Origin of the sequence: Halomonas meridiana (assembly GCF_009846525.1) — a bacterium.
Lineage (GTDB): Bacteria > Pseudomonadota > Gammaproteobacteria > Pseudomonadales > Halomonadaceae > Vreelandella.
The window spans coordinates 2,045,363-2,154,136 of sequence record NZ_CP024621.1; the positions used below are offsets into that span (position 1 = coordinate 2,045,363).

The following is a 108,774-nucleotide window of genomic DNA, read 5'->3' on the forward strand; positions in this document are numbered from 1 at the left end:
GTCATCGCTGATAGCCAGCGAGGCTTGATCAGGGACGGCCGTTTGCCCATTTGCCTCACTGCTGGCCGCTAGATGGCACTCAAAGCCAAGGCGTTTGGCTTCGCTCAGCGCCTTCTTCCCCCAAATACCGGTTTGGATGAAGTTTGCGCTTCCCCCTTGCCCCAGCAAGTTCATCGGCAGCATCGAAAACTGCATGCTTGCGCCGCCCTGTAAGAAGAGCACCCGATAATCGCTCGGAATCACCAGCAGCTCGCGCAAATCTGCTTCGGCGCGCTCTGCAATCGCCACGAATTCATCGCTGCGGTGGCTCATCTCCATGACCGACAAGCCGCGTCCTTGATAGTCAAGCAGCTCGTCACGGGCCCGCTCAAGTACGGCGCTGGGCAGGGCCGCAGGCCCTGCGCAAAAATTATAATGACGTGTCATCGGTTCCCGGTTCCTGTGCGCCATTGTCTGCGTCTGCTGGCTCGCCCGTGTCTACGTCATCCGTCTCTTCAGGCTCATCCACGCGAACGGTTTTCACCAATTTTTCTTCTTTACCCAAGCGAATCAACATGACCCCTTGCGTATTGCGCGAAGTGGTCGACACCTCCTCCACGCGGGTGCGCACCAACGTGCCGCGATCGGTGATCAGCATCATTTCGTCGCTGTCGTACACCTGCATCGCAGCCACCAGCGAACCGTTCCGCTCACTGGTCTGCATAGCGATGACACCCTGGCCACCCCGGCCACGCAGCGGGAACTCTTCGAGTCGGGTGCGCTTGCCGTAGCCATTCTCACTGGCCGTCAAGATATAAATTTGTCCTTCGCCCTGAGCGGGGGTCGCCGCGTCTGCTTGCGCATCTATCTCGGCATCGGTGTCGGCCTCAGCATCGATCTGCTGGCTCTTGGGAATGATCAAGCTGATCACTTCCGCATCGCCTGCCAATCGCATACCGCGCACGCCGCGAGCAGTACGGCCCATGGCGCGCACATTGCCCTCTTCGAAACGGATCGCTTTACCATTGGAAGAGAGCAGCATCGCGTGATCGGAACCCGAGGTAATCGCAGCACCTACCAAGCGGTCACCCTCTTCCAGGTCAATCGCAATCAGGCCAACGCTACGCGGGCGCGAGAACTGCTCGAGGCTGGTACGTTTCACCGTGCCCTTCGCGGTAGCGAAGAAGATGTAATGCTCGGGGTCATAATCCCGAACCGGGAGAATGGCGTTGACTGACTCGCCCTCTTCCAGCGGCAACATGTTCACCAACGGCTTGCCACGAGAGCCGCGGCTGGCGTTCGGCATCTCGTACACTTTCAGCCAGTAGACCTTGCCACGGTTGGAGAAGAGCAGCACAGTGTCGTGGGTCGAGGCCACCAGCAGGTGCTCGATGACGTCCTCGTCTTTCATGGACGTCGCCGACTTGCCACGGCCACCGCGACGCTGCGCTTGATAATCCGATAGCGGCTGTGTCTTCGCATAGCCAGAGCGGGACACGGTCACCACCATGTCCTCTTCTGCAATGAGATCTTCAATGGAGAGGTCCAGATGGCTGGCCTGAATCTCCGTACGGCGATCATCACCGAACTGATCACGCACCGCGTGCAGCTCTTCGCGGATCACGTCCATCAGGCGATCGGCAGACGCCAGAATCTCCGTGAATTCGGCGATCTTTTCCAGAATCGACAGATACTCATCGAGCAGCTTTTCGGTTTCGAGCCCGGTCAAACGGTGCAACCGCAGCTCTAGAATGGCCTGTGCCTGCGCGGGAGAGAGTCGGTACTCGGTAGCAGAGGGATTGAGGCCAAAGCCCTCTTCCAGATCTTCCGGCTTGCAAGAGGTCGCACCGGCGCGCTCGAGCATGGCGGTGACTTGGCCCGGCTTCCACACCTTCGCCAGCAGTTTTTCACGGGCTTCCGCTGCGTTGGGGGATGCCTTGATCAGCTCGATGACTTCATCGATGTTGGAAATGGCCACTGCCAAACCTTCCAACAGATGGCCACGCTCACGGGCTTTCTTGAGTTCGAACAGCGTACGGCGAGTAACGACTTCACGACGGTGACGAATGAACGCCTCGAGCATCTCTTTGAGATTGAGCGTCCGCGGCTGGCCGTTCTCCAGCGCCACCATGTTGATACCGAACACGTTCTGCAGCTGGGTTTGGGCAAACAGGTTATTGACGACTACATCGCCCGACTCCCCCCGTTTGATCTCGATCACCACGCGCAGGCCGTCTTTATCCGACTCGTCGCGAAGCTCTGCGATACCCTCGATCTTTTTCTCTTTGACTAGCTCGGCAATCTTCTCGATCAACCGCGCCTTGTTCACCTGATACGGCAGCTCGGTGATGATGATGTGATCGCGGCCGGTTTTATCGTCGTGCTCGATGGTGTGGCAGGCGCGTACGTAGATACGCCCACGCCCGGTACGGTACGCATCGAGAATGCCCGCGCGGCCATTGATGATGCCCCCGGTAGGGAAATCCGGCCCGGGGATGTACTGCATCAGATCATCCACTGACAGCGTGTAGTCGTCGATAAGGGCCAAGCAGCCGTCGATCACTTCCCGCATGTTATGGGGCGGAATGTTCGTCGCCATACCGACCGCGATTCCCGACGATCCGTTGATCAGCAGGTTGGGCACTTTGGTCGGCAGCACTTCTGGAATGCGCTCGGTGCCGTCGTAGTTATCGACCCAGTCGACCGTGTCTTTTTCAAGATCCGCCAGCAGCTCGTGCGCCAGTCGCGCCATGCGCACTTCGGTGTAACGCATGGCTGCCGCGTTATCACCATCGATGGAACCAAAGTTGCCTTGACCATCCACCAGCACGTGACGCATGGAGAAGTGCTGAGCCATCCGTACGATGGTGTCATACACCGCACTGTCACCGTGCGGATGGTATTTACCGATGACATCGCCGACGACACGCGCCGACTTCTTGTACGGTTTATTCCAGTCATTGCCCAGTTCGTGCATGGCAAACAGCACACGCCGGTGAACGGGCTTCAAGCCGTCGCGCACATCAGGTAGCGCGCGGCCGATAATGACACTCATCGCATAGTCGAGATACGACTGTTTTAGCTCGTCTTCAATATTGACGGGCAAGATTTCTCTGGCGATGTCACCCATGAAAGTCAGATCCTTTGCACTGCATTGGCACTGCGAGAGTTGAAAGCGCTTGAAAATGCCGCCTTTCGTCGTACGAGACCGAGTACAAGAAGGCGGCGCGCAGATACCGTGTCATCATACCACTGCATGCGCATCAAGGGCAGTCGGTGACACTGCCATTGCCATTTAGGCTGTAAACGCCTCCTTGGCCACGACCATCCCCTGCAGCACCTCGCGTACTTCCCCCTCAATGGCGGCAGCTTTGTTGGCCTTGACATCCAACAGGACGAAGGTGAGGTCGGCCTGAGCGATCAGGGTACCGTCGGCCCGCACGATGCGGTGGTGGCACAGCGCACTGCGCTCACCCACGTCGACGATGCCCGTCAATACCTGCAAATCGTCCCCCTGGACGGCCGCGGCGCGATAGTCGATGTTCAAATTGACCACGACGAAGGCTCGCCCCGCACTATGAAGCTGCTGGATGAGCCGTGGGTGCTCGTCGAAAAATGCCCAGCGCCCCTCCTCCATGAACTCCAGATAGCGCGCATTGTTGACATGACCATAGCCATCCAAATGGTAGCCACGAACCCGCATACCAACCTGTGAGATTGACTCAGACATAGCATCCTCTTGTTCACTGCTTATAAAAATGGGCAAGGAATCATTAACACCTTGCAAATCAAACACAAGTTTAAAACCAGTGCAACAACAAGTCGCCACGCCAAGGTGCTGGTAGGAAAGGCTTGGTTTCGACATAATGTGCCACCTTTTTCATAGGATCGGTGACATGTGGTTTAAGCACCTGCATTTATATCGCCTGCACGGCGCTCCCGAGCTAGATAGCCAAACGCTGGCCAACGCACTGGATGAGCATGCGGCCAAGCCGCTGGGTAATGCGGATGCACGCCGTTTAGGCTGGACGGCTCCTGCTGGGCGGCTAGGCGGCGACCAGCGTGTCCATGAAATTCAGGGGCACCGCCTACTCTCGGCCCTGCGCCAGGAACGCCTGCTTCCTGCATCGGTCGTCAAAGAGGAAGTCGATGAAAAAGTCGCTGAGATCGAGGCCAGCGAAGGGCGCAAAGTAACCCGTAAGGAAAAAACGGCGCTTAAAGAGCAGGTCACCGAAGCACTCCTGCCCCGCGCCTTTGTCCGCAGCCAAAAAATCGACCTCTGGTGGGACACCAAACGCCAGCTCATCGGTGTGAATGCCAGCTCGCGCACCCGCGCCGAGGATGTCTTGGACCTGCTGCGCGAAACCTTAGGCAGCTTGAAAGCCACGCCGCTTAGTAGCCAGACGCTGCCCATTCGCGCCATGACCACCTGGCTTGGCGACCCGGCCAGCCGTCCTGCCGACCTCCAGCTTGGCGACCAGGTGGAGTTAAAGGCTAAAGGCGACGACGGCGTACTGCGTGCACGCCAGGTTGATCTCGATAGCGATGAAATCCAGCAGCTGCTCGAAAGCGGGCGCCAAGCCAGCAAACTCGCCATGAGTCTCGAAGGCCGCCTAAGTTTCGTGCTGCACGACGATCTAGCGCTCAAATCGCTACGTTTTGGCGACGCGCTCATCGAAGAAGCGGACCATGCCGACGACGGCGACGATGCGCTCGCCCGCTTGGAAACCGACTTCATCCTAATGGCCCAAGCGCTGTCTGACGATATTACCCGCCTGCTCGAATGGTTAGGTGGCGAAACTCAGCGGGAACCGACGGCCCAGCCAGACGCCTAAGCCACGAGACAGATAGCCGCCGTAACCCGATTATTTTGCTGATATCCAACGGATCGCATGACTCATCACAATAACGCACCCAACGCTGACTCACCGAATGACCCTTGGGCGGATATTCGCCCTTATATGGATCACGAGGTGGCCGATGTTCTTGAACGGCTTTCCCGCGATAGCGAGCTGCTCGATGCGCTGACCCGCTTCCGGCTGCCACGCATGGCCAAGTGGGCGCCGCCAGTGGCGCGCGCATTGGCAAGCCATGCCGTTCGGCGCGAGGTAAAGGGGGTCACCAGCGTTCGCGAATTCCAAATGCGTATCGCCAGCTATATGGTGCGCATGATCCGCACGACGACCGATGCATTCGACGTCTCGGGGCTCGACAAGCTCGACGACCATAGTGCCTACCTCTTCATTGGCAACCATCGCGATATCTCACTGGACCCTGCCTTCGTGAATTACGCGCTCTACGAAGCGGGTCGGGATACCGTGCGCATCGCGATCGGTGACAATTTGTTAAAGAAACCTTATGTCACCGACCTCATGCGGCTCAACAAAAGCTTCATCGTACCCCGCAGCGCTCGCGGCAAACGAGCCATGCTGGCTGCTTACCAGCAGCTCTCGTCGTACATCCGTCACTCGATTACCGACGACAATCACTCCATTTGGATGGCTCAGCGCGAAGGCCGTGCCAAGAACGGCATTGACCGCACCGACCCCGCCATTATCAAAATGCTCACCATGGCCAAGCGTCACGCCGAGCGCGACATGGTGTTTGGCGATGCCATTGCCGAATTAAAACTCGTGCCGGTATCCATCAGCTACGAATACGACCCTTGCGATGTGCAAAAAGCCCAAGAGCTTCACGACATTGCGAAACAAGGCAGCTACGCCAAGGGGGAGTTCGAAGACATTCGCTCGATCGTCGCGGGCATCACAGGCTCCAAAGGTCGCGTACAGCTCAAATTTGGTACGCCCGTCGGTGCCGATATGGCCACGCCCGATGAAGTCGCCGCTGAGATCGACCGCCAAGTCATTGGTGGCTATCGCCTCTTCCCCAGTCACTATCTTGCACTGGAAACATTAGGCGAGTCGCCGGAGCTGGTCGCCCGTAAAGCGATTACTCGCCAGGACCGGGAGCGCTTCAAAGCGCGCCTAGCCAGCGTGCCTGAAGCGCTGCGGCCTTACTGGCTCGCACAGTACGCCAACCCGGTGAAGCACAAGGCTGGGCGTCTGAGCCTGTAGCGACCAATCTGCGCATGCTCACGGTTAGAAAAAGTGCTATGGTCAAGGCATTCATTGGTCTCGCTTGGTAGCTTCACCAAGCGCGGTCTTAAGGAGACTCCCTATGTCCGCATCAGAAATTCAAAAAACACGTATCATCAACGAGCTACGCGGCTTCATTCGCAAGTTACTGCAGGACCCGAAAATTCTCGAGCAGTCACTGGCCATTGCCCGCACCCAGCTCACCGAAGGCAGCAGCCCCGCCATCATGGCGCGTATTGCCAATGAAATTTCAGACACCACCAGCGTGCATATTCCTGAAGACCCGGCCGAACACTCCGAGGCAGACAAACTGTTTCTAGAGCTGTTACGCGAAGTGGTGCAAGAAGAGCAGGCGCTGTACTAAGCCTCGGCCACACTCCTGGGTACGAGCACGCACTCAACATGACGTTACCGGCGAAGCACCACCCCTTCGCCGTCTTTATTTGTATTGTCTAACCGGAATTTTCATTCACCATGTCCAATACTGCCCCGCGCAACATTCTGGTGACGAGCGCCCTTCCCTATGCCAACGGCGCCATTCACCTCGGCCACCTGCTGGAATACATTCAAACGGACATCTGGGTACGCTTTCAAAAAAGCCGTGGCCAGCAGTGTTACTACGTCTGTGCCGACGATGCTCACGGCACCGCGATCATGCTACGCGCCGAGCAGGAAGGGATTTCCCCAGAAGCCTTGATTGAACGGGTTTCTCAAGACCACCAGGAAGATTTCGCCCGCTTTGGTGTGGGGTTCGATAACTACCACTCCACTCACTCGGATGAAAACCGCTACTTCAGCGAGCTGATCTACACTCGCCTGCGGGACAAAGGTCATATCGCGACCCGCGATATCGAGCAAATGTTCGATCCGCAGAAAGGGCTGTTTCTTGCCGACCGGTTCATCAAAGGCACCTGCCCAAAGTGCCACGCAGACGACCAGTACGGCGATAACTGCGAAAAATGCGGCGCGACCTACACACCGGCGGATCTGATCAACCCGGTGTCCGCCATCTCGGGTGCGACGCCCGAGGTGCGCAGTTCGACGCACTACTTCTTCAAACTGCCGGACTTCGCTGACTTTTTACAGCAGTGGATCAATGATGGTCACGTACAGCCACAAATCCGCAACAAGCTGATGGAGTGGTTCGAGTCGGGCTTCAACGAGTGGGACATTTCCCGCGACGCGCCCTACTTCGGTTTTGAAATTCCCGATGCGCCGGGCAAGTACTTCTACGTATGGCTAGACGCGCCCATCGGCTACCTCGCCAGCTTCAAGCATCTGTGCGAACGCGATGGGATCGATTTCGATAGTTTCTGGAAAAAAGAGTCGGACGCCGAGGTCTATCACTTCATTGGCAAGGACATCGTCTATTTCCACGCGCTGTTCTGGCCCGCCATGCTTCACGGTGCCGAGCTGCGCACGCCGACGGCAGTCAACTGTCACGGTTTCTTGACCGTCGATGGTGCAAAGATGTCGAAATCGCGCGGCACCTTCATCAAAGCCGCCACTTACGCCGAACACCTCAACCCTGAGTATCTGCGTTACTACTTTGCTGCCAAGCTCACGTCGAAAGTAGACGATCTTGACCTCAATCTTGACGACTTCGCGGCCCGAGTCAATTCAGATCTCGTCGGCAAGGTCGTAAACATCGCCAGCCGCTGTGCCGGTTTTGTCAAAAAACTCGGCGGCGGCACGCTCTCAGCGCACTGTGCCGAGCCGCAAATGGTTGCCCGTTTCATCGCTGCTGGTGACGAGATCGCCGCCGATTTCGAAGCGCGTGAATTCAGCCGCGCCATGCGCAAAATCATGGAACTGGCCGATGAAGCCAATACCTACATTGCCGAGAAAGAGCCCTGGGCACTCGCTAAGCAAGAGGGCCGCGATCAGGAAGTGCTGGAGATCTGCTCGGTGGGCATCAACCTGTTCCGTCAGCTGATGGTCTACTTGGCACCGGTTGTCCCAGCCATGGCCGAGCAAGCCCGCGAATTCATAAATGTTGACACTCTGAATTGGGAAAGCCGTGTTAACGTACTGGTCAACCACCCGATCAACAAGTTCAAACCGCTGATGATACGGGTAGAGCGGGACAAGATCGACGCCATGATCGAGTCCTCGAAGGAAGATTTGGTAGAAGAGCAGAAGCTAAAGAACGCCCCGAAAGGCCCACTGGCCGACGAGCCCATCGCGGCAGGCATTAGCTTTGACGAGTTTGCCAAAGTCGACCTGCGGATTGCCCGAATTGCCAAAGCGCAATACGTCGAGGGGGCCGACAAACTGCTTCAGCTCACTCTAGATTTGGGCGGCGAAACCCGCAACGTTTTCTCGGGGATCCGCTCGGCTTATTCGCCAGAGGCGCTGGAAGGTCGATTGACGGTGATGGTGGCTAACTTGGCACCCCGCAAAATGCGCTTTGGCGTTTCCGAAGGCATGGTGCTGGCCTCTGCCAACAACGATGGCATTTATTTGCTTTCGCCCGATGCTGGCGCTGAACCGGGTCAGCGTGTAACGTAACGCCGCCGTTCACGGACGAAAGGGGCAAGGCGCGCAGCCTGCCCCTTTTGTGTTTAAGCGACGTCCATTCTTATCGTTAGTGGTCGTCATTCACTTCAACATGAGTGTGTTTTATGGGCCAGCGCCTCTCCGTGTCATTGCGTTTTCGTTTCTTTGCCGTGCTTGGCGGGTTATTAATCGTCGCAATGATAGCGCTCGCGGTCATCAGCAAATGGCTGATATTTCCGGCGCTACAGGCCGAAGAGCGCACCGCCGTTCAGCGCGAACTGGACCGAGCGACACGCAGCCTGATGCTCAACCAAGAGAACCTGCTGGCACAAGCACGGGACTGGTCACACTGGGACGATACCTACCGGTTCATCGAAGGCACTAACCCTCGCTACCGCGACGTCAACTTTAGCCAACAGATGTTCGAGGACATGAACTACCACCTGATGGCGTTTTTTACGCTGCAAGGCGACGTTCATTTCTTGGCAGGGTTGGAGCCAACCACTGGGCGTTATCAAACTTGCACCGCCGCCGTTGACCGCTGTGCGTGGATGGCTCCCTGGGTCGAGACCATGCAATCGGCAATGGCCGAGCACGTCGACCCAACGGCGCTGTATATCGAACAGTGGCCTGCCATCGTGGCTGCCAGCCAGATTTTACACACAGATGAAAGCGGTCCGCCCAACGGCTGGCTGTTCAAAGTGCGTGCGATGGATGACGCTTGGCTCGAACGGATGGTCGATTACACCGGACTTCCTCTTTCACTCGATGTCACGCCCTATGACGCCGACCAACCGACCGAACTTACCTTCTCTGGCGACCAGGTACGTGCCTCTCAGCAATTTCCTGCCTTCGGCACGAACGAGGCCGTCTCGCTAGGGATCGAATTAAATCGTGTGCAGTACTTGGCAAGTCTTACTACTTTTCGCTACATCCTGGCCTGGACAGCCGGTTTGATGCTGCTCGTCATTGGCATGGTACTATTACTGTTAGAGCGTATGGTGCTCAAGCCTCTGCGCCAGCTCACGGCGTTGACACAACCTTCATGCCCCTCCCCTGACAGTGATCACTTGACCCTGCGTCGGGATGAAATCGGCCTGCTTGCCAGGGCATACCTGGAGCAGCTCACCTGTCAGCAACAGCTCAATGCGGAACTGCTGCGCATGTCGACCCACGACTCTTTGACGGAGCTTCCCAACCGGCGGCTGTTCGATCAGCGCTTGATCGATGGCGTAAGCCACGCCAACGAACACAACGTACCGCTGGCCGTCATGATGCTGGATATCGACCACTTCAAGCTCTACAACGACGACTACGGTCACCAGCAAGGCGACGAGTGCTTGAAGAAAGTCGCCACGGCATTGCAAAACGAGGCCATTCGCCACGACGTACTCATTGCCCGCACCGGCGGCGAGGAGTTTAGCGCCCTGCTCCCGGGAGCCACGCCCCAACAGGCGAAAGCATTTGCCCACGCGCTGATACATGCCGTCGACCAGCTCCGCTTACCCCATGGGACCTCGCCGGTGAGCCACTACGTGACGATTAGCGTCGGTATTGGCATGCTCAGCGATAGCGAGACACTGCTGCCCAGCGCGGTCATGGCCACCGCTGACCAAGCGCTCTACCTAGCCAAAGCGCAAGGACGACACCGTGTCGTGCTCTTCGAGCCCCCTCTAGCCAGCTGCCCTGTTTCTAAGCAAAATACGCCGTCATGAATGAACTCTTCGTTATTTTGGTCAGCACCGCGCTGGTCAACAACTTTGTATTGGTCCAATTTCTTGGGCTATGCCCGTTCATGGGTGTCTCTAACAAACTCGAATCGGCGATGGGCATGTCGTTGGCCACCACGTTCGTATTGACGCTAGCCTCCGCCGCTAGCTACGTGGTCTATCACGGCCTGCTGGTACCGCTGGATATTACCTACCTGCGTACCATTAGTTTTATCGTCGTGATTGCCGCCGTGGTGCAGTTCACCGAAATCATGGTGCGCCAGCTCAGCCCGTTACTGCATCAGGTGCTGGGTATTTTTCTCCCGCTGATTACTACCAACTGCGCCGTCCTCGGCGTGGCGCTGCTGTCGCTGAACCGAGAGCTGAGCTTTTTTCATACCACGCTGTATGGCCTGGGCGCTGCGTTAGGCTTTTCGATGGTGCTTGTACTGTTTGCCGCCATGCGTGAGCGCTTGGCCAGCGCAGATGTGCCCAAGCCCTTTCGCGGCGCCGCGATTGCCATGATTACCGCCAGTCTCATGTCACTGGCGTTCCTTGGATTTTCCGGACTCGTACAGGGGTAACGACCATGAGCGATTCATTTTCATGGTGGGGCGTGCTCAGCGCCGTCGGCGTGCTCACCGGTCTGGGCATCGTGTTTGGCGCGCTACTCGGCATGGCGAGCGCGCGCTTTAAAGGTGAAGAGAACCCGCTGGTCGAAAAAATCGATGCACTGCTGCCACAAACCCAATGTGGCCAGTGCGGCTATCCCGGCTGTCGCCCCTACGCTGAAGCGATCAATCATGGCGATGCCATCAATAAATGCCCTCCCGGCGGTGAGGCTACCATTCTCGCCCTAGCGGATATGCTCGGCCGCGACCCTGCCCCGCTCGATGGGGAAGCAGCCAGTGAAGATACCGTGGCGTATATCCGTGAAGCCGAGTGTATCGGCTGCACCAAGTGCATTCAGGCGTGCCCGGTAGATGCCATTATTGGCGCAGCCAAACAGATGCATACCGTAATCGAAGACGAGTGCACCGGCTGCGACCTCTGCGTAGCCCCCTGCCCGGTGGACTGCATCGACATGCTGCCCAGACGCAAACCGCTGACACAGTGGGAGCCCATCGCGAGCGACCGCCAGCCATTGAGGAGCGCGCATGCCAGCCTATGAGTTTCCCGGCGGCATCTACCCGCCTGAACGTAAAGAGCGCTCCAATCAAGCGCCGCTGCGCACCGCGCCGTTGCCCAGTGAGGTAACGCTACCGCTGTCGCAACATACCGGTAAAGCGGCGCTTCCCTGCGTCAACGTGGGCGATGCGGTCAAAACAGGCACACTAGTCGCCCGCCGAGATGGCATGGTCTCAGCTAATGTGCACGCCAGTATCAGCGGCACCGTGATCGAGATCACCGACCGCGCGATCATCATTCAAGGCGATGGCGAAGATCGCTGGACCACGCTGCCACCGCTGGATTGGCGAACCGCAGAGCGCGACGCGCTGCTGGAACGGCTTGATGACAGCGGGCTTATTGGGCTGGGTGGTGCGGGCTTTCCGACCTATATCAAAGCTCAAGTCAACGAGCACCACGCCATTGATACGCTGGTGGTCAATGCCGCCGAGTGCGAGCCTTATATTACCGCCGATGACCTCACGCTTCGCCACTATGCGTCGGATGTGCTTGAGGGGGCTCAATTGCTGGCTCGCCTATGCGGAGCCGCGCACATCATCGTCGGTATCGAAGATAACAAGCCTGAGGCTATTCAGGCCCTACAAGCCCTCCTTACGGTCAGTGCTGACAGCGAACCGCTCGCGAGCATGACGCTGAAGATAATCGGGACTCGCTATCCGAGCGGCGGAGAGCGCCAGCTGATTAAAAAGCTGCTGAACCGCGAAGTGCCTAGCGGTGGGCTACCGGCGGATATCGGCGTGCTCTGCCATAACCCCGGCACGCTGCTCGCGGCGCTACACGCCGTTCGTGATGGACAACCGCTGGTCGCAAGGGTCGTTACCCTAACCGGTGATGCCATTACCCAGCCCGGCAACTACTGGGTTCGTGTAGGCACCTCGGTAGACACGCTGCTCGAACATGTTGGCGTGGCCCGCGAGCGGCTTCATCAAGTGGTGGTCGGGGGGCCGATGATGGGCACGCCGCTTACGTCATTAGAGGCCTCCGTTACCAAAACGACCAACTGCCTGATTGCCGCGACAAAAGAGGAGCTGCCGCCAGCACCCGCAGAAGCCCCCTGCATTCGCTGCGGCGCTTGTGAAAGTGTGTGTCCTGCTCAACTGCTTCCCCAGCAGTTGCACTGGTACGCCCGTGCCGAAAACGATGCCGCCCTTGAAGCCCATCATCTATTCGACTGCATTGAGTGCGGTGCCTGCAGCTACGTTTGCCCCAGCGCGATCCCTTTGGTGCAGGACTACCGCTCCTCCAAACAGCGTATTCGGCATAAACGCATCGAAACCGCCAAAGCGGAACACGCCAAGCACCGCTTTGAGTTCCGCCAAGCGCGGCTGGCCAGGGAAGAAGCGGAGAAGAAGGCGCGCCGTCAGGCACGGCTCGCCCAGCAGCAGTCCGCTTCCAGCGACGCTACGGGCACTCAAACCGCTCCCGTGGCAGACCTTCGCAGCCTGCGCATCGCTCAAACGGCCGCCAAAGCCGCAGTGCGAAAAGCGGAGAAAGTACTGGCACGGGCCGCCGCTCAAGACCCGCAGCAGCGCCACGACGATTTGGAGACCCAGCTCGCCACTGCCCAAGAGAATCTCAAAGCGGCAGAAGCACGATTAACCGAAGCTCGCGCCGCCAGTGAACAGAAGGAAGCGCCATGAGCATGATGCACGCCCCCCAGCTGGGTAAAGCACCATCAACAGCCCATGTGATGCGCTGGGTCATCGCCGCCACGCTTCCGGGCCTTGCGGTGATGACGCTCTATTTTGGCCTAGGGGTACTCAGCAACGTACTGATCGCGGCGCTTTGGGCCGTCGCCGCTGAAGCGCTCATTCTGCGCCTGCGACACCGCCCCGTTTGGCCGACGCTCAACGACTCCAGCGCCCTGCTCACTGGCGTGTTGCTAGGCGCCTCGTTGCCACCTGCGAGCCCCTGGTGGCTAATGGGCGTAGGGGTGATCGCCGCAGTCGTCGTCGCGAAACAGCTCTATGGCGGCTTGGGCCACAATCCGTTCAACCCTGCGATGGTGGGCTATGCGCTGCTGCTGGTGTCGTTTCCCACCCATATGACGCTCTGGGCACTGCCCCAACCGCTATGGCCCGAGTCACTATGGCCACAAATCTTGGGTACTGTCCCCGTGTCCGCGCTAGATGCCTTGAGCGGTGCCACCCCCTTAGATGCCTTCAAACATAAAGGCGACGCCGTGCTCGCCAGCGAGTTCTGGGCATCGTCGCCGCTCCCTGAAGGAACGTTGTCGGCTTGGCGTAATATCGCGCTGGCATGGCTGGCAGGGGGCGTGGTGTTGATCGCCAAGCGGCTGATAAGTTGGCATATTCCGGTCGCGATGCTGGGCAGTATGATGCTGTTCTCAGCGCTGTTTTACGCCAGTGACACTAGCCACTTTGCCTCACCGCTGTTTCATCTGCTCACCGGGGCGACGCTGTTTGGTGCCTTCTTTATTGCCACCGACCCGGTCTCAGCGGCCACCAGCCGCCAGGGCAAGCTGCTGTACGGTGCGGGCATTGGCGTGCTGGTCATCCTTATTCGCAATTTAGGCGGCTACCCGGATGCCATCGCCTTTGCCGTGCTGCTGATGAATCTCTGCGTACCGCTGCTGGACATGGTCAGCGTGCCACGCCCGGTCGGTCAAGCTACCGCTCGGCCTGATGAGAGGAAGAGCGCGCCATGACCACTCAACACGCCATGCTGCGTGGCGCGCTGGCCCTTGGCCTGTTTGCTCTGGTCACTGCCGGCAGCGTCGCCCTCACCCGCGCAGTGACCGCGGAGCGCATTGCCGCGCACCAGCTTGCTTATCAGCATCGTCAGTTGCAGGAGGTGCTGCCCGCTTCGCTGGCCTCGGTGCCGGTTCAAACCGTGTTGGAGAGCGCGTTTTCGCTACCCGACTCGGCGCCATTGGGGCACCGCACTCCTCAAGAGGGTTGGCGGGTGCAGCAAGGTAGCGAAGCCGCCACCATTCTGCCGGTCGTGACACGCCAAGGGTATAACGGTGAAATTCGCCTGCTAGTCGCCATCAACCAAAGCGGGCAACTCACCGGGGTGCGGGTGACTCACCACCAAGAGACGCCAGGGCTTGGCGATGATATCGAGAGGTCACGCAGCGCCTGGATCACGTCATTCAACGGCCTAAGCCTTGAAAGCCTGCCCCCAAGCGGCTGGGCCGTGAGCAAAGAGGGCGGCGAATTCGACAGTTTCACCGGCGCAACGATTACCCCACGGGCCGTCATTAACGCCGTTCATGAGGCGCTGCGCTACTATCAGCGCGAACTCGTTCAGCAGGAGCCCACGCCATGAGCCAGTGGAGACAGCTTGCCCGAGAGGGGCTTTGGTCGAATAACCCGGCGCTGGTGCAGCTACTGGGGCTTTGCCCGCTGCTGGCCGTCAGCGCCACGGTGGTGAATGCGCTGGGCTTAGCGCTGGCCACGCTGCTGGTCTTGGTAGGGGCCAGCACAACAATCTCACTCATTCGCCATCAGGTGCCTAGCGCCGTGCGGCTCCCCGCGTTTGTGATGGTAATTGCCGCCTTTGTGACCTGCGCCGAGCTGTTAATGGCCGCGTTTGCTTACTCGCTTTACCAAATTTTGGGGATTTTCATCCCGCTCATCGTAACGAACTGCGCCATTTTGGGCCGTGCGGATGCGTTTGCCTCTCGCCAACCCGTGCTGCCTGCCGCCGTCGATGGGCTGATGATGGGGCTGGGCTTTGGTGCGGTATTAGTGCTGATGGGTGCGATCCGCGAGCTGGTGGGCCAAGGAACGCTGTTTAGCGACATGGCGATGCTGTTTGGGCCGGTTGCCGCTCACTGGCAGATCACCCTGGTGGCGGATTACCAGTTTCTCTTTTTCATCCTGCCCCCCGGCGCGTTCTTCGTGGCAGGGCTTCTGATCGCGCTAAAAAACGTGCTGGATCAGCGTCGTGCTGCCCGCGCTCGGCCCGTCGACGTCGCACCGCGAGCCGAGCGCCGTGTGCGGGTCACCGGCACCATTAAATAAGCACCATTCAATAACCAAGAGAACACGCCATGAATGCTCAAAAGCGTCATGAGATATTTGCGCGCCTTCAGGCGGAAAACCCGCACCCGACTACCGAGCTCAACTGGAGCACGCCATTCGAGCTGTTGGCCGCGGTCTTGCTTTCCGCTCAAGCCACGGATGTAGGCGTCAATAAAGCAACGGCCACCCTCTTTCCGGTCGCCAATACACCCGAGGCCATCATTGCGCTGGGCGTCGATGGACTGAAGCAGCACATCAAAACCATTGGGCTCTTCAACACCAAGGCAGAGAATCTGATGAAAACCTGCCACCTGCTGGTCAACCAACATGGTGGCGAAGTGCCCAACACTCGCAAAGCGCTGGAAGCGCTGCCCGGCGTCGGGCGTAAAACGGCTAACGTGATTCTGAATACCGCCTTTGGCCAACCCACCATTGCGGTAGATACGCATATTTTTCGCGTGTCGAACCGCACCGGTATCGCCAAGGGTAAAGACGTCGTCGAGGTCGAGCAGAAGCTGTTGCGCCACGTGCCTAGCGTGTTCAAACGAGATGCCCACCACTGGCTGATTTTACACGGGCGCTACACCTGCATTGCGCGAAAACCTCGTTGCGGCAGCTGCATCATCGAAGATCTGTGCGACTATAAAGAAAAGACCGAGCTTGCCTAACGGCATGCCAATGCCAGGACCGCCCCATGCCTAGCCCCGCCGCCCTGCTTCACCGCCAGCCGATTGCCCAACGCATCGACGCGCTACTCGACCTTGCCAAACAGCACGCCGAGCGCTTCTGTAGCCCCGACGCTTGGCTTGCTCGCCAACGCTACCTGGCACAGCATCCTACGTCGATCGTGGTGATGAAGTGTATGGATGGGCGGATTCACATTCCCCATGCTACCCGCACGCCGCTTGGGATCATTACGCCGTTTCGTAATTTGGGGGGTATTTTTGATCTGGGCTGGCCGTATCTGGGCGAGCTCATCACCGAGTCGGTACTGCAAGCGGCTGACCGTGGCCGCGCCACACTGCTGCTGATTACCTACCACTTCTCTAGCGGTCATCACGCACGCGGCTGCGCCGGGTTCAACTGCGATACCGAGGCTGCCAAAGCCCACGCGTACGCCATAGCTCAGCAAGCGGGAGAGCTGTTTGGTCACGACCATCAGCAGGTGTACCCACTGGTATGCGGCTTTGAAACCGATAGCGACGCCATGATCCTTCACGGCCAAGGTGGCGAGATGCTCGACATACGCGACTGGATCGACCGCCAAGCGAGTGATTTACCCGCCACGTTAGCCAGCGTTTGCCCCGACATGCCCGATGATATTCAACGGGATCTACTGCCGCTGCTGGTGGGCAACATGGCCCATGTGAGCGAGCTAAGCGGTGTCGCCCGGGCGCTTGAGATTGAACACCGCGAATGGGTCATTTGCATTGGCCGTGGGTTCGATTTCTTGCACCTTCCCAACACCGCGCTGATTATCGGCCCCTACGGCCCAGACTTGGCCGCGCCCATTGCAACCGCCGCAAGCATCATCGACGCCAACATGCGCTCCGGGCGGATTCCCGATGATGGCTTTATGCTGCTGGCCTCCACGCCCTACCAACACAGTGGCGTGGATCGGGCGCGGGCCGCGCTGAAATCACGCTTTTTATCGGATTTTGCCGAGCAGGTAATTCGTCACCATCACCCACGGCTTGCCGAGAAAATGCGTCGCCATACGGCGGTGGTTCACTGGCCCACCCGGCGAATGGATTCGTTAGACCCACCTTCCACCAGCAACTGACGGTACGTTTCACGCCAGCTCGGCCACTGCCAGGGCTGCGTATCCAACAGCGCTGGTTGACGATTGGGTTCCAACAGCCACGCGCTCAAGCGCAGGTAGAGCCCCTCTGGTGTGCCATCGTAGCGGTATTGGACGGGGTAAAGTTCAGGAAAGCAGAGCCTATCTGGCACTAGCGGCGTGGCTCCGCGTTGGGCGGCCTCCATGATCGCCAGCCCCTGAAACTCGTGCCAAGTAGTGGACACCGCAATGCCGCCACCGTTGAGCAGCGCGCGGTACTCGGCCTCCGGCTGCGGCCCCCAGCAGATGATATGTTCAGCCAAACGTGCCTGCGCCTCGGCAAAGACCGGCGGCACGTCGCGAAACTGCTGGCCAAGCACCGCCAACTCGAACGGCACCTGCTGCTCGCTGAGTTTGAACAATACCGCGAAGAAGTCCTCCGGGTTTTTGTCATACTCCCAGCGGTGGTTCCAAATCAGCCGCCGTGGGTTTGCGTTGCCAGCAGCGCTACAAGTAGCAGGCGCAATGGGCACAGGCACCACGAGAGCGCTTTGACGTAACCGTTCTAGCGGTTTAGCCGCCGGTAGATTTTCCGGCATTTTCTTTAAAAAACGCCGCACACCGTCAAAAAAAGAGTCCCGGTTATAGGCGGTGTTGAACACCAGCACATCCGCCGCCAGTGCCGCATACAGGTTGACCATTTTGGCTTCTACCTGGGGCATCTGATCGCTGGATTCTGGGTAGGCGAACTGATTTTCGTGAAAGTAAACGATCTTTCTAGCCCGCCCCAGGTGGGGAAACAGGCCCAGCAAGGTGGCAATATCTACCATGGACGTTGCCAGCACTACATCGTAAGGCTGACTTAACCGCTCATACTCTTTTAACCACCAGCTCAACGGGTTACCGCGAATGCGCCAAGAGAAGTGGCGTGGCGGCAGACTGAGCAGCGTCCAGTCCACGTCGGTAACTTCGGCCATCAGGCTGTTTGCCCAGTAACGGTGGCTAACCGCTTCATAAGCCGATAACAATAAAACGCGCATTATTCTGTCTACCGTGAGAGGTTCTCTGCATACCCCGCATTCGGCCAAGGTCGTCTTGGCCGAATGCCTCATGCTACATACACTTAACTCGACATTTGCCGTCTGATTGATCATCTAACGCCGCTGGGGGGAGACCGTAATGGCCAACGTATTAGTGGTCGATGATGAGCCCAATATTCTACTGTCGCTTGAGTTCCTCATGTCCCAGGCGGGGCTGACGGTGACCACGGCCGCTAACGGCGAAACGGCACTGCAAAAAATCGCCGAGGCCGCCCCTGACCTTCTGCTGCTGGATATCAGCCTGCCTGGCATCAGCGGCTTTGAAGTGCTCGAACAGCTTCGTCGCGATGAATCCGAGCGGCATTTACCGGTCATCATGTTAACGGCTCATGGCCGTGAAGTAGAGCGAGAAAAGGGCTTTGCGCTGGGTGCCGATGACTACGTCACCAAACCTTTCTCGACCCAACAGTTGGTCGAGAAAGTCAAAGCATTACTCGTCGAGCGTGCCACATGACCCTCAAAGGACTCCCTAAACGCCAGCGCCTGGTCGGTGTATGGCTACTGCTCAGCGGCGTTAGCCTTTTAGGGGGCGCCCTTTTTGCCGCTTGGTTAGATAGCCAGTTGGCGCTTTCGGGCATGGCGCGTTGGGTTATATGGCTAGGCAGTTTATCAGGCGGTATTACGCTCTTTTCAATAGGCCTGCTGCTAGAGCGCATGCTCTTCACGCCCCTACGTCACCTTCAAGCGCAGTTGGCGCGCTGGGTCGCCAATCCCGATGCCCCAGACGACCACACCGCCGAGGGCTGGTTAACAGGGCTCGGCCCAGACCTTCGCCGGGTCAGCCACCGCTGGCGAGCCGACCGCGCACGGCTTACCACCGCGCATGCAGAAGGCGCGCGCAGTGCCTCGCGTATCCGTCAAGAGCTGGAGACGCTGCTCCAGGTACTGGAAACACCGCTACTTCTCTGCGACCGGCATCGGCGTGTGATGCTGTTCAATCAGGCGGCCGAAACATTTTTTGCGGGCAATACCGGGCTGGGGTTGGGTAAACGCCTGGACGCCCTGTTACCGACCGCGACGCTGGCCCATGCCATGACACAACTGCCCGACGATGGCTCGCCCCGTGAAATGCTCGCCCCCTGCGGACAGCGCTGGCTAAAGGTGGTCATTCGCCGGGTACCCGGTAGTGAGCATGAAACACTGGTGACCTGTAGCGATACGACCACCACCTGGAACAATGAAATGGGCGTGCGCGCCGCCCTAAACCGCATGCTCCCTCCATTACGCCAACACGCGGCCAATCTGAGCAGTGCCGCCGACGCATTGCGCCAACTCCCCTGTTCTCAAACATCACCCGCGCTGCGAACACGTTTCGAGCACGTACTGCACGACGAAAGCCAAGCGCTCAACCAGAGCGTTGCCGAGATCGGAGCCCTGTTGGACGACCTTCAGTATCACGGCGAACGCTTGCGGCCCATCTGGTCCAACGATTTTTGGCAATCGCTGGATGAACGTCTCGACCCCGCCCAGCGCTTGATTACACCTATCGGTGTCCCCGCCTGGTTCAAGGGCGACGCCCCCGCCCTCATCGAGCTGTTCGCGTCATTGGTGGAACATTTGCGCTGCCACCTGCCCGCCAGCGGCTTCGAAGGTGAAATGACGCTTCACCCGAAACGCGCCTACGTCGATCTCATTTGGCGAGGGGCGGCCGTGCCTGAAAGCGAGCTCAGCGTCTGGCGCGAATCGCCATTGACTACGCTGCCACTCAGCCCCACCGTGGCCGATATACTGCGCCAGCACGCCACCGATATTTGGAGTGTCACCGACACGGACAAACGCCATGCCAGGCTGCGGCTGCCACTCCCTGTTATCGCTCAGACGCAAGCGCCAAGAGAGATGGCACCGCCACGCCCGGAGTTCCATGATTTTGGCATCGCGCAGTTACCAGCGCCGGATGACACCTTAGCCAATCGCGCGCTGCGCAGCTTGGAGATCGTAGCATTCGATACGGAAACCACTGGCCTTGAGCTCCGCCGAGGCGATACGGTGATTAGCTTGGGCGCCTGCCGGATCGTCAATGGCCGTTTGCTGGCCAACGATGCGTTCGATCATTTCGTCGACCCCAAACGCACCATTCCTGCTGCCAGCACCGTGATTCACGGGATTACCGATGCGGACGTTGCCGGTGCGCAGCCGCTAAATATTGTGTTGGGCCTCTTTCGAGATTACGTGGGCGATGCCGTCATGCTCGCCCATAACGCCGCTTTCGATATGCTAGCCATTAGCGGGCACGGCGTTCATTTCGATATGCCGGTGCTAGACACGCTCCTGCTGTCAAAAGCCCTCGATGAGGCGCTGGATGGTCACGATTTGGATACGCTGGCCAAACGTTACGATTTACGCTTTCCTCCCAATACCCGGCACACAGCATTAGGAGATGCCCGTGTAACGGCGGAGCTTTGGCTGGCACTCTTACCCCGCCTAGAAGCCCGTGGCATCGATACGCTAGACGCGCTATTGGCACTTCAGGCCAATGCCTTCGATAAAGAGGACGCTAGCGCGCCATGACGCCTCCCCACTCTGATCCTCGGCAGCGGGAGAGACGCCTTGCGCTAGTGCTACTTGCCCTCTTCCTGTTCTGCCCCCCCGTCCTGCTTTTGATTGATCGATTGCCCAGCGCGGTAGGCTGGCTGCCGATCTACCTCTTGTTGACCTGGGGGGCCCTCATCGGTCTAGCGGCTTGGCTGGCCGAACGCCCCAAGAGGTCGTGAACCATGCGCAGCGATGGGGTCGTCATTGCTATCGCCTTTGGCTATTTGGCGCTGCTATTTCTGGTGGCCGCATGGGGAGACCGTCGCGCCGAACAGGGTCGCTCGCTCATCAATTCGCCGACCGTTTACGCCTTATCGATTGCCGTCTACTGTACGGCCTGGACGTTTTACGGCAGTGTTGGCCGCGCCGCACAGTATGGCCCTAGCTTTCTGCTGATTTATCTGGGGCCTACGCTGGCCATGCTGCTGGCCCCGTTTACGCTGCGTAAAATGGTGCACATTGCCGCCCATCAGCGCATTACCTCCATTGCCGATTTCATTAGCGCCCGCTACGGCAAAAGCGCTCAACTCGGGGCGTTGGTCGCCCTTCTGGCCTTGATCACCATTACCCCTTACATCGCGCTTCAGCTCAAAGCCATCACGGTGAGTCATGCGGTGCTCATGAACTACCCACTGAGTGCCGACAGCACACTGGACAACGAACGGTTCTGGATGGATCGCTCTTTTTGGATTGCGATGGTATTAGCGCTGTTCATCATTCTGTTTGGCACCCGCCACCTGGATGCCAGCGAACGCCATGAGGGCATGGTGGCAGCCATCGCCGTCGAGTCCGTCGTCAAGCTAGTGGCCTTCCTATCGGTGGGTATGTTCGTCACCTTCCTGCTGTTCGATGGGCCTGCCGCCCTTCTGGCAGACGTCGCCGCGACGCCTGACCTTATCGATAGCATGCGCCTGGAGACGGTGCCGGGAGGCGCCACCGGTTGGGTAGGCATGCTGCTGCTCGCTTTTCTGGCGTTCTTTACTCTACCCCGGCAATTTCAAGTGCTGGTCGTCGAGAACGTGGACGAACAGCATTTGGAACGCGCGAGTTGGCTGTTTCCACTCTATTTGCTATTGATCAACCTGTTCGTGATTCCCATTGCCTTCGCGGGTCTGTTGTTGGGCAAAGGCGACCCGGATAGTTTCGTGCTCACCCTTCCGCTATCCGCAGGTCTGGAGGGACTGCCGCTCTTGGTGTTCATCGGCGGTCTCTCCGCCGCCACCGGCATGGTCATCGTCGAGACCATCGCGCTCTCGACGATGGTCAGTAATCAGCTCGTAATGCCGCTGCTGCTAAGGTTCAAAGGGTGGTACACGGGGCGTGAGGGTCGTTTAGCCGACTGGCTGCTCAACGTGCGCCGCCTGGCGATCGTGGTCATTCTGCTCATGGGCTATCTCTACCATGCATGGATTGGCGACAGCTATAGCCTCGTAACCATCGGACTGGTCTCGTTTGCAGGTGTGGCGCAGTTCGCCCCGGCCCTTTTGATTGGGCTGTATTGGCGTGGGGCCACTCGCCGAGGGGCTACGATGGGGATGTTGGCAGGCTTTATGGTGTGGTGTTACACGCTGCTGCTGCCGGGCTTTGCACAGTCCGGCTGGCTAGAAGCCTCTTTCGTCACACAGGGGCCCTGGGGCATTGGCTGGTTATCCCCGTACGCCCTGCTGGGGCTAAGCGGATGGGATATCTATACACACTCGCTGTTTTGGAGCATGGTGTTGAACGTTGGCTTGCTCATCACTATTTCTCTCTTCACTCGCCCCACTCCCATGGAGCAGACTCAAGCAGCGCTGTTCATCGAAGCCATGCATGCGCCTCTACCGACGGCGTCACGCTGGCAGGGTCAAACCACCGAAGGCGCTCTTTACGCACTCTTGGTGCGCTTTTTGGGCCATGGAGCAACGCACCGCGTATTTACCGCCCCGTATGCCTCCTTGGAAAGGTCAGATGCCCACCAGCGCCCCGCGTCAGGAGCCCTGATCACCCGTGCGGAACAGGCGTTGGCCGGGTCACTCGGCAGTGCGTCTGCCAGCGTATTGATCCATTCCGTGTTGCGCGGTGAAGCGTTGGACATGGCGTCGGTGCTAACGATTCTCGACACGACCTCCCAGGCATTGGAGTACAACCGTCGACTGGAGCAGAAGTCTCAAGAGCTAGCTCGGGTCGGTGAGGAACTACGCAGCGCCAACGAGCGGTTGCAAGAAGTAGATCGCATGAAGGATGAGTTCGTTGCAATGGTGAGTCACGAGTTGCGTACCCCACTGACGTCCATCCGCTCGTTTGCCGAAATATTACGCGATACTCCCGACATCGAAGCAGACAAACGGCAGCAGTTTCTGCGCATCATGGTGCTGGAGAGTGAGCGTCTATCTCGCCTGATCGATGAAATTCTGGATTTGGCACGACTTGAGAGTGGACGCCTTTCCCTCAAACCCATCCCCGTCGATTTAATGCATATCGCCAAGCAGAGCAGCCAAGCACTGGCACGGCTTCACGCCGATCAGGGTATCGATGTCGAGTGGGTGACTGACGTATCCATCGCCATGGTCATGGCCGACCCAGACAGGCTCGAACAAGTCATCATCAATCTGTTGGAAAACGCACGCAAGTTTGCCGACCCCGACCATCCGATCGTACGGTTACACATTTATGCGACAGATCACGCTGTTTGCTTGAGCGTTGAAGATAATGGGCCCGGCATTCCTGTCGACGAACGTGACAACGTCTTTGAAAAGTTTTATCAGTTGAAATTGGCCAAGCGTAAACAGGCAGACCAACGACCTAAAGGGAGCGGTTTAGGCTTACCCATTAGCCGCGCCATTATTCATCACTTGGGTGGTAAACTTTGGGTCGACACTTCAGCGTTAGGTGGCGCTGCCATTAAGCTATCGCTTCCTCGCCATACCGTTTAAGTGAACAATTGTGCCATTCAACGCATTGTGACTCAATGTAACTAGCGCCTATCAGCGCTTTTACGCTATTCTTCGCGGCCTCGCACGTTTTCCCCCTGACAGTCGGAGCAGCGGCACTATGCAAGGGTCAGCGCAAGAAGAGACCAGTACCGGCCATTACACCATCGCTATCCAGCCTATCGTCAACGCCCAGCTACACCATGTGGCTGATGAGCTGCTCTATCGTGGCGATTTTTCGGCGGGCACTGCAGCCGTCTTCGATGATGTGCAAGCCACCGCACGCGCCTGCGCTGTTGCCATCTATGAAATTGGATTGGATAAACTGTGCGGTCAGCGCAAACTCTTTATCAATGCCTCCGGGGAGTGGTTACTAAACCCGGATCTTGACGGTTTGCCAAAAGAGCAAATCGTGGTCGAAGTGCTTGAAGACACGGCCGTGAGTGATGCACTTTTAACGGCGTTACGTCAGTTAAAAACCCAAGGCTATACATTGGCCCTGGATGATTTTGAACTTACCGACGCCAATCGATCATTATTGGCCTTGGCAGATATTATTAAGTTCGATATTTCGACTGGGCTTCCGAAGGCACTCATTCAACGTCTTTATCAAGATGGTTATACGCTGTTGGCCGAACGCGTAGAAACCTACGAAGAGTTTGAACAGTGTAAAGCACTGGGATTTAGCTTATTTCAAGGTTATTTTTATCAGCGCCCACAGGTACAAACGACAAAAACCCAGCGACACAGCACGTCACGTGCCAATCAAATGCAGCTACTTGCTCAGCTCTACAGTGATAAAGTGCGCCTGCCGGCGCTGAGCACGCTCATTGCTCGCGACCCATATTTATTAAACGCCGTCTTCAAGCGCGCCAACTCGGCAGGAAAGGCCTCTCAGCGTCCTGCCTACAAGCTGATGGACTGCATTCACATCATTGGCTTGAAAGAGCTACGTACATTGGTATCGATCGTGATGCTCGCGGGGAATAATCCTGCTAGTAAAATCAATCTTACCAGCGGATTAACGCGTGCATTTGCGTGCGAAGCGCTCGCAGAACAGCGTGGATTAGACGAGGAAGAAGGCTTCATTGCCGGACTCTTTTCGCATATGCCGGTCATTTTGGGTATCGACCTTGATGCAATGCTGCAAGAACTGCCGCTGAGCCAAACGATCCATCAAGCCCTCACTTTGCGTCAGGGCCGACTCGGCCGACTGCTCACCGATATCGAAGCAAGCGAACAAGGCAGCACGAGCTCCGATGTGCCTGCAGAGTTGATGCTGCAGGCGGCAGCTGAAGCACGGGCCTTGATGGACACGCACATTAGCTAGAGGATTGGCTCTCGCGGCGAGGGTCGGGGTCGAACATCGCATCGCCCACTTCATCGATATAGCGTTGCGCCTTCGACACCATCAAGGCGTCGCACGCGTCACGCCCAGGCAGCATATCGGAACGCTCGAAGCGGTGCTCCTGAGCGCCCCCTTGGCTATCGGGTTTGCGTATCCAGCCGCTAACACGGTACTGGCCACTTTGGTGATCAGGCTGTGAGACGATGAGGTACTCTTTATACTCCACCGGCTCAGCGGCCTTGGTGCCTGTGCTCGCCTCACCACTGCCTTGCGCGCCAAACAGCCCTGATAGCAATTTTTTAAACATACCGACTCCTGTCCGTTACGCGGTGGCCAGCTTAGCGCTGGCCACCGTCGAACGTTAGCTCTGCTGACGGCCTTTACCTGCGGCGATACGCAGCCGCAGTGCATTCAGTTTGATGAAGCCTTCGGCGTCTTTTTGGTTGTAAGCGCCCGCGTCGTCTTCGAATGTTGCGATAGACTCATCGAACAGGGACTGCTCGGACTTGCGCCCCACCACGGTCGCGTTACCTTTGTACAGCTTCATGCGCACCACACCGGAGACACTCTTCTGCGTCTCGTCAATGGCCGCTTGCAGCATACGGCGCTCCGGGCTCCACCAGTAACCGTTATAGATCACTTCAGCGTATTTGGGCATGAGCTGGTCTTTGAGGTGGGCCTCTTCGCGATCCAGCGTCAGTGATTCGATAGCGCGGTGGGCACGCAGCATGATCGTTCCCCCCGGCGTTTCATAACAGCCGCGCGACTTCATACCTACATAGCGATTTTCGACGATATCCAGACGACCGATACCGTTGTCACCACCCAACTTGTTGAGCTTTTCAAGCACTTCGTGCGGCTTGAGCGCTTCGCCGTCGATGGCCACGATGTCGCCTTTCTCGAACGTCAGCTCAACGTAGGTGGGCTGCTCTGGCGCGGCTTCCGGTGAAACGCTCCAGCGCCACATGTCCTCTTCGGCTTCGGCCCACGGATCTTCCAAAATGCCGCCTTCGTAGGAGATGTGCAGCAGGTTGGCATCCATGGAGTAGGGAGATTTCTTCTTCTTGTTGGAGAAATCCACCGGGATGTTGTGCTCTTCGCAGTAAGCCATCAGCTTCTCGCGGGACGTTAGGTCCCACTCGCGCCATGGCGCGATGACCTTGACGCCAGGCTTGAGCGCGTAGCCACCCAGCTCGAAACGCACCTGATCGTTACCTTTACCCGTTGCGCCGTGGGAGATGGCATCGGCGCCGGTTTCGTTAGCAATTTCGATCAGGCGCTTGGCGATCAGCGGGCGAGCAATGGAGGTACCCAGCAGGTACTCACCTTCATAGATGGTGTTGGCACGGAACATCGGGAAAACGTAGTCACGCACGAACTCTTCGCGCAGGTCTTCGATGTAAATCTCTTTCACGCCGAGAGCCTGGGCTTTAGCACGGGCGGGCTCGACTTCTTCACCTTGACCGATGTCGGCAGTAAAGGTCACTACCTCGCAGTTGTAGGTCTCTTGCAACCACTTAACGATAACGGACGTGTCCAGGCCGCCTGAGTACGCCAGCACAACCTTTTTGACATCGGACATTCTTTGCTCCTTGTAAAAAGCAGTTCACCAAAAGGGGCAGCGCCCGTCAGCGCTACCGGTTATTCAAACTGAGAGTATAGCGTTCTCAATGCTCAGCGAATACCGTCAACGACGCCTTAGGGGTAAAGCTGCTAGAATCACCCCAACCGTAGCGGCAACTGACACCGCTAACCCTGACCGACTACTCGCTTTACTAAGGAGAGCTGCATGAGCGAGGCAATTGCCCGCGAATTGATGGCCCAGCGTTTTCGCAGTTATTTACCGGTTGTCATCGATTTGGAGACGGGTGGGTTCAATGCCCAGACGGATGCCGTATTAGAGATTGCAGCGGTCACACTCACCATGGACCCCGATGGCAATTTACTGCCTGATGCCACCTATGCGTATCATATCCACCCCTTCGAGGGCGCTAACGTCGAACAGTCGGCGCTAGACTTTACAGGCATCAATTTGGATGACCCGCTTCGGCGCCAGGTGGCGTTGAGCGAAGCTGAAGCACTGGGTGAAATTTTTCGGCCCATTCGTAAGTCGTTGAAGGCACACGGCTGTTCGCGGGCGATTCTCGTAGGCCACAATGCCGCTTTCGACCACGGTTTTTTAAACGCGGCGGCCAACCGCTGCAACGTCAAGCGCAACCCGTTCCACCCTTTCTCCAGTTTCGATACGGCAACGCTGGCCGGTTTCGTGTATGGGCAAACCGTGCTAGCTAGAGCTTGCCGCGCCGCGGGGATCGAGTTCGACAATAAAGCGGCCCACTCGGCGCGCTACGACACCGAACGCACGGCCGAGCTGTTTTGCGCCATGGTCAACCGTTACAAAGATCTCGGCGGCTGGCGACTAGCGCAGCGTGAGCAGGCATTGGATGGTGGCGATGAGTAATCCTTACCATCGCCCCCTTGAAACAGCATGTAATGCAGCAGAAATGGCTTTACGCTAAACTTTGCGTCGCTTACGAGCGCTTGGCTCGCAGCGCGACGTAAAGGTGCGCTTGCGACGTACCGGCAAGCAAAGGAGTGACCGCTTGCCGTCAACAACGATGAAACCAACCGTTTTCAGGAGATGAGACGTTTCCATGGCCCAGCATAATGCCTTTTACGCCCAGTCCGGTGGCGTTACCGCCGTCATCAATGCCAGCGCCTGCGGCGTTATCGAAGCTTGCCGGCAAGCCCCCGACCAAATCGGCAAGGTGTATGCCGGCCATAACGGCATTATTGGTGCGCTGACGGAAGATCTGATCGACGTCACCCAAGAGAGTGATGAGGCCATTGCTGCGCTTCGTCATACGCCGGGTGGCGCCTTTGGTTCCTGCCGCTACAAGCTGAAGGACATCGACACCCACCGCGCCCAGTACGAGCGCCTGATCGAGGTCTTCAAAGCACACGATATTCGCTATTTCTTCTATAACGGCGGCGGCGACAGTGCCGATACCTGCCTAAAAGTTTCTCAGCTCTCCGAAAAACTTGGATATCCGCTGACGGCCATTCACGTTCCCAAAACCGTCGATAATGATCTACCTATTACCGACAACAGCCCTGGTTTCGGCAGCGTCGCGAAATACATTGCCACGTCGACCCGGGAAGCATCGCTGGATATCGCCTCCATGTGCGCCACCTCCACTAAGGTGTTCGTGCTGGAAGTCATGGGTCGCCATGCGGGCTGGATCGCTGCCGCCGGCGGTTTGGCAGGTGACGGGGAAGGCGAGCCTCCGCACTTGATCATTTTCCCGGAAGTCTCTTTCAACCGTAAAGCGGTCATGGCGCGCGTGGATGAAAGCGTCAAGAAATACGGTTACTGCGTAATCGTTGTGTCCGAAGGCGCGCGTTATGAAGATGGCACCTTCCTGGCAGATGCAGGTAATACCGACGCCTTCGGCCACCGCCAGCTGGGCGGCGTTGCGCCTACCTTGGCCGGCATGATCAAGCAAGATTTAGGTTATAAATACCACTGGGCAGTGGCCGATTATCTGCAGCGTGCAGCGCGCCACTTAGCGTCCAAAACCGACGTTGAGCAAGCCTATGCGGTAGGCCGTGAGGCGGTAACGCTGGCACTGGCAGGCAAAAACTCCATGATGCCTGCGATCCGCCGCATTTCACAAAGCCCTTACCAGTGGGACGTGATCTCTGCGCCGTTGTCGCAAATCGCGAACCAAGAGAAGTTCATGCCCCGCGACTTCATCAGCGAGAGCGGCTTCGATATTACCCAAGCGTGCCGTGACTACCTGTCGCCGCTCATTCAGGGTGAAGACTTCCCGCCCTTCGAGAATGGCCTACCCAAAGTCGCTAAGCTCAAACTGGCGAAAGTACAGCAAAAACTGCCTAAATTCACGCTGTAACGCCTGCTGGCGGCCGACGCTCAAGGGGCGATGATGCCGTCATCGCCCCTTTTTAATGGCAAGCCTGATGACTGGTGGATATGCGCTCGGCAGGTGCCCTAACGCAATAGCCAAGACAGCACCAGTAGTAATAGCAAAATACCCGCCACACCTTGCCAAAAGCGTCGAGACTCCGTGCGCGGCTCCTCGCGCTGGGGAAGCCGTCCTAGCGGAATCCGTAGCGCATGGAGAAATTCTGACATACGCCTGAAACGCAGCGGCCGCTGGGGATCCAGCGCTCGTCGTAACGCGTCATCCAGCGCAGGCGTTATTTCCGGATTGGTCGTACGGGCGCTACGGTAACTGAGCTCTTCTAAATCGGTATGACAACGCAGTTTGTTTGGCGTCAGCGTGTAGGGTAACGCACCGGTCAGCAGCCAATAGACCGTGGATGCCAGCGAGTACTGATCACTGCGTCGGCCCACGCTGTCGCCTAAGGCGTATTCGGGGGCAGTATGCTCGTTAAAACCGATTTGACGAAGCAGCTCACCCGAATGACGGTGACCATCGACCTCGCGCATGTGACAGGCGCTGAAGTCGGCCAGCACCACTTTGCCATGCTGATCGATCAGCACGTTGTCTGGGGCGATTTGCTGATGGATGATATCGCGATGATGCAGGGCTTGGACGGCCTTACCTAGCTGATTGGCGATATCCAAACGCTGAATGAGGCTCGCCTGGGGATGTCGCTCGGCCCAATGGCGCAGCGTCTCGCCTTCCACGTTCTGCATGAGGTAGTAGAGGTAGCGACGCGGACGAGAAGGCTCCATGACTTTGACCACGAAGGGAGAGTTCACCCGTTCGACCACCCACTGCTGCAGAAGAAAGTGCTCCAGGTAGGCATTGCGCAGCGATAGCTCCGGACTCGGCGCTTTCATCACCATCACCCGATCGCTGTGCACGTCGCGTACGCGGTACACCCTCGACTGCGCATTGCGGGATAGCACCGCCTGCACTTCCAAACCATCCAAACGCTCGCCGGGTGTCAGTTCCGGAGGAATCGGCAAATCACCGTACAGCAAGTTGGGATGGTCGGAGGCCTCCTCCGGCAACTCGTCGATACGAAGCAGCTGAAAGCAAAATTGATCGCCCCCGTAGCCCCGCTCTTGAGCACGCTGCTTCGCCTCGCTCGCCAAACGCTCGCAGGCGGCATCCAGATCGCTGGCATCTTGACGAATGAGACGCACGTAGTCCGAAGGCATTAGCGTCCCGCGCACCGCTTGGGTGGTGAACACGAAAAGATCGCCCTGCTTCAGCGCCAGATGGGTGTAGTCGATGTCGACACTGCCATCCATCCCCAGCGCGCGTGAGGGGTAGCGATACCCGCCCACATCGGTCACGTGGTCACGGGTCAACTGTTCGAACTCAGCCCCTCGCAAGCGAAACACCAGCGTATCGCCCATGTGGAAGAGATGACCCTCGCGGCCTAAAAACACCATGGCAGAGAGCGACGAGACAAAACTCCCCTCTTTGACATGCTGGCTTTGGCTGTAGCACCAGCTATTCAAGGCACGCAGCACGCGAGTGGCCGATGTTTTGGTGTCCCAATGATCTGGCGTCGAGTAGTAATCCGCAAGAAACCCACGCACGCTCAAGTCCCCCGCCTGTTTCGCCATGGTATTGCGAGAGATCGAGTCACTAATCACCGCACAGCCGCCCTTCACTTTCAACAGTGGCGCTTCCGGCAGACGCACCGACATCGAGCTGCGGTGCTGCCGCCGCTCCGGGGCAACGAACGCTTGACCATAACTAATTAGTAACTGGGCGTGCGCCAACTCATCCTCCTAGGCTTACGGCTCACCATCGCAACGACATCTTAGGAACCTCTGACGGCCCTGGCTACCACGGGGGCTATCATACACGCTGGCAACGCGAAGCGATGCCCACCAAACGTCGCGAACGGTGCAAAATCCCCTGTCCGCCTCTCATGGCGCCAGCGCATGAAGGGCGACTCTCCTTGCCGCTTTAACCGGCCAAGCGCGTAACGATGATTTTCTACCGCGTCCACCCCTTAACTGCCAAACACCTATGTCGCATTGGTAATCTATCGACCATGTTCGTATAATTCTCCACCATTAATGCAATGCATCAACTGCTTAGTGACTGTGCTCTACAGTCGGTAAGAAAAGCCAAGCCAAGGAACCAACGATGAACTTTGATAACATCCCCGCTGGAAAGGATCTGCCCAACGATATCTACGTGGCGATTGAAATTCCTGCAAACCACGCGCCGATTAAGTATGAAATCGACAAAGACATGGGTGCCCTCCTCGTTGACCGTTTCATGGCCACGCCCATGTTCTATCCGGCCAACTACGGCTTTATCCCTCACACACTGGCAGACGACGGTGACCCCCTAGACGCGCTGGTGGTTACCCCTCACCCGGTCGCGCCCGGCAGTATCATTCGCGCTCGTCCCGTTGGCATTCTGAACATGACCGACGAAGCCGGTGAAGATGCCAAGCTGGTCTGCGTACCGCACCCCAAACTCTCGACGCTGTATGACGACGTTCAGGAAGTCACTGACCTTCCTGAACTGCTTCGCCAGCAGATTGCTCACTTTTTCGAGAACTACAAAGACCTCGAAAAAGGCAAGTGGGTGAAAGTCGAGTCATGGGAAGGCGTCGAAGCCGCCCGTAAGGCCATCGAAAAGTCGGCGGCTGCTTACAAAAAAGCGTAAACCTTGCCGTAACGCCGATGTTAAAGGCCGCCTTATGAGGCGGCCTTTTGCGTTTTGATTAACGGTGCAGGAAGCACCGCGTCACGTCACCGCAGACAGTACGCTCCCTGTGGCAACTGCGCTATCCTGCCCAGTGGCACCCTTTTGATACGACTGCGTAAGGATACTCCGTGTTACTCATGCGACGTTATGCTCTGTTTTTTTTACTGTGCTGGCTGCCCGTTATTGCCCATGGGCAGTGGTTTTCCTCCAGCAACGACAGTGATTTCTTGCCGGTCATGGAGGCCTTTCAGCCGAGCGCATGGCACGACGGGGAAACCTTGAGCATCGGCGTCGACATCGCCGATGCGTACTATCTCTATCGTCACCAGCTGTCGGTGACCAGCCAGCAACCCGAGATTGAGCTGGGTACCCCAGAGATTCCGCAGGGCACCTTCACCACGGATGAGTTCATGGGGGACGTGTACGTTTTCCGCGATCGCGTGGTTTTCGACGTTCCGCTCAGTGAGCCATCTAGTGGACCCATCGAGATCGAACTGACCTTTCAAGGGTGCGCCGATGCAGGATTGTGCTATCCACCTGAGCGCATCACACTTGAAGCCGCAGAAGCATCACCGCCCAGCGCCTTTGCCAATTGGCAAAATGAAAGTGCTCAGAGCGCACCAAATCAAACAAGCATGGGTGGACCTGCCTCAAGCAGCGCAGCCACTCAATCGGGAGAGAACACTGGCTTCTCCGCACCGCAAAGTGAAGATAGCAAATTCAGCGCGCTGATTAGCGATGCCAGTCTACCGCTCACCCTAGGACTCTTTTTGCTCGCGGGCATTGGGCTCACCTTTACACCCTGCGTGCTACCGATGATTCCTATTCTGTCGTCCATAGTGGTTGGCCAAAATCCCACCAAGCCCCGTGCTTTTATACTGTCAGCCAGCTATGTACTCGGCATGGCCATTACCTATGCCTTGGTGGGGGTGCTAATGGGGCTATTTGGTGCGGGGCTAAACCTCCAGGCACATTTACAGTCCGCTCCTGTTTTAATTGCGTTCGCCCTACTGTTTACTCTGTTCGCTTTGGCGATGTTTGGCGCTTTTGACCTGCGCATGTCCCCGCGAATCGCTAGCAAAGTCGATGCGTGGCAAGCCCGTGCTCAGCGCAGCGGCCCGCTGGGCTTGGCAGTGGCGGGTGCGCTGTCAGTGCTAGTGGTATCTCCTTGTGTAACAGCTCCGCTAGCAGGCGCCTTGGTATTTATCTCCTCTACTGGGGATGCCGTCATGGGGGGCGCGGTATTGTTTGCGCTGGGGCTCGGCATGGGGCTTCCTTTATTGCTCGTGGGCACCTTTGGGGCCACTCTGCTCCCCCGCTCAGGCGGCTGGATGAATGGCGTCAAAATTGCTTTCGGTTTGCTGTTACTGGGCGTAGCGATTTGGATGATTGAGCGCTTAATTGCGCCATCAATCTCTCTTCTGCTGTGGGCGGCCCTAGCAATCGGTAGTGCCCTCACCCTTGGCGCACTGAATACATCGCCCTCTCACGGTTGGGCAAAAGCCCGGCAAACGGCGGGATTAATGCTGTTGGCCTGGGGGGTAGCACTAGTGTTGGGCGCCGCTCAAGGAAGCAGTAACCCTTTGCGACCGCTATCGGTGACCACTTCTGGTACAGGTGAAACCGCTACCACTCCGGTCTTTGAAGAAGTCGACAGTCTCAGCGCACTTCAGTCTGAGTTGGAGCAAGCCTCTCAAGCAGGGAAGCCCGTGTTTGCCCACTTTACGGCAGACTGGTGCATCTCTTGTAAACTCATGGAGAGAGACGTCTATCCAGACCCGCACGTGTCAGAGGCATTGAACGATTTCCAACTCATTGCGGTCGATGTGACAAAGACCGATGCACAGAGCCGCGAGTTGCTTGAGCACTTCCAGCTCTTTGGCCCTCCCAGCCTGCTACTCTTTGACGGGGGCAATGAAGTTCGCGACGCGCGCATTCAGGGTGAGATCACCGCGACAGCACTGGTCGAGCATTTAGAGGCTTTCAAGCGTTGGCAGCAGAGCTAAGTCGCCCGATTAGCCGTCGCTCACGCAGACCTAATGCTTTCGAACACTTTTTGTGACACCGTGTCGCGATCGTCGTCAAACGGTTGTTTAAGTCGCAAAATTCACACCCTCAATGGCTGCCACTGGACAGTGACTTAGTTTTTCGGCAAACTCCGCAGCCATATTTGCTAAAAAACTCATCTTTTAGCGTTGAGTTTGGGGTAACGTTCGACATCGTGCCTCGTTCTCTCAATTTTTAAATTTGGTTTACTGCGCTTGAGAGCGCCACGTCACGCGGGCTTATTTCGCTTGCGGCGTGCTACTTTGATCAACGTTTGGGGCCCTACGAATGGATATTCGCAAAGTTAAGAAACTGATCGAGCTGCTGGAAGAGTCCAACATCAGCGAAATCGAAATTCAGGAAGGTGAAGAGTCGGTTCGTATTAGCCGTCACCCCAACGGCGGTGCTTGGCAGCCGCAGCCGATGCCACAGTACGCACAGCCGGCACCGGCAGCTCCTCAAGCGCCGGTCGCCACGGCTCCCGCCGATGCAGAACCTCAGGGCGCTAGTTACCGTGGTGAAGCGGTCAACTCTCCTATGGTAGGCACTTTCTACCGCAGTCCGGCGCCGGGTGCCAAAGCCTTCGTTGAAGTGGGCGACACCGTGAAGCAAGGCGATACCGTTTGTATCGTCGAAGCCATGAAAATGATGAACCAGATTGAAGCCGACCGCGACGGCGTGGTCGAGGCCATCCTAGTGGAAGATGGCGAGCCGGTGGAATTCGATCAGCCCATGATCGTCCTCGCTTAATCTTTCATATCAACACGGGTGGATTCTCCCATGCTGGACAAGGTACTTATCGCGAACCGCGGCGAGATTGCCCTTCGTATCTTACGCGCCTGCAAAGAGCTAGGGATCAAAACCGTAGCGGTTCACTCCAAGGCAGACCGCGAATTGATGCACGTTCGCCTTGCCGATGAAGCCGTTTGTATCGGCCCTGCCTCGTCGGCGCAGTCGTACTTGAACATTCCTGCGCTGATCAGTGCCGCAGAAGTGACGGACTCGAGCGCCATTCATCCCGGCTATGGTTTTCTCTCTGAGAACGCTAATTTCGCCGAACAGGTAGAGCGCTCAGGCTTCACCTTCATTGGCCCGCGCGCCGAGACCATTCGCCTGATGGGCGATAAAGTCAGCGCCATCGAAGCCATGAAAGTTGCTGGCGTTCCCACGGTACCTGGCTCCGACGGTCCTCTGGGCGACGATGATGCGACGAATCTGGCCACTGCACGTCGTATTGGTTACCCGGTGATCATTAAAGCGGCAGCGGGTGGTGGCGGCCGCGGTATGCGTGTCGTTCATACCGAGGGCCACTTGCTTTCTGCCATTACCGTGACGCGCACCGAAGCCCATGCGGCCTTCGGCGATGGCACCGTGTATATGGAGAAGTTCCTCGAAAAGCCGCGCCATGTCGAAGTACAGGTGCTGGCTGACGGCCAGGGCAACGCCATTCACCTTTATGACCGCGACTGTTCGTTGCAGCGCCGCCACCAGAAAGTATTGGAAGAAGCGCCCGCTCCGGGCATCGACCCCGACGCCCGCGCCAAAGTGCTCGAAGCCTGCCGTCAGGCGTGTATCGAGATCAACTACCGGGGCGCGGGTACCTTCGAATTCTTGTATGAAGACGGTGAATTCTTCTTCATCGAGATGAACACTCGTGTTCAGGTCGAGCATCCGGTCACGGAGATGGTCACCGGCGTCGATATCGTCAAGGAACAGCTGCGTATTGCGTCCGGCTTACCGCTGTCGATTCGCCAGGAAGACGTGAAGCTAAATGGCCACGCGTTCGAGTGCCGTATCAATGCAGAAGATGCACGCACCTTCATGCCTTCTCCCGGTAAAGTCACGCTGTTCCACGCCCCCGGCGGCTTGGGCGTTCGTATGGACTCTCACCTGTACACCGGCTACACCGTGCCGCCGCACTACGACTCCCTGATTGGAAAGCTGATTACCTGGGGCGCCGATCGCGACATCGCTTTGACACGCATGCGCAACGCGCTGGACGAACTGCTGGTCGAAGGCATCAAGACCAATATCGATCTTCAGAAAGACTTGGTACGCGATAGCTATTTCCGCCAGGGCGGTGTCAATATTCACTACCTGGAAAAGAAGCTCAGCAGCTAACCGCTGGGTAGCCATGATGCCCGCCTTTCGGCGGGCATTTTCGTGGAATGGCCAACGCCTATCCACCGCGTTTTTCGTATAAAAGTTCGCGCTAGTTTCCTTATTCCCTACTCGCCGTGGAGACCCCCATGCCCTGGCTGCAATTAAAAGCACACGTCGCCCCTGAGCAGGCCGATCTTCTCGAAGAGCTACTTCTCGAAGAAGGCGCGACGGCCATTGGCCTGCAGGATGCCCACGACGACCCCGTCTTCGAGCCCGAGCGCGGCACCACACCGCTGTGGCAAGACACCATACTGACGGGCCTTTATGATGATCTAGACGGTATCGATGGCATGCTGAGTCGCATTGAAGCCGCTTGGTCGGAGCAAGTGCCCGGAGAGCCATGCCCTACCATCGAATACGAGCTGCTGGCGGATCGGGACTGGGAGCGGGAGTGGATGGATGACTTCACGCCACTTCGCATGGGCGAACGGCTATGGATCGTGCCGAGTTGGCATGAGCCGCCCGAGGCAGGTGCCGTCAATCTGATCCTTGATCCCGGCCTTGCGTTTGGTACCGGCACTCATCCGACTACCGCGCTGTGCCTGGAGTGGCTGGACGGATTAGCCGTGAGCAACGAGCTACAGGGCAAAGCCGTGCTGGATGTAGGCTGCGGATCTGGCATTCTCGCCATTGCTGCGCTGAAATTGGGCGCCACCCATGCCGACGGCACGGACATCGACCCTCAGGCGCTGCAAGCCAGCCGAGATAACGCCGAGCGCAATGCCATCGGTGAGGAGCAGTTCGCGCTCTACTATCCTGAGCAGTTGTCAGGCGGCCCCTACCCTATCGTCACGGCCAACATTTTGGCAGGCCCGTTAGTCGAGCTAGCGGGCATGATTGCCGGGCATGTCGCTCCCGGTGGGCGTATCGCGCTCTCCGGCATACTGGCCAACCAAGCCACGGACGTTCTGGACGCCTATGAAGCGCAAGGACTCTACATGGATGAGCCGACCCTGCGGGAGGGGTGGGTACGCTTGACAGGTCGACGCCCCGCATAAAATCGGAATTGGCCTTCAATCCCTCGTCGAGTAGGCGTATCATACGCCCCCTTGAAACGTCCTACTCGTCGCTTTCATGCCTACCAAAGTGCACCGCAATGACTCTGATGACTACGTCGCCACCTGCGATTGGGCCCTACCAACTGCCTAACCCGGTCATGCTGGCCCCGATGGCGGGTGTCACCGACCGCCCATTTCGCCAGCTTTGCCGCCGCTTGGGCGCTGGCTGGGTCGTGGGCGAAATGGTCACGTCAGACCCTTCACTTTGGCACACACGCAAATCGCAGCTACGCATGGACCACCAGGGCGAACCCGGCCCACGTGTCGTGCAGATCGCCGGGGGCGATGCCGAGATGCTGGCCCAAGCCGCGAAACTCAATGCCGAGCTAGGTGCCCAGATCATCGACATCAATATGGGGTGTCCCGCTAAAAAGGTCTGCAATAAGGCCGCAGGGTCTGCTCTAATGCGCGATGAGGCTCTCGTTGCCGACATTTTGGATGCCGTGGTACGTGCCGTCGACATTCCCGTCACGCTCAAGATACGCACTGGCTGGTGTGCCGCGTCCAACAATGCGCTGCACATTGCAAAACTGGCGGAGTCCGCAGGCATTCAAGCGCTGGCCGTTCATGGCCGTCATCGTGAACAGCGCTATACTGGTGAAGCCGAGTACGACACGATTGCCGACATCAAATCGCAGCTCACGATCCCTGTCATCGCCAACGGCGACATCACCTCTCCTGAAAAAGCCGCCTACGTACTGCGCTACACCGGCGCTGATGCGGTGATGGTGGGCCGTGGGGCGCAAGGGAATCCGTGGATTTTTCAGCAAATCACGCATTACTTGACGCATGGTGAACGGCTCCCGGCACCCAGTTTGGCAGAGCGCTGCCGCGTACTGCTAGAGCACCTGCAGGCACTGCATGACTTCTATGGCGATACCATGGGGGTGCGCATCGCGCGTAAGCACGTCGGCTGGTATCTCAATGACGATCCGCGTTTTAGTGACACCGAACAGCGCACGCTCAAGCAGCAGTTCAACGCCCTGTCCTCACCCGACGCGCAGTTTGACTGGATTCATAACGCCATGACCCACGACGCCCCTCAGCGTCTGTTAGCCAAAGGAAGCCATGCAGCATGACTGAACGCGACCTGCTCTCCAGCGAACGCTCCTCACGACTCTCTGGCACGCTAGCAGACCCTTCCGCCAGCGCGCAGCCCCAGCCCCTGCGTGAAGCCGTCGAGACCGCCATGCGTCGTTACTTCGAGCATCTCGATGGCAGCCAAACCTCCGACCTTTACGCGATGGTAATGGCCGAGGTAGAAGCGCCTCTGCTGGCCTGCGTAATGGAGCACACGGACGGCAATCAAACGCGCGCCGCCGACGTGCTCGGACTGAACCGTGGCACGCTGCGCAAAAAGTTGAAGCAGTATGGATTGATTGAAAGTGACGCCCCTTGATGGGGCGTTGCTGTTTTAACCTTAGACCCGCACACGACGAGCACCCTTATGGCCGATAGTACCGCTACCCCCGTCCGCCGCGCCCTTCTGAGCGTATCCGATAAAACAGGCATCGTAGAGTTTGCCCAAGGCCTCGCCGCACACGGCGTCGAGCTGCTCTCTACTGGTGGCACCTTCCGCTTGCTGCAAGAGCATGGCATTGCGGTGAAAGAAGTGTCCGAGCACACTGGCTTTCCGGAAATCATGGACGGTCGTGTTAAAACGCTGCATCCCAAGATTCACGGCGGCATTCTCGCCCGCCGTGGTCAGGATGATGCCGTCATGGCGGAGAATGACATCACTCCGATCGACATGGTGGTGGTCAATCTTTATCCGTTTGCTGAGACGGTCGCCAAGCCAGGCTGCACGCTCGAAGATGCCATCGAAAATATCGACATCGGTGGCCCGACCATGGTGCGGGCTTGCGCTAAAAACCACGCCTATACCACCATCGTGGTCAATGCGAGCGACTATGGCCGCGTACTCGATGAACTTAAGGAGCACGCGGGCCAAGTGAGCGCCGCGACCCGCTTTGATCTCGCCGTCAAGGCGTTCGAGCACACCGCTGGCTATGATGGCGCCATCGCTGACTACCTCGGCCGTCAGGTCGTCAGCGAAGACGCCACGTTCGCTCGCACCTTCAATCTGCAGCTGCACAAAAAGCAGGACATGCGCTACGGCGAGAACCCGCACCAGAAAGCAGCGTTCTATGTCGACCCCACCGCCAACGAGCCCAGCGTTGCCACGGCCAAAACGCTGCAAGGCAAACCGCTCTCCTTCAATAACGTGGCGGATACCGACGCAGCGTTCGAATGCGTCAAGGCCTTTGATGATACCGCTTGCGTCATCGTTAAACACGCGAACCCCTGTGGCGTGGCCATGGGTGCAACGGCGCTGGAAGCCTATGAAAAAGCTTTCGCTACCGATCCGACCAGCGCTTTTGGTGGCATCATCGCCTTCAATGTACCGCTGGATGCCGACACCGCACGCGCCATCATTGACCGCCAGTTCGTCGAAGTCATCATCGCGCCAGGGGTCAGCGAGGACGCAGCCGCCATTGTGGCCGAAAAGCAAAACGTGCGACTGCTCGACGTGAGCGCGCATTGGCCTGGTTCGACGCAGCCAGCGTTGGATTTCAAACGTGTCAACGGCGGCCTGCTGGTACAGGATCGCGACCAAGGCATGGTCACTCAAGACGCCTTGACCGTCGTCAGCGAGCGTGCGCCTTCGCAAGAGGAGCTGCGCGACCTGGCCTTTGCATGGCGTGTGGCCAAATTCGTTAAGTCCAATGCCATCGTCTATGCCAAAGCGGGCCAAACCATTGGCGTTGGTGCAGGCCAGATGAGCCGCGTGTACTCGGCGAAAATCGCTGGCATCAAAGCCGCCGATGAAGGGCTCTCCGTGCCGGGCTCCGTGATGGCCTCCGATGCCTTCTTCCCCTTCCGTGACGGCATCGATGCCGCTGCGGCGGCAGGCATTACTGCCGTCATCCAGCCTGGCGGCTCCATGCGCGACCAGGAAGTGATCGATGCCGCTAACGAAGCAGGCATTGCCATGGTATTTACCGGCATGCGCCACTTCCGCCACTAAACAGCGCATCACTCTCGCATAAAAAAAGCCCTCACTTGAAACAAGTGGGGGCTTTTTCGGTCTAGAGCGTGTTACTTGCCAAGATCAATACACAGGTATTTCGTTTCCAGGTACTCCTCCAGGCCTTGATGCCCCCCTTCACGGCCCAGTCCTGACGCTTTTACCCCGCCAAAGGGTGCCGCGGCATTGGAGATGAGCCCGGTGTTGATGCCGACCATACCGTACTCCAGCGCCTCTGCGACACGCCATACACGAGCCAAATCACGAGAGTAGAAATAAGACGCCAACCCATACTGGGTGTCGTTGGCCATCTCGATGGCGGTCTCTTCGTCATCGAAGGGGAACACGGCGGCCAGCGGGCCAAACGTCTCTTCATGGGCCACTTTCATGGAGTCAGTGGCAAAGCTGATAAGCGTGGGCGTAAAGTAGTTGCCCCCCAGAGGATGCGGATGACCGCCCAGCAGCAGTTCGGCACCTTGGTCAACGGCATCTTGGACGTGTTCGCTCACCTTCTTCACCGCGTTCTCATCGATCAAAGGCCCGATGTTCACGCCTGGCTTGGTGCCATCCCCCACTTTAAGCTCGCTATTCATAGCGACCGCCAGCTTTTCGCAAAACGCATTGATGACGCTGGATTGGACCAAAAAGCGATTGGTGCAAACGCAGGTTTGCCCGGCATTGCGGAATTTGGCCGCCATCGCACCTTCTACGGCGGCGTCCAAATCGGCGTCTTCAAAGACGATGAAGGGTGCGTTGCCGCCCAGCTCCAGTGAAATCTTCTGGATATGTTCTGCGGCTTGGGCCATCAGCGTACGCCCTACCTCCGTCGAGCCCGTAAACGTGATTTTACGAACCTTAGGGGACTCGGTCAGCGCTTTGGCGATGTCGGACGCACTACCCGGCACTACATTGAAGACGCCCCGGGGTATGCCAGCACGTTCGGCCAGCAGTGCTAGTGCCGTCGCCGAAAATGGCGTTTGGCTTGCAGGCTTCACTACGATAGTGCAACCAGCCGCCAAAGCCGCGCCCGCCTTACGAGTGATCATCGCCGCTGGGAAGTTCCAAGGAGTGATGGCCCCCACGACCCCTACGGGCTGCTTGGTGACGACTATGCGTTGGTTGGCATTGGCCGCGGGGATGGTTTCGCCGTAAACGCGGCGGGCCTCTTCGGCAAACCAGCGTAAAAAGCTGGCGGCATAGACGATCTCACCTTCAGCTTCTTTGACCGGCTTGCCCTGCTCATGCGTCATGAGCAGGGCAAGGTCTTGCTTATGCTCGAGCATCAAGTCATGCCATTTGAGCAGTAAGTCCGCACGTTCTTGCGCGGTGAGTGCCCGCCAGGCAGGAAGTGCTGCGTCCGCCGCATCAATGGCGCGTTCGGTTTCCGCTCGTCCCAAGCGTGGGATATCGCCGACGGGCTCACCGGTAGCGGGGTTCGTGACGTTGATTTGCTCACCGCTGTCAGCGGCCACCCAGCTGCCATCGATATAGGCAAACGGGCAATATAGCTGTGTTTCTCTCAGCGCTTCCATGACAGACTCCTGACCAAATGACGGCCTGATAGGCTCATTGACTCGTTCATGCTAAGACGAAACGATCTATTTCACCAAACCTTTGGCCCAAAACGACGGAGCCATCCTTGCTTAGCTAATCAACGTTAAGAACTCTTGGCGGGTGGCTTGGTTGCTGCGGAAGCCTCCTAACATGACAGAAGACGTCATGCTCGAATTCTGCTTCTCGACCCCACGCATCATCATGCAAAGATGGCGGGCTTCAATGACGACCGCCACTCCCCTCGCCTGAGTGACCTGTTGCACAGCTTCCGCAATTTCGCGGGTCAGGTTCTCTTGGATCTGCATGCGGCGCGCGTACATATCGACGATGCGGGCAAACTTGGAAAGTCCCAGCACCTTGCCGCTAGGCAAATAGGCAATATGGCACTTGCCGATGAATGGGAGAAGGTGGTGCTCGCACATCGAGTAAAGCTCGATATCTTTCACCAGGACCATTTCATCGGTCTGTGACTCGAACACGGCACCGTTGACGATCTCTTCGAGCGACTGTTGATAACCGGCATTCAAGAATTGCATGGCTTTCGCAGCACGCTTTGGCGTGTCTCTTAGCCCTTCGCGATCGGGGTTTTCACCCAGCGCGGTAATAATCTGACGGTAGTGTTGGGCGATATCGTCGGTCATGGTAGGCCTCATCAAAACTGTGCTTATTCGCTATCACTTAATCGCCTTGCAGCAATGTTAACGCGCCAGCGAGCTTCCATTATTGGCAAGCTACTTCTAGCTTGCGGTGTCATCCGTTTAGCTGCCTTACCCTACGAGTGCTAGCTGAACGCCTATCTTGGACAAACCATCCTGTACAAAAAATATACCTTAAACAATTTATGTACAACAAGAACGGTACATTAATCTATTTTAACGCACCTAAGCAGGCTGTGGCAGAGTGACACGCACCCCCCTTCGGCACTATAGGAGCTGTGCTATGCTATGGGCACTATTTTCCTGCTGACATTGCAGGGGCCACTGTTGAGAGTACGCTATGTCTTTTAAATCATCGCCCTTTTGGCTAACTGCCCTGCTGGGTACGCTATTTGTATCACCTTTGCATGCAGAGGAGTCGACGCTGGATCTGCCTAGCGGCGCAAAGGTGGGCGTTGAAGTGGTCGAGGCGTTGACATTCAATAGCAGCCAATCACGTTATACCGACCTTCTGTTGCATCCCAAGCAGGCCAGTGGCACGACGCACTCGCTACCCGAATACTGCTTACTGGTGGCGAACGCCCAGCTCAACGGCGATCGTATTCGCATTACGACCCAAGACGCCACCTGCATTGAAACGCATGATGCAGAGAGCGCCATTTACTCCGGCGAATTCTCTGCCAGCGCCTACGCAGAAGATGGTCAATATGGTTTGGCGTGCAACAACGGCGACTGCACCCTCGCGCCGGGGCAGTCTTTTGTCCTCACCCTCGACGAAAGCATCCATATTGCTGCACAAGACAATCCGTCTGCCGAGATCAACGCAACCCGACGCCAGGCCAACGGCGACGGCGTGGCGAACCCCATCCCCGGTGAGCGTCCAGACCCTGATCAAAGCGTCGAAAACCCCGCCCCCACGGAACAACCCGAGTAAACGTCCATCGCGTCGTACAACGGCCTTTCGCGCGTCATCATGAAAGGCCGTGTTAGGTTACCCCCAGCCATCGCTAGCCTGCTACGCCAGCCATAGCGGTGATTCCAAGTGAAGTAGCTGCTGTTCGAGCTGACGAATGTGCTGATCCCAGTATCCCGCTTCGGCCAGCCATGGAAACGCTCTGGGGAAAGCCGGGTCTTCCCATCTGTCGACCAGCCAAGCCGCATGACGTATCAGACGATACGCTCTCAACGGCTCGATGAGGGACATTTGCTGGTGCGGAAATGGCCGGGTTTCTTCGTACCCCTCTACCATTTCACTGAGCTGCGCTCGCCACTGCTGCGGCTGTTCCACAGGAAGCAGCATCCATACGTCCTGAATGGCAGGGGCCGTCAAACAGTCGTCGAAGTCGACCAGCTTAAAAGCGCCCTCGCGGCCAAGCACGTTCCCCAAGTGGCAGTCGCCATGAGTGCGAATCATACTGTCAGCGTCCACCGCTACGTCGTCCAGGCGTTCACGTATCTTCCCTACCACACGTTGGTAGGCGCGTACTTGGTGATCATTGAGCCAAGGGCTCGCCACCACGCGCCGTTCGGCATCGCTCACGTCTGGTCCAAGCCGCAGCGTTTCGCGATGATGAAACGGCCTTCGCGCCGCCACTTCGTGAAGCTGCCCCAGCACCTCGCCTAGTGCAAATAGCTGCGCCGGGTCATCCAGTTCTGGCGCTTGGCCAGAACATTGCGGAAACAGCGTAAAGCGAAACGTTTCGAAGGTGTGCAAGGAGGCGTGCTGGTCATCTCGCCACGGAGCCACGACGGGCACGCCGGCCTGCGCCACTTCGGTCAAAAAGTCATGCTCTTCCTGAATCGCCTCGTTTGACCAGCGTTCTGGTCGATAAAACTTCACCACCCAACGACCGCCATCTTCATCTCGAAACATCAGCACACGATTTTCATAGCTATTTAGTGCAAAGGGCTCACCCACCGGCCAAATGCCCACCGACTCGATGGCCGACATAACGACATCAGGTGACAGCGTACTAAACGGATGCGACATAGATGACTCCTTGAATGAGCGGCCTAGTTTATCAACTCTTCTGAAGCGGTGTGCGGGCAGCTGCCCACACATCGACACGTTTGGCACCCTGCGCCAGCACCTCGGCAGCGAGCGCATGCCCAGTAGCGCCGGTCGTCACCACATCATCAATAATCGTCACGTGCTCCGGCATGTCGCCTGCCACGACAAAAGCTCCGTTTAAATTTTGCCGCCGCTCTTTGCGGTTCAACGAGCGCTGAGAGGGCAAATGCTTGATACAACGGGCGTGAATCAGAGGCATCCCCACGCCTTCACCAAGCCGTTCAGCTAGCCACTGCGCTTGATTGAACCCGCGCTCTCGAGCGCGGCCTGGATACATGGGGACAGGCAGCAACGCACAGCCCAACGCATGAGGTCGCCTTGACAGCATTAAATTCACAAGCAGCCTGCCCGCCCGGGGCGATGCATGAAATTTAAAATCATGCACTAGCTGTGTAATAGCCTCTTGGTAGCAAAGCGGCGCTGTGGTGGCCGTAAAGTTGGGCGGTTCGGCCAAACAGTGGCCGCAGTATGTTTGATGCGCGGCTGTCAGCGGCTCGGCACACCGCTTACAGCTCATTCGATTCCAAGGCAGCATGGAATAACACTCCGAACACCACCCCTCTTCACCGGCTTGCGAGTAGAAACAAAACGCGCAGTAACCCGGCAATCCTCGCCTAAACCACTGATTCGCCAATGAGGTCCATCTCAGCATAATATGTCCACCTTACTTGCCAATGCTAAAAATAACGCTGCATAAGATTGACATTAACGCACAAGTTGATAATATATGCCTCGTCTTCTGCGGATGTGGTGGAATTGGTAGACACGCTAGATTTAGGTTCTAGTGCCGTAAGGTGTGGGAGTTCGAGTCTCCCCATCCGCACCAATTTGATTTACCTCAGTTTTTTATCCCTCCCTGCTTTATCCCAATACTCACTAGATTGTCCTGTGTGACCAGATTGTGACCTAGCCTGTTTACGGCTTCGCGCACTCGTTGCGGTGCCAAATGCGCATATCGCTCGGTCATCGTGATGCTGGAATGTCCCAGCAGCTCCTTTATTACCTCCAGTGGAACGCCATCGCTCACCAGCCAAGATGCTGCCGTGTGCCGCAAGTCGTGTATCCGCAAATCATCCAGCCGCACCCTTTTGGCCGCCTGGGCGAATCCTGCCCTGAGCGACTTCACCGGCTCGCCGTCCGCTCTAGCGAAAACCCAAGGGCACCCGGGCACGTTTCCTGCTCGCCACGCCAACCTTCTCTTGATCGCGGCTTGGGCCACGCTATTCAGCGGTACCGTTCTCGGCTTGCCGGATTTTGTGTGGCTGCTCAGAAGCGTTAGCGACTCTTTGCCTGGGTCCAGGCTGACGCGTGACCATTCCAGTCCCAGCAGCTCGCCACGGCGACAACCGGTGTGCGCGGCCAACTCGATGAAGTCGGCCAGCACATCGCCGTGCCGCTGTTGCCTGGCTGCGGTCACCAGCCTGCCAACCTCTCCTCTGCTCAAATACCGCTCACGGTGCCTGGCTTCCCGGGTCAACCTTCCCTTCACCGGGTTGTCGAGACCCCACTCCCATTCCCGATTGCAGTAGTTGATCGCCGACGACAGCGCGGCCAGCTCGCGGTTAATGGTGGCGTTAGCCCTTCCCTGCTCTTGCCGGTGACGGATATAGCCTTTGATATCCGCGCCGGTAATCGCTCCAATCTCAACGCCGCCAAAATATCGCCGCAGGTTGCCGATCTGATACTTGATGGTATGGAGGCTGCGCAGGTGTGCCGACCCGCGCAGATACTCGACCATCACTTCTTCAAAGCTGCGTGGCTGCTTCACGTCCCAGTGCTTGCTCTGGTGGGATTCGGCTCGCCACTTCGCTTCGACGGCTTTCGCTTCGTTTAAGTCCGCTGTCCCAGTAGAGCGTCTAATTCGTTTGCCGCCTGGGTCGTTGTACGATGCCCACCAGAATGGCGAGCCTTTCCTTTTATGTGGCATACAGATTTTTCCCCTTTCTGCACGCCGGGCGCGCTGCGACTCTCCAACTCTAGCGCCTCGGCGTCAAGCTCTCCGATTCGTCGAATGCTGCCCATCGTGACCCGCCGCCCTTTTCCTTCGCCGCTGGCCGTCAGCCTGCCCTGCCTGACCATCTGCCTGACAGTCCAGTGCGAGACGCTGAGCATTTCAGCGGCCTCGGCGTAGGTGACCAGCGCTTTCATGGCTTACTCCTTGCTGCATTAGCCCTAGCGAGTGCAGACTGAAATCCATTCTTGGCATCGGTCATGCTCTTTAGCTCCTGCTCTAGCTCAATAATTTTCTCGCTTTGTGCGATAGCCAGTGCCTGCCAGCCTAGCGCTACGTGCTGCCATTCAGGGTGACCGTCGGGCAGCTGCTCCTCTTCTTCGGCTAGCTCTCTAAGTGTTTTGGCCATGATGCCTCCCATTCACAAAAAACCGCCTCTTGGGCGGCTAGTTGACCTGCTTCATGGTCGTCGTCCAAATGGCACGCGACCCATCGTTTGGCTTAATTCGCAACCGGAATCCGGGCCATCGCTCGCCAGTGTGAATATCTCGGATCACATGGCCATCTTCGATAGCGGTAATTTTGCCGGTGACTGACCGCTTCTCCCCTGTTGTCTTGAGTTCGTAGTCATAGATAACTTCGTCGCCAATCTTGCTTGCCATTACTGCCTCCACAAAAAAGCCGCCCAATCGGCGGCGGTTATCGGTGTGCTTCTCGCTCAGTACATGGCGGCGGCAGCGGGTCGCCTTCGTATCGCTCGACGGTGTCGATCGACAAGCCGCGAAGGTGCCAGTCGCCCACCATGTGCTTGCGCTCGTCCAGCGTCTCGCCGTCATTGATCCACGCCGACGCCACGTTGCCGCCGCATACCTGGCAGTTGGCCAGCATCATCTGGCCGAGGTGTTTTCGCTCTGTCATCGTCACTCCATCAGCTCCAGCGCACTCTCTACCATCGCGCTGATCTTCTCGCACGACTCGCGGATCTCGTTGCCTCGCTCGTTATCGGTATGCACCAGAATCTCCCGCGCCGTGGCGTCGATATTGCCGTCTACCTCTCGCCAGATATTCAGCACGGCGTTGTAAAGTGCCCGCTCTTTGGTCGTGCCGTCGATCTGCAACCGGCGCGCGTACTCATACAGGCACCTCGTAAGCGCCGCCGTAGTCGTGTCGCCGCTAACGCTGATCGTGCCGCCCATGGCGTCGGGCATCCAGCAGCGCCAGTAGGTGCCGTCTTCTCTTAGTCGGGGCTTTTGCATGCATCCTCCGCCATAATTGCAGCAACGCGAACGATGGCGCGGCAAGTGGCGACAGATCGACCAGCTTTATCTATCGGCTCATCGGCAGCTGCGCCATACCACCCCGTTACTGAGCAAACGTCATCAGACACATCCACATTCATCCCCAGACTGCACATCAGCCGAAAGGCATCGCCTTCATCCTCGAGCGGGTTCCAAACTCTCCATTTAGAGCCAGGCTCCGGAGGCTCCGGTATCACCCGGCGGCGAAGCTTCCCGTTAAAGGGGCCGTCGCCGGTATATAGCTCGATTTCCAATCCAGCCGCTCGCGCCGCCCGCTCCAGTAGCTCTTGATCTGTCATACATCCTCCGGCTTAGGTGCAGCGGCGATCACTGCGTCATGGCAGGATTGCGCCGAGTCGTGGTAATCGTGTGAGTATGCGCGCTCCATCGCTTCATCGGCCTTGGTAGGAATGGCGACGTAGCCCTCCGGGCAAGCAGCCTGCCATGCCTCCCACGCGCACTGCACATAGTGGGCAACGTACTGCCCTGGCCATGCGCTGCGTGGCGAATTTGGCTGCTTGTCGATAGGCCATTCACGCGGCGGCGCGACTGCCCACGCCTCAAACCGATCTCGCTGCGTCATGTCGGCTCTCCATCGGCGGCGGCCAAGGCGGCGTTGATATTATCGAGAATTCTGCGGTGCTCGGCATGAAACTCATCCATGCCATGCAAAAATTGGTATTGAGCAGACCACGACAGCGAAAGCGCTTTGGATGCTTCGAGCGCGTTATAAAGTCCTTGCGCTACTTCGGCGCGCACCCACTCAGCGCGGTCATCGAACTGCTCTTCGATCTCACCTCGTTTGTACGTTTTCATTCGATCTCTCCCGGTGTCGGTGCGGCGGCTAGCAGATGGCTCCACAGCTTTCTATCATTTAAAATGCTCGCCTCTTGCCGACTAGGTTTGCAGCTAATTAATACTCGCTCATGCAGCGTTGCCAGCATGCTCTCGTCAGGCTCCTTCGGCACGCACTGCCATGGCTCATCCGGCGTAGGGATTCGGGGGCCGGTAGCAGCAACCGTGCCGGACTGCTGCCGCGTCCTCATAAACGACCACGCCCTTCCACTCCAGTGGGCTGTTTCCCATGGGTCGCCTTTGTCATCCGGCTTTACCCAGTACCAACCATCTGCTCGCTGATTCATAAAACCTCCAGGCATGAAAAAACCGCTCACTGGCGGCCATAGTCCTTAAACAGTCGTGTCGATAACCGCCACGGCGGCGTATCCGGTATGCGCCTACGCACTGCCAGCGCGGCGATCCGCTTGGCGTTGGGAAGTTGGTCGAGCATGTTCAAACTCCGTGCAGCGCACGATGACGCGGCCTTTGCTTTTGCTCATGGCGGGCATGGTGGAAAAAGGCAGGCGGCTGCAGTCATCGAAGGTGTGGCGGCAAGCCATGCATAGGCTGCCTTTGGGTTGATGGGTCATTGATGGCCCTCGGATTGCTGTCGAAGCTCGTTCGCTCGCTCAATCAAGCGGTCTTGGGCATATTCAATGTCGTTCATGCATTCTGCCTCTTCCTCCAGCACCTCTGCCTGCTTCAGCAGGTCGCGTCTTTTGAGGCTAGCTCGGGGGTCCGACTTCACAGACTCTATCGCCTCCCTCATCCGGTCAGAATGGTCTAGCAGTCCCTCGTCGTCTCCTAGGTACAGTTCGTTAATGAGTCGATGAGAGGCGGTGGCTAGTCGCTCCACATGCGCCGCCAGCGCATCCCGCTCCTCCTGCACCCGCTCCCTTAGCGCGATCTGCGTTTCCTCGGCGTTGCGGTAGGCGTCGCGTTCTCGCATGAGCTGGACATTCTGAATAACCTTTGCTTCATGCTCACTTTCAAGATTTCTTATCTTTTGCTCTAGGCGATTAAAGCGGCGAACAACCCACGTTTCCAGCAGGTCACTATCTAGCCATTGACCTGTTTCTTCATGCGCCATTTCGGCTAGGTTTGCAGGTGTTTTCATGACTAAGCCGCCCTCATGGTTGCCAACTGCTTAGCCTGCTCGGCCAGCTCTGCGCGCAGCCGGGCATTCTCGGCTGCCAGCGCGTCATTCTCAGTCAGCGCTGCCAGCTTTTCGCTTTCCAGGTCATCGTTGCGAGCCATCAGCATTCCAATCAGCTCGTCCGTTTCAGCTTCGCGGGCACCGGCGGTGCCTTCATGGGTGGGTGTCAGCATGGTTTCTCTCCAGTAATGATGTAGCGGTCGCGGCTCGGGCCGATTAGCGGCTGCTGGCCTGGCTCTAAATGCCAGTCGAACCGGTGCAGGCAGCGGTCGCACTGCTTTTCGTTGATTGATCGGTAGAGGCGTAGGCGCGTGCAGCCGCAGCGCGGGCAGTGTTTGGTGGTGGGTTTCATGCCGTATACCGCGTGGCGTAATCGCAAATGTCGCGGGCCGTTGACAACCCGCATCTGTAAGCTTTGGCCAGAGCTCGAAGGCTCATGCCCATTTCGCGATCAGCACGCATACTGCGAACTTGGCTATCTGTAAGCTTGGCTCGATGATGGCATTCACCGACGCGGTGGCCGGTATGGTTTCTGGATACATGCACAATCATGCTCCTGCAAACATGTCCATGGGCGCAGCCTGGGCATCTTGGAGATTGCGTACTGCGAGCTTCCAGTAACTCTCTTTCAACTCCACCGCTACAGCTTTGCGGCCCATCTTTATGGCGCTTACTGGCTCGCTGCCGATGCCGCCGAATGGGCTCAGTACTGTGTCTCCGGGGTTGGTCCACAGGTCAATTGCTCTCTCGATCACGTCAAGCTGTAGGGGGCAGATGTGGCGCTCGTCGTCCGGGTCGCGCCCATCTCGAAAAGCCAACGTCCGACTGGGGTTGATATCCATCCAGACCGGTGATGCATAGCGCTGCCAGCGCTCGACCGGAAAGCTCTCATTGGTGTGGCTGACCGGCTCCGGGTTCTCGCCCGGCTTGCGCATGGTGACCAAGTAGTCAGGGATTCCTTGGCGACTCATGGCCGAGTCTTTCTTGATCTGCTTGTGCAGCAGTCCCAGCGCCTTAGTGCGCTGCATAGCGGTCACCGGGTCTTTCCAGATGCAAACCTCGCTATGGAAGATCCATCCCTCGGCAATAAAGGCGGCGATCAGCTCGCCGCGGAAGTCTTTCAGGCCGATGTAACCATCGCGCACCTTGCTGGCTGGCAGGTTCATGCAATGGAAGGAAAGCAGGCGTCCGGGCTTGGTGACCCGCATCAATTCACGAACAAGGAACCGGAACTGCTCGCAGAATTCCTCGTCGCTCTGTACGTTTCCCATGTCGAAGTCGCTGTTGCTGTAGGTGTACAGCGAGGCGAACGGCGGGCTAAAAATCGTATAGTCGATACTTGCGTCAGGCATGCCGCCGATCACGTTGACGCAATCCCCGTTGTACATAGCCCAATCGGGCCCAAACTCCTGATTTAATACTTTCATGATCACCTCGCTATGCCACCCAGGCGGGCAGCACCATTTCGTGCTGTGGTTCGTATTCGGTCTTCTCGATAGCGGCAGAGGAAACAGGCTTCTGCATCATTCCGGCCATGTGCTCGACCATGGACGCCTGCATTTCTTCCATTTGCCGCTCTTTGCGCTCTACATTCGCTTTGATAGCGCCCAAACTCTCAGCGCTGACGATGTGGCTATGCACTTCTCGGGTCTGGCCGAAACGCCAGCAGCGGCGCACGGCTTGATACATTTGCTCGAAGGAGTCATCCAGTCCGACAAACGCCATGCGAGCGCAGTGCTGAAGGTTTAAGCCCATTCCCGCGATAGATGGCTTGGTGACAAGTACGCGAACGCTGCCATCCAAAAAGCCGTTGATGGCCTGCTCTTTGCGCTCGATACTGTCACTACCTCGTATTTCCACTGCGCCATGTATTGATTTGCGCAGCAGATCGGCTTCGTCGTTGGTATGGCACCAGATCAACCAGGGCTCGGAAGGCTCCTGAGCGACTATTTCGGCCACCTTGGCAACGCGCTGCCCTAGAGTTTCTTTCTTGGCCTGACGGCGTTCGGTAAGGCTCTGCGCGATGCTGGTGAACATGTCGTCGCCGTATTGACTGGTCACCAAGTGCTCATAGGTGTGCAGGGTCGGCAAAATGTAGCCGGTGTCGTCGAAACCGATATCCGACGGCAGACGGATGGTCACCGCCCATGACGCCAGCCACTGCCAGAACTTCTTGCGGCCATGGCCCTTGAGGCGCCACTTAGCGGTGTCGCCGCCATCGTGGGTGAAGAACATAGCCAGCATTTCATCCATGCCCATGATGCCGAGGAACTCAGACTGGTTACCCAGCTCCATGTAATCGTTCGGGCTGGGTGTTGCGGTGCACGACAGCCGGTAGGGGCATCGCTTCCACTCAGTGATGATGCGGGTTCGCGTTTTGCCGTCGCGGTTTTTCAGAATGCTCGATTCATCCAGTACAATGCCCGCGAAAGCGTCAGGCTCGAAGTTATCCAGCATTTCGTAGTTGGTCACATATACACCATCAGGGCTGCTGGGCATCTCGCGGACGTATTCAGCGTGAACACCAAACTTTGCAGCCTCGCTAACGGTCTGGCGAGCCACACACAGCGGGGCGGCAATCAATACCGGCTTTCCGGTATGCTCAGCAACGTGGCCCGCCCAAGTGGCTTGCATGGCTGTCTTGCCAAGCCCCGTGTTAGCAAACACGGCGGCTCGCCCACGGCGTAGCGCCCACTTCACGATATGGCGCTGGAACTCCATCAACTGCATGCCGCCGAATCCAATGGCGTCATGTTCGAGTGTGAAGCCACTGGGCTGGTCCATCTTCGTTTTACCCTTAACGAACTCTAGGTATTCGACATTCATAGCACCTCCCAGATAGTAAAAAGCCCCATGCGGGGCGTTAGGCTCTACGCTGCTCGCAGGATAGCTGCCTACCTACGGTCATCCTTGGCCAGGAATCCCATATCTCAGCAGGTAAGAATCTCTTGAGCGTTGCGTAGTGGATGCCGATATCGGCGGCTAAGTCCGTGCGAGACAGCTTCCGGCGGCTGTAATTCTTCGCAATATCAGCGAGACTTTTCCCGCGCCGTGACTCAAAGCCTGCTATTGCCAGCTTCGAGTTATGCCGGGGATGCTTCACCCCTAGCTCTTTGGCTCTTGTTCTAACGGCCTCTGGCGTGCGGCCTAGCTCTTCGGCTATGTCGCTAGCTAAAACGCCGTCCGCATAGCGAGCGGCTATAAGTCGGTCTTCGTTTGGCCGCCATGCTTTCCATGTTTTAGCCATACGAACTCCTAGTCGGTAAGCTCCATCTTGAACGCTTCCGGCGGCGCGTAGCTGTCGCCACCCAACCACTCCATGATGCGGGCCACGCTGTCGCGCAAGCTCCCAGCCATGAGTACGAAGTCCGTTTCCAGCCGAGCAAGCGCATCATCGCCATCGTCGGCATGGTCCGCTTCCTCGATCAGCGCATCGCCAAAGCGCAGCGACTTGAGCGCCAAATCATCGTGGAGCACGAACGACAACTGGCCCTCAATGCTCAACGCCAGCTTGCTGGCCTGCCGCCCGCTCTCGAGTAGCTGCTGCATTTCGTCACTATCGAGATCAACTTGGCGGCCACGGACGACGCCGTCATCGCCCTTAGCTTTCAGCTCGACAGTGTCGCCTAGCTTCAGGTCAGCAGGCCGCGATGCCGGATCACCCAGCCACGTTGTCATGGCGCGAATAGGTAGCGTCTGGCTGCTCATCGGCGTGGCCTTCAAGCTGCCCAGCGTTTCGCGCAGCAGGTCGAGAACGTCCTCGGCGCGGGCGCGGCTACCGGCATTGACGCCAATCAGTTGCCGCTCTGTATCCCACCAAAGATCAATCTTTTGACTGCGCACGAAAGCGCGAGGCATAAGCTCCTCGGTGACCTGCTCCTTGATGGCCGCCTTCTCCTTGCGCGTCACCTTGCGGCCTTCACGGGTTTCGATATCCGCTACCCGCTCCTCGACTTCCTCTTTGACGACTGAGGCGGGCAACATCCGCTCTTGGCGTAGCGCCGAAAGCAGGCGATGCCCCTGTATTTCGTGAACGAGCTGGCCATTGCCCAATCGGCCAGCGGGTGCCGCCCAGCCCAGGCGACGAAAGTCAGCGCTCCCCATCGGCTTGGCGGCATGCTCGGACAGCGCCGTGGCCAACACGTCGAGCGCTACCGCTTCTTGGGCATGGAGCCGGTAGATAAGTAGGTTTTTGAACCACATGAAAGCCTCTTTAGCTAATTCGATAGCTGGTGATGTTCTGATCGAAAAGGTCTTTGCTTGCCGGTTTTATAACGCCTTTACTGGCAAGCGACTGGATCGTGCGGTGATGAACCTTACGGCCATCCATTAGCCGCCACCCCCCCCCAACCAGGTAATTGACCGACTGGCCTGACGATAGGCGGGTAACCAGTGATTGTTGCGCTCTTGTCAGTTTCGGCGTTTTGCCTTGGCTGCTCATAAGCACCTCGCTGAATGAAAGGAACCCAACGGCCCCGGGTGGGTGAATCTTCAGGGCATTAAAAAGCCCCTACGTGAGGGGCTAGGCTGCGTTTAGTTATTTAAGCGGCTTCTTCGCCGTAGCTGAATTCGCCATCAAATACGTTGTTGTCTTGCGCGCCAGATTCTGCTTGCTCGTCGAGCGCGACGGCGCGCTGCATTTCGACGCTAACGGGAAGATATTTGAACAGTCGGCGAATGACCGTCTTCTTGGCCATTTCCTCGAAGTGATCGACCCAGGGCCCGCTTTTGCCAGCTTTGGATGCTTGCTTAACCGCTTCAACATCCTCACGCCACATGACCTCGATTTGGTGTCCGCCACCGACCAGCTTGGCTACCGCGTAGACCGCGATAAGGGCTCCCTTTTCACCCCGGGTAGGTACATGCTTCAACTTTTCATTCAAGCCATACTCGAACTCGAACTCGTCCCCTTCATAAACCGCGTGGGACTGTAGCGACACCATCTGCCCCGAGCGGCGCGCCAAGTCGATCATGCCGCGATAACCGATGATGAACTGCGCTTCCATTGTGTTCTGCCACTGCCCGTTGTCGTCCTTATAATTCTTCTTGAACGGCACGAGGTAGGCATGACCAAGTGCTCCACCCAGCTCGAGCCCAAGCTGCGCAGACTGCACGATAGCGCCAAATAGCGACATTGGGGCGCACTGGCCTAGCTGGGGCGTCTTATTGACCTCGGTCAGCGCTATACGGGTAATGCGGTCGGGCGTGATGTGCTTCGGCAGCGCTCGGGCGATTTGCGACTTAAACCGGTCATCTTTTAGCATGCCCTGGATAGTGGTAGGCATAGCTTTTTTCGCGGGCGTCTGATTCTGCGACGCCTGCTGCAATTCCTGGTTTAACGTGCCTTCTTGCTGAGTCATGATGCCTCCTTCTGTGCCCAATAGGGCAAACTAAGTGATTCGATGCCGCGCCAAACGCCGGTGCGTAGGCATTCGTCGTAAACGGCCATGTTTCGCTGATATTCGAAGCGGCCTTGAGTGCGGGCCTGCTGGTCTAGCTGAAAAACCCGAACCGGATACTTGCCGCATTCGATAGACGTGCTAAACGCGACAAATAGGAAGCCTTGCGGCTGGTGGCCAAAGTGCGTGGCATAGCCGTCTGAGTAGAAGGCGTCCTGGACGTGATAGCGGTAGTCGGCTACCGAGCGGGCGAACTTGCCCATGTCGCCAGTGCTTTTCAGGTCGATCAGCCAGCCCATGTCGTTGAGCGTTTTATCTGGTCGGCAGCGGCAAAGCCTCCCGGTCGTTTCATCGTTCCAGTAGATGCTGGCCTCAACGTCCCCGGGCGCTTCAATCAACTGTCGGGCCAGTGGATGTGCCATAACGCTCTCGCGGATAAGCTTCACTTTTCGGCCTTCGGCAAAGGTCAGTAGTTGCCGATCTCCCAGCGCTTCCTCAAATTCTGCCCACTCTGCTTTGCCCGCTTTCGTATTCTTTGGCGCATCCGGTCCAATCGCATATTCAGCCTCGAACCGTTGCGGCTCCAGTATCAGCGCGTGGCAGGCATCGCCAACATTGAGCGCCGTTTTCTTTTCGTCATCTTCGGGGCGGTGCGCGACCACTGGAAAAGCGACGGCGACTTGTTAATGAGATCGAGCTGGGACTTTGATACACCCGGCCCCTTGTGGTAATCCTCGTTCGGTATGCCCTGGTAGTAACCAGGGCCTATGTCATTTTCGGCCACTGTGCTAATCTCCTGATTGATCTTCTCGACGTTGATCTGGCCCGCTACCTGTTCGCGCAGGAGCGAGCTTTTATTTGTTCAGTGCTCGCCAATCGCTTAGGGCTTGGCGGGCCTCACAGAATGAATCGCTAAGCTCAGTCATGCCGTCTTGGCAATCCCTCGCCATTGACATGGTCAGGTCTAACAAGGCTGCCGCCATCCGCTTGGCGCTTTCATGGCGCTCCTGCGTGTCCCGCAGCAACGCCTCTAGCTCTTTGTGGTCGCCAGCATTAAGGCTTTTGCTGCCTTTGGTGACGTGGTAGACGGCGTCGCCAGTTTCTTCATCCCAGCCAGCGCGGCCGGTGATTTTCCAATCGCTCACGACCACTCCCCCTTGCGCACCTGCGCATCCCATGCCGCGATAGCGCTGTCTCGGTGATGACTGGCGTTTCGCTCGGCGAAAATGTCGAGCATGTACTGCTCGTTTTCTTCCTGGCGCGCCCAGCGCATGAGCGAGTCGGTCGCCCAGTAGTCGCCGTTCTCGAATAGATCAGTCGGCGTCATGTCCGCCTCGGGCGAGAACTGCGGATACCGGATGGCGGTTTGATCGGGTACTGCATAAGCCATGTTCATGATCGACTCTCCAATTCAGACAAAGCGTCGCCGCAACTAAGCGCAGTCACCTCACAATCAGGCGCGCCTTCCAGGCTCTCAAACAGCGGTAGCGCTTCAACGGCTTGTCGTATGGCTTTATCCGGGCAGCCGTCTTTAACGGCGATAACCACCGTCAGGTAGCGCATGTTTGGCTGACCGGTAAATGGATGATTTTCGTTAGGGGTCATGGCGCTGGCCTCATACCGGGGCAAATCTCGGCAGCGTTGCCGCGATAGTCTGGATGACCAGTACGGTGGTGCGGGTCGATACCTCGCGCCGCCTCAGCGGCCCATACGGCGACCTCTTGGCAGTATTTGCGGTGCGTCCGCTCGTTGTCGGAGGCGTCCAGCTTGGTGGCGACAATCATGCTGCCGATGATGGCGGTCAGGGCGATGAGGCTAAGGGTTCTTGTTGGCATGCTTGACCACCTTCTTGATCAGTTTCGGCGGGTAGCCCAGGCGCTTGGCCGTGGTGCGCGCTAAACGCAGGCCAAAAAAAACGCCCAGGTCAGGGCGTGGCGTTATGATGTCTCCGCGCTTCTCGCGGATCAGGTAGCGTGTGGTCATCGCGCACCTCTCGCTTTGTTCAGTGCGGCGCGACATTCAGTGATAATCTCTAACGTATCAGTGCCGCCACAGGTGTTCTCCTCAGCAAATTTGAGCGCCTTCTCAAGCGCTGCATAAAGCTCCACACCGGCATTGCGCTTCATGCCACGCTCTTTCGATATCTTCTCTTGCTGCTTAATGAGGTGATCAACATCGCCGTCGCGCACAAACTGCTTGCACAGGCTGTTAAAGTTTTTATGAGACGGCTTCCAGGCGGAGCCATCCTCTTTATTTCTCAGCGTTGAGATAAGCTCTGCTGGCAAGTCTTTGGTTCGCGCCCAGACTTCGCCGTTTTTGTAGAGCGAAAAGCGAGCGCCCTTGACGTGCATTTCGGGATATACCGGCTTTTCTTGTTCGGTCGTATTCATAAACACCTCTCATAGAATTGGGCGCGCCGCCTCGTTACTCGTCGCAGTGCCAGTGCAGTGTTGATTGAGGGAAGCAGCGCGGGCATGGCGACTCAGCAAGAGGCCATGCCAACTGGTAAGGATTTCTTTAAAGTTCGTAAAAAGCCCGCTAGGCGCAGGCAATGAGTGCGCATCCTTGCGCAGGGGAGTTGATGCAGGAGCATCGGGATAGGGGCTGGCAACCACACCAGCAATTAGGGAATGACCCTATCCTTTATGGTCTGCTTACATCGCATGTTTTGGATACCCTATCCCGATGCGCCCTGGCAGCCAGGGCGCGCACACAGGTTGAATAAACTTAAAAATAACGTGGGGGCATGATGCTCTCCTGCTGATATCCGGCTCTTGATCATTGGGCTGGCCGGTGACGCCCGAGCTTTTGGTCTTTGCGGTAGTATTTGCCGTCATCGGGGCGGACGCATTGCCGTGTGATCCCCTGATAGCGATGCAGTGGCCGGATCGCTCGCCCGGCTGCGATATTTAAAGCGAGTCGCTACCCTCGCATGCTCTGCCGCTGTGAACGGCCTACTTGGCTTGAGGCGGATGGCCTACACTGCATCCAGATACCCCTTGGTGCTTCCCTGAGTCCCGACAGGGCAAGAGGTATGTGGATGCCGCCTGTATTCTCGGCCCAGGCGGCAGGCTCTTGGCCGCGTTACCCAGCGGGTCGGGGGCCTTGCTCTGATAGCTCTTGGCGCTCTATTCGCTCATACTCGGCAGCAAGCAGGGCCATGGCCTTGATGATGTTGCGCTTGGGATCTTCGCTAGGCTTCCACCAATGCTCTGGCCACGGCCAGAATGCTGGCGACTGCCAATCAAGCGCTGATTTTCCACCGCGCACTATGTCCTCGCATATTGCTGCGTAACTAGCGCCTGCTGCTGCTAAATCTCCGTCTACATACTCGTCGTCATGGCTGTAGCTAAAACCTTCCTCGTTAATTTGTCGCTGACGCTCTTTAGCGGCTTTTTCAAAAGCGTTACTCATACCCACCTCATGTTGATGAGCGGCTAAGCGTACTTCCAATGGCTCAAGCCGATGATTTTTTGATGTGAGCTATCAAACGTGACAATGCCTTCGTGCTTCTCGGAACCCTTATCCCAAAACGTCGTCATCCAGACATGTGACATTTCGCCATGCGCATTTTTAGCGCCCAGGTTGTTGGTAACGATGATGTGCTTGTTCTTTTCGGGCTTAGCTTCTGCAAAAGAAGTAAATTCCTCTGGCTTCATAACGCTCTCCTGTTAATCCGTGAAACATCGGGATGGGCGTCAGGATTCGAACCTGATAGGCCGCTAGGCCAGCGATCCCTGCATAGGTAAGCGCACTTCACCACAGTGTCATCACCCATCCCGATGCGCCCTGTCGCCAAGGCGCAATCTTGTCCCGATATTTCGACAGCCTCGGGTCGGCGTACTCCTGACGCGCTCTCGCAGATCCAATCCACTACGGCGGGGCAGGCTTATCAGATTGTTAAAGAGCCATGGCGGGCTGTCTGTTTCGCTGTGCGTCAGTGCCGCTGCCATGACTCAAATGTAAGCCATACTTACCTATGCCGTCAACACAAAAGTAAGCGTATCTTTCAATTTAAAGGTAAGTCATTGTTTCAATACGCACAAAAAAACCCGCTCAATGGCGGGCTTGGTTAGCTGTGCTTATTTTTAGGGGGGTTACTGCCTTCGGAGGGTCATTTGCGCCATGACCACACCAATGATTCGGCAATCCTCGGTGAAGTCCATGTATTGCTCTCGCCAATCCTTGTTGAGCACCTTGAGCATCGGGCCTACACCTGGCTCGATGATGTAGCGCTTGAACGTGGCCTCTGCCCCACCATGCTGCTCGCACTGAACAACCACGTCGTCGCCTGATACGGGCTCGACGTCAGGATCGACAAAGATCAGCGTCCCTGGCGGGTACACTTCGATCATTGATTCGCCACGCACACGCAGCCCAAACGCTCTTGGGCCGCAGGTCGGCGGCGCTGGATAGTATTCGAGGTCATCAACCACGGGGCAAAACGTCTCAGTCCATGCTCCGGCTTGCACCCAGCTTATCAGCGGCACCTGCCCCCGCATCTTGGGCGCTTCATCAAAATCATCCGTTTTGACACCTGAGCCAGTAAAGAAATAGATCAGCGGCTTGTTCGTTGCGGTCGCTACGTTTCGCAGATTCTCCGCTGACGGGCTTGTACGCCCTTTCTCCCACTGGGCTACAGCCGGACGAGAAACGCCCAGCACGGCGGCCAACTGCTGCTGTGTCAGCCCCGCCTCTTTTCTGGCTCGCGTTATTCGCTGCCCTACTTTCTCGTCTTCGGTCATGCCCTCACCAATAGGCGTGTAATTGCCTCTCAGTCTGAAAGCATCGCTTACATCTGGCAACGGAAGAATGCCTTGCCCGATTGGGTAAGTATGGCTTACACTTTGACCAATTACGTTAAGCATGGATTTCCCTATGACCCCGGAACAAGCAATGCAAGAGGCGCTTCGCCTAGCTGGCGGCCCGGTTGCTCTCTCCCGATCCATCGGAATCAGCTCCCAGGCCATCTCCCAATGGAAGGTCGTTCCGGCAGCTCGGGTTATGGCTGTTGTGAAAGCCACCAAAGGAAAGATCAAGGCTAGCCAATTGCGTCCTGACGTGTTCGGCGCTGTTGCCGCCTAACCACACCCCTATCTTAGCGCCCCGGCAAAGCCTGGGTAGGTTCCAGAAAGAGCGAGTTTCATACATGGATAAATTGACAGCAATGATTCAGGCGGTGGCAGAAGACTACGGCCACAAGCGCCTCGCTGATGACCTGGGCTGCTCCTACAACGGCCTACTGAATCAGCTCAACCCGAACAACGACCGCCCTATTTCGTTGCGCAAGTTCTGGCAGATGGCGCGGTTCACCAAAGACCCGCGTTTGGTGGAAGCGCTGTTGGACGAGATGGGCATGGTGGCCACGCCTGTCGCTCAAGAGTTCAGCGACATCGAGGAAGAGATCAAGGAATTGCTGATGGATCAGCACGAGGTGATAGCGAGTTTCGTTGCAGCGATCCGCGCCGCCAAGGCTGACGGGGAGATCTGTGACAAGGAGCTGGCCGAAATCCGCAGCTATCGGAAGGAGGTGGCCGTAAAGGCAAACACGGTAATGAGCCGCATCGAAGCGATGCACAAAAACGGGAAGGCCGCGCTGAAGGCGGTCCAGTAACGAAAAAGCCCACCAATTCGCTGGGGAGCGTGGCGGGCCTAATCAACTAACTAAAGATGGTGAAGACATTATGGCTACTGAATATGGATTTGTCTACGTTCTTGCCAACCCTGCTATGCCAGGGCTCTACAAGATCGGATTCACGACTCAATCGGTGCAAGTGCGCATCTCTGAACTGTCACGCGGTACGTCAGTGCCAGCGGCCTTCTACAAGGTGTTGGATATCACTACCTACAATCCCGCCGCTGTGGAGCGTGATGTTCACCTGTTTCTTCGAAACTCACGCAGCAATGCGCGCCGTGAGTTCTTTCAATTTACCAGCGACACAGAAGCGGCGGCGTCTGTTCTGGTAGCTGCTGGCCAATCTAGGTTCTATCAGCCTGTCACGGATAACCGCGCTGGTGATGCGCTGCATGCGATACCTGAGCCTGTCGTACAAATGACATATGAGGAAATTGAGCGCCGCAAGACTGAAGGCAAGGTTGCCATCAAATCCCTCATGGCGATTCTAGACGGGGGAAGCGCGCAATGAGCAATCTAGCCTACCTACCTGGACACGAACCCGATCAGGTGCCCGAAGAGCAACCAAGGGGCCCTCAATTGGAAAACGGCTATGTACGCATTAGTCATGAGGTAATGCGCGCACTTGGACGCGCTAGGCTGCGTGGCTCCGAATACCCCATCGTCCTATTCATCATTGATGAAACGTGGGGGTGGCACGTAAAGCATAAAGTGCTTCGCACTAGCTACATCGCAAAGGGTCTTGGAATCCCTGCAACAAGCGTCTCTGAAGCGGTTGCGGAACTTCTTCGCCGCCGTGTTCTTTACCGTGTTGGCGATAGCCAGGGCCCTATTGGTTTCAATAAAAATTATGACCAATGGCAGAGCAAATCAAGCGCATCTAAAAGGGTTAAGCGAGCCAATCAAGAATCGGGAATGATTCACCATAATGCCGAACAACTCGTTCACGATAATGGTGAACAATTCATTCACCAAAACCGTGAATCTAATAAAGATAGGAAAGATAGGAAAGATATTAACCCCTTGTCGGACTCGTCCGACGAGCACGTGTCGAACGATCTTGAATCTCTTTTCAACGAGTTTTGGCAAGCAGGTCTACCGAAGGACGGCAAGAAGCCAGCCAAGCAGAAATTCATTGCGTTGCTGAAAAAACAAAGCGACCCGGCAGCGTTCACTGCTCGCCTTATCGACGACATCCGCACTCGCCTGGATGCAGCCGTTCCTGGATTCGCAAAGCTTCACCCTAAAACCTACCTGAACCAACAGCGCTGGGAAGACGAACTCCCTGAGCGCTGCCCACATGTCGCCATCATCGAAGCATGGAATACCGAGATGCCCGCGCACATCGAGAAGGTTAGCCCTGAAGACTGGACGCCCGACAGCCATGGATTCCAGGCGCTGGCTAACGCTTGGCACAACTTCAAAACCAAGCCGCGCTCCAGCACTGGCAAGCCCGTATTCACCCAAGAACCTGAAGGCATTGAATTCTACCGAGAGGTCTTCCGTCGCTTAGCGGCTGTAGACCGCATTCACCGTGAAGAATCAGCGCGCTGGTGCCGCCTCTCCTGGGCCGTCAAGCAGCAGGAGACGATCAAGATTTTCAAGGGAGAGATCGCATGATTTACAGCTATGAGGCGGAAGCGAGCGTCATCGGAGCTTGCATTCTCGATCCTGCGCAAATCGACATCGTGTCTGACTTTGTATCCCTGGAAGACTTCTACGTGGAGCACCACCGGGCGATGTGGTCAGGGTTGCAGCAGTTGGCACTGAGCAACGAGGTTGACCCGGTATCCCTGCATGAGCTTGTCAGTGACTATTCGGAGCACTACGGCGGGCTTCAAGGTTTGTGCGAGATGGCCCGCTCGACACCGAGCATCGAAAACGCCAAGGCTTACGCAGCCGCTGTTCGCGACAAGGCTTTACGGCGTCGCCTGAGCATTCACTTGAGTGAGATTACCGAGCAGGTTGGCAACCATCACACCAGCCTGCCCGACCTGATCGACAAAGCACAGTCAAAGCTCGCTAGTGTTATTGGTCAGCGCGCAGGCACTGTGCAACCAGTTCAATCATGGTTGTCGAGCTGGATCGATGACCTGGAAGCTAGGAATGAGGGAACGATCGACCCCATGGGGCTTTTGTTCAACATACCAGAGCTTGATGCAAAAACCAGCGGCATGCACCCCGAGGACCTCATCGTCCTGGGCGGCGAATCCGGCATGGGTAAAACCGTGGTGGCGGCTCACATTCTCGACAGCGTATGCCTACGGCAGAAGAAACCGGCGCTCATGTTTCAGCTTGAGATGCGGAAAGAGCAGGTTTTTAACCGGGTTCTGGGCTCATTTTCTGGTGTGAAGCTGGACGCCCTGAAAAACCCGCGCCGTTTCATGAACGACGAAGGATGGAGCCAGGTTTCGGCGGGCCTTGCTGCTTCAAAGGAAGCTGGGCTTGTTATTGATGACCGCCCTGGACTCACACCTTCTCAAATGCGGGCCGCCGCGAAGCGCTGGAAAGAGCATTACGGCGAGCTGGGCTGCGTGATCATTGACCACGCGGGCATCGTACAGCCAGACGACAAGACCATCCCGCGTGAACAGCAGATGGCCGAAGTATCCAAGTCGGCCAAGATCCTTGCCAAGGAGCTTGGCTGCCCGGTCATTCTCCTGGCGCAAATCAATCGTGAGAACACCAAGCGAAGCGATAAGCGGCCTGTTATGTCAGACCTACGCGAATCAGCGTCGCTTGAGCACAACGCCGACATGATCCTGTTCATCTACCGCGAAGCGAAGCACAACCCGGATTGCGAATACCCCGGCGTTGCTGAGCTGATCGTGGCTAAGCAGCGTGATGGCGAGGTCGGCACTGTTCGCGTTGTGTGCGACTTGAGCCGATCCCAGTTGAAGCCAGCGACTGCCGAGAACATCGCCGACTATCACCGCGAGTTTCCGCGTCAAAACTCCGCGCCCACGCAAGCCGACAAGTTCGCCGTATAGGGGGTGATGTATGTCTTTATCCGTCAAACAACGCGCCCAGCTCCGCGCCAAAGGCATCGTCGTTCGCATCGAGTACGGCAACGGCAGCGTGAAGTGCTCAACGCCCGAGGGTGAGCGGTATTACACGGCAGCCGACCTCAAGGCGATGGCTAAGCCTGGGTTTATGGATCGGTTTACCGCATGGATTGGAGGTGCTGCATGACCACAACATTCACCCCCTGGGAAGCCGTCGAGCTAGAGCTGGTCGCCCAAACCTATGGCGACCCGGACTGGACGGTGAAGCGGATCGCCGAAAAGCTGGAGCGCAGCGAGAACGAGATTTATGCCGCCGCCAAGCTGTTAGGCGTACAGCGTCCCAAGCGCCGCCTGGACTATGCCCGCATTGCCGAGCTGAAAAGCCAAGGGCTGAGCGATGACACCATTGCCAATCTCTTGGGATGCAGCAAGGGCGGCGTACAAGGCGCGTTGCGGTCAATGAACGAAAAGCAGCATGTCGAGAAGCGCAAGCAGCGCGAACTCCGCGAAAAGACCAACAAGCCCTGGCAGCCGAAGGAAAAGCAGTTCCTGGCGGACCATTACTCGAAGCCTAACTGGGACTGCCATCGCATCGCTGTTGAGCTGCGCCGAAGCGAGGCAAGCGTTTACCGCAAGGCGTTTGACCTGGGACTGAAAAAGGGGAAAGCGGCATGAGTAAGCCAGCCAACAAGCCGTTCGTCAGTCGTGCCGCCACTCTACAAGAGGCTATGGCTGCTATCTCCAAACTGCCCCGCGTCCTAACCGACGCCATTCAGCTATGGGGAGACGTGGAGATCATCGTTCAGAAGCGCCAAGTGAAGCGCAGCGTTGATCAAAACAAGCTCCAACGTAAGTGGCTCCTTGAGGCAGAGGCCCAAGGCGACCACACCGCTGAAGAGTATCGCGGTTTCTGCAAGCTGCACTTTGCGGTACCGATCCTGCGTTGGGAGCTTCCCGAGTTCAAAGAGAAGTACGACCGCATCGTTAAGCCGCTGCCTTATGAGGCCAAGCTGGAATTGATGCAGGAGCCTTTGGACTTCCCTTGCACGCGCCTAATGACCAAAGAGCAAAAGTCTCGCTACCTCGATGCGATTTACCAGCACTTCACCGCCCAGGGTATGCGCCTGACTGATCCTGGCCTAAAGGGCATTAACCCGCACGATTACAGAGAGGTGGCGTGATGCTCAAAGCAACCCGTATCGAATCAAGACACATCCGCAACGCTGCCCGTGGTGAGCAGTGCACGCTCGGCATCATCGGCGTCTGCAACGGCAATCCAGAAACAACCGTACTGGCACACCTGCCGGATGAATCGCACGGCATGGGGCGCAAGAGTAACGACATTTCCGCTGCGTTCTGTTGTTCATCCTGCCACGACTGCATCGATGGCCGTACTAATTGGCCGCACGGAGACGCTGGCCCGCGCGAATGGTACATGCGCCGCGCTCAGACGCGGACGCTCCTGCGCCTTATCGAGCTGGGCGTGGTGACTATCAAAGGAGTGAAGCTATGACCGCCCTATGGACCATTCCCGTCCTACTGTCGATCGGCGCCGTGGTGCTGATCGCGTTCACGGCGTTCATTTTCAAAGGCCTGGATGACCAGGGTGAGCCGCTGGAGGACGAGCAGTGAGGATATTCATCCCCTTCTACGGCCCAAGCACCAACGAGATTTACTCAGGCGTTCACTGGTCGGTACGCAAGCGCGCCAAGGATGGTGCGCTGAAGGCGGTCAAGGCGGTCGTTCGTCAGCTCGATATCGACATACCGATATCGACCCGAGTTGACCTGGTGTTCACGCCGCAGCTCGGAAAAGGCGTCCGCAAGCGCGACACCAGCAACAACAGCATGACGGCCAAGCTGGTCGAGGATGCGCTGGTGAAGGCCAAGGTGCTGCATGACGACACCGACGAATACGTGCGCAACGTCACCAATACGCCCGCGCTGATTGATCGCAAGGGCGATACCGGCGTGTGGGTCGAAATTATCCCGGTAAGCGAGGTAGCAGCGTGAAATGGCGTCTCAAAGACAAGGCGAACGATCGCTGCATCGTCTCCGATTGCGGCCAGTACCAGATAAGCAAGTTCACCTGCGGCGGCGTTGATCTATTCATCGTCTACCACCAGGGCAGCGAAATCGGCGACGCACAGAATGGCAATCAGGCGCGGCGTATCGCGGAAAAGCACAAACAGGGGGCGGTATGAATTACGACGACTGGTTAAACGTATCTAATCCATGGGCGGTTGTAGAGGCTGCTGCGCGTAGCGATGTGGCAAGAGACGCAGCAGTTAAGCGCATCATCGACACCATGCTTGAGCTACAACTTGATATGCGGCACGAAAATATCGGCTACCAGCCCTTTAGCGTTGCGTCGATGGCTGGTGAGGTGATGGGAGGTGGCGGGCGTTCAGATCAAGCCATGATCGCCGCAATGCGATACCACCCAGAAAGCGCATGGCATCGCGCCTGCGCCGCGCTACTGGATAGGCTGCCGAAGCGTCAGGCTGCGGCAATGTTGCTTCAGGCCGCCCGCATCCGCCCTGAAAAGATGGGTGATAGCGACTTCATGGTCACGGCGCGGCAAATGATTGAGAGGCAAGACCTGCTATTACGTCGCATTGGGTTTCGCGCAAAAACCGCACTGCCTGATAAAGAAGAGCTGAAAGAGCTTTGCGAGGAAGTGTCGGCAATGAGTAAAGAGGAGATGGAGATGTACAAACCGCCAACTCCGGTGCGTCCATTCCACACAGTTAAGGCGCTGCAGGATTGTGCATTTAAGGCTCGGCGATTACTGCAGGTCTGGATTGAGCAAAAAGAGATTCAAGGCGCAGCGTGAGGAGGACCTATGAACGATAGGAAATCACTACCATCTTTTGTTGATCTCAGGGCTCAATTTATCTACGACGCTGAAACAGGTTCATTGCAATATCGAAAGAAGAAAAACTCAAAACGCCTTCTGAGCAAAGAGGCTGGCCGAATAGTTGAGTCTACTTCAGGTATAAAGTATCGGGTGGTTACTGTGGAGTACCCTTCCGGTCCATCAAAAACCTTTTTCGCCCACCGGGTGGCATGGAAGCTTGAGACTGGAGAGGAGCCGCCAGAGCAGATTGATCATCGCGATGGAGATGGGCTCAATAACGCCTTTTCAAATTTACGGGACGGCACTGGATGCAAAAACGCCCGAAACCGAGTAATGAGCAAGAACAATACGTCGGGCTATAACGGCGTAACGCCCGTCAAAGGCGGTCGCTGGCTGGTTAGGTTCAATTGCGATGGTCAAAGCGTGTACGTGGGTCGCTTTACAGATCTTGATAAGGCTGGCGAAGCCGCGAGAAAAGCCAGAATCCAACGGGGTTTTACAAAAAGGCACGGCCTACCAAAAAATAAATTGCAAAAACGAGTGGATAGCTTAGAATAAATTCCAAGCTGTGACAGCTACGCTTAATCAGCACCTAATTCAAAGCCTCGCCATCGTGCGGGGCTTTTTGCTTTCCGATCCAGCCCGCCGCAGCGCGGGCTTTTTCGTTCCTGTTCCTGTTTCGACGGTCTTTGCCGCCTCTCCCCTTTGGCGGCTTTTTTATTTCCGAGGTGTCCAATGGCTACCAGCCTAAAACAACGGTTGGTGGCCTCGGTCATCGACCGCGAAGGCGGTTACGTAAATCATTCGTCTGACCGTGGCGGGCCGACCAACTACGGCATCACCGTCGCAGTCGCTCGAGAGAACGGATACCGGGGTGATATGCGCAGCCTGCCCAAGTCGCTGGCCGTGCGTATCTACGAAGCCCGCTACTGGACGAGTATTCGACTCGACCGCATTGCGCCGATTAGCGCCACGCTTGCGGAGTACCTGTTCGACTTTGGCGTTCACTCTGGCCCCGGGCGCGCCGCCCAGGAGCTGCAGCGCACACTCAACGTGCTGAACGCTCGCGGAAAACTGTTTCCTGACCTCAAGGTCGATGGCGCTGTTGGCCCAAGCACGCTGAACGCTCTAACTGATTTCCGACAGGCGCGTGGCGGCGCTGGCGTATATGTCCTGGCTGAGTCAATCAACGGCGTGCGCATCGCCTTCTGTCGCGGGCTGGCCGAGCGCGACGAGCGTCAAGAGGATTTCGCCTACGGCTGGTTTAAGCGCGTCGTCAACCTGCGAAATGAAGTAGAGAGCGATCACGCCGACCGATTGGCGGTATCGCTTTACTCCGAAATTGAGACAGGGGGCCGCAGTGTCCGATGAACTAGACAAGCTGGAGCGCAAAGCCTGCGGTGACCCTTGCTTTGACGACGACGAAAAAGCCCTGATCCGCGAAATGATCAGGATTTACCGAGGCTGGGTATTCGTGGCCCGCGTGAGCAAGGGTACGGTCGTAGCGCTCGGCATCATGGCCGCTGGCATCGCTTCATGGGGTGCTGTCGGGGAGGCTATCAAGAAATGGCTAAGCTAAAACTGAGTTTGCGGTTTTTGTTCTTCTCATGGCCGATGGTCGCGGGCTCACTGCTCGTGCTCTGGCTGTTCGCCCAATCAACGACGGGCGCGCAGCTATACGGCCGTTTTTATCCTGTCACCACACCGCTACAAGTGACGTCGGTCGTGCCTGCAGACGTGAATGGCGCGCCTGGATCGCGCATTGCAGGCACAGCTACGCTCAACCGCGAACAGTGCGACTACCTGGATATTCGGTGGACGCTGCACGGCGATGCCAAGAACGTGCGTGCGACCGCGTTTTTCGCCGATGAAGCCCAGGTCAGACGCGCAGGCGTTCAGCAATGGGAAGCGCTGCTAGTGGGCGTGCCGCCTCACAAGCTTAAAGAGACAACCGGCGACGTCGTGCACCGCTGTGGCCTGTTCCCGGTAATGACCCCCTTCTTCCGACCTGATCAATCCATTTTGCCCGAAGCGGTAGGCGCGAAAGCCCGCTGTGTATCCGGCGCGTTTAGTGGCTCCACCGGCCCCGGCACTTGCTCAGGCCATGGTGGCGTCGAGGAGTGGCTGAATGGCTAAGCTGATCCCCGAATGGCGCGCCGGTCATCGCATGTGGTCGGTGCGCCTCGGCGTTGCGGCCGCCCTACTCTATGGCCTGCAGCCCGTGCTCCCGCATTGGGAGGGCGTGATTCCCGAATGGGTCTATGCCGTGCTGGCGTCCGTGGTAGCCATTGCTGGCGTCGTTGCGCGCCTGATCCCGCAGCAGCCTGTCGAGCAAGAGCGACGCCGGAGGAAGCCCGATGTTTGAGATCATCGCCGGAGTCATTGCGTTACTGGTCGGCGCGCTGGGCGTACTGCTCAAGCAGCGGAACAGCGCCCGCAAGCAAGCCGATGACAACGCCCTGGCCGCCAGTCAGGAGCGCGCCCGGCGCGAGCAAGAGCAGCGCATCACCGCCAATCGAGAGAAGGCCAGAGAGGAATCCCAGCATGTACAGCGTGAAAACGATCAGCACAAGAGCGCTGGCACTCGCCCTGCTGTGTTCGGTGATCCTCGGCTGCGCCAACACTCCTCCGGCCCCGACACCGACTAGCTGCAGTATTCCCTCGCTGGCCAGCCTGCCCGAGATACCAGCCAGCCAGCTCAGCAAGCTGGATGACTCGGCATACTGGGCCCTGGTCGAGCGCGAGAAACGAATCACCGATTGGGCGCTGGATATGCGGGCAATTCTACTGGAGGTATGCGATGGCTAAATACCGCAAGAAGCCGGTCTTAATTGAGGCGGCGCAATGGTTCAAGAATGGCGACCACCCCAAGGACTACAGCGTTACGCATACTGGTTATGACAAGGCGCTGGATGACCTGCGCGAATACTCACCAGAAGAGCGCAAGGCAAATGAATGGGAGGGGGACATTGTTCGCTACTACCGAGACCCTGAAGTGTCTGGAGAGAAAGAGTGCAGCTATTGCGGCAAGACAATGCATGTTCATGGCTGGATTGACACTCTAGAAGGCGGGCACATCGTTTGCCCAGGGGACTGGATCATTACTGGAGTCAAGGGTGAACGGTACCCATGCAAGCCCGACATTTTCGAAGCGACCTATGAGGCTGTTGAATGAGCAAGGCCTCCAAACTCCACCGCAACAGCGCAGACAAAACGCTTGAAGACGCCATGCAGGCCGACCTGGCTGAATGCGTGGTGATCGGTAAGACCAAGGACGGCGAAGTCATCTGCTACTACGGCGATGACACCACCGCCGAGACCATGGCCGTTGCCGCACTGATTGTTCAGGACAGCGCGACACGGCTGCTCATTGATGACGATTAACTCAAGGCAAGCGCCGGAGGTGATCCATCTGAGAGGCGGGCTACTCATCCCGTCACCACGTCGAGAGACGTAGATGCGCATCAAAGAGCGTTCCTATCCTGGGCGCTCTCTAATGTGTGTTAACCATAGGTAACGACATGACCAAGAAGGCTGCCAAAGAGGCTGTCGCGCCTGACGGCTCGGCAGTCTCGCTTTGTTGATGAGTACCTGATCGATTTGAATGCCAAGCAGGCCGCTATTCGTGCTGGCTACGCCGAGCGAAGCGCCGAGGTGACGGCTAGCAGGCTGTTAAGTAATGCTAAGGTCGCAGCCGCTATTCAGGAGCGCATGAGTGAGCGCTCAGAGCGTACCAAGATCGACGCCGATTATGTACTTCGCCGCCTAGTTGAGATCGACCAGATGGACGTGCTCGACATCCTGGCTGATGACGGATCCTTGAAGCCTGTACACCAATGGCCATCATCGTGGCGCCGGTACCTGTCGGGCATGGATGTTTCCGAGCTATGGGAATGGCAAGACGAAGAACGTAAGCAGGTTGGTCTGCTCAAGAAGATTAAGTGGCCCGACAAGGTGAAGAATCTGGAGTTGCTTGGCAAGCACGTCGATGTTCAGGCGTGGCGAGAGCAGCACGGTCACGGTAACCGAAAGGGCGGGCCCATTGAGGTGCTTGGTATAACCACTGACAACCCTCAAGAGGCTGCTCGCCTGTACCGCGAAATGATGGGTGACTGATGCCAATACCGTTCCCATTTGACTTCCGCAACCCTGATTATGTCCAGGTTTTTGAATGGCGTGCCGAGAGGCTTCGCAGGATTCGAGAGAACCCTAGCTGCATTCCGGCTATGAAGGCCTATTACCGGGACCACCCTGCCCAATTCATTATTGATTGGGGTATGACCTACGACCCCAGGAACCCGGAGCGCGGGCTGCCTGCCAGCATCCCTTTCTTGTTATTCCCAAGGCAAGAGGAGTGGATAGAATGGTTTATGGAGCGATGGGCTAGCCAGGAGCCAGGGATTACTGAGAAGACCCGCGACATGGGCATGTCTTGGCTGACGATTGGCCTGGGCTGTACTGTCTGCCTGCATCGGCAAGGCATGGCAGTAGGCTTTGGCTCGCGCAAAGAGGAGTACGTTGACAAGATCGGGTCTCCGAAGTCCTTATTTGAGAAAGCGCGCACGTTCATGGGTATGCTGCCGCGAGAGTTTCGAGGTGGCTGGAATCGCAAGCTGAATGCGCCTCATATGCGCGTCATCTTTCCAGAAACAGAATCAGTCATGACAGGCGAGTCTGGCGATGGAATCGGTCGTGGTGATCGCGCTGGTTTCTATATTGTCGATGAGTCCGCCTTCCTTGAGCGACCACATCTTGTGGATGCCTCGCTATCGGCCACCACAAACTGTCGTCAAGACATATCGACGCCGAACGGCATGGGGAACTCCTTTGCGCAACGTCGCCATAGCGGAAAGGTGAAGGTATTTACCTTCCATTGGCGGGACGACCCCAGGAAGGATCAGGCGTGGTACGACAAGCAGGTTGCTGAGCTTGACCCTGTGACTGTGGCGCAAGAGATTGACATTAACTACAGCGCTTCGGTCGAAGGGGTTTTGATCCCGTCCGCCTGGGTGCAGGCAGCCGTCGATGCCCACAAGAAGCTTGGCATTGAGCCGACAGGTGAACGATTTGGCGCACTTGACGTGGCCGATGAGGGTAAGGACAAGAATGCTTATGCCGGACGTCACGGAATCCTGCTCAACTTGATCGAAGAGTGGTCAGGCAAAGGCTCGGACATTTTCGGTACCGTTCAGAAAGCATTTGATCTGACTGACGAGCATGGCGGAGAGCGGTTTGATTACGACGCCGACGGTCTGGGCTCAGGTGTTCGCGGCGATGCTCGCGTAATTAATGAGCAGCGCACCGAGCAAAAGCGCTCCTTACTGCAGATACAGCCATTTCGAGGCTCTGGCGGCGTGATTGACCCCTGATGGCGAAATGGTGGCCAAGCGAAAAAACAAAGACTTTTTCGGCCAACCTCAAAGCGCAATCATGGTGGGCGCTGCGCATCCGCTTTCAGCGCACGTACCGAGCAGTAGTTGAGGGCATGGAATACCGCCCAGACGAGATCATATCCATAGACAGCCGCTTATCAATCCTATCCAAGCTAACCCTTGAGCTGTCTCAGCCTACCTATCACATCAATGGCACTGGAAAGGTGGTGGTCGACAAATCCCCTGATGGCACCCAGTCACCCAACCTCGGTGATGCCGTCATGATTCTTTACGCACCAAACAAGGCGCCAATTGACCGCTTCCAAGCAATGGCCGAATAGGAGACACCATGCCGAGTTACAACGAGGACGGCTATCGCTCGGCATTGACCGGCGGTCGCCGCCAGCAGGCCACAGCCATTGGATTACGCCGCGATGTATGCCCGCGGCGGAATCTTTGCGCGAGTGATCGATATTCCCGCAGACCTCTCGATGTCGCGAGGTATTGAGGTAGAGGGTGACGATGACGACGTCATCACAGACGAGTTCGACCGACTGGATTTAGTGGGCAACATGTCGGACGCGCTGCGTTGGGCTCGCCTGGACGGCGGCTCGGCGTTGATGCTGCTGACCGATACCGGCGAGCTGGACGAGCCGATGCCGGAGAAGCATCGGCCAGATCACCGAGATTCGGGTCATTGGAATCGATCAGTTATCCGTTTGCCCCGGGCGGTTATTACGACGATCCGGGGCAAAGCAACTACGGCCAGCCTGAGATGTATCAGGTGCGCCCCATTCAGATGGGGAACTCCAGTAGTACCGGGTTTTTTCACCGTCCATGAGTCGCGGATTCTGCCTGTTTATGGCGACCCCCTGCCCGCACGTATGCGGCTAGGCGCTCGGGTGCCTTGGCTAGGCCGCTCGGCAGCCATCGAAGGCTATGCCGCTATCGAGCGCTACCAGAAGTCTGTTCGCCTTGGCCTGGAAATCATGAAGCGCAAGCAGCAGGCCGTTCACAAAATGAAAGGGCTGGCCGAGCTGATCCAAAACCGGCAGGAGGACTTGGTACGAAAGCGTGTTGATCTCGTAGATGACGTGCGCTCGCTCATGAACGGCGTGGCCGTGGACGCCGAAGACGACTATATCGTCTACGACCAGAACCTGTCTGGCGTGAAAGACGTGATCGGCGAATGCCAGGTCGACGTTTCGGCGCAGTTCGGTATTCCGGTGACGGAGATTTTCGGACGCTCTGCGGCTGGACTGAACAACACGGGCGAGCACGATCTTGAGGGCTTGTACGACTTGTGCGAGGGCATCCAGAAAACATCCGCGCAGCCCGCTATCGAGCGATTGATCGAGGCCATCGGACGCCAGCAAGGCGTCGCCCTGCCCTCGTCTTACAAGATCAAGTGGCCATCACTCTGGACGCCCACCGACGAGCAGGCAGCCGAGACGCGGCACAAAAACGCCCAGGCCGAGAAGGCCGAAGCCGAAGCTCGCCAAATCGACTTTGATATGGGCGTGGTAAGCGAAGCCGAGCTGCGAGCGGATGCTGCAAACGAGGGTCGCTACGGCCTGGGGGTGTCGAATGGCTCGGCCTAAGTGGGCGCATCCCGAAGCGATTGAACGCGAGTATCAGCTTGACATTGAGCGGGTGGCCAAGCAGTGCCGGGTGGAGATTAATAAGCAGGTAATGCCGGAAGTGTCCGCCTTGCACGAAATGGCGACCCGCTACCGCCCTGACTCCATTGGCGGAGAGATTGACGAAGGCACATGGGTGGACCGCCTCAATAAGCTGCTGAACTCGGTTCTTCAGGTGACGCTAGGCTCGACTGCTTTTCGCGCCTTCACTGGCTCAACAGCAAGCTTCGACGGTGTAGACGTTCGCCGCTTCGCTGAGCGCATCAAGGACTTCAATCTGCGGCAAGTGCGCAAGCTCACCAGGGCGCGCTATGGCGAGGCGTATAACCGCGCTGAACCGTGGCTTGATGACCTGATGCGCGCCTGGGAGCTGGAAAACCTGAAGCTCATCCGTTCCATCCCCGAGCGGTACGTCGACAACCTGCAAGGCACGATCATTCGGGCGATTAATGAAGGCCAGAACGTCACGCAGCTTAAAGAGACGATACGCGCTACTTATGACCAGCCAGTTAACCGCGCTCAGCTCATCGCCAACGACCAAGTGGGCAAGCTAAACGCCAACCTGACCGAGTACCGGCAAAAAAGCGTAGGCATTGCTGAGTACACTTGGCGCACTGTCATGGATGGTCGGGAGCGGCCGGAACATGGGCGGCGCAACGGCGAAACGTTTAGCTGGAAGCGTCCACCTAGTGACGGCCATCCTGGTATGGCCGTTCGCTGCCGCTGCTTTGCTGAGCCCAAATGGCCTGAACGCGACGAGGCAAGACTGACATGAGCGTAAACCGCTATGACCGGGTGCCTATTGGTGCGAAGTTCACCGAGGACGGCTACCTAGAAGACTCGCCCGTGCTGACCCGCACGGGCGTTTTCGTTTACAGAGACGGCAACGGCAAGGAGCGGCGAGAGCTGCGGCGGCCGGAAGACGTTTTCAAGGCCGATTCTCTGGCCACCTACCGCAACAAGCCCATCACCAAAGGCCACCCGGGCAAGGTCAACGCTGGCAACCTCAAAGCCCACCAGATCGGCACGGTGACCAGCGAGGGTCGCCAGGACGGCGACAACGTGGTGAGCGATATCGTCATCCACGACCCGCGTGTGATCAAGCAAGACGGCTGGAAAGAGCTATCCGTGGGCTACGCGGTCGATCTGATCGAAGAGCCCGGCGAATACAACGGTGAGCGTTACGACGCCCGCCAAACGAACATCCGCGTAAATCATATAGCGGTTGTGCCCATCGGTCGGGCCGGTAACGGCCGCCTCAATCTCGATGCTGCTGACGCGGCAACACCCATTGATGACGAGGATTTACCTGTCATGGAAAAAGTACGTCTCGATAGCGGCCTCGAATACGATGCCGCGCCAGAGGTCGCCAACGCCTACCGCAAGACGCGGCAAGACCTGGACGACGCCAACACCAAACTGAGCGAAGAGAAAGCCCGCGCCGATTGCTGCCGAAGCCGCCAAGAAAGAGGCCGAGGACAACGCTGAGAAGATCAAGCAAGACGCCGTTGATCAGGCCCGTGCCCGCCTTGAGCTGGAAGCCGTGTGCAAAGAGCAAGGCGTCGACATCAAGCAGGATGCGACCGACCGCCAACTGAAAGAGGCGGTGACGCTCAAGCTCATTCCCGGCATGAAATTCGACGGCCAGGATGACGCCTACGTGAATGCCTCGTATGACATCGCAATGAAAAGCGCCGGACAAGCGCCGCGACGACGCCGCCAGTCAGCGCAAAAAAGCGACGCCCATCCACCAAGATGGCGCGGCAAAACCAACAGCCAGTGCCGCATCAGCGCGCCAGAAAATGGCCGCCCGTCAGCGGCGGCGAGAAAGTGGAGGGTGACCAATGATCTACGAAATGGATAAAGCTCGCGCAGGCATGAAGGCAGACGCTGGTTTTTGATCGCGTCGAATCCTTCCCGGCGGCAGGCGTGGTCCAATTTTGGCCATGTGGTCGGCGTCAATGCCGATGGTGCTGTTGTGAACGGTGCTGGTACTCGCTTCGCGGGCATCGCGCTGCATACGCACACCAAGATCGATAACTACGACCAGTACGACGATGTGTCTGTGCTGACGCGCGGCTTGGCGTGGTGCGTAGTCACCGACGCGGGCACCGGTGACCGATGGCGGCGCCGTTGAGATCGATGCTACGGGCAAGGTGCAAGACGCGGACGCCGGTACCGGCCGTGCCTAACGCCGTGTTCCGCTCTGCGCTCGGAAGTCATGGGTGACGGCACTCGCCTCGCCTGCGTCGAGCTGGCCCACCCCTTCGCATAAGGAACTGAGAAATGTTCGAACAGCATATGAACTACGACGCCGCTGATCTGGCGGCGGTGATGGATGCAGGCGAGCGCCTGGGCATCGAGCGGGAGGATGAAGGCATCTTCCTGGCGCGTCAGCTCGACTACGTGAAGACGCGAATTTACGGAAGTCCTGACGCCGCAACTGACCGGCTTTGCAGTTGGTGCCGGTATCCACCGAGGTGCCTGAGTACGCCGAGTCGTTCACGTACCGCACCTACGACGAAGTCGGCATGGCCAAGTTCATCTCGAACTACGCTGATGACCTGCCTCGCGTCGATGTGGTCGGCAAAGAGGAAACGCTCAAGCTGAAAAGCATGGGTGATGCCTACGGCTACAGCCTGGACGAAATGCGCTTGGCTAATGCAATGGGGCACCAACCTATCGGAGCGCAAAGGTCGTGTTGCCCGCAAAGCGATTGACCAGCTGGTGAACAAGGTTGCCCTGGTCGGCGATGCCGCTCACGGCTTCTACGGCTTTACCAACCATCCCAACCTGGGCGAAACCGCCGTAACAGGCGACTGGACCAACCCGGCGACCACCGGCCAGCAAATCCTCGATGACCTGCTGGCGATGTACGACGCCGTGCAAATCCAGTCATTCGATAACCACATCCCGAACACGCTGGCCCTGGCGCCGACTCGCCGCTCTGCGCTGATGCGCAAGAACGTCAACGAGGGCGGCAACTGGGAATCGGTCATGGCGCGCTTCCGCTCTCTCTATCCGGGCGTGAACATTATCGCTTCGACCGAGCTGGAACCCAGCGCAGCCAACGGCAACGAGTCGACTGCCGTCATGTATGAACGCGACGTCGACAACATGAAGCATCGAGATTCCGCGCCCGTTCGAGCAGCTGCCTGCCGAGAAGCGCAACCTCGAAATGGTGATCGACTGTATCGCCAAATGCTCCGGCGTGGCTATCTACCGCCCGCTGTCACTCACTAAAGCCGTGGGAGTTTGATTCATGGGTTTGTATCGCAACACCACCAAGGGCGTCATCAATGTGGGCGGCGCGTTCTGCGCCCCCGGCAAGACCGCCGAGTTTTGAACGACAAGGCTCCTGGCCTGGACCGCATGCTCAAGCGCGGCGTGCTGGCCAAGTCAACGGCAAGCAAGCCCGACCCGGTGCCGACCAAGAAAGACGGCGGCAAAGCCGAGTAACCCGAGGGGCTGCGGCCCCTCCCTGATTCCAAGAGGCTGCCATGCAATATGTCACCGTTGCCGATGTAGACGAGAAGCTGGGCGACGCCTGGGCGCCAGAGGCCGACAAGACTCGCTTTGTCGCCATGGCAAACGCCTATCTATCGGCCCAGCGCATTCAGATACCTGACCCTGTGCCGGAGGAGATCAAGCTGGCCGGTGCTGAGCTGGCAGCGGCGGCGGCTGACGGCAGCCTGTACGTCACGCAGACGCAAGGCGCGCTGACGCAGAAACGCGTTAAAGCCGACACTGTAGAGAGCGAAAAGCGCTATGCAGACGTGTCGGCCACCTTCGGCAAAAATGCCGCCCTGCCTGAGCGCGTCCAATTCGCCCTAGCGCTGATCGAGCAATACCGCATCATCCCGATGGGCATCACTGTGGGGTATGGCAACCATGAGCTTACGTGACGAGCTACAGGCCGATATTGCCGAAGCGTTCAACGATGAAGACGGTCTGGCCGACGCCGTGACCGTGTTTAGCTGTACGCGCGAGGTGGTCACCGGCGGCTATGACCCCGAGACTGGCACCACGCCCCAAACCACTATTGGTTATCAGGGTCGTGGTGTATTCGGCGGCTTCCGGTCATTTGAGATCGACGGCGCTCGCATCCTTGCTACGGATACCAAGCTGACGGCCATGCAGAACGAGATATGGCGCGTCGAGAATGGCGAGGTCACGAATACGCCGGACGCACCGCAGGTTGACGACATTATCAACGGCCTGACCGTGATGGATGTTAAGCAAGACCCGGCCCGCGTCGCTTGGACGTGCCAGCTTCGGAGGACGTGACCATGGCTAGAGGATGGAGTCGTCCGCTCGCGGGCTTTGCCGCTCAATCGCGCGACATGATAATGGTCAACATGACGGCGGCCTCAGAGCAGGCGGCGCGTGATGTGATCTATGAGTCGCCCAAAGACACTAGTCGATACCTCGCCAACCATAACTTCTCGATCAATGAGCCAGACGAAACATTTGACCGAGGGGCGCCGAGACGTTTCACGGAACGACGCTCTTGCCAATGCGAGACGCGCCATCGCCGCGCTTCGTCCCGGCGACGTCTTTCATGTGGTTAACACCACGCCCTATGGCGAATTCCTCGAGTACGGCACCTCGCGCATGGCTCCGTATGCCGTGTATCAAAAGGCTGCCAATAATTTGAGGGGGAAGTATGGCTAACCCAACTTTTGAAGGCATCCGCCTAGCCATCGAGCGCCGACTGGCGAGCTGGGACGGCGCACCGGTCGAGTATGACGGCGCGCAGCAATCGCCAGCGTTGAAAGCAGCCATCGAGGCCAAGCAAAGCTGGGTGCGCTGCACGATTCAGCATGGTGATAGCTTCGCTCCCTACAAGGGCGCTTCCACCAGGCGTTCGCCGGACAGGCTTGACCCAGTTCCAAGTCTTTACGCCGGAACGACAAGGGTCCTCGGCCTGCCGCCCTGCTCGCAGACTCACTTGCCGGAGCACTTTCAATTTTACCGAGACGCCGGGCTTGAGCTGCTAACGGCTAGCGTGCAGCGAGTGGGGCCGGAAAACGGCTGGTACATGTATTTGGTCAGCCTGCCATGGCGCGCTGGCTAACCTAAACAACTCACCCCAATGGCCCGCTTGCGCGGGCTTTTTTATGCCTGTGAAACGGCCATAGGAGATACCCATGTCTAGCGGCTCTCAGATTGTCAGCTATTTAGTCGCAGAAACCACGCCCGGCGTGACGCCCATTGAACCCGCTTGGGATACATTGCGCCTGACCGGAAACAGCATGACGCCGAATGTCAGTACCGAGACGAGCGAGGAAATTCGCGCTGATCGAATGGCGGGCGGCTCGATTATTACCTCCCTCGACTATCAAGGGGATTTGAGCGCTGAGTTCTCGGCGGTGTCGTTTGACCAATTACTCGAAGCCGCCTTTTACGGCGACTGGACCGCAGACGTTCTCGAAGTGGGGAGCTCTCGCCACACCTTCACCCACGTCAAGGGCTATCAGGACATTGGCGTATGGGCCACGTTTCGAGGCCTGCATATCGGCACGCTGGCGTTGGAAATCCCCGAAGAAGGCAAGATCACCTGCACCTTCACGGGCATGGCGCTTGAGAGCGAGGACGGTACCACCAACCCCACGACCGGCGATACCATCAACCCGCCCACAGAGACCGTCCCAATGGGTTCGGCCACCTCAGTCGGCGACGTCCTAATTAACGGACAAACGCTGGCGGGCGAAGCCTGCGTATCTGCCCTGTCGATGACGATCGACAACACCATGCAGGTACAGCGCTGCCTTGGTCGAGCCGGTCCTGGCGCGCTGATTGCCACGCGAGCCAATATCACCGGTCAGGTCACGCTGGCATGGTCGGCAGCCTCTTACCAAATCTGGAAAAAGATGCTGACCCGCGAGGCTGTGGGCATCGTGTTCCCGCTGGAAGACGCGGCGGGCAATAGCTACACGTTTGAGATTCCTGCCGCTGAGCTGGACGGCGATCTTCCTGATGGTGGTAACGAGTCAATTATTCAGGTTCAGCTCAACTTCACCGCGAAGCTCACGCCCGTAAAAGTGACGCGCGTACTCGCACCTTAACCCTTTAGGTAGTCAGGGAATACCGCGCCCTGGCTGCCTTTTTTATTGCGGAGCGGAAGGAGATACCCATGGCATTTAACTTTAACCGGTATGATCAAGAGAAAATTTCTGATGGCACATGGGAGGAAATCGATGGTGGGCAGTTCAAGATAGCCAAGAGCGGAAACCCTCGACATCTTGAAGCTATTGAGCGCATCGGAAAGGAGTTGCAAGAAAAGTGGCCAAATGGCGATATACCTGTCATTAAGCGAATCGAAGCTAAGGCGAAGGAGTTTGCTGAAGGTGTTCTACGCGACTGGAAGGAGGTTGCTAACACTGATGGTGATAGTGTTCCTTACAGCGTAGAAAACGCGACAACGCTTTTGATGAATGACGAGCCTCTGTATGAAGCTTTAATGCGCAAGTCGCGCGATATGGCTCGCTTTGAAAATAAGCGGATTGAATCACAGAAAAAAAAGCGGTAGCCGTGCTGGAGTACGACCTACGGGCGTCCGGGAAAGAAACCAAAATGGCCGCCATTGCCGCCAAGCTTGGCATGTCAAAACAAGCCGAGAGGCCAGACGCCGATGAGCGGACCCTGTTCTGGCTCGACACGTACTGGCTGGCGGCAAGAGGTCGTCCGCACACGCACGGCATCCCGCTGCCCTTGCCGCCGCTAGATATCATCGATCTGATTGAAAAGCTGGAGCTGCCAGCCGAAAGCGACGAGGCCGTGGCCGTGATATGCGCCATGGACGACGCCTGGATCCGCTGGAAAGACAGTCAGCAAAAGAAGCCTAGCAAAACCAAAGCCGCCCACTAAGGCGGTTTTTTTGTGCGCCATGCCCGGCTGAACATCCCCCCTACCCCTTAACCTCCCGATGCGCTACGATTATGAAAACCAAGGAGAAAGCCTATGAATCACCTGCATCAAGAAGGCTACAGGCCATAAAAACCCCGCCGGAGCGGGGTTGTGGTTAATCAGGCAAAGGATTGGTAGCTAAGAATCCATCGAAGCCAGTACTGCGCGCGGATGGAGAATGACGACTTCCGGCCAAGCATCATTCTCGCCGCCTCCCAATGCCCCTCCTCTGCCAAATCGGCAATGTAGAGAATGTGGCTCGCAATCGTTGCCTCTAGCTTGCGCATAGCCTCGTCTGGATTCTCGTGCTGGCATGCAAGCCCAAAATCAATGCAGTGGGCAACGTAAAGGCCTGAGTGTCGGCGGATAAAGCATCGCGGAAAATGCCTTCTTGTGATCATGGGGTTACCTGAAACCCCGCCGGAGCGGGGCTGGGTGGTTAGTGGCTAAAAATAACAGGGTAGGAAATTTGGCGGCCTAAAGCCTCCAGAATGCGGCTATGCACGCTGCTCAGATCGTCTAGCATACTACGCATGGCCTGCACTTCTGCCCGGCAAGCTCCAACGTCATAGCCAGCGGCGACGAGCTCGCCCAGCAGCATCAGAGTGGGAGAAACGCTATGGGCTGGATCGCCAGATACATGTTCAGGCCGCACGAATCGTGCTTGACGCCCCTTGCACCCCAAGGGCGGCTGATGCTTCCAGGCATAAGCCAGTCCTGAGTTAATTTCTGACCAGCGTTCGAGCGGGTAGTGAATTTCCAGGCTTTCGGCTTGATCCGGCAGCGCCGCCTGTGGGCTGCACAACTCCCCTTCCAGCACTTTGCGAGCAAAGGTGATGCCTAGCTCGATTTGTTCGTGAGTGGCATCTTGAATGCTTTCGAGTCCGAGATAGCCGTTAATCTCTCGCCATGCGCTGCTGTAGTCAGACGGATGACCGCGACGAGTGCGAGCATCGACGATGGTGTTGACCAGTTGCTTGAGTGGCGCGCGGTCCTGGGTGGTGGTTTTGCCGATACGCTTGGGGGTGTGGTCATTTTGAACACGGGTCAGCTTACCCATGCGGTAATCGAGAAACACCTGATTAACCTGTAGTTGAAAGCGAGCGCTAATCCATCCTGCGTAGCTGACAGCTAATAACTCATGAGCGTACGTGCCTCGGCTTGAACCGCCATGCTTTGAGCCGATTGCAGCAAAGCCCGATTTCGGGCTTTGGGATTCAAGCTCCTCAATAAGCTCTTTTGCCTGGGCTGTTACCGTCCATTTTGATGGGCGCTTATGCTCACCTTCTCCGCTGGCCTTATGGATAGCATTAAGGCTAAAACGACCATGCTCATCAGTTGTAATTTCATGCCCAGCGATAACGGGTAGCTGCGAAGATTCGGTTGCGATGTTAGAATTCATGTTGTCACCTTTCGTAGTGGTTTGGTCGACATTCGAGGCCTCAAGTGTTCCAGCACTTGGGGCTTCTTTCGTTTCAGGCTGGCTTTTGCTGCTCACGCTGCATCATCTCCCGTATTGCTTGGTTGGCTAGCCATGTCTTGCTTAGGCGTAGCTCTTTCGCCCGTTTCTCAAGCCAAGCATTTAGCTCTGGCTCAAGGCGGAGGTTGAATTGAGGATGTTGTCTGGTCATAAGGCACCCATATAGCTAATGGCTTTGTTTTTGCTGCATAGCTGAATGCTAGCTCATTGCTTCATTGGCAGCAATACCCTTTTGCTATATTTTTGCTGCATGAATGAAGAAACCGTACAGCTCAACTTAAAAGTGCCCGCCTCGTTGCGCGATCAACTGCGTGATGCGGCTGCGGCCAACCACCGTTCAATGACTGCTGAACTCATTTCCAGGGTGAGCATGTCGTTTGAATACGACACGCCTATAGATCGGGTTAACACACTGGAAACGAGGATCTTTGAGCTCGAAATGTTCCTGAAGAAACAGTTTCCAGATGAATACGAGCCATGGGAAAGGAGGCGGCGATGAAGCTTTTAGCAGCAGCCCTGGCGGCTTTGGCGTTTTTGGCAAGCAGCTCGGCTTACGCTGAGGCTATTGAAGATGTCGATGCTTTTGTGGAAGAACTTCCTGCCAGAATAGAGCTAGCTTCGTTTGCAGCGGAACGGTGTAGATCAGCCTTGCGGTCTAATGGTGACCCCTCTTCTAAGCACTGCATCGACCTTCTGGACAAACAGGCGGATGTTGTAATTATGATGCGCAATGCGATCATTTTTAGCGAGGAACGGCCTGGCGTACTCGACTCAAGGTTTGATCAGGATACCGTCATGCGAATGGATATGCAGCGTAGAGAGATTGATAGAGTAGTGAACATGATAATGATCGACTGAAATTTAAGCCTTAAATCACAGCCCCGCCATTGAGCGGGGTTTTTTATTTCATGGAGATAACCATGGCCTACAAAAGCACGCTCCATATCGCAATCGATAGTACAGGTGCCGAAAAGCAACTCAAGCGCTTAGAGGATCGGTTAGAGCTGACGGAGAAGTCCGGCAAGAAAACTTCAGGCTCCATCGGCAGGCTCACGGCCACAATGAAGGCGGCAGGCGGAGTCATGCTCGGACTTGGTGCTAGCGCTGGAGTCTTTACCGCTATTGCTCGTAACGCCGCCCAATCAGCCGCCGAGATCGACAATCTATCTCGCCTAGCCAACACCAATGCGCAGGATTTTCAGCGGTTAGCCTTCGCATCAAGCGCTTATGGGGTAGAGCAAGAAAAATTAGCCGATATTCTCAAGGACACCAACGATCGTGTTGGTGACTTCCTGAGTACCGGCGGCGGCGAGATGAAAGACTTCTTCGAGCAGATAGCGCCGCAGATCGGCATTACCGCTGAGGAGTTTCGCAACCTTTCCGGCCCTGAGGCGCTACAAAAATACTATGACGGCTTGCAGGCTGCGAACCTCAGTCAAGCTGAGATGACGTTTTACATGGAATCCGTGGCTGATGAAGCAACCGCCCTGATCCCATTGCTGCGCGATGGCGGAGCCGAGATGGATAGGCTAGGCAAAGAAGCGGACGACCTGAACGCCGTGCTTAGCAACATGGAAATCCAACGATTAAAGGATATTCGCGGCGAGTTTAGCCAGCTTGGGCAGCAACTTAGCACTGAAACTATGCGCGCCGTATCGCAATTTGACGAATTGTTCAAATCCTCACTGGAGGGAATTAGCACCGGCGTCAATAGCGTGGCACGCGGCTTCAACGTCTTTATGGATTCGTTTAGAGATGCCGAGGCGATGCGCAGCCTCACCGCTATCGATCAGCAGATAGCTGAGATTGAGGGGCGCTTAGCGGGCGGCACGGTCGGGTCGGGAGTTCTCGGAATGGGTGGCGGCACCTTTACTGAGACGGCTCTAGCCGCAGCAGGGGCATCCGCCACTATCAATGAGTTCAATGCTGAACTTATTACTCTGCGCGCCCGAAAAGAGGAGCTACAAAGGGGCGGCCCTGTGGTTGAAGAGCCAGAGATTGTATCAATCTCAAGGGCCACTGCTGGCACTTCTGAACTTGCTGACGCTATCAAAGACGTCCAGCAAGAAGCCGACCGCTTCGCCTCCACCCTACAATCCCTCACCGATCGTCTATTCCCCGTAGAGGCTGCGCAGCGCGCCTATCGAGAAGAGCAAGCCGCCCTCACCCGCGCATGGAACGAAGGGACCATTACCGCCGATCGCTACACCGAGGCCATGCTACGCCTGGAGCGTGCGCAGCTCAGCACGCAAACGGCAGCCGGTGCTTACGGTAGCGGCGGCGGCTTTGGCTCCGAGATCGGCAGCCGTGGCGGCGTGGGCGCACCGACTGACCCGCTGGCTGGTATTGGCGGCAACCAGGATAAAGACTACTGGCAGAAGTGGCTCGACAGCGCTGAAACTGCGCTGACCGACTTCGACCAGCTCGCTGCGAACACCGCCGAGAATTTCCAGCGCGGCTTTGGAAATGCGTTTGAGTCGATGGTATTTGACTCGGAGAGTACAGGTGATGCGGTTCGCAACATGTTCCAAGGCATTGCCAGAACCTTGGTCAACACCCTAGGCCAAATGGCTGCGCAGTGGCTCGCTTACCAGGCCGTGCAGCTTGCCATGGGCAAATCCTCGGAAGCGGCGGCGATAGGCTCAGCCGTAGCCACGGGCTCATCCATTGCAGCTGCTTATGCACCGGCGGCGGCGGCCGCCTCTCTTGCATCGTTTGGCGCAAACTCGGTGCCTGCGATGGCGGGAATGTCTGCCACATACGGATTGAGCAGCACGCTCGCTTTAACGGGATTCTCTAACGGCGGCTACACCGGACCTGGCGGCAAATACGACCCCGCTGGCATTGTCCACGCGGGTGAATTCGTCGTGCGCAAAGAGATGGTCGAGCGCCCTGGCGTGCTGGCGATGCTTGAAGGGTTGAACCGAGGCTATGCCAATGGCGGGTATGTTGGTTCTTCGCCCGCGGCGAGTGACAGGCTTGACAATTACCGCTCTGGCTCAATGAGAGAGGGAAGCCAGCCTGCTCTTGTGATCGAAAAGGCCGGCAACCACTACTCATTCCAAGGCAAGCCAGACAAGCAGACGATCAAGCTGATCGAGCAGGCCGAGGAGCGGGCATATCAACGAGTTCTCAGGGATGCTCGGAGAAATCTGGACATTAGACAAACGCTAGGCGTCTAAGGCCAGCTACCCCTTCTCAGCCCAGATTGCTTTCAGCTCGCTATCAAATGGCAAGACATTGCCTTCGAGGATGGCCTTGAATTTCTCTTTCGCCTTATCAATAGCTAGGCGACGAAGCTCTTCCCTGGAATCAATGTCGTTGGGTAATTCGACCGTCACGCTTACTTGCTCTGGGCGTTGCCCAAAGATGATCTTGGCTAGCAGCATGCCATCCTCATAAGACTGTTCAATTTCCAGCATCAGGCGCTCCTTATTCACGTTATCTAATCTGCATGGCGTTAATTCGCCGTGCGGTTAAGGAATATTAGCATGCAAGAGTGGCCCGGCGAGATTATCCCAAGCTCCATGAGCTGGAATATCGTCTCTAACAATTTCGCGTTCACGTCCCCCTTCACCAACTCACAGCAGATTGTTGGGCACCCCGGTGGATATTGGGAGTGCAGCATCGACTTGCCCCTGCTTGATCAACAGCAAGCTAGGCTCATGTCCTCCTTCATCCACTCGCTTCACGGCATGATGGGAACGTTCCGGCTGTATCCATGGAATCGGCGCCCTGCCCCTGCAGCCGGGATTGGCGTCGTTGATGGTGGAAGTCAAGCAGGCGGCCAGCTCATAGCGCGTGATTGGACGCCTAGTAAAACCGTGCTGCGCCGGGGTGATTACATCACGGTCAATGGGCAGCTGCTGGAAGTACTTGAGGACGTGGAGAGCAACGCCCAGGGTCAGGCAGTGATCCTTATTGCCCCATGGCTTCGCGTACCGCCCGCTGACGGCACGGCGATTAACTACCAGAACCCTTATGCTGTTATGCGATTAACCGAGGACGGCGCCGAAAGCTCTTATCAGGGCATTATTGGTAGTGCGTCACTTTCATGCCGGGAGGCGTTCTAATGATCAACTTCCCGTTTTCGGATTCAGTTATTGACCTCATGTCACGACCCACCGTCCGCATCGCCTATGCGGGCGAGCTCGACTTCAAGGAAGGTGTCGCTCGTTTTCACACAGGTACCGGGCCGCTAGTGATCAACGGGCAAACATACGAGGGCGTGGGCCAATTTGGCGATGTTGAGAGCGTCCCGGAACAGCTCAATAGTTCATCACCCATGTCGGTAACGTTGACGCTGTCAGGGATTGATGCCCAGGTTATGCGCGATACCCTGCAAGACCGATGCCGCGGTCGGCCTGGACGCCTGATGCTGGTGGCTTATGACGAGGACGGTAGTTATGCGGCTGATATTCTTTTCAGCGGGACCATGGATGCGGCAAGTATGAGCTACGGCGGGAATCAAGGTGAAAACGCGATTAGCGTGGAGCTGACGGATCGTATGGCGGACTGGCGGCGCGGCGGCACTGAGCGCTGGACGGACGAAAACCACCGTGCACGACATCAAGGGGACCGCTTCTTTGCCGTTGTGGCCCAGCTTGCTGAGTGGCCTATCTATTGGGGTGGCGCCAAAAACGCCCCTCCCTTCAAATATTCGGATTGATCTATGCGACATCGCGATTGGGCAACACGACTACATCAAGAAATACAGGCTGCTTCCGAGCGGCCTTTTTTGTGGGGTGAATTTGACTGCTGTCTTTTCGCGGCTGATTGCTGCGTGGCGGTTTGCGGTATTGACCCTGCTGCTGACTATCGCGGTCGTTACACCACTGAGACAGGCGCAAAACGCGTGCTTCTCAATACGCATGGAAGCCTTGAGGGCGCATGGGATGCCTGCTTTGAGCGTGTGCCGGTCGCCCTGCGGCAGCGTGGCGATGTGGTGTTGTTCACATCCGATTTTGGCCGCTGTGTTGGCGTAGTGTGGGCAGGTGCGATTTGGGCCGTCACCGAAGATGGTGTTGCCCGCGTGGCTGCCGACCCCGAGGTTTGCTGGAGAGTCGATAATGTCAAAGGCGGTTAAGTCAGTCACGAGAGCTGTAACCGGTGTTTTTGATGCCGTTTTAAAGCCTGTTCAGAAGGTCATCGGCAAGCTATTTGGCGTGCCTGATCTCCCAAGTGGCGGCGCTGGCAATTCGGCTAGCGAGCTAAAGCAGATTATTCGCAGCTCTAAAGAGCCAGCTCGCTATGTTTTTGGTCACATTGGGGTTGGCGGGCTGCAGCTATGGGCGCAAGAGCAAGATGGCGATCAAACTGAAGGTGAGGAGCTTTATCAGGTATTCGCTATTAGCGAGGGCGCTATTCACAGTCTAGATAATGTCTATCTTGACCAAGCGCCAATCAGCGAGACTGGCAGCCGTGCTAGCTATGCGCTGCTAAAGACGCCTACGGCTGCAGACACCTATCTGCTGACCAACTCCCCTGGCTGGCAAAGCAGCATGATCGGGCGCGGTTTATCTGCCGTCAGGCTCACGCTGCGCTACGATCCCGACTATTTTAGCTCTGGCTTGCCTACGCCTCTATTTGAGGTGCATGGGCGTAATGATGTGTATGACCCGCGCACCGAGACTAGCAGCTATAGCGATAACGTCGCCCTTGTGACGCTTTGGTATATCCGTAATCGGCTAGGCGTGCCCGATGATGAGATTCTATGGGAGTCGTTCATCGAAGCGGCGAATATTTGTGATGAAATTGTCACAAACCCTGACGGCAGCACAGAGCGCCGCTACACCATGGCGGGCGGCTTCAAGGCTGACGAGCGCAAAGACCGTGTTTTAGCTGACTTAGAGATGGCTTGCTCGGGCACCCTGCTCCGCATCGGCGGGAAGTTTGGGTTGCTAGTGGGCGCTTATTACGGCCCCTACGACTTCACTATTGATGAAAATATGGTGATTGGCCCTGTGTCTGGCCAGACCGAGGTTTCCCGCGCAGATGCAGTAAATACGATGCGCGGTAAATTCGTTGATCCATCGCAGCGCTGGGCTGAAACCGACTACCCTGCCGTAGTGGTTGACCAGTGGGTAGCCGAAGACGGCGGCCCGATTGAAGACAGTCTCGACCTACGTTTCGTCACGTCCGCCTTTCAAGCCCAGCGCCTCGCTAACATTGCACTACGCCGCAAGCGCGCAGGCGGCACCCTACGCATCCCCCTTAACTTTCGTGGCTATGCCTGTCGCCCGGGGCGCGTTATTCGCGTGAATCTGCCGACTATTAACGTCGATGGCGAGTTTCGTGTCGTTAACTGGGAATTCAGCGGCACCGAGGGCTGCATCGTTACGCTGGAACAGGAGGACGCGGCGATTTATGACGACGCCGTCGGCCAACCCTTCAACCCGTTCGGCTTCATCCAGCTACCCACGGGCGGCATCGGCTCGCCTACGGGCCTGCAGTACGTGCTCCAAAACGTTGGCGAGGTGATTCAAGGCCGTTTGGTGTGGAATCCGGTAGACGCCGCGCTGCACTACAACGTGGTGATCAAGCGAGAAGGCGTGGCCGTACAAGCCGCGCAAGTGCCCGCAGGCGTGGAGCGCTGCGACGTGGGCGGGCTGGAGGCTGGGAACTATACCGCTGAGGTGCGCGCGCGTGGGCGGTTGGGGCAGTCTGGCCCGGCGGTGGTGTCATTTGCCATCAACGTACCGCCGATGCCTGAAAGCGTCGGTATCTCTGCCGCTAACGACAGCATCACCCTGACGCCACGCCTCAGCGGTAGCCATGGCCGCGTGGAGTTCGAGTTCCGCTGGCACCCCACGCCGCTGCCGCTCAACCAGGTAGCCGCCAGTGCCGAGTATTTGAGCATCGGTGCCAGCTACACGCACACCGGGCTCACCTGGGGCACCGACTACCACTACTACGTGCGCAGTGTGAACGCCTACGGTGCCAGCCCCTGGCTCTACGTGCCTGCCTCTACCACTGCTGACGTCGAGCAGATCCTGCAAGGGCTCACTGGCCAGATTCGCGAAAGCGAGCTAAACCAAGCCCTACAGGAGCGTATCGACAAAATCGACGGCCCCGACACGCTCGACGGCAGCGTTGCCCAGCGTATCGCCGCCGAGGCCGAGCAGCGTAGCGAGGACGTCGAGACGGTGCGGAGCGAGCTGATCGACGGCTTTGAAGCCGAAGCGCTGGCCCGTGCCCAAGCCATCCAGCAGGAAACCGACAATCGCACGGTGGCCATTACCCAACTGAGCGAACAGGTAGAAACCGAGTTCGGGCTGCTGGGGTTAGAGATCAACGCCATTGCAGCGGCCTACGATGCCACGGCGGCGTCGATCTACACGATGACGCAAATCCGCATTAACGAAGCGGAAGTGGTCGCCACTCAGATCAACCAGCTGAGCGGGCGTGTAGAGGACAACGAATCGCTGATTCTGGACGAACGGCAGATTCGTACTAACCAGTACAGCAGCTTGGCCACGCAGGTAGGCATCCTCTCGGCACGGCTGGATGCCCGCCCATCGCTTAATAGCGGCTTTGAGCCGGGTGCGGATTTTAATGCCTGGAGCGCGACCAGCGGCAACGCCATTAGCGCGGTCACCAGCGGGGTGTATAGCGGGCTGCAATCGGCGCTGGTCACGTCTACCACCGCCAGCGCGAACCCTAACAGCGGTGGCGTTCGCCGCATTATCGCGCCGGAAACCGCCGCGGAGTTTGCGGGGCACGAGATCCGCCTAGCGGTGTATGCCAAACAGCCCGCCACCGGCGCGGCCGCAGAGTTCGCGCTGGCGTATCAGATTGCGGGCGAGTCGGTGCAGTGGCAGCGGTTTACGCCGGGCGCTGAGTGGGCGTTTTATGACGTAGTGATCGACGTACCCGAGGGCACCGGCGGCGCTCAGCACGCTGTGGCGATTTGGGGCAGCACTGCCGGTGGCGGTAACGGTGTGCAGGTCGACCGCCTGTTAGTCACGTTCGCGGAGACAGACATTCCCGAGGTCACCGCCGCTATTGAGCAGATACAGCAAGCGCTAGTCGATCAACAGCAGGCCGTGGCGCAAGAGCTGAGCGGCTTTGAAACGCAGCTCAACAGCAACAGCGCCGCTATTCAGGAGGAAATAACTACCCGCAGCACGTTAACCGACTCGCTCGCCACCAGCGTGCAGACCCTGCAGGCGCAAACCCAGGACAACACCGCCGCGATCATTGCCGAGCGCGACGCGTGGAGTAGCGAAACCAACGCCCTTGCTCAGCAGATTGAGCAGCTGGTCGCGGATCTAGGCGACGGCGGGGCAGCCTCGCTGGAAGAAGAGCGGCAGGTGCGGGCGAGTGAAGATGAATACCTGGCGTCTATTCAGCGGGTGCTTGCCGCTGCCGAGGGCGTCAACTCTGCCGCGTATCAGTTCCAGACCACTACCCGCATCACCGCCGAAGAAGCCGAAGCGCGCCGCAATGAGCAGCTGCAAGCGCAAATAGGCGACAACAAAGCCGCAATACAGAACGAAGCCAACGTGCGCGCGACAGCGCTCAGCGCGCAGGCGTCGCAGATCAGCGCCCTACAAAGCGCCGCCAGCGGCAATACCGCCGCGATTCAGCAAGAGGCTAGCACGCGGGCAGACCAGTACGGCGTACTTGCGCAGCAGATCAACACCGTTCAAGTGCAGTTCAATGAAGAGCTCGCCAGCGTTCAGCAGAACACCCAAGCGCAGTACAACGAAAACACCCAACGGCTGGAAGCGATGTGGACGCTGCGCATCGACAACGGCGGGCGGGTGTCGGGCTTTGGGTTAGCCGACGACGGCCAAGAGAGCCTGCTGGGATTCCGCGCCGACCGTATCTACTTCGCCCACCCCAACAGCGGCGACGAAGTTTTCCCCATGGTGCTGGATGGCGGTTCGGTCGTGATGAACGACGCGCTGATCAAGCAACTGCTGTTCACCAAGCTGCGCAGCTCAGACGGCACCTTGGTATTTAAAAACGGCAAGCTGCAGGCGTCGTACATCGCTGCTGATCAGCTCACGGTGAATTGGGCGCAGATTCAGAACGTCACTGTTCAGCGGGCGCAAATTGCCGATGCGGCTATCTCCGCCGCCAAGATTGGCATTGCAGAGGTGGACACCCTGCGAATCCAAGGGAACGCCGTCACGATTCCGCTGGCCGTGCAAAACGCTGGGGCTGTTCAGATTGCCCACGGCTCCACAGGGTTTAGCGGCTGGCAGCCGGTGGCCAACGTCAATACGGGCCGCGTGATGGATGGGGGAGGATCTGTGCAGGGGGTGGTGTTCGTCGCGTGGGAAACCTTCATGGACACCGACAGGCCTGGATCAGTGAGTGAAATGGAAGTCGAGCTATTCAGTAGCGTGACGGGCATCACACTGTTTCGGGGCGTGTATACCCACACCTATGGTAGCGCCCGTCGTGAATCGTTCACGCTCGATAGCCGACTGATCGGATTACCTGTATCTGGCACTGATTTACGACTACGTGCGCGGGCTAAAAGCAATGTGGGCGCCGGTATACATGACTACCGGGTGATTAACGCCCGTATCACTCTCATCATCACAAAACGGTGACCCATGAGCATGAGCACTAAGCATTTCCTGTTTTACGACGCCGATGGTCGCATCACTGCGCAATTCTCGGCACCTTCAGCGCGCTATGCGCGGCGGCAGGGCCAGCGTTACGCCCTGGCCAGCGGTCATGAGTCCGCCGCCACCCACTATGTGGACGTGGCTACCCGGCAGGTGCGGGCTAAGCGGACGCTCGACATCGATCAGCACGTTGAAGGCATGACCATCACGCTAGACGGCATACCCGCCGGTGTGACGGTGGCTACCAATGGCCAGCAAGCGGTAACCGATGGCACGCCGCTAGTTGTCACGTACGACCTTCCTGGCACATATGAAATCCGGTTAAGCGGCCATATCGAGTACCTAGATAGGGTGGAGGAGGTGACCGTTGACGACGCTTAACGCGCACACGTTCGCAAGCCGCGACGATGCCGAGAAACACTACCTGGCATTGATCGACAGCGCAGCCGCCACGGCGCGGTATATCGACCCCGCGCTGGCTGAGGTGTACCGGGAAAAATTGGCAGAGGCGAAAGCAGGCGGTGGGCCACGGCTCATTGCCGAAGCCGCCGCGCTGGGCATTGACGCTGAGACAGTGCTTAACGGAGTACTCAAAAACCACGAACAGCGGCAGCAGCATATCCACCGCATCGAGCTAGCCCGCATCACCGCCAAAGCCGCAGTGCGCAACGCCGCAAATGCTGCAGCTATGCACCGCATTTATCGAGAGTATCAGGAGGCGCTATGAGCGCAGAGCAGGATTTAGCCAACGCCAACGTGCAGATCGCGAACTTGATTGCAGAAGTGACGCGTTTCCGCGACGCGGCGATGGGCATCAACAACATCTGGCCGACAATCACCGAGGGGCGGAACAACACGGCGGATGGCAAGTATTTCTCGGTACCGGGCGATGGTGCTTACCTAAAGCTTTACCGCCGTGCCGGTACTAGCCAAACGCTGATCGCAGAGTTTCCCGATCGTGCTCAAGTGCAAAGCTTGATTGATACGTTGGGTGGGCGTGGGGTCGTGGGTGGTTCTGGGGATTTGATGGCTGTGGGGGCGTTTGGTTTGGGCTCTAACTCAGCACCAATATTACAAGATGCTGACAACAATGAAATGCAGATTGGATTGTATACTATTCGCAGCGGCGTCACGGTCGGCGGCTCCCCAATCGCCAATGGATTTCTATTCAATAATAAGTATACAAGTGGGCGTGTCTGTCATATATACGTAGACGAGTCAGTTAATCCAAGAGCTTTTTTGCGCACATACAATTCTGGAGCGGGCGGTTGGGGTCAGTCGTTCCAGTTTTATACAACACGTAATACCACAGTTGACAGCAACGGTTTCATCAAGGCTGCATCGCCCATTTTCCGCATCGCCAACAGCGCAGAGAGCGCGACCGACGAAAGCCATAATTTCACCGCCGCGGGAGCGGGCGCGGCAAATAGCCAAGCCCAAGGCGTCACTGCTTCACACAATGGCGTCGGATTTTACACCGTTGCAGGTTCTGTAGGCTTCGCTGCTAATGGCTGGACAGTTGAGATACCCCAGGACAGCAACGGCAATCGTTTGTGTGTTGTGGAAACTGAGCAAGCAGACGATGGCACTATCACTGTGCGCACGTTCTCCAAAAAGGTCGATTCAGCGACGGGTGATGTAGTAGCCGATCAGCCGATGGATATTCCCGAAGGGCGCTGGATCGATCTACGCCTGAGGATGCCGGAACCACCGACCAACGACCACCCCGACGACGCCCCAGAGCCACCCGCACCGTTGACACCAGAAGAACAGGAGCAGCAGCGCATCGAGCAGCTAGAACGCTGGCGGGCGAGTGCTTCTATCACACCTCGGCAGGCGCGTCTGGTGCTGGCGAAGCATGGGCTACTAACAGGCGTTACCGATGCCATCGCAGCGATTGAAGACGAGCAGCAGCGGCAGGTGGCAGAGATCGAGTGGGAGTATGCCACGACCATCGAGCGGGCAGCGCCGTGGGTGAACGATCTTTATGGATCGCTGGGGTTGACACCGGAGGGGGTGGACGAGCTTTTTAGAGAAGCGGCGTTGCTTTAGGGCGGCATCACGCAACCGCACACGGGCCGCGAAAGCGGTTTTTTTGTGCATGGAGGATTTATGATGACTTTCCTGATCGGCGCTGCGTGCGGTAGTTACGCGCGGTAAGGTAGCTCACGGGCATTCATCCCGATCTGCCCGCCGTTCGATAATCGCCACACGCCCTCGGTCATAAGGTCTCTGCGGCCGATCACATAGGCGATGCTACCCGGCTGGGTAAAATCCCCGGCCGGGTAAGCGCCGATGCACCGGCCTGAGTACAATTGGCCGCGGTGAATGACGTGAAAATCGATGAGGCCGTTCGGCAGCTTGTATTTGTCCAGCCGCTTCCAACCTCGTCGCTCAAGCGCTTTTCGCCATAGCGTCGCTTTATAGTCCACACCACGCCTGCCCTGACTGACCAGTAACATAGGGCAGCGCGTGCCCCGCCTCTAACATTTCATGCCCCACGTTCTCGCCGTCTGCCCATACCTCGGCAATGATGCGGAAAAACGAACCGCGCTCAATGCGGCGAAGCTCGACGACGTCAGTACTGCGCAGGCGCTCCACTAGATAGATGCGAGCGTTGGCGGCCAGCTCTCGCTCCCGCTCTTTCTCGGCTTCGGTGTCGCAGCGGCTTCTACGTTCCGGCGCATTAATGCCGCTAATCCGTATTTTGATCCGCTCGCCGATCACTGGCGGCCATTCGCTGATTGTGGCCGTGAAGGTGTCACCATCGTATACCGCGGCTACCTCGTCAACGCGAACGCTGCCGTAGTCGGCCTGGGCGATGGCTGGCAGCAACGCTGTGAGCAAGATGGCGCAGCGGCGCATCACCCCTCCTCTGCCGTATCGGCGTAAACAATCTAACCTGCTATGCCCAAGCATAGCGCGTGAGACTGCCCGTGTGACCCGAATGTGACCCGTTGACGATATACATACTGCCGATTGTGACCTAGCAACCCCTATCTGTCACACTTGCCGATTGCGCCCGGCGCGTAAGTGTTTGACGTTGATAGCTTTATGGTTTATCTTTCGTAGCGCTATCAGATTTAGGTTCTAGTGCCGTAAGGTGTGGGAGTTCGAGTCTCCCCATCCGCACCAATTTGATTTAAAGCGTAACACCTCAATCAATTCGGCAGCTTTTAGCTGACCGATTTTTTTTGTTTTTAACTTCCCCATTTTGATCTAACTAGCTGACTCGGCCCTCTTTTTACGCTACGTTATCGATCTTTATACGCCGCTTAATTTGAGAAGGATCTCAATGATGGAATGGCTGAACGACAACGCTCAGGCAATTTCTGCAGTGACAAGCATCTGCACGCTGTTGGTGTGGGTATTTTACGCGCAGCTGCTTTATAACGGCTACGTTCGTCAGCGTCGACCTCGTATTATCGTCAACCGAGGTAAAGGCGTGGGCACTAACGCGCTGTGCTTGATTAGTAACATGAGCAGCGAGGCCATCTATATTCAGCATTTGGTTGCCGTACTGCATACTCATGAAGGGGTGTACGAGCTGGACGTCGTCGAGTACCAGCAGCAAAGTGGCGACGACGATGAGGCATGCTACCGCACTCACCAAGGCCCTTTGGCATCGGGCGACTATTTGCACATTCAATCCTTCGGTTCGATCGTCGATCAGATCGCTCAGCATTGGCAGCTAGATCAAGACGCACTGCATCGCCAAACGCCCGAGCTTGAGATACGAGTGATCGCCATTTATGGCTCGGAGGATATGCCAGTAGGCGCCTCGCGGCGTTTTGCCTTGGACTTGAACGCCAGCCCGCTCCATCAGCTCACTCCGTTAAAAGTCGATACCGAACGCATGAACAGCCGAAAGGACCGCAAGCGAGTGCTGAAGTGGGCAAAAGCCATCGAAATGCATAAAGCACAATAATGCGTGCACATAATTAAAACGTTGGGGACGACCTTATGAAACCAGTCATTGCGTTTATCTGCCTTGGCGCACTTGCCTCCCTGTCGCTTGATATCTATGCCGCCGAGGAAGATAGCGATTTACCGGACTGGGCCGAAGAGCGGGTAGAACCTTTCCGCACCCGCGTTGGCAACTGGGTCGACAACACCTCTCGCAATATTGATGCTTTTTTTGGCGGCGACCAGTCGGCCACGGTCGAAAATAAATCCTACCTTCGATTAGGCCAGGAAATCGATTGGATGGAGGGCGACGGGACCAGCGGTGACATCAGCGTTCGCTATCGAATCGACCTCCCCACTACCGAAGAGCGCCTTAGGCTTGTGGTAGAGAGCGATCCAGAAGAGTCACAGGGCACACTAGCGGAGCAAGGCTCTGGGCGACTCTACAACGATCAACAAGACCGCAGCACTTCGACGTTTGGTCTGGATTGGCTTGAAAGCCGGGACAAACGAGAAAACTGGAGCAACCGGATAGGCGCGGGAATTCGTCTGCGCATGCCGCTCGACCCCTATGTGCGCTTTACCAGTGAACGGTTATGGGACCTTGGCGACGGGCCCTGGCAACTCGAATCGTTCAACCGCGTTTCCTGGTTCAACAATGAGGGCTACTCTGCGCGCACGACCTGGGATGTCGGTCGGCCGCTGTCCGCCAACCGACACCTGCGCTTCATCACCACCGTGCAATGGCGAGAGGAAGAAGACAAGCTGGAGTATAGCGAAGTCGCTCAGCTCAACCAGCGCCTCAACGACCGCAGCGCGCTGCGCTACTCGGCCATCGCCATTGGCGAAAGTGCTTCTAATCCCCGCATGACCAACTACTACTTACAAACTCGCTATCGCCGGGATATCCATAAAGGCATTCTCTTTGGCGATGTGATTCCAGAGCTGCATTTTCAACGCGAGGATAGCTACGATCCTCGCTGGGCAATGACACTGCGTTTGGAAATGTACTTCCAGCGTGACATCCAACGTGACTACTTCCACTTCTAAGCGCCATCATCAGCGATGATAAGCGACTCTATAGCCGCAACCCCCCGTCACACTCGATGATGCGCGCAGTGAAATAGTCGTTCTCGAAAATGAAACCGACGCTTTGCGCAATGTGGTCCGGCTCGCCCAACTGTTGCAACGGGACGCTCGACGCGATTTTTTCCAACATATCGGGCCGCATAGAAGCGGTCATATCGGTGTCGATAAAGCCCGGTGCCACCGTGCCAGTACGAATCCCGTAGCGTGCCAACTCTTTGCCCCACGTTACGGTCAGAGCGTGCACTCCGGCCTTTGCTGCGGCGTAGTTGCTTTGCCCCATATTGCCCGCGCGGGAAATGCTGGAAATATTGACGATAACACCCTCATGCCCCGCCTCGATCATCTGCGTGGCCGCCTCACGACCGCATAAGAATACGCCCGTTAAGTTGACGTCTAGTACTCTTTTCCACGAGGAGAGCGTCATGCGCTTTTCCACGCGCCCCTCTTTGGCTTTGATCAGTAGGCCATCATCGGTAATACCAGCATTGTTCACGCAGCCGCTAATGGGACCCATGCGCTCGGCGATATCCGCAAACCCACGCTCGACAGAGGCCTCATCGGCCACGTTGACCACGAACGCCTGAGCCGTCAGGCCCTCGGCGCCCAAGGCGGACACCGCATCATCCAGAGCCTCAGCACTCCTATCCAGTAACGCCACGTGGGCACCCTGCCTGCCCAGTCGTTGCGCGATGGCAAATCCTAGCCCTCGTGCTCCACCCGTAATGGCAATGACTCTGTTATCCACTCGCATTTTTCTCTCTCCTTATGCAGGTTTATCCGCAACATTGCCGTCCACCAGCTCGCCCAAAACACTTTTTGCATTGCAGCATAGAAGAGCCCGCTATGAATATCGAGCGTTTAAGGCCGGCAGTGACCTCTCAGAACGGCTTGTTTTTTATATTTCTGTCACCATATTGAGCAATTACGCCTGTTTTGGAGTTGGCTATGCCCATTCTTCTCTTTATATCGCTCTTTACGCTAATGGACTTTGTGCTGCTTTTCTCAGTCGGCAGCCAGATAGGCTTATTGAGCACCCTGATCTTGGTGTTAGGCACCGGTTTCATCGGCCTTCATCTGATTCGAAAAGAAGGTGTTTCCACCTTTGCACGCGCCCGACAGCGGATGCAAATGGGTGAAATACCCTCTCAGGAGCTACTGACTGGCGCTGCCCTCATCTTTGGTGGCGCCCTTTTGCTTGCCCCAGGGTTTCTGTCCGATGCGCTGGGTATCGCATGCTTGATTCCCAATGCTCGACAACTGCTCATGAAAGCGCTCACTTGGGTGGGGTTAAAAGGCGCTGCTACCAAGCAGCACACCTATCAACGTGGCGCCTCGGGCTGGGACGCATCCGGTGAGAAGCCTTCGTCAAACGGCCAAGAGGGCCCTATCGAGGGCGAGTTTATTAGTGGTGATGACGATTCGCGCCGCCGCTAAACCCTCCCTTTCATCTCTAGGGTGGCTGGTAATTTTTTTCTTATCCACCCCTTGAAAGGTGTTGGCTAGCCCCCACTTTTGAGTCAGCACACAGGTTCGGCGAAAGCTTCGCTTTCGCCATTGACATGAAGGCATGATGCCTTCGCTTTCCGAGGGCTTGGCCCGCGGAAATCACTTTAAGCTAACTGCCCTTTTAGGGCTTTGACGATACTCAGGAGAACGTGAGCATGAATATCCGTCCTTTGCACGATCGCGTCGTGATCCGTCGCGTGGAAGAAGAGCAGAAAACCGCTGGCGGCATCGTGCTACCGGGTAATGCACAGGAAAAACCCACGCGTGGCGAAATCCTGGCCGTTGGTAATGGCCGCATTCTCGATAACGGGGACGTACGCCCGCTGGACGTGAAAGTTGGCGATACGGTGATTTTCAAAGACGGCTACGGCGTTGAGAAGCAAAAAATCAACGGCGAAGAAGTTCTGATCATGAGCGAAGCCGATATCCTGGCCGTCGTTGAAGGCTAATCCGCCTCGGCTAATTACTTTCCCATTTTATTTCAATTGTTAGGAAGTAACGAACATGGCAGCTAAGCAAGTTAAGTTCTCTGATGACGCTCGCAAACGTATGGCGCGTGGCGTCGATATCCTGGCCAACGCCGTTAAAGTCACGCTGGGCCCGAAAGGCCGCAACGTGGTATTGGACAAATCCTTCGGCGCACCGACCGTGACTAAAGACGGTGTCTCGGTTGCGAAAGAGATCGAACTGAAAGACAAGTTCGAGAACATGGGCGCCCAGATGGTCAAAGAAGTGGCGTCTAAAACGTCTGACGCCGCAGGTGACGGTACCACCACGGCGACCGTTCTGGCTCAAGCGATTGTCGCGGAAGGCCTGAAAGGCGTTACGGCCGGTATGAACCCGATGGATCTGAAACGCGGTATCGACCAGGCGGTCGCCGCGGCGGTAAAAGAGATCCAGGCGATGTCCGTACCCTGCACCGACACCAAATCCATTGCCCAGGTAGGTACTATCTCTGCCAACGGCGACAAGCGCATTGGCGAAATCATCGCCGAAGCGATGGAAAAAGTCGGTAAAGAAGGCGTCATCACCGTTGATGAAGGTCGCGGCTTTGAAGACGAGCTTGAAGTGGTTGAAGGCATGCAGTTCGACCGCGGCTACCTCTCGCCCTACTTCGTCACCAACCAAGACACCATGACCGTCGAGTTGGAAGATCCGTACATCCTGCTCGTCGACAAGAAGATCTCCAACATTCGCGAACTACTGCCGGTGCTGGAAGCCGTTGCCAAGCAAGGCAAGCCGCTGGCCATCATCGCTGAAGATATCGAAGGCGAAGCGCTGGCGACGCTGGTCGTGAACAACATGCGCGGTATCGTGAAAGTTGCGGCTGCCAAAGCACCTGGCTTCGGCGACCGTCGCAAAGCGATGCTGCAGGATATCGCTATCCTGACCAACGGCACCGTGATCTCCGAAGAAGTAGGTCTGACCCTTGAGCAGGCAAACCTGGATCACCTGGGTACTGCCAAGCGTATGACCATGTCTAAAGAGAACACCACCATCATCGATGGCGCAGGTGCTGAAGACGACATCGAAGCGCGCGTTAATCAAATCCGCGCGCAAATCGAAGAAACCTCTTCTGACTACGACAAAGAGAAGCTGCAAGAGCGCGTTGCCAAACTGGCAGGCGGCGTTGCCGTCATCCGCGTCGGTGCAGCAACTGAAGTCGAAATGAAAGAGAAGAAAGCCCGTGTTGAAGATGCCCTGCACTCAACTCGCGCTGCCGTAGAAGAAGGCGTCGTACCTGGTGGCGGTACTGCCCTGGTACGCGTGATGGCCAAAGTACAAGGCCTGACCGGTGACAACGAAGACCAGAACCACGGTATCAACATGGCGCTTCGTGCCATGCAGGCACCGCTGCGTCAGATCGTCACCAACGCTGGTGAAGAAGCTGCTGTGGTCATCAACCGCGTGAAAGATGGCGAAGGTAACTTCGGCTACAACGCACAAACCAGCGAATACGGCGACCTGTTCGAAATGGGCGTACTGGATCCGGCGAAAGTGACCCGCACTGCGCTGCAGTCTGCTGGTTCCGTCGCTGGACTGATGATCACCACCGAGTGCATGATCGCCGACGACCCGGAAGAGAAAGAAGCTGCCCCGGATATGGGTGGCATGGGCGGAATGGGTGGCATGGGCGGCATGATGTAATGCACCCATGAGCCTAACGCTCTGACGTTTAACGTCATTAAGAACCCCGCTTCGGCGGGGTTCTTTCGTTGCTGCCGCCTTCATGGCGTCATAAAGCGTGCTACCATCACCGACTTTATTTGGCAGCTTTTAGGTTCGACTTCCCGTGCTTTCCAATATTCGTATCGTGCTGGTGCAAACATTCCACCCGGGCAACATTGGCGCTACAGCCCGCGCCATGAAAACCATGGGGCTGACAGAGCTTGTGCTGGTCAATCCCCGTACATTTCCCGATGAAGAAGCCACTCGCCTAGCCGCCGGTGCCACGGACGTACTGGAGAATGCTCTCTGTGTGAGCACGCTAGAAGAGGCCGTACGCGACTGCGTGCAGGTAATCGGCGCCAGCGCTCGGCTACGCAGCATGCCGCTGCCCCATTTCGACGAGCCTGACGAGATGGCCCAGCAAGTCATCGACAACGCCCACCAAGCACCGGTGGCACTGGTGTTTGGCCGCGAACGCTCGGGGCTGACCAACGATGAGATTCGTTGCTGCAGCCACCAAGTCAGCATTCCCGCCAACCCCGAGTATGGCATTCTCAATTTATCGCAAGCGGTTCAGATTCTTGCCTACGAAGTGCATCGCGCCTGGCGCAAGCGCGACGTCAGCAGCTTTGCGTATCAGCGCCCGCTGGAAGCCACGCCGCCTAGCCGCGAACAGTTTGGTTACTTCCAGGAGCATCTTGGCCGCTTGATGCAGCAAAGCGGCTTTTTAACCCAGCCTCACGCCCGTACCGAAGAGCAGCTTCAAGCGCTGTTTGCCCGTGCACAGCCGAGTCGCAAAGAGCTGTCCCTACTCCGCGGTCTACTAAGCGCCTTTGAAGCGCACTTGCCCAAGCAGTAATTCCTTACCCGCTCAACGCATTTCCATTAAAAAGGGCAGCTTAGCGCTGCCCTTTTGGTAAATATTGCGTGTGCTTAAAGCGACATGGCCGCCAGCCAGCCAAATGCAATCAACGGAAGGTTATAGTGTAGGAACGTGGGCACCACGCTATCCCACATATGGTCATGCTGACCGTCTACGTTCAAACCTGACGTTGGCCCCAAGGTGGAATCCGACGCCGGCGAGCCAGCATCCCCCAATGCGGCAGCGGTGCCCACCAGTACCACGGTCGCCATGGGAGAGAACCCAAACTGCACGGCCAGCGGTACGAAAATCGCCGCAATAATGGGAATGGTAGAGAACGAAGAGCCAATGCCCAGGGTAATGAACAGGCCAACCAACAGCATCACCAAAGCGGCCAAGCCACGATTATCGCCAAACAGATCGAAAGCACCTGCGACCAGCGATTCGATATCACCGGTGGCTTTCATGACTTCCGCAAAGCCTGCCGCCGAAATCATGATAAAGCCAATCAAGGCCATCATACGCATGCCGCTGGTGAACAAATCATCGGCCTCGCGCCATTTGAAAATGCCACCCAGCGACAGCAAGCCGATACCCACCAAACCGCCAACGATCATCGAGCCGGTGTAGAGTTGAAGGCCCAGCGCGGCCACGATCGCCACGCCTGACATGACCAACCCTAAGAGGTGCGGTTCGACAGGTGTGTGCGCCTGGCCATTGGGCGCGGCCACGTCCTTAGTTGCGTAGCTGCGCTGGCCGCGGTAGCTAAACAGCAGGGCGACCAAAAGGCCGATGGCCATGCCGCCCACCGGAATGGCCATGGCCAGGGGCACCATGCCACGAGAGATCTCCAGTCCTAGCGGCTCTCCGGCACTGTTGAGATTGGCTAACAGAATATCGTTCAAGAAGATCGCCCCGAATCCTACCGGCAGCAGCATATAGGGCGCAGTAAGACCAAAGGTCAGAGCGCAAGCCACGGCGCGGCGGTCGAGTTGCAGACGATTCATCACCGCCAGCAGCGGTGGAATCAGCACGGGAATGAACGCAATATGGACTGGAATGGCATTTTGTGAGGAGATCGCGACCAGCAGTACGGCCACCAGCAGCAGCATCTTCACCCGTGCTTGGTGGGCGGCGGTCGCTTCTTTACCCAACAGAGTGATCAATCGGTTCGCCAGCATGTCCGGCAACCCAGAACGAGAAATGGCCACAGCAAAAGCGCCTAACGTTGCGTACGCCAGCGCCACCTGCGCGCCCCCACCGACGCCCTCGTTGAACGCGCTGAGCGTATCGTCTAAGGAAAGGCCTCCGACTAGCCCCCCTACCAACGCACCGACCACCAGTGCGAAAACGACGGACACGCGAAGAAGTGACAGTGCCACCATGACGAGCACTGCAAGAATTACTGCATTCATGGAAATACCCAGGGTTATTGGAAGGTCATCAACGCCAAAGATGGCGGATTTTAACAGATGGGGCGCGCTTAATCAGGCGAAAGTGACGCTCTCTTTTGGTTACGACTTTAGTCACAACGCTATTGCTGCTATGCAACATTATGCCTAGTATCCCGGCCTTTGTTTAAACACACCGCTTACTAAATTAACAAATGCTTAGGAGCCTGTATGGGCATGCTCGCCATTATTCTTTCGTTGTCGCTATTGATGCTGCTTGCCTATCGCGGCATTTCGGTCCTCCTCCTTGCGCCGTTGATGGCCGCGTTAGCGGTTTTACTATCAGGCGACGGTGCTTTTTTACTGCCCATTTACACCGACACCTTCATGGGCGCCCTGGGCAACTATGTCATGCAGTTCTTCCCTCTCTTCTTGCTGGGCGCGCTCTTCGGCCAGTTGATGGCAGACTCAGGCGCCGCCCAGTCGATCTCCAATGGCATCGTAAAGCGGTTGGGTACCCATCACGTGGTACTGACGGTGGTCATGGCCTGCGCGGTACTGACTTACGGCGGCGTCTCGCTGTTCGTCGTGGCCTTTGCCATTTACCCGATCAGCCGTGAACTGTTCCGCCAGGCCAATGTGCCCAAGCGCCTTATCCCCGCCTCCATCGCTCTAGGCTCTTTCACCTTTACCATGACGGCGCTCCCCGGCACGCCGGCCATCCAAAATGCCATTCCCATTCCTTACTTTGGTACCAACAGCTTCGCGGCACCGGGGCTTGGCATCGTCGCTGGGTTGATCATGCTGGGGTTGGGCACCCTGTATCTGCAGTCGCGGGTCAATAAAGCGGCGCTTCACGGCGAGGGCTATGGCACGCATACCGAGCGGGAAACAGACGCCCAGAGTGACACCGGCACTACGCCCAGCATGCCACTGGCAGTCGCGCTGGTTCCGCTGGTCATGGTGATTGGCCTCAACGCTCTCTTCACCTACGGGATATTCCCGGCCATGGACCTGAGCTTCATCAGCGATGCATTCGACAACGTCACGCCCAGCCGCCAAACAGGGCTTTGGGCCATTCTGATTGCCCTGCTCAGCGCCTCGGCTTGGCTCATCATCACGCGCTGGCGTCACTGGCAAGACTTGAAAACCACCATCAATCAAGGCTGCTTTGGTTCGCTGCTACCGATTTTCAACACGGCCTCGGAAGTAGGTTACGGCGCGGTCATCGCCAGCTTGGCAGGCTTTGCCATCATTCGTGATGCCGTGCTCAATGTGTCTCCGAGCAACCCGCTCATCTCCGAAGCCATGGCGATGAGCGTGCTGGCAGGCATCACCGGCTCCTCCTCAGGCGGCCTCTCCATTGCGCTCCAAACGTTGGGCAGTGAATATTTGGCCATGGCACAGCAAGCAGGCATCGATCCTGAGCTCATGCACCGCGTGGCTACGTTGGCCGCGGGCGGCATGGACACGCTTCCCCACTCGGGTGCCGTGATCACGCTACTGGCTATTTGCGGGCTGACCCACCGCCAGTCGTATGGCAATGTGGCCATGGTCACCATCGTGCTGCCCATCGCCGCGCTGATCAGTGTGATTACGCTCGGCACGCTGTTTGGAAGCTTCTAAAGTCGCCAATGCCATGCGATAGTTGATTAACGCGTTAACCAATCCACCATAAGAGACGTGCCATGGCCCTCCAGAAACACCACACGCTGCTGTTGATCGTGCTCGCCAGCTTGGTTATTTCCACGGCCATGGGACTACGTCATGGGTTCGGGCTGTTTCTCGAACCCATGAGCAGCGATTTCGGCTGGGGACGCGGCGTCTTTGCGTTTGCACTGGCCGTCCAAAACCTCATTTGGGGGCTGTCTCAACCGTTTACCGGGGCGCTGGCAGATCGGTTTGGCGCGGCTAAAATCATCGTGGTGGGTGGCATCCTCTATGTCCTGGGGCTTTGCTTCATGAGCCTCTCGACCAGCGCGCTCGGCATGACCGTCAGCGCTGGCCTGCTGATTGGCTTCGGCTTATCGGGAACGACGTTCTCGGTGATACTCGGCGCCGTGGGCCGGGCCGTGCCCCCTGAGAAGCGCAGCATGGCCATGGGGATCGTCAGTGCGGCGGGGTCGTTTGGTCAATTTGCCATGCTGCCCGGCACGCTGGGATTGATCGAGTGGCTAGGCTGGTCCTCTGCGCTGTTGGCCATGGGGGCCATCGCAGCGCTCATGATACCGCTGGGCGCCATGGTCAAAGACCGGCCAAGCCCCAAAGCGCTGGGCGATCTGAGCCTGCGCGATGCGCTTAACGAAGCGGCGGGGCAAAAAGGGTTTTGGCTACTTTGCCTGGGCTTTTTCGTGTGCGGCTTCCAAGTGGTGTTCATTGCGGTCCACTTGCCAGGCTACCTGTTCGATAACGGCTTAGCCGTCCAAGTCGGCACCACGGTGCTCGCTCTGGTTGGTCTGTTCAACATCGTAGGCACCTACACTGCTGGCTGGATGGGGGGTATCTGGTCGAAACCGCGTCTATTGAGCTGGCTTTACCTCATCCGGGGCGTGATCATCACGGCCTTTATCGTCCTTCCCCTGACGACGACCAGCGCTTATCTGTTCGGGATTGCCATGGGGCTGTTATGGCTCTCCACCGTTCCGCTCACGAACGGTATCGTCGCATCGGTGTTTGGCGTTCGGCATCTCTCCATGCTGGGCGGCATCGTGTTTCTCTTTCATCAGCTAGGCTCGTTCATGGGCGTGTGGCTGGGTGGTTTTTTGTACGACCTCACCGGCCACTACGATACGGTGTGGCAGATTGCCATCGTACTGTCCGTGGTCGCCGCCGCGCTCCACTGGTTCATCAGCGAGAAGCCGCTGGCACGCCCCTCTGCGCCACAGGTGACACCATGACAGTGTCGGCAGCAGGCTGGGCCGTGATCGGCCTACTGGCGTTGGGTGGCTTGGCTCTGTTGGCTTGGTGGGGGTGGCATACGCTCGACCCCGCCCTTTTGCTGCTGGGGAGCCGACTGTGCTAAATCACGTGTCACCTCAACGTGCTGGCAATTGATAGCCCATGGCGATTCCCTATCCAGGCCATATAGCCGTCGTCTTGACGACCTTCATTGCCGTCGTGCTCGCCGTGTTACTGCATTACGAGGCGCTGTGGCTCATCTCTCGCCAAATCGAACGCTCCCACCGCCCTCATCGCCAGCGCATTTTGATCATGGCATTCGGCGTGCTGACCACCCACATCGCCGAAATTTGGCTCTTTGGGATAACGGGCTGGTGGCTGTCAGCCATCCATGGTATCGGCGCGTTGAAAGGGTACGAGAGCTTTCAGCTATTGGATTACATTTTCTTTTCCGCCGTGACGTACACTACCGTCGGCTACGGCGATATCTATGCCGTCGGCCCGGTGCGTTTTCTCTACGGTACGCTGGCGCTGACCGGCTTCGTGCTGATCACCTGGTCGGCGTCCTTTACGTTTATCGAAATGCAAAAACATTGGCGTATACATAAGTAGCTCACTCCCTTCGCTGGTTAAGGACACCGCATGTTCGAAGTGCTGATTTTGTCGTTTGCATTCGTATTCGGCATTGCCGCCCGTCATCTCAATCTTCCTCCGCTCGTAGGTTTTCTAGCCGCTGGCTTTGCCTTAAACGCCTTTGGCCCTAGCGTTGGTTTACCCGATGAGGCCGGCCCGCTGCTCGAGCACCTCGCTCATTTGGGTGTCTTACTACTGCTCTTCACGATTGGCTTGAAGCTGAATATCAGGAGCCTAGCCGAACCCGTGGTATTGGGTAGCGCCCTGCTGCATCTCGCCTTGACCGCGCTGATTTTCACCGTAGGCTTCTTGGTTCTGCTATCGCTACCGCTGGAGACTGCGTTACTGCTCGCCATCGCGCTATCGTTTTCGAGCACGGTATTGGCCGCTAAAGTTCTGGAGAGCAAGCGTGAACTGCGGGCGCTACACGGCCGCATTGCGATTGGCATTTTGATCATTCAGGACTTGGCCGCCCTGGCGGTGTTGAGCATCTACAGCGGTCAGTCGCCTAGTCCCTGGGCCTTGCTGGTGTTTCTCCTTCCACTGCTGCGGCCCGTGCTGTACTGGCTGATGAGCGTTGCGCAACACGATGAAATGCTGGTACTGACCGGCGCCGTGCTGGCCATTGCCGTGGGGGGAATGGGCTTTGAAATGGTAGGGCTGAGTTCGGAGGTAGGGGCTTTGGTGATGGGGCTGCTGCTTGCTCACCACCCTCGGGCCCAAGAGCTCTCGAAAGCGCTGTGGGGGCTCAAGGAAGTGCTGTTGATCAGTTTCTTTCTACAAATTGGGATGGCTGGCCTCCCCGACACCCAAGCACTCCTTTTTGCGCTCGCCCTGGCCGTGGCGCTGCCACTGAAGGGGCTACTCTTTTTTGCCCTGTTGATTGCCTTTCGGTTGCGTGCGAGAAATGCGTTCCTGGGCAGCCTTAGCCTGACCGCTTACAGTGAGTTTGGCCTGATCGTCGCGTCGAGCATCCTTGAGGCGTGGTTGGTACCACTGGCCATTGCCGTCGCGCTTTCTTTCGTGATGGCCGCGCCGCTCAACCGTTTGGCACACAGCCTGTTCGATCGCTGGGAGCGACATCTGACGCGCTTCGAGCGCGGCTCGAGACACCCGGACGAACAGCCCGTCAATTTAGGCGCGGCCACCGTTCTCGTGCTGGGGATGGGACGCACGGGCAGCGCTGCCTACGACTTCTTTCACGATAAGGGTTTGGAGGTCGCCGGTATCGATTCCGACCCCAATAAAACCGACAGCCAACGCCGCGTGTTTTATGGTGATATCGAGGATGTCGGTTTTTGGCACCATCTCGATCTTGATGGCCTGACTGCGGTGACACTGGCCACCCCAGAAATGGAAAGCAAGCTGATTGCCAGCCGAGAACTGCGCAAGGCTGGTTTTACCGGCCAACTGATTGCGGGCATTCACTATCAAGATGAAGCCGAGCCGCTTCGCGATGCCGGCGTCGATCAAACCTACTTATTAATGACCGGCGCGGGTATTGGTATTGCTGAAAAAACCTGGGAGAAGCTTCACGGCGATGCAAGCCGATAACGCCAGCGGGGGCTAAGAAGCCCCCACATGGCGATGCCGCCATAGGCGCATCAGCACACCGTGCTTCGGTGAAAACAGCAGCGCCAGGAAGAAACACCCCGTCGCCACCAGGACGATGGTGCCGCCGGAAGCCACGTCAAACGCAAACGACAGCCATAACCCCAATACCGCAGACCCTACCCCAACCCCGATGGAGATAAACAGCATCGTTTTGAAGCGGTCGGTCAGCAAGTGGGCCGTGGCGCCCGGCGTAATCAGCATGGCCACGACCAGGATGATACCGACGGTTTCCAGACTAGCGACAATGGTGAGCGTGAGCAGCAGAATCAAGCCGTAATGAATCACTCCGGTATTGAAGCCGAGTGCCTGTGCCTGAGTCGGATCGAAGGCATAAAGCATGAGCGGGCGATAAGCCAGCCATACCACCAGCAATGCGATCACGCTGGCAGCGAGCGTCAGCATCAGTGCAGACTGCTGAACCCCCAAGACGTTACCGAATAGAATGTGCATCAAGTGGGTGCTGGAAGCGATTTTACTGATCAGCACGACGCCCAGCGCAAACGCCCCGGTAAACATGATGCCCATGGCGGCATCGGACTTGATCCGCGTGTGCCGCTCGATCGCCCCAATGCCAAGCGACGTCAGCGCCCCCGTGACGAAAGCGCCGATAAAAAAGGGCAGGCCCAGCAGGTAGGCGATTGCCACGCCAGGCAACACGGCGTGCGAGATCGCATCCCCCAGTAGCGACCAGCGCTTGAGGACGACATAACAAGACAGCATGCCGCAGATGGCCCCCACCATCATCGACGTGAGCAGCGCGCGCTGCATGAACGCGTACTGAAACGCCTCTGAAACGCTATCGGGCATCAGATTCACGGGCACCATCACCGCCGAGATGAGCCCAGCCACCAGGGCACTACTCAAAGAGTCCAACGTTTGTAACATGCAAATTGCCTATTCTTTGCCAGCGAACGCAGGCACGCTGGCACGCCCAACACCCTGAGCAGATGGCTCGATGGCACTCACGGCGAGTTCGGCCAGCTTGCTATCGCTCAGCATCTCGTCGGGCGCACCTTCACCGCGAATGAATCGATTGATCAGCACCACGTGGTCCACGTAGCGACGCGCGCCCGGCATATCGTGCGTCACCATCACGATGGTTCGTCCAGCTTCGCGCTCGCGTTTGAGCACGTCGAGAATGAGCTGTTCGCTGGGTGGGTCGACCCCCGCGAGCGGCTCATCGAGCAGCAGGATACTCGCCTC

133 protein-coding genes, 1 tRNA gene and 1 pseudogene (2 of these 135 only partly in view) are annotated in these 108,774 nt (G+C 57.3%); 87 read left to right on the top strand and 48 right to left on the bottom strand.

Annotated features, from left to right (window positions below; genetic code table 11):
* The 3 genes from serC to CTT34_RS09860 all read right to left on the bottom strand — a co-directional run.
* Positions 1–426: the 5' portion of a 3-phosphoserine/phosphohydroxythreonine transaminase gene (gene serC / locus CTT34_RS09850; protein ID WP_159342277.1), read on the bottom strand. Its footprint begins 678 nt before the window's first position; 426 of the gene's 1,104 nt are visible here — the first part of the coding sequence; its start codon is at positions 424–426; the stop codon falls past the left edge of the window.
* Complete coding sequence (gene gyrA, locus CTT34_RS09855) at positions 410–3,109, bottom strand: DNA gyrase subunit A (RefSeq protein ID WP_159342278.1); 2,700 nt, start codon at positions 3,107–3,109, stop codon at positions 410–412. Before gyrA ends, serC begins: the two co-directional genes overlap by 17 nt.
* 165 nt (positions 3,110–3,274) lie before the next feature.
* A complete protein-coding gene (locus CTT34_RS09860; protein ID WP_159342279.1) occupies positions 3,275–3,709 on the bottom strand; it encodes an acyl-CoA thioesterase in 435 nt (144 codons plus the stop codon).
* Positions 3,710–3,875: 166 nt separating this feature from the next.
* Between CTT34_RS09860 and CTT34_RS09865 the strand changes: the two genes are divergently transcribed.
* The 13 genes from CTT34_RS09865 to CTT34_RS09925 all read left to right on the top strand — a co-directional run bounded on the left by CTT34_RS09865 (position 3,876) and on the right by CTT34_RS09925 (position 17,242).
* A complete protein-coding gene (locus CTT34_RS09865) occupies positions 3,876–4,814 on the top strand; it encodes a recombination-associated protein RdgC (protein WP_159342280.1) in 939 nt (312 codons plus the stop codon).
* Positions 4,815–4,871: 57 nt separating this feature from the next.
* The gene (locus CTT34_RS09870; protein WP_159342281.1) at positions 4,872–6,053 is read left to right on the top strand and encodes a 1-acyl-sn-glycerol-3-phosphate acyltransferase; all 1,182 of its coding nucleotides are present in this window, start codon (positions 4,872–4,874) and stop codon (positions 6,051–6,053) included.
* Between the two features lie 103 nt (positions 6,054–6,156).
* A complete protein-coding gene (locus CTT34_RS09875; RefSeq protein WP_159342282.1) occupies positions 6,157–6,438 on the top strand; it encodes a hypothetical protein in 282 nt (93 codons plus the stop codon).
* A gap of 110 nt (positions 6,439–6,548) precedes the next feature.
* Complete coding sequence (metG, locus tag CTT34_RS09880; protein ID WP_159342283.1) at positions 6,549–8,585, top strand: methionine--tRNA ligase; 2,037 nt, start codon at positions 6,549–6,551, stop codon at positions 8,583–8,585.
* Between the two features lie 113 nt (positions 8,586–8,698).
* Positions 8,699–10,288: a sensor domain-containing diguanylate cyclase gene (locus tag CTT34_RS09885; RefSeq protein WP_159342284.1), complete on the top strand. Its 1,590-nt coding sequence runs from the start codon at positions 8,699–8,701 to the stop codon at positions 10,286–10,288.
* Positions 10,285–10,866 (top strand): electron transport complex subunit RsxA, encoded by a 582-nt coding sequence (rsxA, locus tag CTT34_RS09890; RefSeq protein WP_159342285.1) that lies wholly within the window; start codon positions 10,285–10,287, stop codon positions 10,864–10,866. The genes CTT34_RS09885 and rsxA overlap by 4 nt, the downstream gene beginning before the upstream one ends.
* A 5-nt stretch (positions 10,867–10,871) precedes the next feature.
* Complete coding sequence (gene rsxB, locus CTT34_RS09895) at positions 10,872–11,453, top strand: electron transport complex subunit RsxB (RefSeq protein WP_159342286.1); 582 nt, start codon at positions 10,872–10,874, stop codon at positions 11,451–11,453.
* Positions 11,440–13,110 carry an electron transport complex subunit RsxC gene (gene rsxC, locus CTT34_RS09900; RefSeq protein WP_159342287.1) on the top strand — a complete coding sequence of 557 codons (1,671 nt, stop codon included), beginning with the start codon at positions 11,440–11,442 and terminating at the stop codon, positions 13,108–13,110. Before rsxB ends, rsxC begins: the two co-directional genes overlap by 14 nt.
* A complete protein-coding gene (locus CTT34_RS09905) occupies positions 13,107–14,138 on the top strand; it encodes an RnfABCDGE type electron transport complex subunit D (RefSeq protein WP_159342288.1) in 1,032 nt (343 codons plus the stop codon). Before rsxC ends, CTT34_RS09905 begins: the two co-directional genes overlap by 4 nt.
* Entirely contained in the window at positions 14,135–14,761 is a 627-nt protein-coding gene (locus CTT34_RS09910; protein ID WP_159342289.1) for an RnfABCDGE type electron transport complex subunit G, read from the top strand. The genes CTT34_RS09905 and CTT34_RS09910 overlap by 4 nt, the downstream gene beginning before the upstream one ends.
* Entirely contained in the window at positions 14,758–15,459 is a 702-nt protein-coding gene (locus CTT34_RS09915; protein ID WP_159342290.1) for an electron transport complex subunit E, read from the top strand. Before CTT34_RS09910 ends, CTT34_RS09915 begins: the two co-directional genes overlap by 4 nt.
* A 29-nt stretch (positions 15,460–15,488) precedes the next feature.
* Positions 15,489–16,127 (top strand): endonuclease III, encoded by a 639-nt coding sequence (gene nth, locus CTT34_RS09920; protein ID WP_159342291.1) that lies wholly within the window; start codon positions 15,489–15,491, stop codon positions 16,125–16,127.
* A 26-nt stretch (positions 16,128–16,153) separates the two neighbouring features.
* Positions 16,154–17,242: a carboxysome shell carbonic anhydrase gene (locus CTT34_RS09925; protein WP_159342292.1), complete on the top strand. Its 1,089-nt coding sequence runs from the start codon at positions 16,154–16,156 to the stop codon at positions 17,240–17,242.
* Here CTT34_RS09925 and CTT34_RS09930 read toward each other — a convergent pair.
* Complete coding sequence (locus CTT34_RS09930; RefSeq protein ID WP_159342293.1) at positions 17,188–18,279, bottom strand: tRNA-queuosine alpha-mannosyltransferase domain-containing protein; 1,092 nt, start codon at positions 18,277–18,279, stop codon at positions 17,188–17,190. The genes CTT34_RS09925 and CTT34_RS09930 overlap by 55 nt on opposite strands.
* Before the next feature lie 139 nt (positions 18,280–18,418).
* Here CTT34_RS09930 and CTT34_RS09935 point away from each other — a divergent pair, with 139 nt between their 5' ends.
* From CTT34_RS09935 to CTT34_RS09950, 4 genes are all read left to right on the top strand, one after another.
* Positions 18,419–18,793, top strand: coding sequence for a response regulator transcription factor (locus tag CTT34_RS09935; RefSeq protein ID WP_159342294.1), 375 nt, complete (start codon positions 18,419–18,421; stop codon positions 18,791–18,793).
* Entirely contained in the window at positions 18,790–20,847 is a 2,058-nt protein-coding gene (locus CTT34_RS09940) for a 3'-5' exonuclease (protein WP_159342295.1), read from the top strand. Before CTT34_RS09935 ends, CTT34_RS09940 begins: the two co-directional genes overlap by 4 nt.
* Before the next feature lie 206 nt (positions 20,848–21,053).
* The gene (locus CTT34_RS09945) at positions 21,054–23,783 is read left to right on the top strand and encodes an ATP-binding protein (RefSeq protein ID WP_159342296.1); all 2,730 of its coding nucleotides are present in this window, start codon (positions 21,054–21,056) and stop codon (positions 23,781–23,783) included.
* A gap of 118 nt (positions 23,784–23,901) precedes the next feature.
* Positions 23,902–25,110, top strand: coding sequence for an EAL and HDOD domain-containing protein (locus tag CTT34_RS09950; protein ID WP_159342297.1), 1,209 nt, complete (start codon positions 23,902–23,904; stop codon positions 25,108–25,110).
* On the opposite strand, the gene CTT34_RS09955 is transcribed toward CTT34_RS09950, so the two are convergent.
* Together CTT34_RS09955 and CTT34_RS09960 are read right to left on the bottom strand one after the other, a co-directional pair.
* Positions 25,103–25,435: an HlyU family transcriptional regulator gene (locus tag CTT34_RS09955; RefSeq protein ID WP_159342298.1), complete on the bottom strand. Its 333-nt coding sequence runs from the start codon at positions 25,433–25,435 to the stop codon at positions 25,103–25,105. The two genes, CTT34_RS09950 and CTT34_RS09955, sit on opposite strands and share 8 nt — an antisense overlap.
* A 54-nt stretch (positions 25,436–25,489) precedes the next feature.
* Positions 25,490–26,710: an argininosuccinate synthase gene (locus CTT34_RS09960; protein ID WP_159342299.1), complete on the bottom strand. Its 1,221-nt coding sequence runs from the start codon at positions 26,708–26,710 to the stop codon at positions 25,490–25,492.
* Positions 26,711–26,917: 207 nt separating this feature from the next.
* Here CTT34_RS09960 and rnt point away from each other — a divergent pair, with 207 nt between their 5' ends.
* Both rnt and CTT34_RS09970 read left to right on the top strand, forming a co-directional pair.
* A complete protein-coding gene (gene rnt, locus CTT34_RS09965) occupies positions 26,918–27,589 on the top strand; it encodes a ribonuclease T (protein WP_159342300.1) in 672 nt (223 codons plus the stop codon).
* Between the two features lie 193 nt (positions 27,590–27,782).
* Entirely contained in the window at positions 27,783–29,042 is a 1,260-nt protein-coding gene (locus tag CTT34_RS09970) for a 6-phosphofructokinase (protein ID WP_159342301.1), read from the top strand.
* A gap of 98 nt (positions 29,043–29,140) precedes the next feature.
* Here the strand turns inward: CTT34_RS09970 and CTT34_RS09975 are convergent, their stop codons facing one another.
* Positions 29,141–30,856 (bottom strand): bifunctional protein-serine/threonine kinase/phosphatase, encoded by a 1,716-nt coding sequence (locus CTT34_RS09975; protein ID WP_159342302.1) that lies wholly within the window; start codon positions 30,854–30,856, stop codon positions 29,141–29,143.
* A gap of 373 nt (positions 30,857–31,229) precedes the next feature.
* On the opposite strand from CTT34_RS09975, the gene ppa reads away from it, so the two are divergent.
* The 8 genes from ppa (at position 31,230) to purH (ending at position 40,097) form a co-directional block, all read left to right on the top strand.
* The gene (gene ppa / locus CTT34_RS09980) at positions 31,230–31,760 is read left to right on the top strand and encodes an inorganic diphosphatase (RefSeq protein WP_044627994.1); all 531 of its coding nucleotides are present in this window, start codon (positions 31,230–31,232) and stop codon (positions 31,758–31,760) included.
* Between the two features lie 179 nt (positions 31,761–31,939).
* Positions 31,940–33,808 (top strand): protein-disulfide reductase DsbD, encoded by a 1,869-nt coding sequence (gene dsbD / locus CTT34_RS09985; RefSeq protein WP_167520878.1) that lies wholly within the window; start codon positions 31,940–31,942, stop codon positions 33,806–33,808.
* 328 nt (positions 33,809–34,136) lie between these two features.
* A complete protein-coding gene (gene accB / locus CTT34_RS09990; protein ID WP_159342304.1) occupies positions 34,137–34,598 on the top strand; it encodes an acetyl-CoA carboxylase biotin carboxyl carrier protein in 462 nt (153 codons plus the stop codon).
* A gap of 30 nt (positions 34,599–34,628) precedes the next feature.
* Entirely contained in the window at positions 34,629–35,969 is a 1,341-nt protein-coding gene (gene accC / locus CTT34_RS09995) for an acetyl-CoA carboxylase biotin carboxylase subunit (RefSeq protein WP_159342305.1), read from the top strand.
* Positions 35,970–36,097: 128 nt separating this feature from the next.
* The gene (gene prmA, locus CTT34_RS10000) at positions 36,098–37,009 is read left to right on the top strand and encodes a 50S ribosomal protein L11 methyltransferase (protein ID WP_159342306.1); all 912 of its coding nucleotides are present in this window, start codon (positions 36,098–36,100) and stop codon (positions 37,007–37,009) included.
* A 98-nt stretch (positions 37,010–37,107) separates the two neighbouring features.
* The gene (gene dusB / locus CTT34_RS10005; protein WP_159342307.1) at positions 37,108–38,148 is read left to right on the top strand and encodes a tRNA dihydrouridine synthase DusB; all 1,041 of its coding nucleotides are present in this window, start codon (positions 37,108–37,110) and stop codon (positions 38,146–38,148) included.
* Complete coding sequence (gene fis / locus CTT34_RS10010) at positions 38,145–38,468, top strand: DNA-binding transcriptional regulator Fis (RefSeq protein WP_159342308.1); 324 nt, start codon at positions 38,145–38,147, stop codon at positions 38,466–38,468. The genes dusB and fis overlap by 4 nt, the downstream gene beginning before the upstream one ends.
* 48 nt (positions 38,469–38,516) lie before the next feature.
* Complete coding sequence (gene purH / locus CTT34_RS10015) at positions 38,517–40,097, top strand: bifunctional phosphoribosylaminoimidazolecarboxamide formyltransferase/IMP cyclohydrolase (protein ID WP_159342309.1); 1,581 nt, start codon at positions 38,517–38,519, stop codon at positions 40,095–40,097.
* 71 nt (positions 40,098–40,168) lie between these two features.
* On the opposite strand, the gene CTT34_RS10020 is transcribed toward purH, so the two are convergent.
* Both CTT34_RS10020 and folE read right to left on the bottom strand, forming a co-directional pair.
* Positions 40,169–41,629 (bottom strand): NAD-dependent succinate-semialdehyde dehydrogenase, encoded by a 1,461-nt coding sequence (locus tag CTT34_RS10020; protein WP_159342310.1) that lies wholly within the window; start codon positions 41,627–41,629, stop codon positions 40,169–40,171.
* Between the two features lie 111 nt (positions 41,630–41,740).
* Positions 41,741–42,292, bottom strand: coding sequence for a GTP cyclohydrolase I FolE (gene folE, locus CTT34_RS10025; protein WP_159342311.1), 552 nt, complete (start codon positions 42,290–42,292; stop codon positions 41,741–41,743).
* Between the two features lie 355 nt (positions 42,293–42,647).
* Between folE and CTT34_RS10030 the strand changes: the two genes are divergently transcribed.
* Positions 42,648–43,241: a hypothetical protein gene (locus CTT34_RS10030; protein WP_159342312.1), complete on the top strand. Its 594-nt coding sequence runs from the start codon at positions 42,648–42,650 to the stop codon at positions 43,239–43,241.
* A gap of 81 nt (positions 43,242–43,322) precedes the next feature.
* Here CTT34_RS10030 and CTT34_RS10035 read toward each other — a convergent pair whose 3' ends face one another.
* From CTT34_RS10035 to CTT34_RS18470, 3 genes and pseudogenes are all read right to left on the bottom strand, one after another.
* Positions 43,323–44,297 carry a serine/threonine protein kinase gene (locus tag CTT34_RS10035; RefSeq protein WP_159342313.1) on the bottom strand — a complete coding sequence of 325 codons (975 nt, stop codon included), beginning with the start codon at positions 44,295–44,297 and terminating at the stop codon, positions 43,323–43,325.
* A gap of 31 nt (positions 44,298–44,328) precedes the next feature.
* On the bottom strand, positions 44,329–44,577 hold the full coding sequence (locus tag CTT34_RS18465) for a ComF family protein (RefSeq protein ID WP_254436501.1): 249 nt from the start codon (positions 44,575–44,577) through the stop codon (positions 44,329–44,331).
* A 264-nt stretch (positions 44,578–44,841) separates the two neighbouring features.
* Positions 44,842–45,030, bottom strand: a pseudogene (locus CTT34_RS18470) (double zinc ribbon domain-containing protein); the annotation flags it as partial.
* An 89-nt stretch (positions 45,031–45,119) separates the two neighbouring features.
* Between CTT34_RS18470 and CTT34_RS10045 the strand changes: the two are divergent.
* A tRNA-Leu gene (locus tag CTT34_RS10045) sits at positions 45,120–45,204 on the top strand.
* Positions 45,205–45,216: 12 nt separating this feature from the next.
* On the opposite strand, the gene CTT34_RS10050 is transcribed toward CTT34_RS10045, so the two are convergent.
* From CTT34_RS10050 to CTT34_RS10185, 28 genes are all read right to left on the bottom strand, one after another.
* Positions 45,217–46,146, bottom strand: coding sequence for a tyrosine-type recombinase/integrase (locus CTT34_RS10050; RefSeq protein WP_159342314.1), 930 nt, complete (start codon positions 46,144–46,146; stop codon positions 45,217–45,219).
* A 62-nt stretch (positions 46,147–46,208) separates the two neighbouring features.
* On the bottom strand, positions 46,209–46,526 hold the full coding sequence (locus CTT34_RS10055) for a helix-turn-helix domain-containing protein (RefSeq protein ID WP_159342315.1): 318 nt from the start codon (positions 46,524–46,526) through the stop codon (positions 46,209–46,211).
* Entirely contained in the window at positions 46,523–46,738 is a 216-nt protein-coding gene (locus CTT34_RS10060; RefSeq protein WP_159342316.1) for a hypothetical protein, read from the bottom strand. Before CTT34_RS10060 ends, CTT34_RS10055 begins: the two co-directional genes overlap by 4 nt.
* A gap of 37 nt (positions 46,739–46,775) precedes the next feature.
* Entirely contained in the window at positions 46,776–46,991 is a 216-nt protein-coding gene (locus CTT34_RS10065) for a hypothetical protein (protein ID WP_159342317.1), read from the bottom strand.
* Positions 46,992–47,028: 37 nt separating this feature from the next.
* Positions 47,029–47,247: a hypothetical protein gene (locus CTT34_RS10070; protein ID WP_159342318.1), complete on the bottom strand. Its 219-nt coding sequence runs from the start codon at positions 47,245–47,247 to the stop codon at positions 47,029–47,031.
* Between the two features lie 2 nt (positions 47,248–47,249).
* Positions 47,250–47,585, bottom strand: a complete 336-nt coding sequence (locus CTT34_RS10075; protein WP_159342319.1) for a hypothetical protein — start codon at positions 47,583–47,585, stop codon at positions 47,250–47,252.
* Positions 47,567–47,926, bottom strand: a complete 360-nt coding sequence (locus CTT34_RS10080; protein WP_159342320.1) for a hypothetical protein — start codon at positions 47,924–47,926, stop codon at positions 47,567–47,569. Before CTT34_RS10080 ends, CTT34_RS10075 begins: the two co-directional genes overlap by 19 nt.
* Positions 47,923–48,210, bottom strand: a complete 288-nt coding sequence (locus CTT34_RS10085; RefSeq protein ID WP_159342321.1) for a phiTE_015 family protein — start codon at positions 48,208–48,210, stop codon at positions 47,923–47,925. Before CTT34_RS10085 ends, CTT34_RS10080 begins: the two co-directional genes overlap by 4 nt.
* Positions 48,207–48,443, bottom strand: coding sequence for a hypothetical protein (locus CTT34_RS10090; protein ID WP_159342322.1), 237 nt, complete (start codon positions 48,441–48,443; stop codon positions 48,207–48,209). Before CTT34_RS10090 ends, CTT34_RS10085 begins: the two co-directional genes overlap by 4 nt.
* Positions 48,440–48,769, bottom strand: a complete 330-nt coding sequence (locus CTT34_RS10095; protein ID WP_159342323.1) for a hypothetical protein — start codon at positions 48,767–48,769, stop codon at positions 48,440–48,442. The genes CTT34_RS10090 and CTT34_RS10095 overlap by 4 nt, the downstream gene beginning before the upstream one ends.
* Before the next feature lie 281 nt (positions 48,770–49,050).
* A complete protein-coding gene (locus CTT34_RS10100; RefSeq protein WP_159342324.1) occupies positions 49,051–49,581 on the bottom strand; it encodes a hypothetical protein in 531 nt (176 codons plus the stop codon).
* A gap of 2 nt (positions 49,582–49,583) precedes the next feature.
* Positions 49,584–49,793 carry a hypothetical protein gene (locus CTT34_RS10105; protein ID WP_159342325.1) on the bottom strand — a complete coding sequence of 70 codons (210 nt, stop codon included), beginning with the start codon at positions 49,791–49,793 and terminating at the stop codon, positions 49,584–49,586.
* Complete coding sequence (locus CTT34_RS10110) at positions 49,787–49,972, bottom strand: hypothetical protein (protein ID WP_159342326.1); 186 nt, start codon at positions 49,970–49,972, stop codon at positions 49,787–49,789. The genes CTT34_RS10105 and CTT34_RS10110 overlap by 7 nt, the downstream gene beginning before the upstream one ends.
* A 196-nt stretch (positions 49,973–50,168) precedes the next feature.
* Positions 50,169–51,047 (bottom strand): DNA-methyltransferase, encoded by an 879-nt coding sequence (locus tag CTT34_RS10115; protein ID WP_174788523.1) that lies wholly within the window; start codon positions 51,045–51,047, stop codon positions 50,169–50,171.
* Positions 51,048–51,057: 10 nt separating this feature from the next.
* Complete coding sequence (locus CTT34_RS10120) at positions 51,058–52,446, bottom strand: helicase-related protein (protein WP_159342327.1); 1,389 nt, start codon at positions 52,444–52,446, stop codon at positions 51,058–51,060.
* Between the two features lie 429 nt (positions 52,447–52,875).
* Complete coding sequence (locus CTT34_RS10125) at positions 52,876–53,823, bottom strand: recombination-associated protein RdgC (RefSeq protein ID WP_159342328.1); 948 nt, start codon at positions 53,821–53,823, stop codon at positions 52,876–52,878.
* A 10-nt stretch (positions 53,824–53,833) separates the two neighbouring features.
* Complete coding sequence (locus tag CTT34_RS10130; RefSeq protein ID WP_159342329.1) at positions 53,834–54,061, bottom strand: hypothetical protein; 228 nt, start codon at positions 54,059–54,061, stop codon at positions 53,834–53,836.
* Positions 54,062–54,161: 100 nt separating this feature from the next.
* Complete coding sequence (gene recT / locus CTT34_RS10135) at positions 54,162–54,980, bottom strand: recombination protein RecT (protein WP_159342330.1); 819 nt, start codon at positions 54,978–54,980, stop codon at positions 54,162–54,164.
* Positions 54,977–55,681 carry a PD-(D/E)XK nuclease-like domain-containing protein gene (locus CTT34_RS10140; protein ID WP_217352950.1) on the bottom strand — a complete coding sequence of 235 codons (705 nt, stop codon included), beginning with the start codon at positions 55,679–55,681 and terminating at the stop codon, positions 54,977–54,979. The genes recT and CTT34_RS10140 overlap by 4 nt, the downstream gene beginning before the upstream one ends.
* A 192-nt stretch (positions 55,682–55,873) precedes the next feature.
* Entirely contained in the window at positions 55,874–56,164 is a 291-nt protein-coding gene (locus CTT34_RS10145; RefSeq protein ID WP_159342331.1) for a hypothetical protein, read from the bottom strand.
* Positions 56,161–56,415, bottom strand: coding sequence for a hypothetical protein (locus CTT34_RS10150; protein ID WP_159342332.1), 255 nt, complete (start codon positions 56,413–56,415; stop codon positions 56,161–56,163). The genes CTT34_RS10145 and CTT34_RS10150 overlap by 4 nt, the downstream gene beginning before the upstream one ends.
* Positions 56,412–56,624 (bottom strand): hypothetical protein, encoded by a 213-nt coding sequence (locus CTT34_RS10155; protein WP_159342333.1) that lies wholly within the window; start codon positions 56,622–56,624, stop codon positions 56,412–56,414. The genes CTT34_RS10150 and CTT34_RS10155 overlap by 4 nt, the downstream gene beginning before the upstream one ends.
* Positions 56,621–56,854 carry a hypothetical protein gene (locus CTT34_RS10160; protein ID WP_159342334.1) on the bottom strand — a complete coding sequence of 78 codons (234 nt, stop codon included), beginning with the start codon at positions 56,852–56,854 and terminating at the stop codon, positions 56,621–56,623. The genes CTT34_RS10155 and CTT34_RS10160 overlap by 4 nt, the downstream gene beginning before the upstream one ends.
* Positions 56,835–57,002, bottom strand: coding sequence for a hypothetical protein (locus tag CTT34_RS10165; RefSeq protein WP_159342335.1), 168 nt, complete (start codon positions 57,000–57,002; stop codon positions 56,835–56,837). The genes CTT34_RS10160 and CTT34_RS10165 overlap by 20 nt, the downstream gene beginning before the upstream one ends.
* On the bottom strand, positions 56,999–57,409 hold the full coding sequence (locus CTT34_RS10170) for a hypothetical protein (RefSeq protein ID WP_159342336.1): 411 nt from the start codon (positions 57,407–57,409) through the stop codon (positions 56,999–57,001). Before CTT34_RS10170 ends, CTT34_RS10165 begins: the two co-directional genes overlap by 4 nt.
* Positions 57,410–58,103: 694 nt before the next feature.
* Positions 58,104–58,433, bottom strand: a complete 330-nt coding sequence (locus tag CTT34_RS10175) for a hypothetical protein (RefSeq protein WP_159342337.1) — start codon at positions 58,431–58,433, stop codon at positions 58,104–58,106.
* Positions 58,434–58,456: 23 nt separating this feature from the next.
* Complete coding sequence (locus CTT34_RS10180; RefSeq protein ID WP_159342338.1) at positions 58,457–58,678, bottom strand: hypothetical protein; 222 nt, start codon at positions 58,676–58,678, stop codon at positions 58,457–58,459.
* Positions 58,679–59,116: 438 nt separating this feature from the next.
* The gene (locus CTT34_RS10185) at positions 59,117–59,764 is read right to left on the bottom strand and encodes a LexA family protein (RefSeq protein WP_159342339.1); all 648 of its coding nucleotides are present in this window, start codon (positions 59,762–59,764) and stop codon (positions 59,117–59,119) included.
* A 133-nt stretch (positions 59,765–59,897) separates the two neighbouring features.
* Between CTT34_RS10185 and CTT34_RS10190 the strand changes: the two genes are divergently transcribed.
* The 37 genes from CTT34_RS10190 (at position 59,898) to CTT34_RS10355 (ending at position 80,400) form a co-directional block, all read left to right on the top strand.
* Positions 59,898–60,104 carry a transcriptional regulator gene (locus CTT34_RS10190; RefSeq protein WP_174788524.1) on the top strand — a complete coding sequence of 69 codons (207 nt, stop codon included), beginning with the start codon at positions 59,898–59,900 and terminating at the stop codon, positions 60,102–60,104.
* 64 nt (positions 60,105–60,168) lie between these two features.
* Positions 60,169–60,633 carry a phage regulatory CII family protein gene (locus tag CTT34_RS10195; protein WP_159342340.1) on the top strand — a complete coding sequence of 155 codons (465 nt, stop codon included), beginning with the start codon at positions 60,169–60,171 and terminating at the stop codon, positions 60,631–60,633.
* A 70-nt stretch (positions 60,634–60,703) separates the two neighbouring features.
* A complete protein-coding gene (locus tag CTT34_RS10200; RefSeq protein WP_159342341.1) occupies positions 60,704–61,165 on the top strand; it encodes a GIY-YIG nuclease family protein in 462 nt (153 codons plus the stop codon).
* Positions 61,162–62,274: a replication protein gene (locus CTT34_RS10205; protein WP_159342342.1), complete on the top strand. Its 1,113-nt coding sequence runs from the start codon at positions 61,162–61,164 to the stop codon at positions 62,272–62,274. Before CTT34_RS10200 ends, CTT34_RS10205 begins: the two co-directional genes overlap by 4 nt.
* Positions 62,271–63,644: a replicative DNA helicase gene (locus CTT34_RS10210; RefSeq protein WP_159342343.1), complete on the top strand. Its 1,374-nt coding sequence runs from the start codon at positions 62,271–62,273 to the stop codon at positions 63,642–63,644. The genes CTT34_RS10205 and CTT34_RS10210 overlap by 4 nt, the downstream gene beginning before the upstream one ends.
* Positions 63,645–63,654: 10 nt before the next feature.
* Positions 63,655–63,846, top strand: a complete 192-nt coding sequence (locus CTT34_RS10215; protein ID WP_159342344.1) for a hypothetical protein — start codon at positions 63,655–63,657, stop codon at positions 63,844–63,846.
* Positions 63,843–64,334, top strand: coding sequence for a hypothetical protein (locus CTT34_RS10220; RefSeq protein WP_159342345.1), 492 nt, complete (start codon positions 63,843–63,845; stop codon positions 64,332–64,334). The genes CTT34_RS10215 and CTT34_RS10220 overlap by 4 nt, the downstream gene beginning before the upstream one ends.
* Complete coding sequence (locus CTT34_RS10225; protein ID WP_159342346.1) at positions 64,331–64,840, top strand: hypothetical protein; 510 nt, start codon at positions 64,331–64,333, stop codon at positions 64,838–64,840. Before CTT34_RS10220 ends, CTT34_RS10225 begins: the two co-directional genes overlap by 4 nt.
* Entirely contained in the window at positions 64,840–65,172 is a 333-nt protein-coding gene (locus CTT34_RS10230; RefSeq protein WP_159342347.1) for a DUF1364 domain-containing protein, read from the top strand. Before CTT34_RS10225 ends, CTT34_RS10230 begins: the two co-directional genes overlap by 1 nt.
* A complete protein-coding gene (locus tag CTT34_RS18600) occupies positions 65,169–65,291 on the top strand; it encodes a hypothetical protein (RefSeq protein ID WP_302476114.1) in 123 nt (40 codons plus the stop codon). The genes CTT34_RS10230 and CTT34_RS18600 overlap by 4 nt, the downstream gene beginning before the upstream one ends.
* Positions 65,288–65,671, top strand: a complete 384-nt coding sequence (locus CTT34_RS10235; protein ID WP_159342348.1) for a RusA family crossover junction endodeoxyribonuclease — start codon at positions 65,288–65,290, stop codon at positions 65,669–65,671. Before CTT34_RS18600 ends, CTT34_RS10235 begins: the two co-directional genes overlap by 4 nt.
* Complete coding sequence (locus tag CTT34_RS10240) at positions 65,668–65,862, top strand: hypothetical protein (protein WP_159342349.1); 195 nt, start codon at positions 65,668–65,670, stop codon at positions 65,860–65,862. The genes CTT34_RS10235 and CTT34_RS10240 overlap by 4 nt, the downstream gene beginning before the upstream one ends.
* A complete protein-coding gene (locus tag CTT34_RS10245; RefSeq protein ID WP_159342350.1) occupies positions 65,859–66,494 on the top strand; it encodes a hypothetical protein in 636 nt (211 codons plus the stop codon). The genes CTT34_RS10240 and CTT34_RS10245 overlap by 4 nt, the downstream gene beginning before the upstream one ends.
* Before the next feature lie 9 nt (positions 66,495–66,503).
* Positions 66,504–67,076, top strand: coding sequence for an HNH endonuclease signature motif containing protein (locus tag CTT34_RS10250; protein WP_159342351.1), 573 nt, complete (start codon positions 66,504–66,506; stop codon positions 67,074–67,076).
* 177 nt (positions 67,077–67,253) lie between these two features.
* Positions 67,254–67,889, top strand: coding sequence for a glycoside hydrolase family 108 protein (locus CTT34_RS10255; protein WP_159342352.1), 636 nt, complete (start codon positions 67,254–67,256; stop codon positions 67,887–67,889).
* Positions 67,879–68,097: a hypothetical protein gene (locus CTT34_RS10260; protein ID WP_159342353.1), complete on the top strand. Its 219-nt coding sequence runs from the start codon at positions 67,879–67,881 to the stop codon at positions 68,095–68,097. The genes CTT34_RS10255 and CTT34_RS10260 overlap by 11 nt, the downstream gene beginning before the upstream one ends.
* Positions 68,085–68,654, top strand: a complete 570-nt coding sequence (locus tag CTT34_RS18320) for a DUF3761 domain-containing protein (protein WP_217352951.1) — start codon at positions 68,085–68,087, stop codon at positions 68,652–68,654. The genes CTT34_RS10260 and CTT34_RS18320 overlap by 13 nt, the downstream gene beginning before the upstream one ends.
* Positions 68,647–68,883: a DUF7940 domain-containing protein gene (locus tag CTT34_RS10270; RefSeq protein ID WP_159342354.1), complete on the top strand. Its 237-nt coding sequence runs from the start codon at positions 68,647–68,649 to the stop codon at positions 68,881–68,883. Before CTT34_RS18320 ends, CTT34_RS10270 begins: the two co-directional genes overlap by 8 nt.
* The gene (locus CTT34_RS10275; RefSeq protein ID WP_159342355.1) at positions 68,876–69,166 is read left to right on the top strand and encodes a hypothetical protein; all 291 of its coding nucleotides are present in this window, start codon (positions 68,876–68,878) and stop codon (positions 69,164–69,166) included. Before CTT34_RS10270 ends, CTT34_RS10275 begins: the two co-directional genes overlap by 8 nt.
* Before the next feature lie 152 nt (positions 69,167–69,318).
* Positions 69,319–69,693, top strand: a complete 375-nt coding sequence (locus CTT34_RS18475; protein ID WP_159342356.1) for a hypothetical protein — start codon at positions 69,319–69,321, stop codon at positions 69,691–69,693.
* Positions 69,690–69,902 carry a hypothetical protein gene (locus CTT34_RS10285; RefSeq protein WP_159342357.1) on the top strand — a complete coding sequence of 71 codons (213 nt, stop codon included), beginning with the start codon at positions 69,690–69,692 and terminating at the stop codon, positions 69,900–69,902. The genes CTT34_RS18475 and CTT34_RS10285 overlap by 4 nt, the downstream gene beginning before the upstream one ends.
* 216 nt (positions 69,903–70,118) lie before the next feature.
* Positions 70,119–70,634 (top strand): terminase small subunit, encoded by a 516-nt coding sequence (locus CTT34_RS10290; protein WP_302476115.1) that lies wholly within the window; start codon positions 70,119–70,121, stop codon positions 70,632–70,634.
* Entirely contained in the window at positions 70,634–71,887 is a 1,254-nt protein-coding gene (locus CTT34_RS10295) for a TerL protein (RefSeq protein WP_217352952.1), read from the top strand. The genes CTT34_RS10290 and CTT34_RS10295 overlap by 1 nt, the downstream gene beginning before the upstream one ends.
* Entirely contained in the window at positions 71,887–72,231 is a 345-nt protein-coding gene (locus CTT34_RS18330; protein WP_217352953.1) for a hypothetical protein, read from the top strand. Before CTT34_RS10295 ends, CTT34_RS18330 begins: the two co-directional genes overlap by 1 nt.
* Before the next feature lie 78 nt (positions 72,232–72,309).
* Positions 72,310–73,491: a phage portal protein gene (locus tag CTT34_RS10300; protein WP_159342358.1), complete on the top strand. Its 1,182-nt coding sequence runs from the start codon at positions 72,310–72,312 to the stop codon at positions 73,489–73,491.
* A complete protein-coding gene (locus CTT34_RS10305) occupies positions 73,478–74,305 on the top strand; it encodes a phage head morphogenesis protein (RefSeq protein ID WP_159342359.1) in 828 nt (275 codons plus the stop codon). The genes CTT34_RS10300 and CTT34_RS10305 overlap by 14 nt, the downstream gene beginning before the upstream one ends.
* Entirely contained in the window at positions 74,302–75,018 is a 717-nt protein-coding gene (locus CTT34_RS10310) for a DUF2213 domain-containing protein (protein WP_217352954.1), read from the top strand. The genes CTT34_RS10305 and CTT34_RS10310 overlap by 4 nt, the downstream gene beginning before the upstream one ends.
* A 55-nt stretch (positions 75,019–75,073) precedes the next feature.
* Complete coding sequence (locus CTT34_RS18335; protein ID WP_217352955.1) at positions 75,074–75,394, top strand: hypothetical protein; 321 nt, start codon at positions 75,074–75,076, stop codon at positions 75,392–75,394.
* 33 nt (positions 75,395–75,427) lie between these two features.
* Complete coding sequence (locus CTT34_RS10315) at positions 75,428–75,667, top strand: structural cement protein Gp24 (protein WP_159342360.1); 240 nt, start codon at positions 75,428–75,430, stop codon at positions 75,665–75,667.
* Between the two features lie 325 nt (positions 75,668–75,992).
* The gene (locus CTT34_RS10320) at positions 75,993–76,250 is read left to right on the top strand and encodes a major capsid family protein (RefSeq protein ID WP_159342361.1); all 258 of its coding nucleotides are present in this window, start codon (positions 75,993–75,995) and stop codon (positions 76,248–76,250) included.
* Entirely contained in the window at positions 76,192–76,773 is a 582-nt protein-coding gene (locus tag CTT34_RS10325) for a major capsid family protein (RefSeq protein ID WP_159342362.1), read from the top strand. The genes CTT34_RS10320 and CTT34_RS10325 overlap by 59 nt, the downstream gene beginning before the upstream one ends.
* A gap of 257 nt (positions 76,774–77,030) precedes the next feature.
* Positions 77,031–77,435, top strand: a complete 405-nt coding sequence (locus tag CTT34_RS10330; protein ID WP_159342363.1) for a protein singed — start codon at positions 77,031–77,033, stop codon at positions 77,433–77,435.
* A complete protein-coding gene (locus CTT34_RS10335) occupies positions 77,422–77,817 on the top strand; it encodes a hypothetical protein (protein WP_159342364.1) in 396 nt (131 codons plus the stop codon). Before CTT34_RS10330 ends, CTT34_RS10335 begins: the two co-directional genes overlap by 14 nt.
* Before the next feature lie 379 nt (positions 77,818–78,196).
* Entirely contained in the window at positions 78,197–78,607 is a 411-nt protein-coding gene (locus tag CTT34_RS10340; RefSeq protein WP_159342365.1) for a hypothetical protein, read from the top strand.
* Between the two features lie 73 nt (positions 78,608–78,680).
* On the top strand, positions 78,681–79,598 hold the full coding sequence (locus CTT34_RS10345) for a phage tail tube protein (protein WP_162527873.1): 918 nt from the start codon (positions 78,681–78,683) through the stop codon (positions 79,596–79,598).
* Between the two features lie 68 nt (positions 79,599–79,666).
* Positions 79,667–80,062, top strand: a complete 396-nt coding sequence (locus CTT34_RS10350; protein ID WP_159342366.1) for a hypothetical protein — start codon at positions 79,667–79,669, stop codon at positions 80,060–80,062.
* Positions 80,063–80,106: 44 nt separating this feature from the next.
* The gene (locus CTT34_RS10355) at positions 80,107–80,400 is read left to right on the top strand and encodes a hypothetical protein (protein WP_159342367.1); all 294 of its coding nucleotides are present in this window, start codon (positions 80,107–80,109) and stop codon (positions 80,398–80,400) included.
* A gap of 478 nt (positions 80,401–80,878) precedes the next feature.
* On the opposite strand, the gene CTT34_RS10360 is transcribed toward CTT34_RS10355, so the two are convergent.
* Positions 80,879–81,841 (bottom strand): KilA-N domain-containing protein, encoded by a 963-nt coding sequence (locus CTT34_RS10360; protein WP_159342368.1) that lies wholly within the window; start codon positions 81,839–81,841, stop codon positions 80,879–80,881.
* 328 nt (positions 81,842–82,169) lie between these two features.
* On the opposite strand from CTT34_RS10360, the gene CTT34_RS10365 reads away from it, so the two are divergent.
* The 3 genes from CTT34_RS10365 to CTT34_RS10375 all read left to right on the top strand — a co-directional run bounded on the left by CTT34_RS10365 (position 82,170) and on the right by CTT34_RS10375 (position 85,101).
* Positions 82,170–82,418, top strand: coding sequence for an Arc family DNA-binding protein (locus CTT34_RS10365; RefSeq protein WP_159342369.1), 249 nt, complete (start codon positions 82,170–82,172; stop codon positions 82,416–82,418).
* Positions 82,415–82,777: a hypothetical protein gene (locus CTT34_RS10370; RefSeq protein WP_159342370.1), complete on the top strand. Its 363-nt coding sequence runs from the start codon at positions 82,415–82,417 to the stop codon at positions 82,775–82,777. Before CTT34_RS10365 ends, CTT34_RS10370 begins: the two co-directional genes overlap by 4 nt.
* 62 nt (positions 82,778–82,839) lie before the next feature.
* Complete coding sequence (locus CTT34_RS10375) at positions 82,840–85,101, top strand: phage tail tape measure protein (protein WP_159342371.1); 2,262 nt, start codon at positions 82,840–82,842, stop codon at positions 85,099–85,101.
* 6 nt (positions 85,102–85,107) lie between these two features.
* On the opposite strand, the gene CTT34_RS10380 is transcribed toward CTT34_RS10375, so the two are convergent.
* Positions 85,108–85,341 (bottom strand): hypothetical protein, encoded by a 234-nt coding sequence (locus CTT34_RS10380; protein ID WP_159342372.1) that lies wholly within the window; start codon positions 85,339–85,341, stop codon positions 85,108–85,110.
* A 69-nt stretch (positions 85,342–85,410) separates the two neighbouring features.
* Here CTT34_RS10380 and CTT34_RS10385 point away from each other — a divergent pair, with 69 nt between their 5' ends.
* The 7 genes from CTT34_RS10385 (at position 85,411) to CTT34_RS10415 (ending at position 93,555) form a co-directional block, all read left to right on the top strand.
* Positions 85,411–85,992, top strand: a complete 582-nt coding sequence (locus CTT34_RS10385) for a hypothetical protein (RefSeq protein WP_159342373.1) — start codon at positions 85,411–85,413, stop codon at positions 85,990–85,992.
* Entirely contained in the window at positions 85,992–86,588 is a 597-nt protein-coding gene (locus CTT34_RS10390) for a hypothetical protein (protein WP_217352956.1), read from the top strand. The genes CTT34_RS10385 and CTT34_RS10390 overlap by 1 nt, the downstream gene beginning before the upstream one ends.
* 3 nt (positions 86,589–86,591) lie before the next feature.
* Positions 86,592–87,005: a DUF6950 family protein gene (locus CTT34_RS18670; RefSeq protein WP_390620228.1), complete on the top strand. Its 414-nt coding sequence runs from the start codon at positions 86,592–86,594 to the stop codon at positions 87,003–87,005.
* A 79-nt stretch (positions 87,006–87,084) separates the two neighbouring features.
* On the top strand, positions 87,085–91,485 hold the full coding sequence (locus CTT34_RS10400; RefSeq protein ID WP_159342376.1) for a phage tail tip protein J-related protein: 4,401 nt from the start codon (positions 87,085–87,087) through the stop codon (positions 91,483–91,485).
* A gap of 9 nt (positions 91,486–91,494) precedes the next feature.
* The gene (locus CTT34_RS10405; protein WP_159342377.1) at positions 91,495–91,884 is read left to right on the top strand and encodes a peptidase associated/transthyretin-like domain-containing protein; all 390 of its coding nucleotides are present in this window, start codon (positions 91,495–91,497) and stop codon (positions 91,882–91,884) included.
* A complete protein-coding gene (locus tag CTT34_RS10410; protein ID WP_159342378.1) occupies positions 91,871–92,230 on the top strand; it encodes a hypothetical protein in 360 nt (119 codons plus the stop codon). The genes CTT34_RS10405 and CTT34_RS10410 overlap by 14 nt, the downstream gene beginning before the upstream one ends.
* Positions 92,227–93,555 (top strand): phage tail fiber protein, encoded by a 1,329-nt coding sequence (locus CTT34_RS10415; protein WP_159342379.1) that lies wholly within the window; start codon positions 92,227–92,229, stop codon positions 93,553–93,555. The genes CTT34_RS10410 and CTT34_RS10415 overlap by 4 nt, the downstream gene beginning before the upstream one ends.
* A 95-nt stretch (positions 93,556–93,650) precedes the next feature.
* Here CTT34_RS10415 and CTT34_RS10420 read toward each other — a convergent pair whose 3' ends face one another.
* Together CTT34_RS10420 and CTT34_RS10425 are read right to left on the bottom strand one after the other, a co-directional pair.
* Positions 93,651–93,935, bottom strand: coding sequence for a hypothetical protein (locus CTT34_RS10420; RefSeq protein ID WP_159342380.1), 285 nt, complete (start codon positions 93,933–93,935; stop codon positions 93,651–93,653).
* Complete coding sequence (locus tag CTT34_RS10425) at positions 93,925–94,368, bottom strand: thermonuclease family protein (RefSeq protein WP_159342381.1); 444 nt, start codon at positions 94,366–94,368, stop codon at positions 93,925–93,927. The genes CTT34_RS10420 and CTT34_RS10425 overlap by 11 nt, the downstream gene beginning before the upstream one ends.
* A gap of 433 nt (positions 94,369–94,801) precedes the next feature.
* Here CTT34_RS10425 and CTT34_RS10430 point away from each other — a divergent pair, with 433 nt between their 5' ends.
* Both CTT34_RS10430 and CTT34_RS10435 read left to right on the top strand, forming a co-directional pair.
* Positions 94,802–95,431, top strand: coding sequence for a hypothetical protein (locus CTT34_RS10430; RefSeq protein WP_159343757.1), 630 nt, complete (start codon positions 94,802–94,804; stop codon positions 95,429–95,431).
* Positions 95,432–95,466: 35 nt separating this feature from the next.
* Positions 95,467–96,459 (top strand): hypothetical protein, encoded by a 993-nt coding sequence (locus tag CTT34_RS10435; protein ID WP_159342382.1) that lies wholly within the window; start codon positions 95,467–95,469, stop codon positions 96,457–96,459.
* 28 nt (positions 96,460–96,487) lie between these two features.
* Here CTT34_RS10435 and CTT34_RS10440 read toward each other — a convergent pair whose 3' ends face one another.
* Positions 96,488–97,249 (bottom strand): SDR family oxidoreductase, encoded by a 762-nt coding sequence (locus CTT34_RS10440; protein WP_159342383.1) that lies wholly within the window; start codon positions 97,247–97,249, stop codon positions 96,488–96,490.
* A 194-nt stretch (positions 97,250–97,443) separates the two neighbouring features.
* Between CTT34_RS10440 and CTT34_RS10445 the strand changes: the two genes are divergently transcribed.
* The 4 genes from CTT34_RS10445 (at position 97,444) to CTT34_RS10460 (ending at position 101,032) form a co-directional block, all read left to right on the top strand.
* Positions 97,444–97,932: an FxsA family protein gene (locus tag CTT34_RS10445; protein WP_159342384.1), complete on the top strand. Its 489-nt coding sequence runs from the start codon at positions 97,444–97,446 to the stop codon at positions 97,930–97,932.
* Between the two features lie 227 nt (positions 97,933–98,159).
* Positions 98,160–98,453 carry a co-chaperone GroES gene (locus CTT34_RS10450; RefSeq protein WP_044628009.1) on the top strand — a complete coding sequence of 98 codons (294 nt, stop codon included), beginning with the start codon at positions 98,160–98,162 and terminating at the stop codon, positions 98,451–98,453.
* 55 nt (positions 98,454–98,508) lie between these two features.
* Positions 98,509–100,152 carry a chaperonin GroEL gene (gene groL, locus CTT34_RS10455; RefSeq protein ID WP_137092879.1) on the top strand — a complete coding sequence of 548 codons (1,644 nt, stop codon included), beginning with the start codon at positions 98,509–98,511 and terminating at the stop codon, positions 100,150–100,152.
* A 145-nt stretch (positions 100,153–100,297) separates the two neighbouring features.
* Entirely contained in the window at positions 100,298–101,032 is a 735-nt protein-coding gene (locus CTT34_RS10460; RefSeq protein WP_159342385.1) for an RNA methyltransferase, read from the top strand.
* A 74-nt stretch (positions 101,033–101,106) separates the two neighbouring features.
* Here the strand turns inward: CTT34_RS10460 and CTT34_RS10465 are convergent, their stop codons facing one another.
* A complete protein-coding gene (locus tag CTT34_RS10465) occupies positions 101,107–102,450 on the bottom strand; it encodes a Na+/H+ antiporter family protein (RefSeq protein WP_159342386.1) in 1,344 nt (447 codons plus the stop codon).
* Between the two features lie 207 nt (positions 102,451–102,657).
* On the opposite strand from CTT34_RS10465, the gene CTT34_RS10470 reads away from it, so the two are divergent.
* From CTT34_RS10470 to CTT34_RS10485, 5 genes are all read left to right on the top strand, one after another.
* The gene (locus CTT34_RS10470; protein ID WP_159342387.1) at positions 102,658–104,052 is read left to right on the top strand and encodes a GntP family permease; all 1,395 of its coding nucleotides are present in this window, start codon (positions 102,658–102,660) and stop codon (positions 104,050–104,052) included.
* A gap of 62 nt (positions 104,053–104,114) precedes the next feature.
* Positions 104,115–105,323, top strand: a complete 1,209-nt coding sequence (locus CTT34_RS10475) for an MFS transporter (RefSeq protein ID WP_159342388.1) — start codon at positions 104,115–104,117, stop codon at positions 105,321–105,323.
* Entirely contained in the window at positions 105,320–105,448 is a 129-nt protein-coding gene (locus CTT34_RS18605) for a hypothetical protein (RefSeq protein ID WP_285263245.1), read from the top strand. The genes CTT34_RS10475 and CTT34_RS18605 overlap by 4 nt, the downstream gene beginning before the upstream one ends.
* Positions 105,449–105,486: 38 nt before the next feature.
* Positions 105,487–105,936, top strand: a complete 450-nt coding sequence (locus tag CTT34_RS10480) for an ion channel (RefSeq protein WP_159342389.1) — start codon at positions 105,487–105,489, stop codon at positions 105,934–105,936.
* A gap of 30 nt (positions 105,937–105,966) precedes the next feature.
* Positions 105,967–107,511, top strand: a complete 1,545-nt coding sequence (locus tag CTT34_RS10485) for a cation:proton antiporter domain-containing protein (protein WP_159342390.1) — start codon at positions 105,967–105,969, stop codon at positions 107,509–107,511.
* A 12-nt stretch (positions 107,512–107,523) separates the two neighbouring features.
* Here the strand turns inward: CTT34_RS10485 and CTT34_RS10490 are convergent, their stop codons facing one another.
* Complete coding sequence (locus CTT34_RS10490; protein WP_159342391.1) at positions 107,524–108,456, bottom strand: metal ABC transporter permease; 933 nt, start codon at positions 108,454–108,456, stop codon at positions 107,524–107,526.
* A 9-nt stretch (positions 108,457–108,465) separates the two neighbouring features.
* A protein-coding gene (locus tag CTT34_RS10495) for a metal ABC transporter ATP-binding protein (protein WP_159342392.1) crosses the window boundary here: on the bottom strand, positions 108,466–108,774 show its end. 516 nt of this gene lie beyond the right edge of the window; 309 of the gene's 825 nt are visible here — the last part of the coding sequence; its start codon lies beyond the right edge, outside the window; its stop codon occupies positions 108,466–108,468.

What these genes read in the sequence shown, in the direction of transcription:
- CTT34_RS10215 (WP_159342344.1), top strand. Translation starts at nt 63,655, where the DNA reads ATGTCTTTATCCGTCAAACAACGCGCCCAGCTCCGCGCCAAAGGCATC.
- CTT34_RS10180 (WP_159342338.1), bottom strand. Translation starts at nt 58,678, where the DNA reads ATGAAGCCAGAGGAATTTACTTCTTTTGCAGAAGCTAAGCCCGAAAAG.
- CTT34_RS10055 (WP_159342315.1), bottom strand. Translation starts at nt 46,526, where the DNA reads ATGAAAGCGCTGGTCACCTACGCCGAGGCCGCTGAAATGCTCAGCGTC.
- CTT34_RS10115 (WP_174788523.1), bottom strand. Translation starts at nt 51,047, where the DNA reads ATGAAAGTATTAAATCAGGAGTTTGGGCCCGATTGGGCTATGTACAAC.
- CTT34_RS10095 (WP_159342323.1), bottom strand. Translation starts at nt 48,769, where the DNA reads ATGAATCAGCGAGCAGATGGTTGGTACTGGGTAAAGCCGGATGACAAA.
- CTT34_RS18465 (WP_254436501.1), bottom strand. Translation starts at nt 44,577, where the DNA reads ATGCCTCTGATTCACGCCCGTTGTATCAAGCATTTGCCCTCTCAGCGC.
- rsxA (WP_159342285.1), top strand. Translation starts at nt 10,285, where the DNA reads ATGAATGAACTCTTCGTTATTTTGGTCAGCACCGCGCTGGTCAACAAC.
- CTT34_RS10210 (WP_159342343.1), top strand. Translation starts at nt 62,271, where the DNA reads ATGATTTACAGCTATGAGGCGGAAGCGAGCGTCATCGGAGCTTGCATT.
- CTT34_RS09875 (WP_159342282.1), top strand. Translation starts at nt 6,157, where the DNA reads ATGTCCGCATCAGAAATTCAAAAAACACGTATCATCAACGAGCTACGC.
- CTT34_RS18475 (WP_159342356.1), top strand. Translation starts at nt 69,319, where the DNA reads ATGGCTAAATACCGCAAGAAGCCGGTCTTAATTGAGGCGGCGCAATGG.
- CTT34_RS10305 (WP_159342359.1), top strand. Translation starts at nt 73,478, where the DNA reads ATGGCTCGGCCTAAGTGGGCGCATCCCGAAGCGATTGAACGCGAGTAT.
- CTT34_RS10310 (WP_217352954.1), top strand. Translation starts at nt 74,302, where the DNA reads ATGAGCGTAAACCGCTATGACCGGGTGCCTATTGGTGCGAAGTTCACC.
- CTT34_RS10365 (WP_159342369.1), top strand. Translation starts at nt 82,170, where the DNA reads ATGAATGAAGAAACCGTACAGCTCAACTTAAAAGTGCCCGCCTCGTTG.
- CTT34_RS10190 (WP_174788524.1), top strand. Translation starts at nt 59,898, where the DNA reads ATGACCCCGGAACAAGCAATGCAAGAGGCGCTTCGCCTAGCTGGCGGC.
- CTT34_RS10480 (WP_159342389.1), top strand. Translation starts at nt 105,487, where the DNA reads ATGGCGATTCCCTATCCAGGCCATATAGCCGTCGTCTTGACGACCTTC.
- CTT34_RS10225 (WP_159342346.1), top strand. Translation starts at nt 64,331, where the DNA reads ATGAGTAAGCCAGCCAACAAGCCGTTCGTCAGTCGTGCCGCCACTCTA.
- CTT34_RS10450 (WP_044628009.1), top strand. Translation starts at nt 98,160, where the DNA reads ATGAATATCCGTCCTTTGCACGATCGCGTCGTGATCCGTCGCGTGGAA.
- CTT34_RS10170 (WP_159342336.1), bottom strand. Translation starts at nt 57,409, where the DNA reads ATGAATACGACCGAACAAGAAAAGCCGGTATATCCCGAAATGCACGTC.
- CTT34_RS10380 (WP_159342372.1), bottom strand. Translation starts at nt 85,341, where the DNA reads ATGCTGGAAATTGAACAGTCTTATGAGGATGGCATGCTGCTAGCCAAG.
- rsxB (WP_159342286.1), top strand. Translation starts at nt 10,872, where the DNA reads ATGAGCGATTCATTTTCATGGTGGGGCGTGCTCAGCGCCGTCGGCGTG.
- CTT34_RS09915 (WP_159342290.1), top strand. Translation starts at nt 14,758, where the DNA reads ATGAGCCAGTGGAGACAGCTTGCCCGAGAGGGGCTTTGGTCGAATAAC.
- CTT34_RS10175 (WP_159342337.1), bottom strand. Translation starts at nt 58,433, where the DNA reads ATGAGTAACGCTTTTGAAAAAGCCGCTAAAGAGCGTCAGCGACAAATT.
- CTT34_RS09865 (WP_159342280.1), top strand. Translation starts at nt 3,876, where the DNA reads ATGTGGTTTAAGCACCTGCATTTATATCGCCTGCACGGCGCTCCCGAG.
- ppa (WP_044627994.1), top strand. Translation starts at nt 31,230, where the DNA reads ATGAACTTTGATAACATCCCCGCTGGAAAGGATCTGCCCAACGATATC.
- CTT34_RS10165 (WP_159342335.1), bottom strand. Translation starts at nt 57,002, where the DNA reads ATGACCACACGCTACCTGATCCGCGAGAAGCGCGGAGACATCATAACG.
- CTT34_RS10200 (WP_159342341.1), top strand. Translation starts at nt 60,704, where the DNA reads ATGGCTACTGAATATGGATTTGTCTACGTTCTTGCCAACCCTGCTATG.
- CTT34_RS10030 (WP_159342312.1), top strand. Translation starts at nt 42,648, where the DNA reads ATGTCTTTTAAATCATCGCCCTTTTGGCTAACTGCCCTGCTGGGTACG.
- CTT34_RS10440 (WP_159342383.1), bottom strand. Translation starts at nt 97,249, where the DNA reads ATGCGAGTGGATAACAGAGTCATTGCCATTACGGGTGGAGCACGAGGG.
- CTT34_RS09960 (WP_159342299.1), bottom strand. Translation starts at nt 26,710, where the DNA reads ATGTCCGATGTCAAAAAGGTTGTGCTGGCGTACTCAGGCGGCCTGGAC.
- CTT34_RS10090 (WP_159342322.1), bottom strand. Translation starts at nt 48,443, where the DNA reads ATGAAAACGTACAAACGAGGTGAGATCGAAGAGCAGTTCGATGACCGC.
- CTT34_RS10230 (WP_159342347.1), top strand. Translation starts at nt 64,840, where the DNA reads ATGCTCAAAGCAACCCGTATCGAATCAAGACACATCCGCAACGCTGCC.
- gyrA (WP_159342278.1), bottom strand. Translation starts at nt 3,109, where the DNA reads ATGGGTGACATCGCCAGAGAAATCTTGCCCGTCAATATTGAAGACGAG.
- CTT34_RS18330 (WP_217352953.1), top strand. Translation starts at nt 71,887, where the DNA reads ATGGCGAAATGGTGGCCAAGCGAAAAAACAAAGACTTTTTCGGCCAAC.
- CTT34_RS10435 (WP_159342382.1), top strand. Translation starts at nt 95,467, where the DNA reads ATGAAACCAGTCATTGCGTTTATCTGCCTTGGCGCACTTGCCTCCCTG.
- purH (WP_159342309.1), top strand. Translation starts at nt 38,517, where the DNA reads ATGGCCGATAGTACCGCTACCCCCGTCCGCCGCGCCCTTCTGAGCGTA.
- recT (WP_159342330.1), bottom strand. Translation starts at nt 54,980, where the DNA reads ATGACTCAGCAAGAAGGCACGTTAAACCAGGAATTGCAGCAGGCGTCG.
- CTT34_RS09945 (WP_159342296.1), top strand. Translation starts at nt 21,054, where the DNA reads ATGCGCAGCGATGGGGTCGTCATTGCTATCGCCTTTGGCTATTTGGCG.
- CTT34_RS10160 (WP_159342334.1), bottom strand. Translation starts at nt 56,854, where the DNA reads ATGCCAACAAGAACCCTTAGCCTCATCGCCCTGACCGCCATCATCGGC.
- CTT34_RS10020 (WP_159342310.1), bottom strand. Translation starts at nt 41,629, where the DNA reads ATGGAAGCGCTGAGAGAAACACAGCTATATTGCCCGTTTGCCTATATC.
- CTT34_RS10075 (WP_159342319.1), bottom strand. Translation starts at nt 47,585, where the DNA reads ATGCAAAAGCCCCGACTAAGAGAAGACGGCACCTACTGGCGCTGCTGG.
- CTT34_RS10185 (WP_159342339.1), bottom strand. Translation starts at nt 59,764, where the DNA reads ATGACCGAAGACGAGAAAGTAGGGCAGCGAATAACGCGAGCCAGAAAA.
- rsxC (WP_159342287.1), top strand. Translation starts at nt 11,440, where the DNA reads ATGCCAGCCTATGAGTTTCCCGGCGGCATCTACCCGCCTGAACGTAAA.
- CTT34_RS09925 (WP_159342292.1), top strand. Translation starts at nt 16,154, where the DNA reads ATGCCTAGCCCCGCCGCCCTGCTTCACCGCCAGCCGATTGCCCAACGC.
- CTT34_RS10120 (WP_159342327.1), bottom strand. Translation starts at nt 52,446, where the DNA reads ATGAATGTCGAATACCTAGAGTTCGTTAAGGGTAAAACGAAGATGGAC.
- accB (WP_159342304.1), top strand. Translation starts at nt 34,137, where the DNA reads ATGGATATTCGCAAAGTTAAGAAACTGATCGAGCTGCTGGAAGAGTCC.
- CTT34_RS10415 (WP_159342379.1), top strand. Translation starts at nt 92,227, where the DNA reads ATGAGCGCAGAGCAGGATTTAGCCAACGCCAACGTGCAGATCGCGAAC.
- CTT34_RS10275 (WP_159342355.1), top strand. Translation starts at nt 68,876, where the DNA reads ATGTTTGAGATCATCGCCGGAGTCATTGCGTTACTGGTCGGCGCGCTG.
- nth (WP_159342291.1), top strand. Translation starts at nt 15,489, where the DNA reads ATGAATGCTCAAAAGCGTCATGAGATATTTGCGCGCCTTCAGGCGGAA.
- CTT34_RS10295 (WP_217352952.1), top strand. Translation starts at nt 70,634, where the DNA reads ATGCCAATACCGTTCCCATTTGACTTCCGCAACCCTGATTATGTCCAG.
- CTT34_RS10465 (WP_159342386.1), bottom strand. Translation starts at nt 102,450, where the DNA reads ATGAATGCAGTAATTCTTGCAGTGCTCGTCATGGTGGCACTGTCACTT.
- CTT34_RS10065 (WP_159342317.1), bottom strand. Translation starts at nt 46,991, where the DNA reads ATGGCAAGCAAGATTGGCGACGAAGTTATCTATGACTACGAACTCAAG.
- rnt (WP_159342300.1), top strand. Translation starts at nt 26,918, where the DNA reads ATGAGCGAGGCAATTGCCCGCGAATTGATGGCCCAGCGTTTTCGCAGT.
- CTT34_RS09930 (WP_159342293.1), bottom strand. Translation starts at nt 18,279, where the DNA reads ATGCGCGTTTTATTGTTATCGGCTTATGAAGCGGTTAGCCACCGTTAC.
- CTT34_RS10345 (WP_162527873.1), top strand. Translation starts at nt 78,681, where the DNA reads ATGTCTAGCGGCTCTCAGATTGTCAGCTATTTAGTCGCAGAAACCACG.
- CTT34_RS10325 (WP_159342362.1), top strand. Translation starts at nt 76,192, where the DNA reads ATGCAATGGGGCACCAACCTATCGGAGCGCAAAGGTCGTGTTGCCCGC.
- CTT34_RS10270 (WP_159342354.1), top strand. Translation starts at nt 68,647, where the DNA reads ATGGCTAAGCTGATCCCCGAATGGCGCGCCGGTCATCGCATGTGGTCG.
- CTT34_RS10340 (WP_159342365.1), top strand. Translation starts at nt 78,197, where the DNA reads ATGGCTAACCCAACTTTTGAAGGCATCCGCCTAGCCATCGAGCGCCGA.
- CTT34_RS10125 (WP_159342328.1), bottom strand. Translation starts at nt 53,823, where the DNA reads ATGTGGTTCAAAAACCTACTTATCTACCGGCTCCATGCCCAAGAAGCG.
- CTT34_RS10470 (WP_159342387.1), top strand. Translation starts at nt 102,658, where the DNA reads ATGGGCATGCTCGCCATTATTCTTTCGTTGTCGCTATTGATGCTGCTT.
- metG (WP_159342283.1), top strand. Translation starts at nt 6,549, where the DNA reads ATGTCCAATACTGCCCCGCGCAACATTCTGGTGACGAGCGCCCTTCCC.
- CTT34_RS10335 (WP_159342364.1), top strand. Translation starts at nt 77,422, where the DNA reads ATGAGCTTACGTGACGAGCTACAGGCCGATATTGCCGAAGCGTTCAAC.
- CTT34_RS10195 (WP_159342340.1), top strand. Translation starts at nt 60,169, where the DNA reads ATGGATAAATTGACAGCAATGATTCAGGCGGTGGCAGAAGACTACGGC.
- CTT34_RS09955 (WP_159342298.1), bottom strand. Translation starts at nt 25,435, where the DNA reads ATGTTTAAAAAATTGCTATCAGGGCTGTTTGGCGCGCAAGGCAGTGGT.
- CTT34_RS09940 (WP_159342295.1), top strand. Translation starts at nt 18,790, where the DNA reads ATGACCCTCAAAGGACTCCCTAAACGCCAGCGCCTGGTCGGTGTATGG.
- CTT34_RS10085 (WP_159342321.1), bottom strand. Translation starts at nt 48,210, where the DNA reads ATGACGCAGCGAGATCGGTTTGAGGCGTGGGCAGTCGCGCCGCCGCGT.
- CTT34_RS10425 (WP_159342381.1), bottom strand. Translation starts at nt 94,368, where the DNA reads ATGCGCCGCTGCGCCATCTTGCTCACAGCGTTGCTGCCAGCCATCGCC.
- CTT34_RS09970 (WP_159342301.1), top strand. Translation starts at nt 27,783, where the DNA reads ATGGCCCAGCATAATGCCTTTTACGCCCAGTCCGGTGGCGTTACCGCC.
- CTT34_RS10035 (WP_159342313.1), bottom strand. Translation starts at nt 44,297, where the DNA reads ATGTCGCATCCGTTTAGTACGCTGTCACCTGATGTCGTTATGTCGGCC.
- CTT34_RS09935 (WP_159342294.1), top strand. Translation starts at nt 18,419, where the DNA reads ATGGCCAACGTATTAGTGGTCGATGATGAGCCCAATATTCTACTGTCG.
- CTT34_RS10100 (WP_159342324.1), bottom strand. Translation starts at nt 49,581, where the DNA reads ATGAAAACACCTGCAAACCTAGCCGAAATGGCGCATGAAGAAACAGGT.
- CTT34_RS10355 (WP_159342367.1), top strand. Translation starts at nt 80,107, where the DNA reads ATGGCCGCCATTGCCGCCAAGCTTGGCATGTCAAAACAAGCCGAGAGG.
- CTT34_RS09910 (WP_159342289.1), top strand. Translation starts at nt 14,135, where the DNA reads ATGACCACTCAACACGCCATGCTGCGTGGCGCGCTGGCCCTTGGCCTG.
- CTT34_RS10220 (WP_159342345.1), top strand. Translation starts at nt 63,843, where the DNA reads ATGACCACAACATTCACCCCCTGGGAAGCCGTCGAGCTAGAGCTGGTC.
- CTT34_RS18605 (WP_285263245.1), top strand. Translation starts at nt 105,320, where the DNA reads ATGACAGTGTCGGCAGCAGGCTGGGCCGTGATCGGCCTACTGGCGTTG.
- CTT34_RS09905 (WP_159342288.1), top strand. Translation starts at nt 13,107, where the DNA reads ATGAGCATGATGCACGCCCCCCAGCTGGGTAAAGCACCATCAACAGCC.
- prmA (WP_159342306.1), top strand. Translation starts at nt 36,098, where the DNA reads ATGCCCTGGCTGCAATTAAAAGCACACGTCGCCCCTGAGCAGGCCGAT.
- CTT34_RS10475 (WP_159342388.1), top strand. Translation starts at nt 104,115, where the DNA reads ATGGCCCTCCAGAAACACCACACGCTGCTGTTGATCGTGCTCGCCAGC.
- fis (WP_159342308.1), top strand. Translation starts at nt 38,145, where the DNA reads ATGACTGAACGCGACCTGCTCTCCAGCGAACGCTCCTCACGACTCTCT.
- dusB (WP_159342307.1), top strand. Translation starts at nt 37,108, where the DNA reads ATGACTCTGATGACTACGTCGCCACCTGCGATTGGGCCCTACCAACTG.
- CTT34_RS10430 (WP_159343757.1), top strand. Translation starts at nt 94,802, where the DNA reads ATGGAATGGCTGAACGACAACGCTCAGGCAATTTCTGCAGTGACAAGC.
- CTT34_RS10060 (WP_159342316.1), bottom strand. Translation starts at nt 46,738, where the DNA reads ATGGCCAAAACACTTAGAGAGCTAGCCGAAGAAGAGGAGCAGCTGCCC.
- CTT34_RS10250 (WP_159342351.1), top strand. Translation starts at nt 66,504, where the DNA reads ATGAACGATAGGAAATCACTACCATCTTTTGTTGATCTCAGGGCTCAA.
- CTT34_RS10150 (WP_159342332.1), bottom strand. Translation starts at nt 56,415, where the DNA reads ATGAACATGGCTTATGCAGTACCCGATCAAACCGCCATCCGGTATCCG.
- CTT34_RS10110 (WP_159342326.1), bottom strand. Translation starts at nt 49,972, where the DNA reads ATGAAACCCACCACCAAACACTGCCCGCGCTGCGGCTGCACGCGCCTA.
- CTT34_RS18600 (WP_302476114.1), top strand. Translation starts at nt 65,169, where the DNA reads ATGACCGCCCTATGGACCATTCCCGTCCTACTGTCGATCGGCGCCGTG.
- CTT34_RS10155 (WP_159342333.1), bottom strand. Translation starts at nt 56,624, where the DNA reads ATGACCCCTAACGAAAATCATCCATTTACCGGTCAGCCAAACATGCGC.
- CTT34_RS10385 (WP_159342373.1), top strand. Translation starts at nt 85,411, where the DNA reads ATGCAAGAGTGGCCCGGCGAGATTATCCCAAGCTCCATGAGCTGGAAT.
- CTT34_RS10285 (WP_159342357.1), top strand. Translation starts at nt 69,690, where the DNA reads ATGAGCAAGGCCTCCAAACTCCACCGCAACAGCGCAGACAAAACGCTT.
- CTT34_RS10330 (WP_159342363.1), top strand. Translation starts at nt 77,031, where the DNA reads ATGCAATATGTCACCGTTGCCGATGTAGACGAGAAGCTGGGCGACGCC.
- CTT34_RS10070 (WP_159342318.1), bottom strand. Translation starts at nt 47,247, where the DNA reads ATGACAGAGCGAAAACACCTCGGCCAGATGATGCTGGCCAACTGCCAG.
- CTT34_RS10255 (WP_159342352.1), top strand. Translation starts at nt 67,254, where the DNA reads ATGGCTACCAGCCTAAAACAACGGTTGGTGGCCTCGGTCATCGACCGC.
- CTT34_RS10245 (WP_159342350.1), top strand. Translation starts at nt 65,859, where the DNA reads ATGAATTACGACGACTGGTTAAACGTATCTAATCCATGGGCGGTTGTA.
- CTT34_RS10445 (WP_159342384.1), top strand. Translation starts at nt 97,444, where the DNA reads ATGCCCATTCTTCTCTTTATATCGCTCTTTACGCTAATGGACTTTGTG.
- CTT34_RS10105 (WP_159342325.1), bottom strand. Translation starts at nt 49,793, where the DNA reads ATGCTGACACCCACCCATGAAGGCACCGCCGGTGCCCGCGAAGCTGAA.
- CTT34_RS09885 (WP_159342284.1), top strand. Translation starts at nt 8,699, where the DNA reads ATGGGCCAGCGCCTCTCCGTGTCATTGCGTTTTCGTTTCTTTGCCGTG.
- groL (WP_137092879.1), top strand. Translation starts at nt 98,509, where the DNA reads ATGGCAGCTAAGCAAGTTAAGTTCTCTGATGACGCTCGCAAACGTATG.
- CTT34_RS10350 (WP_159342366.1), top strand. Translation starts at nt 79,667, where the DNA reads ATGGCATTTAACTTTAACCGGTATGATCAAGAGAAAATTTCTGATGGC.
- CTT34_RS10490 (WP_159342391.1), bottom strand. Translation starts at nt 108,456, where the DNA reads ATGTTACAAACGTTGGACTCTTTGAGTAGTGCCCTGGTGGCTGGGCTC.
- CTT34_RS10405 (WP_159342377.1), top strand. Translation starts at nt 91,495, where the DNA reads ATGAGCACTAAGCATTTCCTGTTTTACGACGCCGATGGTCGCATCACT.
- CTT34_RS18670 (WP_390620228.1), top strand. Translation starts at nt 86,592, where the DNA reads ATGCGACATCGCGATTGGGCAACACGACTACATCAAGAAATACAGGCT.
- CTT34_RS10360 (WP_159342368.1), bottom strand. Translation starts at nt 81,841, where the DNA reads ATGAATTCTAACATCGCAACCGAATCTTCGCAGCTACCCGTTATCGCT.
- CTT34_RS09870 (WP_159342281.1), top strand. Translation starts at nt 4,872, where the DNA reads ATGACTCATCACAATAACGCACCCAACGCTGACTCACCGAATGACCCT.
- CTT34_RS10370 (WP_159342370.1), top strand. Translation starts at nt 82,415, where the DNA reads ATGAAGCTTTTAGCAGCAGCCCTGGCGGCTTTGGCGTTTTTGGCAAGC.
- CTT34_RS18320 (WP_217352951.1), top strand. Translation starts at nt 68,085, where the DNA reads ATGGCTAAGCTAAAACTGAGTTTGCGGTTTTTGTTCTTCTCATGGCCG.
- CTT34_RS10080 (WP_159342320.1), bottom strand. Translation starts at nt 47,926, where the DNA reads ATGACAGATCAAGAGCTACTGGAGCGGGCGGCGCGAGCGGCTGGATTG.
- folE (WP_159342311.1), bottom strand. Translation starts at nt 42,292, where the DNA reads ATGACCGACGATATCGCCCAACACTACCGTCAGATTATTACCGCGCTG.
- CTT34_RS09950 (WP_159342297.1), top strand. Translation starts at nt 23,902, where the DNA reads ATGCAAGGGTCAGCGCAAGAAGAGACCAGTACCGGCCATTACACCATC.
- CTT34_RS10375 (WP_159342371.1), top strand. Translation starts at nt 82,840, where the DNA reads ATGGCCTACAAAAGCACGCTCCATATCGCAATCGATAGTACAGGTGCC.
- CTT34_RS09860 (WP_159342279.1), bottom strand. Translation starts at nt 3,709, where the DNA reads ATGTCTGAGTCAATCTCACAGGTTGGTATGCGGGTTCGTGGCTACCAT.
- accC (WP_159342305.1), top strand. Translation starts at nt 34,629, where the DNA reads ATGCTGGACAAGGTACTTATCGCGAACCGCGGCGAGATTGCCCTTCGT.
- CTT34_RS10130 (WP_159342329.1), bottom strand. Translation starts at nt 54,061, where the DNA reads ATGAGCAGCCAAGGCAAAACGCCGAAACTGACAAGAGCGCAACAATCA.
- CTT34_RS10485 (WP_159342390.1), top strand. Translation starts at nt 105,967, where the DNA reads ATGTTCGAAGTGCTGATTTTGTCGTTTGCATTCGTATTCGGCATTGCC.
- CTT34_RS10390 (WP_217352956.1), top strand. Translation starts at nt 85,992, where the DNA reads ATGATCAACTTCCCGTTTTCGGATTCAGTTATTGACCTCATGTCACGA.
- CTT34_RS10205 (WP_159342342.1), top strand. Translation starts at nt 61,162, where the DNA reads ATGAGCAATCTAGCCTACCTACCTGGACACGAACCCGATCAGGTGCCC.
- dsbD (WP_167520878.1), top strand. Translation starts at nt 31,940, where the DNA reads ATGCGACGTTATGCTCTGTTTTTTTTACTGTGCTGGCTGCCCGTTATT.